Genomic DNA, 115,343 nt, shown 5'->3' with positions numbered 1-115,343 from the left:
ATTTCGTGCACAATGTTCGGCTCGCAGCAGCGGCTTGGTGCGCAATGTCGTTGCCACGTGCATCGTTGACCCGTCCACGGAGAGCGCAGAATGCGTGGGTGAATTTTCGGGTCTTCGGTTCTCTCGCAAACTCATCGACGTACTACCGCCTGGGCTGGCCGACCGGTTGTCGCAACTAGCAGGTCTAGAATGCGATGCTGACTGCTCCTATTTTCAGATTTCACACCAAACCAGTCGTCCGGCCGAGTTTATGTTTCAAGGCCGAATTCTTTCGGGCCGCATGCAAGACCCGCGTTTGCCCTATCCGCTGGAGCGACTGAGTAGTCAATTCTCCTGCACGAACAAGATGTTGCAACTCCGCCAAATGCAGGCTCACAGTGGTGAAGCGACCTTGAAAATCGACACCGACATCATGGGGTTGGAGCTGGATAGTCCGATGGTGATCGAGGCTCAGGTGCAGAATATCGACTTGGACAAGCGATTGTACCAGTCGTTACCGGTTGCTTTCCAGCAGCACTGGGATCGACTGCAATTAGCTGGTCGCGTTAGCGGTTCAGTGCAACTGAAGTTTGACGGACAGGTTTGGCAGCCCTCGGCGGCCATTGACTGCCAGCATGTCAGCCTTCGCCCGTGGTTGTTTCCTTATCCTCTTACAGACGTGCACGGCAAAGTTCAGTATCGTGAAGGCACCCTCAGTAGTCAACAATTGCAAGGTCGCGCTGCGGGGCAACCGCTTGAGGCCAGCATGAGTCTCTCGCTGGCAGAGGGGCAATGGCACGGTCGTCTGCAGTGTCGCAGTCTGGGGCCAGTGGTCATCGACGAAGATTTGATTTCAGCGCTGACGCCCACGGGCAGCCCGCCCGGAAGCGCCGAAGAGTTTGTACGATCGTTGAAGCTGGCTGGTGCCGTCGAACTGGTCAGTGCTGTGTTTGAACGAAAGGGGCCCGAAGAAGCCAATTGGCATCGGACCATTGACGCCAACGTGTTTGGAGGTCGTTTGCAATACGACAAATTCGTCTACCCAATCTACAACATTCGCGGGCGAATTTTCAATCAGGATCAGCGCTGGTATCTGCAAGGCTTTGAAGGCAAGAACGATAGCGCTCGCATTCTGTGTTCGGGGACGTGGCAACAAGTCCCCCAGGGGGCATTACCTTTTCGTCTGGATATCGATGCGCACAATGTGCCGATTGCTGAAGACCTGTATATGGCCCTGCCGCCCCGCGTTCGCGAGACTTGGTCACAATTGCAGCCGTCTGGGTCGATCGATCGGGTGGCAGTCACTATTCAGGGCGACGGTTCTCCCAATTCCATTGAAACTCAGGTTACGATCATTGAGGAAAACCACGGTCCGACACCTACAGGAACATCCGTGCGACTGGAGCCATTGGAGTTTCCATACCTGCTAAATGATGTCAGTTGTCATATCACCTATGCCAATGACCAAGTGATCATACAACGAGCCACAGCGCACCATGGGGCGACTCGGCTGGCGCTTACTGGTCAGTGTACGCCACGCGCAGACGGACGCTGGCAAGCAGACGTTCAGTGGCTGCCAACCACCAGGTTGATGGTCGATGCACAGCTTGTACGAGCACTGCCAAAGTCGGTGCAAGAGTCGATGCTCAAGCTGGACTTTCGAGGTCCAGTCAGCTTGTTGGGGAGTAGTCAAATTGTTCTTGGGGATAAAAATTTGCCGATGGCCATGTCGTGGAACTGCCAAATGGATGTTGAAGATGGGCAGTTTGCAGGCGGAGAGCAGGTCAGCGCATTACGTGGCACTGTTTGGGTGCAAGGTTCCAGCGATGGCGAGAGTCTTAAGGCCAGCGGACGGATTGCCATGGATGCGCTGCGCGCCATCAACATTCCGGTGACCAATCTTCAGGGTCCATTTGTAGTGCTGGATCATAAGCTCTATTTCGGTTCCGCCGTCCAGAAGGTATTGCCTGCGGCCGAACCGCTGCCCGGGCAAGATGTGACCGCCACGGCCTTGGCAGGCACGCTCAAGCTCAGTGGCTACAGTTTGCTGGACTCCGGCAAGCTACATCTGGATGCAGCGCTGGAGAATGCGAACCTTAGTACCTTGCTGCAAGAGGTGGGCATGCAGCAGAAACAGCCTCAGGCGATCTGTAACGCCTATCTCAAGGATTTTCATGGCGTGCCATGGAATCCGCAGACTTTCAGTGGCAGTGGAAGCATTCACCTGACCGATGCCAAGTTGTATGAATTGCCGTTCATGATGCGGTTGTTTAGCGTGGCTGCAGTCAACGCAGCAGATGCCTCAGCCTTTCAGCGGGCCGATGTGGATTTCAAAATCGACGGCGATCATATTCCACTAAAAGTCGCTGCAGATGGCGATGTTTTGCGGCTGCGCGGCGACGGTTGGACGAATTTGCGACGAGATATCCAATTACAGCTATACACCTACGTGGGGCGTCGCGTTCCGATCGGACAGGTCATCTCACCGTTGTTGGCTGATTCACGTTTTGCCACGTTTATGATGGTGGAAGTCAACGGTACCTTGGATAATCCCGAAATGCAACGCAAGCCGTTTCCGCAATTGGAAGCTACTTGGCAGCAGATGTTTCCCGAAGTTGCCAGCCAGCAATCCTTACTTAGAGGCATGGGATGGCGACACTAGCTACCGCAAGATTCGTTTTGGCCGCTCGCCTTAGCTGGCAGTAGATGTCGTGCTGGCAGTTAAGAGAGCCGCTCTCGACTCGTAATTTTGAGGATTTAACGTCAGTTCACTATAGCGAGGGCTCATTCATGCAGATTCCTCCTGCTGTTCAGGCCGCCGGAGTGGCGGTCAGCGTCAGTCGTCCGACCACAGACGCACCACCCCAGTCTCACACCTCGGTCGCTGCCGAAGCACACGTTGAAGGTTCCATGGCCAGCAACCAAGATCGTGACGCCCAGGGGCAGGGCGATGGACTGTCCGACGGTCGTCGAGCTCCACAGCGCCCTGCGAAATCCATAACCGACGAGCTGGCGCAGCCGCTGCAGGCTGCGCCCACGTTGCCGGACGAACCACCTAGCCAGTTGGACCTGGTTGGTTAGTTGATCACGGATGCGTCGTAACGGGCTCGCTTGAGCGCTTGCAATGCAGAGTCAGCGTCAAAATCGTCATTAACTTTCAGTTCGACGATTCGTTCTTTCAATTCACCGTCGGGTGTACCTGCGGGCTGCTCAGCCAGTTGGACACCTACAACGCCAGGAACCTTGGCCAGCGTCTTTTCGACAGCTGGGTAACATCCGTAGGGGCACATCATTTCAGGAACCTCCAAGCGCGTATCGGCTACGAACCGAAGGCTGCCTGTAGAGCCAGTCGAGGCACCGTCACCGGCAGGTGGGGCTTCACTGGAGGCATCCACTGAGCCAGCATCGTCGGTTACGGCACTGCTGCCCGAATTGCCGGTGACACCAGGAACCGTCTCTGTTGGCTGGCTGCATCCGATAAAACCCAAACTCAAAACTACGATCAAGCATACTGCACGACGCATCGACGATACTCCGTTGAGAAAATTTAGGTAAACACGAAATCGTCCGCCCAAGGCATCGGCACAGGGGCCAATCAGCGGCGGCTAGTGACTTGAGGGCTATAGGGAGCCACGATTTCTTACAGGTTATGGTATTCTAGGTCCCTGACGCCAGAACAGCAAGGATGCCGGATTTTTCAACAGAAATGGTCGATTTTTCAAATAGTTGCGGTTGGCTCGTGCTAGCAGGAAATGCCGGATATCGGTCAGGAAATCATGTATACACGACTTTCATATGAGCGTCCGGTCATGGGCCGTTGGGGGGCCGGTGCGAGGCCAAACCATTTGTCTCTGAACCCTCTGTGTCGCTTCCTGAATGTCCTGGGTACCCCGCTTCAGCTTGCACTGGACACGCTTGTCCCGCTCTACAAACCATATCGGAGGTCGTTGATCGGATATTGTGCCGCCATTATAGCGACCTGCTTCGCATTTCCATTGCTGCAAGCCTCCGAGCGTAGTCCCAATGTGTTGCTGATCGTAGCTGACGACCTGGGATTCCAAGAGCTGGGATGTTTTGGCCAGCAGCGCATTGGGACTCCACACCTCGACCGGCTGGCCACACAGGGCATGCGTTTGACGCAGCACTATGCTGGCAGTCCCGTGTGCGCGCCATCGCGGTGCGTATTGATGACTGGCAAGCATCCAGGCCATGCCTATATTCGCAACAACAGCGAAGCTCAACCAGAGGGACAATTGCCACTACCGGACAGTCAGGTCACGTTGGCCGAAGTCTTCCAGGGCTGTGGCTACGTTACGGGTGCGTTTGGCAAGTGGGGATTGGGCGGCCCTGATTCAACGGGTGAGCCGCTGCGGCAGGGTTTTGATCGCTTCTTCGGCTATAACTGCCAACGTTACGCTCACACTTATTACCCCGACTATCTGTGGAATGATCGACAGCGCATCGGGTTGGACAACCATCCGCCAGTTCCCGGTCATGCGGGCCTGGAGGGAGCCGATCCTGCCGATGCCAACAGTTACCGTCGCTTTCAGGGTCAGGATTATGCTCCGCTGCGCATCCACCAGCAAGCGCTGCAGTTCATCCGCCAGCATCGCGATCGACCATTCTTTCTGTATTACCCAACAACGTTACCGCACCTGGCGCTACAGGTACCGGATGCGGAAGTCGAGCCCTATCGACAGCTCGGCTGGGACGATCCTCCGTTTACTCGCGAGCGAGGCGGATACACACCTCATTTTACGCCACGTGCCGCTTATGCTGCCATGATTTCGCTACTGGACCGTTTTGTGGGCGAGCTGTTAGCCGAACTTGAGGCCTGTGGCCTGAGCGACGAGACGATCGTGATTTTTACTTCTGACAACGGTACAACCCATGTACGTGACGAAGTGGACTACGAATTCTTTCAGAGTGTTGGACCGTTACGCGGCTTGAAAGGATCGCTCTATGAAGGCGGCGTGCGCGTCCCCACCATCGTACGCTGGCCAGGTCACGTGCCGGCCGGCAGCAGCTCGGATCGCCTGAGCGGATTTGAAGATTGGATGTCAACGCTCCTAGATTTGATTGGACAACAACCACAACTGCCCGATGGCACAGACGGAGTTAGTTTCGCGCCCACGCTGCTGAGCCAACCGCAACCGGATCGCGACTTTCTGTACCGTGAGTTCTCAGGCTATGGGGGTCAGCAGTCGATTCGCGTCGGGGATTGGAAGGTTGTTCGTCAGAACATTAGCCGCCGTGACGCTACGCTTGAGTTGTACAACTTGGCGGACGACATTGGCGAAAGCAACAACCTCGCCGCCCAGCACCCCGACATCATCCAGCGATTGACCACTCTCATGCAGCAATGCCACCAACCATCGGATCTCTTCCCGCTCCTGCCTGACCGCCCCTGAACCACAAGGACTTTCCCCTCACCAGATACAGGTTGCCGCCAGTTAACCACTACGTCTTAATCGCTGGGCAAGTGAAGCTGGATTGCGAGCGAACCAGCAAATGGTCTTCGGGGTAGGTGTGAATGACTTGGACGCTCAATGTTCTCATGCGACTTTCGACGTGAATAAAACTGAGCCCACCAATAGGTAGGCGGCCGCTGGAATTGAACAGTTGAATTAGTTCGTGACTGTGAGCCGATTGCTCTAACTGTTTATGAATATTCCAGAACATTTCCGAGGCTACCTGTTCAGCTTGGTAGTCGTAGGTGTACTTGCAACCCTGCACCTCAAGCGAACTATGCTCTCGGTCGCGTAGAGGTAGCTCCAGCAGGCGCTCCGATTCAGGCAGGGGCTGTGTCGATGCCCCGGCGACCTCCGTCAGCACACTCTTGCCACTGCACCAAGTAATGTAGTGGCCGTCGACAGTGATGCAGAATTGCGCGGCATAGTGCTCACGCTGCACGCGATGGCACTTGCAGGTCGTGAACAGTTCGGGATGTACCGTCCGCCCTAACAAGCGAAATCGCATGTCGGCAATACGCGGACGACAACCAGTAAGACTCATAAGCCGGGCCTTTGATTACGACACATTTGCACACATGGCGGTGGAAGTTAGGCGAGCGACCAATACCCATTTACCATCTGCTACCGCCATATCAGTAGCCATTGTCGCCAGATAATGGAAGCTCAACCCGCCCAACCGTCTGGCGACGGTAGCTACAGGACATGCCATCACTTGTAATTATACTTAAAGTGCGTGCCCGCCACCAAGGCTCATCTGCTGACCGTCGGTCCGACTTTGCGGGTCAAGAGGAATGCGACAGATACTTGGGAAAGTTGTTAAAAAAATCCGAATGTTTCGCGCGTCTGGTGGCGTGTAAACTACGCGTTGCCAGTAAACGACGGCTACACTTGTGCTATCGTCGCCTGAATCAAATTTTCAAGCATTGTCCGCAAAGTCTCTCATCGAGTCCAGCAGTCCACCGTGAGCCTGAACGTTACCACAGTTTCCAGTGAAATGATTCCACTGGCCAAGACCGGCGGTTTGGGGGACGTGTGCGGTGCCCTGCCGCCTGCATTGCACAAATTGGGTTGCCACTGCACGTGCTTTCTGCCCGCGTATCGCAGCGCTGTGCGATGTGGGTTGCCGATTGAGACGACAGATTTGGCGTTCACGGTGCCGATTGCCAACCGCAACGTGGCCTGCCGAATCCTGAAAACCTACTTGCCCGACAGTCCGGTAGCGCTGTATCTGGTTGATCAACCACAATACTTTGATCGGGATGGATTGTACGGTGACAGCAACGGCGAATACCCTGACAACTGCGAACGATTCTCGTTTTTTAACCGCGCCACGATCGAGGCCATCGAGAGGCTAGATTTGCAGCCGGACATAGTGCACTGCCACGATTGGCAGACCGGTTTGATACCGGTGTACATGGCAGCTCGACTTGGGAACTACGACTGGATGAGTCGCGCGGCGAGTGTGATGACGATTCACAATCTGGCCTATCAGGGACGGTTTTGGCATTTTGATATGCCGCTGACCGGGCTGGATTGGAAGTACTTCAACTGGGAGCAGCTTGAGTACTATGGCGATTTGAATTTGATGAAGGCGGGCATTGTTTTTTCGGATCGGTTGACGACTGTCAGCCCGACCTATGCCGACGAAATTACGCGCCCCGAACATGGCTGCGGATTAGACAGTTTGTTGCTCAGACGTCGCCAAGATTTGGTCGGCATTGTCAATGGAGTTGACTATGGACAATGGAATCCAGCCAGCGACCGCTTCTTGCCACACTCGTACCATGTTGACAATTGGCAGCAAGGCAAGCGTGTATGTAAAGCAGCTTTGCAGCGAGAATTGGGACTGGCTGAGAATCCGCAGGTGCCGTTGATTGGCATCGTGAGCCGACTGGCCAATCAAAAAGGGTGGGATTTGATTATTCCCATGTTGCGGCATTGGTTAGGTCGTCGCGACGTTCAGTGGGCGATTTTAGGGACTGGCGACAAAAATTATGAGCAAGAATTGACGGATTTAGCGACTGTTCGGCCCGACAAAATCGCCGTGCGTTTGGAATTCTCCGAGGCTGTGGCGCATCGCATTGAGGCCGGCTGCGATCTGTTTTTGATGCCCAGTCGCTACGAGCCATGTGGTTTGAATCAACTTTACAGCCTGAAGTATGGTGCTGTTCCCGTCGTTCACGCGACAGGCGGCCTGGCGGACACTGTTGTGCATACGACCCAAGAGAGCCTGCGAGATGGCTCGGCAACCGGCTTCCAGTTCTGGGATTACTCGCTGGCGGGACTCGAGCGAGCGCTGGGCGAGGCACTTGATTTTTTCCTGGATCGTCGGCCACAATGGGCACAAATTGTGCAGACCGGCATGCGCAGCGATTGGTCGTGGAGCAGTAGTGCTCAGCGCTATCTGGAAGTCTATCAACAGACGATACGACAACCAAATGCACCGGTGACTGCCAGCCAATAACTTGACTGGAAATCGGCCAGATGGCATCCGCACGCGACAAAACGACAACCAGTGAGATGCGGCATGACTGGTTGACGGATCGCTGGGTTATTCTGGCTCCACAACGTTCGGAACGCCCCATCGATTTTGTGCGACAGCCGACACAGGTTGTCCCTGCCGATCAGTGTCCATTCTGCTGGGGACATGAGCAACATACGCCCATAGCTGTTGCCTGTTATTTGCCACTCGATCGACACGTGGGCCAGCCCGGTTGGTCTGTCCGCGTCGTACCCAATAAATTTCCGGCGGTCCGGAGTGACGGATGTTTGCAATGCAGTTCACTGCAAGCTAGTTATGCGCCAGTGGGAATCCAAGAACAATGGATCAGCGGGGGACCAGAACTTTGGAGCGGGGCGAGCGAACAAGAGTCGCAAGTCATCGAGGCAGCTAAGCGCGCCGCGACCAACTCAGAACTGTATCAGCGGCGAGATGTTAGCGGAGGCCACGAAGTTATCATCGAAGGGCCACAGCATTTGCAGTCAATTTCGCAACTCGATCGAGCCACCATGCAGCTGGTGTTCCAGGCTTATCGCGATCGCTTGGCGTATTGGTTGTTGAAAATGGCCATGGACTACGCCGTACTGTTTAAGAACGTAGGACACGAGGCCGGAGCGTCGCTGGTGCATTCGCATTCGCAATTGATTGCGGCGAATTTGTTGCCTACTGACGTAGCCCGGGTGGCAGATCGCATGCAGACGTACTTGGAGCAGTCAGGCGAATGTTTGATCTGCCGCATCATCAATGACGAAATGCAGCAGCATCTGCGAATTGTCGAGCAAACGCCGCTATTTGTTGCCTACTGCCCATTCGCCAGCCGCCTGCCAGCGCTGGTTACAATTGTCCCGCGACAGCATCAGGGGCAATTCGAACTACTGCAGAATGTGCAGCTTGAAGAGCTTTCATGGCTACTCCATCGGCTGGTGCGACGCTTGGAACACTGCTATCCCGATGTGGCTTACAATTACGTGATTCATACGGCACCCAAACGCCACCGGGGAGGGCCTGCCTACCACTGGCGAATCGAGCTGTTCCCACGCATTTCAACGCAAGCCGGATTTGAATGGGGCAGCGAATGTTTCATCAATCCGCTGATGCCAGAGGATGCCGCCCGAATGCTGCGGCAAGCAAGCTTGTAAGCACCTGTACACAAACAGTTCAATACAACTCAAGAACCAAGCATGGATACACAGGACATACCGGATGATCGTCGTTCCGACTTGCAGTAGGGAGAAATCACTGAGCAAATCATCGATTGACCGTTCGAAGTCACCAATGAGTTAGGAACCGGCATTCCGCAACTTGAATACAATCGATTCACATAGCACACGTGCTTCTACCAGCGACATGCAATCATCCTATCCATCCACTGTTCATTCATTTTGTTCGAAAACTTATGCAGCTGTGCTTAACAAGCCTGTAATTCACTTCAGCTGGCCGTCGTCCGTCCGGCAAACAGTTCGGGCAGCGTTTCGCCAAGAATCTCCAAGATGGCCTTCCGGTCACGTACCGTTAAATGCTCGAAGCCAACTACCGGCTCCTGAGAACTTAGGATTTCGTAAAGCCGCCCTCGAATACGATCGTACATTGCCGGTGGCAGATGGCGGAAGGCGTCGGAGTAGATCAGGTAGCTGCAGGGATGCTTAAACAGACGCTGTTCGAGATCCAAGTCACGCAGGCTCCGACCACGAGAGTCAACTTGACCAGCCTGTCGAGCCCGATCTTGAAAGCGAGCCGAATACTGGGTATTGCCGACAACGCGGTCGGTCAGTGCTAATTCATCGGCGAACAGCAGGTAGCGCACCACATCCTCTGCGGCTCGCGCAATGCGGCGCTCGGTGGATTCGCTTACGGTATTCGTCGGGCGACCCAGAGCCTGATTCATGCTTTCGTCGTGGTAGATGGCGCTGCGAGTCTCCATGCTGGCTCGAGCCAACAAGTTGTGCATTTGAGATTGATGTTCCAGCAGCATCAATGCCACGATATCGCTGTGTGGTGCAAGATAATGATTGACGTTGAACAGCGTCGATAAATCCGTCTTGTTCGCGCCGGAATCAACATCCATGCTTTCAGGATCATTGCGGTCGGCGGCGATCAGATTGCCCAAGTGCCGTAAACTCCCGTGCTCGCCGGTCACGTACCAGCCACCAAATCGCTTTTGAAATTCGGTGCTGTGATCGGTCACAAAACTGCGCGTTCCGGAACGCGGGCGACCATCGGCATCTGGATAGACACTGCGAACCAGATAGCCGGGTACACCCTGCGTGCGATGCGTGGCATGACACGCTAAACACTGGCCTCGGTCAGCGAGAATTCGACGCGCCGCATTGTTTTGGTCCAGCGTATAAAAGACCGCCCCCAGCCGAGGGTCCGTGGCCGCCAATTCCAGTACGTCTCCGTTGTGGCAAAAGCCCACATACACATCGTCATTAAAGTAAATAGCGCGAGGCCCACGCGGATGAATTTTATGCAATTGCAACGACGTCTTAGAAAACACAAATACTTGAGATTCGACGTCGACATTCAGTAGTTTCAGAATGCTGGGCAGCCAGCCAAGTCGCGAATCATATTCCAGAATTGCCTCGCCTGATTCCAATCGTCGCGCCAGTTGCCCCACAGCATCTTCCGACGGCACTTGACCATACAGAATGGGTGCCTTTTCAAAATCCAACTGGCCATAGCAGCGATCGGACGCTACCAGTATTGTCGTTAGGCCGAGCAGGCTTGCAGTCTTGAGCAACAACGCAGACTTGAACATCGGATGGTACCTCGTCATTCGCATGGGGGCATGACACAGACCCTCAATTGGAATGTATCGGCCACCGTCGCCAGATCGTGGCTACCGCTACGTCGCGCGCCTTATTCAGGCTCGCGAGTGCAGTATTGCTATTCAGAAGGATACTTCGCCAAATAGACGACGACAATGTCTACAATATGCGTCAGTTTGTCTCGTCCAGCAGGCCACGGACGAATTCGTCGGGATTAAATACGGCCATGTCCCCGATCTTTTCACCCAGCCCCACCAGCTTGACGGGCAATTCAAATTGCTGACAAATCGGCACGATCACCCCACCTTTGGCAGAGCCGTCGATCTTGGCCAGGATGATGCCGGTACAGCCTGCGGCGTCCGAAAATCCTCGAGCCTGGCTGATGGCGTTTTGTCCCGCCGTGGCATCCAGCACCAGCAAGACCTCATGCGGCGCCTCAGGAATGTGCTTGCCGATAACGCGACGAATTTTTTGCAATTCTTGCATCAGGCTGGTTTGTGTCTGCAGGCGACCAGCGGTATCGACAATGCACACGTCGTATTTTTCATCGCGGGCACGCAGGCTGGCTTGGAAGGCCACGCTGGCTGGGTCTGATCCCTGCTTGGCGGTCACGATGTCACAGCCGATGCGCTCGGACCAGATGGTCAGTTGTTCCACGGCTGCTGCTCGGAATGTATCTCCGGCTCCCAGCAACACGCGATTGCCTTCTTGGACCAGCTTGTGGGCCAACTTGGCAATCGAAGTAGTTTTGCCAGAGCCGTTGACGCCAACCACCAGGATCACCGTCGGTCCGTTGTCCGACATATTCAGTTCCGTACCGCGCTGCGCCAGGCTTTGGCGAATCTCTTGGCCGACCACTTGAACGATGTCCGAGAATTTGACAACGCGGGCGCGGTAGTCGTTGCCGATGCGATCACAAATCTGTTTGGCCATCGCATTGCCCATATCGGTGCGAATCAGTAGTCCAAACAGTCGTGTCAAGAATTCGTCGTTGACCAGATCGCCTTCCGATTTCAGTAGATCACGAATATCGGTATTCAGCGCACGACTGGTCTTGGTTAGTGCCGACTTGATGCTTCCCCAAAAACCACTCGACTTAGCCTCTGATGGTTCAGCCGTCGTCGGTGATACCGGCGTGGTGGCTGCTTCCTTTTTCCTGTTCCAAAATGCCATTAGTTCAACTCACAAGCTTCTTCGTAGTGTTCGTATAACTGCAGCAGATTTTCTTCCAAGCCGGTCAATTCCTGCTGCAACTGTTTGACTTGCCGTCCATCGCGGAGTATTTCTGGGCGCATCATCTGCTGATGAATTTCCGCAATCCGTGCTTCGCTTCCGGTGATTTCTTGCGCCAATACCTCAACTTTGCGGTAGGGGTACTTGCGCTTGCGCTTAGTCGAACCAGTGTCCGGACTGCCCGACCGGGGTCGAGCTGCACCTGGGGTTGTCGACTTTCCGGCCGCAACATTGTGACCCACAGCGGCTCGATCAGCTATGGCCATGGACTGCTTGAGCCAATGTTTATAGGCGTCGTAGTTGCCCGCGATCTGACTGACACGACCCTCTCCGATAACCAGCACATGATCGGCCACTGCATTGACCAAGTACCGGTCGTGCGTGACCATCAGTACGGTGCCGTCAAAATGTCTCAAAGCTTCCTCCAATGCATGCCGTGACCAGAGGTCCAAATGGTTGGTTGGTTCGTCTAGTACCAATAGATTGGCCTCCATGGCGGTTAGCCAGGCTAGCATCGTCCGGCTGCGCTCGCCACCGGACAGCATGCGTAGTGGTTTGAGTACTACGTCGCCCGAAAGGCCAAAGGCGCCCAGAATGTCCCGGCGGGCGCGATCGTCCAAGTCCCTGTGAGCCACGCGAATGGCTTCAGCCGCACAGGTGTCCGGAGATAGCTGGGATAACAACTGGTCGAAGTAGCCAATCTGCAGTTTTGATCCCAGTTCAACCTGACCTTGATCAGCCTGGCACTGGCCCAACAAGCACTTTAGCAGCGTCGTCTTGCCGGAGCCATTGGAGCCTAAAATGGCCCACCGTTCACCACGGTGAATTTGGAAGCTCAATTTGCTAAATAGCGGGCGGTCATAGGCTTTGGACAGTTCGCTGGCACGTAGCACCACATCGCCACTACGGGCTGCAGGCGGAAAGCGAAATTGAGGCGTGCGTATCTCGCGTGGTGGCGGGACACGCTCGATGCGTTCCAACTTTTTGCGGCGATCTTCGGCCTGAGTGCTCTTTTGACCGTAGTGATGCTTGCGAATAAACTCTTCCAGCTTGGCGATCTCTTCCTGCTGGCGCTCGTAGGTCCGCCGCTGGACCTCCAGCCGCTCGGCCTTCTGCATTACATAGGCCGAGTAGTTGCCGCGATAGCGATCCAGTTGTCCGTCGACCAGTTCGACAATTGAGCTGGCCACCTGATCCAGAAAAAAGCGGTCGTGGCTGACTACCAGCAGCGCGCCTGGCCAACCCGCTAGCGTCTCTTCCAGCCATTCGGTGGTCTCGATGTCTAAATGGTTGTTGGGCTCGTCCAAAATCATCAGGTCTGGTTGCTGCAACAACAGGCTGGCCAGCATCAGGCGATTCTGTTGCCCCCCGCTCAATTGCCTTGCGGGACGATCGTTCCAGCGAGATGGGAATCCGAGCCCCTGCAGAATGCGTTCTACGCGATACTCCCAATTGTAAGCATCTGCTTGATGCAGTTTGGCCTGCAGACGATCGTAGTGTTCAAGTAGAGTTTGGCGAAGTTCTGGGCAGTCGGCTTGCGCTAGCTCGGCAGCTACCTGTTCTGCCTGGCTAGCCAATTGACTCACATCGCCGACTGCCGCTGCAGCCACCGACCACACACTATCGCTTTCAGCAAAATTGGGATGCTGCTGTAAATAGCCAACGGTGCCTCGCGAAGGCATCTCCACTGTACCGGCATCGGCCCCCATTTGCCCGGTCAGAATTCTCAGCAGCGTCGTCTTGCCCGCTCCATTGGGACCAACCAGCCCGATGCGCTCGCCGGTGCGTATTTCCAGACTAGCTTTCTGCAGCACCTGCCGATCACCAAAAGTCTTGGAAACGTCTACCGCAGATAACAAAACCATCAATCAGTACGTGCCAAAGGGGTTCATCGTTCTAAAGCCGTCAGACCGGTACATCCAGCCATGAAAGCGAACCATTCTAGCTGGAGTTTCCCGACTGCCCAGGTTTTCTATGGGGTGTTTCACAATCGGAACATTCACGTTTTAATGCTACAAGTTGTATTGCGGAGCCCGCCAAAGTTGCTCAGATAGCCTCATGGATAACGTTCACCACCGCCTGTGAATCAAATGCTCAGTCTGCAAAGCACTACCGACCAACGTTGGCTAAAACAGGTCGATCGATCGTTAGACGAGATTCTGATTGACCATGCACATTGCGAACACAAGGCTGCGGCCACGGCGATGAGCCTGCTGGGTAGCTACATCGACAATCGCGACCTGTGCACTGAGATGACGCAGATTGTACAGGAGGAACTGGAGCATTTTCACCTGGTGTTGGACTGGCTGGAAAGGCGTAAAATTCGATTTCGGCGATTGCAGCCCGGTCACTACGGACGCGAGTTAAACCAGCTTGTTCGAACCGCAGAACCACAGCGGGCGGTCGACAGGCTGTTGGTTGCTGGACTGATCGAAGCTCGAAGTTGCGAACGGTTCAGTCTGTTGGCTGAGCATGTGCAGGATACGGAGCTAGCTCAGTTCTACGCCAGCTTGTTTGAATCAGAAGCCCGCCATCATACAACTTACGTGCGACTGGCCAGAGGTTTTATGCCTGCCCATGACGTGAAAGAACGGTTGCAAGAGTTGTCGTTGGCTGAAGCCGAAATTATCGGTCGCGGCCATCGGCTGCCGAGAATGCATAGTTAGAATGTTTTGCAGCCGTTCATGCAACTCGTAGGGTGGGACAAGCGGTGCCGGACTAAGTTGGAGTTATAAAGCAAAGTATGTCGATGACGGCAAGCTAGTCGAGATGCAATTTGCGTGGCCCCGCGCCGGCCCACCAATGATGCTCAGTTTGCCCAGTCACATTTTTTCGAACCGATTCAAATAATGGAACCAACCGACGATCGACCATTGCCAGTGCATCTGGGTCCACATGCGGCACTGATTGGCCAGTTGCAACGCGTTGGCCATGATTTCTGGCGGCGCGGCTGGAGCTTGGGAGCTAGCGGCAGCTACAGCGTCGTCGCGCAGCGCGAGCCGCGACAGTTGCTGATTACGGCCCAATGCACAGATAAAGGTAGTTTGGTGCCAGTCGATTTTGCATTAGTCGATTCTTCGGGAAAGGGCGTTATACCAGACCAGGCACAAGCGTCTGCCGATGTGTTGCTCCACTGCGTGATTGCAGAACAAGCCAGGGCTGGTGCCATACTACATACCAGCAGCGTGTGGGCAACTATCCTGGCAACCAAATTTGAATCCCTGGGCGGTGTGTTGATCGACGGCTACGCAATGCAGTCGGGATTGGCCGGTGCGGACAGTCGCCTGCAGGCCCAGTGGTTTCCGATTGTCGATTGCCTGGCGGACGCCACAGCCATGGCCGACCAAGTTCGAGACACCCTCCAGAGTGCCTCACCGCTACCGTCTGGATTCTTGGTCAAGCAGCAGGGGCTTTTCACATGGGGCCATGATTTGCAAACAGCCGTGCGGCACGTCGAAATCATGGAATTCTTGTTCGAAGTGCTGGCGCGGCAGGCGGTTAGGGCGTAGCGCAAGCCGCCAACAAAAAATCCTCCGAAGCTACATTTCTGCCGCTCGCTTAGTAGTTTGACAATACTTTTCCGCCAGCGGATTCATGATGGCGAACCAGATGGGGGGCATCAGCGCTAAGACGACCATTCCTGGGTAACCCGTGGGCAATTGCGGGCTCTGTTCAAACGACCGCAAGATTTGATACTTTCGGGATGCCGTAGCGTGATGATCGGAATGGCGAGAAAGCTCGAACAGGAACAGGCGACTGACGACGTGATCGCTGTTCCATGAATGCTCGGGATTGACACGCTCCGGACGACCATGTTCGTCTATACGTCGCTCCAGACCATAATGTTCCAAATAATTGACCGCCTCCAGAAGGCTGAAAGCCACCAGACAGCTCAACAGAAACCCGGCCACTGCAAACAGCCCTAGCCACCAACCAATGGCGACCGTAAAGGCAATTTGAACGACTAGAAACCACAGCATTTCATTGCGGACACTCAACACCGGTCGGCCAAGCTTGTGCAGGCGTTTGATCTCTAGTTGCCAAGCTGACAGCCACTGACGGGGCACTGTGCGCAGCCAAAAGCGATAAAACGAAGTATTGAGCCGCGCGGTTGCTGGATCGCTGGCTGTAGCTACATTCACATGGTGTCCGCGAACATGCTCGATGGCAAAGTGCATGTACCACGTGGTCATCAGCAGGATGCGGCCCAGAATCTGCTCCAGCTTGGACGAGCGGTGGACCAATTCGTGCGCAATGGTGATTCCAACTCCGCCGTTGCTGATGCCCAGCGACACCACTAATCCGATCGCTTCGTGGGTTGAAAGATGACCACGAGTAATGGTCCACAGTACAAACAGAGTGAGCCCCAGTTGAATGGGCACAAAGCTCCACAATATCCACGAGTACAGGCTTTGCTGCCGAGCCCGCGATTCAGCCTCGGCATCTAAATTCAACGTGTTACGACCGGCCAGCAGCTCGATTACCGGAATTAACACGAACACCAGGATGGGTGTATACCAGACCCACCAGCCTTGAGCCAGCGTACCGATGACCACCGACAGAGGAATCAAATAAGCAGGTGTATAGCGAATAGCTCCCATCGGACGCCTGATTGAATTGCAAAGCCGGAATCAATCTCAAAGGCCAACATCGATTCTATCTCAGTCAGCCTAGTGTGTCCAGATTTCTGACACGTTGACAAGAGTGCCACATCGGCGACCTTCGCTATGCGTTACGAGCCAAGTTACAGTCTACTGGAGATTCGTCTTAAAATGGTAATCGTCCGTAACACGAAGACGGCTCAGCCAACCTACGATGCAGCCGGCTACCACCAAAATCAAACTGCTCGGCTCAGGAACGACAGAGAACCATACCGGGGCCGAGGTGGTTACTCCGCCGAACGTATCGTCGACTCGGACCCGTACTTGGTAAACTTGGTTTGGCTGAATTCCTAAAGCGACCAGTTCATTCCACGTCAATGTGGGGGAAAAGCCAGAAGCATCGTCAAACACATCGTTCCCCGTGATGTCCCAACTGTAGGTCAGATACGGGATGTCTCCCGGATTGGGATCCGTGCTTCCCTGTGCGTCCAAGTTCAAGCTTTGACCGATTTGGATCGTGTATTCATTCCCGGCCACAGCGATGGGAGCCTGTTGTGGGTCTAGACCCGTCAAAGTGACCATCGCCTTTGGTGTCAGTTCTGATAGCGACGTCCCGTAGGTACTATTGACTGCGCGAACAAATTCATTGGCCCATAAAGCATGGAAGATTGGCGTCGGGTGCAAACCGTCGCTGATCCACACTGAATTCAGGTCTTGTAGGCCGCCGCTACTGACACCTGGATGAATATGGATGCCATGAATATTGATGCCACCCGCCATGCGAATATTGTCCCACAGTTGAAACAAGTCGACGGTAGCATATCCGCGCGTCGCAGCTTGAATGTCGACATTGGCATTAAAGTATTGCATGTTCAAACGCACGCTGTCTTTGCTGAATTGTGGAAAGCCCGCCAAAAGGGGCATGCTGCCCAAGTCTGGATACTTGACCAGCACCATCTTCAAGGGCGAGGTATAGCCGGCTGTCGCAATGGAGGTGATTTGATTGAATCGGTTAATGATCGGATTCATAACTCCCGTGTCGAGTCCTAAAAGCAGCCTCTGACTATTAATAATCTCACCGAGCATATCATTGCCACCAATCGCCTGACTGGCGTACTGAATTTGTCCAGACGTGCCCGCGCCTCGAATGCCCGGCCATAGATCTGGGCGGTTCTGGCTGCCTGTCTGAGAGTTGTTGTTTTGGATAAACGGAATGAGATTGGTCGATCCCAGCGCGCTGGTTGTCGTGGCTCCGCCCTTGGCGTAGTTGTAGGTGTAGCTGCCAGCACCACCGGTATTGCGCGGATCGCTGACGGGAAAATTGGCGAAAGGGCCGAAGTCGGCTGTACCACTGGCAACTAGCAAGTCTACCCAATTCTTCAGCCCGCTACCTAAAGCGCTATATTCGTCGGTAAAACTATCTCCTATCGCGCCTACTTTGATCTGGGCTTTGGCGGAAGTATCAGACCATAACACAGCACTGAGGCTAACGAGTATTAATGAAACAAAACGCGAGCGATGCACCAACATAGGAAACCCTCTTCTAGACATTCAAATTGTCTTCGGCGCCACGGCAGTTTTGACAAGGCAAGGATTCATCATAATCGAGTTTTCCGAGGCGTTCCATAACCTGCGCCTGATAAACTCCGTTTCACAAATTCGCTTCCGATCGGAATACAACAGGCCGGTAGGCTTGATCCCAACCAAGAACGGATACGCAGACGCACCCCAACTAAGGTATCAATAACCGTTACCGAACATAAAGGCAGGCCGGTCGATATTAAACTGCTGCGACCGCGATCGTGGATCGAGCGACATGGAAGTGCTTTTCACTTCCTCGAGTATTTAGGGTCATGCCAGGCAAGCATCCCTTGAACCACTCAGGCACGAAGTATCTCGGATCAGATTGGTGGACGGTCGGCTTTCTTCGTGGCCTGGTGGCTTTGTGGTTGGATGGTAGTCCAGCGAGATTCGGTCGTATTGTTATAGTGCAAAGCGGAACAGACCGTCGGGTAATCCGACGGCCTTGCGGTATTGAACATCGGTGGGCAACCCTATCCGGGCCAGTCCAGAGGTGGGCTTGGGGGCGGGGGAGGAGGCGGCTGCAGGCGGGCTCGCAGTTGTTCCCATGTGCCCTTGAGGCTGTCGTAGAGCCTTGGAATCTGACCGGCAGCCAAAAACACGCGGGCGCTGACGGCTGAATGTGGATAGAAGTTGGTGATGAAATCAAAACTGAACTCGTGTGGACCATGTCCAATCATGACGGCGTTGGCGTAGACACCACTGAGCAATTCGTCGCGAACCTTCAGATCGTCATAGATCTCTTCAGCCGAGGGATGTCGTGGCGGCTTATCCGTGGTACCACCGGCTGCTGGCGCTGGCGAGTGCGCGGTAGGGCTGCCTGCTGTTCCGGTCTGGCCGCCTGTGCCAGCTTGGCTACCTCCGCTGGCCGCCCCAGGTGCTCCATCGGCTGCGCTTTGACCGCCCTCGGGTGCCTGTGGCGAGCCGCCGGCCGTTGACAGTCCGACAATCTGGGTATCGTTTGGGGGTACCACTGGCTGCGGGTTGGCCGCAGGCGTGGCAGCCGCAACGGCAGTCACCAGTCGCGGGTTGGGCAATTCGCCCCAGCGACCACGGTACAGTTGCATGTTCCGTCCCAAGGCATCGACCAATTGCGGCAATACACTGTGAGGCATGACTACGCGAGCTGCCACCTGAAAGGGTCGTCCCAGATTTTGTACAAAATCAAGCACAAACTCGGTCTGAGCGGTCATCACAATCACCCCGGTGCTGAAACAGCCTTTGGCAACATGCTCGGGCACGCGAGCGCGAATCGGCTGTTGCTCGCTAGGCTCCGGTCGGTCGTCTGGGTGCATACTCATTTTGGAAATTCCCTTCCAGCCACATCGTCGGTATTTTCTACCTCCACTGCAGCACAATAATTACGTAAAATTCAGCCACCATCTGGCAGACCGGATGGATCACGCCAGCGGGTCTAGCGGTGTTGGCGGCGTGGTTGTCGTCGAGGCGATTTCTTGTTGCAGTCGCTGAGGAAGCTGGACGCGGACCAGCAAGATATCTTGGCTGCTGAGCCCTAAATTCAACACGAAAACGGCTGCGGCGAGAAGGGGCACTGCCACCAAAGCAATCGTGTGGCGGGCGGAAATGCCATTATTGACCACATCCTCAAGCGTCCAGTAAACATTCAGCGACTGATGCCAATCGTAATCAAATGGCTCAAAGCGATTGGCCACCAACACGGCGGAATATGGCAGCAGACCCAGCACGACAACCATCATGCATTGCAATAAGAATCCAACCAGCAACCTGGCCGACACCTGTCGCGGAACGATCAACATGATCAGTCGAGTTGTACCGGTAAAGAACACGAAGTAGGCTCCGGCCATCCACACGATGGCCAAGCTATTCTCAACATTGTAAAGTGGCAATTGAAAGGCTTGACCAAATCCCAGTAACAGCAGGCGCGTGGTGGTGATACTGCCAAACAGACAGCACAGAAACACGTAGCCTAAACCGGAACCAGGATACAGCCACGACAACAGCACGCGACCAAGCTGCGTGCGCGGCAGCGTTCGTTGCGCGCGCGCCGATAGCACACCGCGTTCACCGATCACTAATGCTCCCAACAGCAAGAACAGGATCAGTGAGACGACGGTTGTAAATATGCAGAACCCGCTGTCCTCTAGTTCAATGATTCCCAGCAATTCCCAAAAGAACAGAACTGCAATCCATAATAGAATCCGCAGTCGGATCGCCAATGCATGGTTCTCGCTGGGAAAGTCGATGACGGCTGTCGCTGCGCGCAATAACATTGGCAGGCCGCTTACTACGGCCGAGCCAATCACGAGCAGAAACTGCCAGCCTGTTGAGCCGAACGTCATATGTGCGTTCGCCATAGCCAGCGTGACCCAAGACCAGATCACGAACATCCACAACAGCCCGGCCAATAAAATAATTGACGACAAGACCTGAAACATCCGTGCGCGACCAACCGTGGCAAACAAAATGCCTACGGCCGTCAGGCCGACCGACATCAGCACAGTCAGCACCAGCGTGTTTAGAATTGTGGCCAGTGCAACGCCGCGCAACAGATACGTCACCGCGATGCACGGTGCGAGTGCGGACAAATAGACTGTCATCTGCAGGCAGGCCGAGTACATTTTGCCGTGCACGATTTGGCTGGCCGACAACATGGAAATGCTAACCAACTCGAAGGTGCGTTCTTCGGCTTCGCTGACCATCGAACGAAATGCGCTGAATGGAATCACTAGAATCAAAGGAAACGACAAAATCACCAGATAACCGCTCAGCATCAGCAGTCCGCCAGGGACATAATACATCCTGGGAAGCTGATACATCACGGCGATCAACGTCCAGGCGATGACGGCCAGCAAGGTGAAGCCAAAGCTGATTGCAAACTGTCGCGAACCCAGCGCTTGACGGGCCTCTTTGACGACAATCGGATTAGCCTGTTCACTCAGCCAGGCCCAGGCCGCTGGCCAGCCTTTTTGTGGAGGGTCGATATAGCGATTGCGCATTGGATTGGAATCGGTAGACGTCGTCGCCTGAATGGATGGCACGTTAGAACTCACTGAATGGCTCCCGTGGTGATCTGCATGAAGACATCCTCCAGTGTGCGCCCCTCGGTGGAGTACTGAGCTACATCGAAACCCGCATTCAGGATGGCCCGCAACAGTTGAGCCAGCTCAATGTCGGCGGAGCTGGCAACGATCTGGAAGCGAACATCAGTGCCCTGATGGTTAACATGGGAGATTCCAGGTTGTGAAGCGAGCCACACAGACAAGTGGTCGGCGCGATCAACAACTTGAACTCGCATATCAATATGCGGTTGCAACCGCGCGCGAATCTCGGCAATATTTCCGCTGGCGATCAACTTGCCTCGTTCGATAATTGCCATCGAATCACACATTTCGCCTAGTTCGGTCAAGATGTGCGACGAAACCAGCAGCGATTTTCCTTCGGCGGCCAACCCCAAGATCATTTGTCGCAGCTCGACGCGCGCTCGTGGATCAAGACCATTGGCAGGTTCATCCAGAATCAATACCGCCGGGTTATGGATCATGGCTCGCCCTAAGCACAAACGCTGGCGCATGCCTTTGGAAAGTCCCTGCACCGGCTTGTATGCGATTTTGTCCAGTCCGGTGTAGCTCAGCGTACGCCGAATGGCTTGCATACGCGCCCGTCCCTGCAGGCCATAACTGCGAGCGAAAAAATCCAGGTACTCCAAACAATGCATGTTGGGATAGGTACCAAAGTCATCCGGCATAAACCCCAGGCGTTGTCGAACGCGATCGGGGTCGAGGATCACCGAATAGCCGTCGACCAACGCGTCACCGTAGTCGGGAGTATCCAGTGTAGCCAGGATGCGCATGGTCGTGGTTTTGCCCGCACCGTTGGGACCGATGAAGCCGAATACCTGCCCGGCTTGAACTTCAAACGACACATCGTCCACAGCCCGCGTGGTACCAAACGACCGGAATAGACGGCGCAGTTGAATCATGGGCTCGGTGGAGTTGGTCACCATCGATAGGCTCCAGTCAACACATGAAAATTGTCTTCTGTTTGGTAGATCGACCTGTCCAGGGGCAACTGGATGTTGTCCGATGCTGGCGTGATGATGAAGTAGCTGAACTCGGGCAGCTTCTTCGTCAGACCTGGCCGACCGGTCAATAATTGTTCCAATGGATCGCTATCGTTGGAGACGCCGCCATAAACCCAATAGTTGCTTCGATAGTTATTGGAATAGAGATCGATTTCGATCGGTGGTTGTGGGCGGAGCTTGTCGATCCGTGACATCAGGTCGGGTAGTTGACTAGCGGTTTGGCTAGCCATTGACAGCGACTGGTCAGCAGCCAGGTTTGTGGCCCAATAGTAGCTGTCGCCCTGACCGCGCAATAATACGGCGGCCAGTGTGGCTGTCGAAGTGTTGTGAAGGGAAATTTGGTTATCCGCCAGCTGTTCAACGCGAATTGGCAGCGTAAAGTGCGCCAACCGATGTCCAACCATCAGATGCTGTTGTGCCCTCGGCAGCATCCAGCCAGCCAGTATCTGCTGGTCGTCGCTAGGGTATATGTGTGCATACACGTTATGCTGCGGCTCGCTGACACTTGCGGCAAATTCGTTTTGAACAATTGGTCGCAGGAAGGCATCGCTCGAAAATTTTAGGCCTTCGCGCGGCGGTGCTCCGCTGAAGTAGGACTGACGCGACCAGGCGAATCCTTGGCCGGAGTCAATATCGTAGTATTGCAGCGATGCGATTCGCCCATAGGTAGTGAAGCCTTCGCGGACGATGTTGTAAACCAACACGCAGCCAGTCAGCAGTCCTGAGAGTGCCGGCACCAGCACGAGCATCAGCGTTCGCTGCTGAAGTCGATGAGTCAAGTACAGAAGGCCAGGGCCAACCAGCAGTATGAACAAGATCACAAAAGCGCTGAAGGTTAACACCGGTGTCTTGCCTACGGAACGCACCAAGTTCGACCAAAACCAGCGGTGGTCTACATCCTTGGCCCTGGCGCTGCTCACCACAGAGTCGCTCGCGAACTGGCGCATGAGAATGTCGTTAAGATTGGGCCGCGAGGTGAGCGCCAATAACTTGCCGCCGCCATACACGCGCTCCGATCCGTCGAGTTCCAGTTGGTTGGGGATTGGGGACCAGCGCGCTACCAATTGCGTATCAGATGGTTTGCCCGTCAGTCGCTGATCCAACTCAGCTAACTGCTCCGATTGCACGTTGTACACCAGCAGCCTGCCACCGGCCAAGAGATAGGTTGTCAGCGCTTGCAGCTTCCCGTCGGCGAGCGACAACAGGTCAGACAGCGACAGATAAACGCAGTCATAGCCAAGATAGACTTGCCAGTCGTCAGCAGCGTCCGCTGGAGGAAAGGTAGATTCGTAAAATTGTTCTGAGTTACCTGTGAAGGGAGCTGCAGAATTCTTGCCTTGGGACAGCGGTACCAGCTTGCGGTGAGCGGTGGTCGCAGTGCTGTCGATATGATACCACCAACGTGCGGGTTGGTAGCCAGCATAGTTTTTCGTGGGCTTCACTTGAGAAATGCTGCGCCCGCTTTCCTTGACATCATAGGCCCAAGACGAAGCAGGGTTGGGTTGATTGAACGTGAATTGTTTGGTCACCATGGCAGCGCCTTGCGGTAACAACAGCGGCAGGTGATAGGCAACAGACGGTCCGTTATAGCTGCCGACATACAGAATCAGCTCTAAATGGCGATCCATGGGACTTGGACGACCGGGCGTAGTCACCGTTACGGTCATCTCATCAACAACCTTATCTCCAGCCGGGTCGGGCGATGTCGCAATGCGCAGCGAGTCATATCCAGAGTAGGCCTTGGTGACGATCGTGCTGGCACGGACTGCGGTGCCCTCCACGTACCACTGGCAGGCGATAAGCGTCGTTAGGTAAAGCGTTCGACCGATCGCGTGGCAGTTCATGGGTTTCGAGTTACCGTGTGCTTGGAGGCAGAAGTTGAGGCGGCAACGTGTCTTGAGCAAAGGGCGATTCGGGCTGCGGCTGGCTTGAGCCAGCCAGCTTCTCCATGGCTCCCACCGAATAGGCGGCAAAAAAAGCTAGCGCCGAAAATGTTAAATACATTCCCGTCGCCAACAGTAGCAGCAGCCCAACGGCGACCAGAGATTGCTGGTAGACCGAACGAGCAATTAGCGTGATTAGTACACCAATTATGGCGGCAGTCACAAAATACCACCGCATGGTGAAACGCGGTAATAGTGGTTGTGGAGTCTGGGGTTCAGTCATGGCCAACATTACCTTTAATCCGGCGGGTAGCGTTCTGGCAGCTACCTACCGTTGCCAGAGGAAGGGTGATCAGAGTTTCACCCTCTGGTGCCGGTGGCTACCAACAAATTCTTATTGATCGCCCGCCTCAGTGGCTCAGTGGCTGGATTGCTAGGCTAGCGACGTACTGTTCTAGTTCGTGCATCTGTTCCGCGTCACTGCCTTCCGCGACACGTTGAATGATTCCGCTGGGATCGACGACCAGCGTAGTGGGAAATCCCAGAGAACCGTAGGGCATCACCAGCGCCAATTGAATACTGCTCTGACCATCGGCGTCATAATACGTCGGAATGTGCTCAGAAAAGCTATCAAGAAATCGCCGCGTCTGATCGCGCAGTTCCCCCACTTTCATTTCGTCTTCAGGAAAGGCGATCGACAGGACTTGGGTATTGGGCTGCTGCTGAATTTGATGGTAAAGGCGCACAAAATTGGCAAAGCCTTGGTGCGACTCCTGACTCCAAGGTGCCCAGAGGTACAATACCGTTGTTGTGCCGTCAAAACTGTCAGATGAAAGAGCCTCCTGTGCATACAGCAGTGGTTGGAAGTGCACAGTCGGCAACGGCTTTCCGATTACATGGGGGGCTGGACCAGAGCCCATCCAAGCCAAGAACATAATGCCCACCAACATGAACGCAGCGCAGGCAATCAAAAACAGCCAGGGATTATTCGACGCATGACCAGTCGTATTCTGTTCGTCAGCGCCACCTAAGCTGACAAGCCCTCCATTGGTTGAAATGGTAGGTGGCGGTTGAGAAATGTCGGTAGAAGAATTCATGGCTTGAGTTCGTTGGAAACAATGGACCCGCCACGTTGATACTGCTGCGACAACTGGCCTCAGCATGCAGTCAGCGGAAATTGTACAGTATTATTCTACAGATTGTTTGCATTCGAGGAATTGTGTGATGAACTGGCAGACATGGGAAGTTGAACTGAAGTTTCACGTGGATGATGTCGCCGAGTTGGAGCAGCAGTTAGCTCGGCATGGTTTCGAGAACCAGCAAGTTGAAAAGCATGAGGATATCTACTTGCAGCACCCCTGCCGCGATTTCCGCGCGACCGATGAGGCGTTTCGGCTACGCAGCGTCAACGGCCAAGCCTTTATGACTTACAAAGGTCCGCGACAACCCGGGCCGGTTAAGACGCGCGAAGAGATAGAACTGCCCGTCGCCAATGAAGGCCCACCCGCAGCGCATTGGCTGATTCTGCTAGAGCGACTAGGATTTCAGCCGGTCGTGCCAGTGCGCAAAGTGCGTCACATCTATCAAAGTCCGATCGTCCAGGGACGTGATGTTCTGGTTACCATCGACGCGGTCGAGCAACTGGGCAATTTCGCAGAAGTGGAAATCGTCGTTAACGATCCAAGCAAACTGGACGACGCTCGCACTCGGATTCAGCGGCTTGCCGAACGGCTAGGACTACAGCGAGTTGAACCGCTGAGTTATCTTGCTCAGCTTCTGCGGCAATCGAATGGCTAACGAGCGACGCCGCCGAGGTTAGATGCTGGTCGCGAGTGTATGGAGTTTCGGGCTGACAGTAGAATCGTGTGACTGGTAGCCAACCTCGGACGGCAGAATCTTGTCTTGGCAGCCAACGTCGCCAGAGTTATCGCTCCTGTCTGTGGCGACCTAACGACGACCAGCAGTTTGGCACGCGGATTGCAATAATTCAGTGCCGTACAAACTTGACCCTGCCAGTTTGACAAAGCGATCGGTCGCTCGTGAAGATTCGATCAGCCAGGCGGGGTGGGACACTTGCAAAAGGGAGAGGTCAAATGAACCAGAACATTCCTAATCGCTCGCTGACGCCAATTGAAGAATTCTCGACCGACCTGGAGCGAATGTTTGATTCGCTGTTGGGGCGCACCGTCGGATCGGTGTTGCGCGCTGGCCAGGGTGAGAAGTTCACACCTCAACTGGATATTGTCGAGACAGCCAATGATTACGTGGTATCGGTCGACTTGCCTGGTGTCAAGCCGGATGATGTCAAGCTGGAAATTGAAGACGGCAAGTTGTCGATTTCTGGCAAGCGAGAAGCGATCACCGAAGAAAACACGAAGAACGTTCATCGCGTCGAAAGGACTAAAGGTAGCTTCTACCGTTTGGTTGCCTTGCCTCGTGAGGTCGACACACAGAAAGTCGATGCGCACTACGAACATGGAGTGCTGAAGGTCACGCTGCCTAAGTCGGCTGAAAAACAACCTCGAAAGATCGAGATTCGCGCGACTACCTAGTCTGCCTTCACAACATTTAAGGATCAAAGCCTAGCGGCTGCTTGAGACGCGGTACTCAAGCAGCCGCTGTTTTTTTGCGGGTGGGCGGATTCAGAATCAAGTGGATGATCGGACTAGGAAGGTGCCGGCTGGAGGGTAGAATAGGACCGTGCGTTAATCGGTGTGTGGTTTTACTGAGGTCTGTTTTTTATGGCTAGACGTCGATGGTTGTTTGGCAGGAGCAATTTCGCAGGGCGGGCGGTCGACGCTCTAACGAGCTTTGCTATACAGACGCATAGGAGCATGGTGCTTGCGCGCCGGATATGCATGGCAGTCGCAGGATTGTGTTGGGTTATGCCGCCCCATTCGCTGATGGCTCAAGCGGATCCTGCTGGTGCCACCGAGTCCTCTGCACAGGCCCAACAGAATTTTCCGGACCTGACCATACCGGCTGGTGCCGATGTGCCAACATTGCAGCGAGTCGTAGCTGCGGCCAAGTCGGCGCGTCCGACATCGGCCGACGAATATAAGGCTCAACAAACGGCTGTGCGACAGGCCTCTTCCGCGCTGCTGCGCAAGTTATCCAAAGAGGATGCGGCGTACGCTCAGGCCGAAATGGATACGATCATCTCGTCAGTCGCGCTGCTGACGTTTTTTAATGAAGACGAGCAGTCCGATATCGTCGATCAGTTGACCAACTTTCTGAAAGGTCGCAATCCGCTTTCCATACAAGATATCCAAACCGGAATGCTGGCAGCGGGAATGCTGGAACTGCAACCGGATAAGCAGCCGGCTCGCGAAGTCTACGAGTTACTGGACGAATTGCTGAAGGAGGACCAGCGCGACGAGATGCAGAGCTTGCGGCTCAATCTACAAGCATCGGTACGTCGCCTGAATATGCTCGGTGAGCCCTTCGAATTGAACGCCACCACCATCCAGGGGGAGCAAATCACCACCCAAAGGTTTGCCGGCAAGTTTGTTATTGTGGATGTGTTTGCAACCTGGTGTGAACCCTGTCGAGTAGAGGCGGCTTTGATCAAGAAGCACTATGAAAAATACCGTGAGCGCGGCTTGGAAGTCGTAGGCATCAGCTTAGATGAAGACGCTGAAGCTTTGCGTCAATACTTGAAGGATAATCCGTTACCCTGGCCGGTGATTCACGATGCAGCCGAAGACCCATTGGAAAGACTGTCGTTCAAGTATGGAATCTCGGCACTGCCCACCGTGCTGTTACTGAACAAAGAAGGTACCGTCGTATCGCTTGAGGCGCGGCAAAGCGAATTGAATCGACTCATGCAGATGTTGTTCGAGACACCCACGCCAGCAGTACCACCTACAGATGCTGCAGACGATGGCGAAGCATCCGCAGAAAATGACGCTAGCGCCGGCGGAGTTGAGGACAGCCAGGATGTGGTCAGTGGCAATGGCAGCAAAAGCTCTTCCGATTCAGACCAGAAGGTTGAGTGAACCGCGCATGAATCGAATGTGCTGTATCGTAGGCTTGTTGAGCTGGCTGGTAGCGGTGGGCTGCGATCGAAGCGTCGTTAAACACGCACAGCCCGACACTGGTACAACTCACAGCACGCAGGCTGGACAAGTTACCAACCAATCGACGGTGTCATTGGAATCCTCAGGCCAACAAACTCAATTCGATAGCTTGCCTGACAATCAGCCATCGGTTGCCAGCAGTGCAACCCAGGTCACCGACGCGCCAGCCAAATCGGCGTCATCGACTGCTACGGCTCCGCCATCGTTGATCGAGCAGCGCGTGCTGGCCATTGAGCCTGTCCAGTCCGAGGATCCTCAGCGAATGATTCAACACCTGAGTGAACTCGATCGGGCAATTCAAGATGTGTTGCTAGCCAGTAGTCGTATGCATGAGCAGGCAGCCAGAGATGCTGCAGTGCGTCTGTCACAAATGAAACTGCAGGCTGGTAAACACTTGGCAGGACTGGCTGGAGCCTCCGCTGAGCAGGCCAAATCAGGCATCCAGGCACAGTTAGTAGCCCTCAGCCATCTCAGTGGATTGAAAGATGTGGCGGCCGCACGGCAATTGGAGGAACTTGCTACGCAACTCAGCGGTCATGCCGATGATCAATTACGCCACCAGTCTCACGTGGTGTTGGTAGGGTTCAAGATACAGCAATTGCAAAACGGAGTTATTTCCGACCCGACAGCCGTCCTGAGCGCTGCCAGCGATTTGATCTCGGACCCGCAATACCGTGGGCGGCTGGAGATGACCAGCTTGGCCCATGTGATTGGCGTGCTGTATCAGATGGGTTACGCCCAGCAAGCGCAGCCGTTGCAGCAGCAGGTGTTTGAGGCTTACTCGCAATCGGCCGATGCACAGTTGCGCAATGAGGCCTGGAATCAACTAACCCGTCAAAGTCCGGCGGTCGATAATTTTCTGGCTTCATTGCAGTCGATGCAAGCCGTTCAATTTGACCCTACTCCCGTGTTGGTAGCGGCCCGCGGCTTGGTCCAAGAGTTTCCGAACCCTGTCACCTTGGAAATGATCGCCGGAGTTGTCACCAATATTGAATATAGTGGCCATGTAGCACTCAGTCAGGATTTGATTCGACTGATCGAGACTCAAGCCGAGAGTTTGCCGCTGGCCGCCTCGGCAGGTGTCATTCGAGCAGCCATCGACGAGCATCGGCAGCGTACTTCGTGGTTGGGGCAACCACTGAAAATTGAAGGGCTAGTTGATTTAAGTCAGCAGACTGTGGACTTGCAACAATTCGCAGGCAAGGTGATGCTGGTAGATTTTTGGGCGACATGGTGTGCCCCTTGTTTGAATGAAATTCCACATATCAAGCGCGCACACGACGAGCTGTCCGAGCAGGGCTTTGCGGTGCTAAGCATCAATATGGACCATGAACTAGCTGATGTTCAAAAGTTTGCTCAATCGCATCCCATGCCATGGAACGTTTGCCGTCCGCTAGATGGGGATACGCGTAGTCTGACCGAGCAGTTCGGCATCACACTTTTTCCGCACACGCTGCTGGTTGATCGAGATGGCAATGTAGCTGCATTGCATGTTCGAGGTGAAAGGCTGTTGACGGAAGTTCGGCGACTGTTGGAGTAATAATGATGAGTACTTCGCTGATAGAAAAGTTTCAGTTGATGCCTGCCTGGCTCAGAGCGATCGCGCTGGTGGTGTTGCTTAACGCAACTTGGGTCACCTGGTCTGTGGCCGCCCGACATAGCATCGCGGCCGAGCCGCCTGCGAAGAGTAACATCCTCAGTCCCGAACAGCAATTAAAGCGGCTCGCAGCGCCACCATTGGAAAATCGGTCAGCCACTGCAGTTCCCACCGACGATCCTCTGATGCAGCATATTCGACAGCATCTGTCCAATGAGTTCCCATCCAGCGCCGACGACTTGAATCTGCAATCCAATCACTCGGTGGCGTCTTCTGAGAAGCTGGCTGAACCTGGCCCAAAGTTGGTTGAAACGAACAAAGCAACACCAACTGTAGACCGACCAGCTGCCAGCGCCGAGTTCAAATTATTGCATGCGAAACTGGAGCTGGTGGATCAGTTGAGTCAAGCAGCTCAACAATTAACACAGCTTGCTGCCCGCTATCACGAATTGAGTCAGGTGGCGGAGAGCCAAGCTATGCTGGAACGATGCGCGCGACTCCGCCGTTTGATGGTCGATGTCCTGAGCGATCCGTAAGCGATCGAATCCGTAGCTAGTGTCGCCAGAGGGTTGCTGTAGCTATAGCGGGGCGTTCAGGTTGGCGAGAATGATTTTCATCGTCTACACGTGGTGGCTAGTGTAGTAGTCTCATTGGGTGCTTGCTTAGGCACCTGAATTAAGGTTGGCCGTCGTCGGGGATCGCTTCCTCCTGCTTGGCCAATCGCAGGCAGACGACGCTGATACGCCCCAATTGGGTGATTGGTTGTAATCGAGGTTGATGGTGAAGCCCAGCCGCCTGCAAGCGTTGTTCTAGTGCTGCCGCTGGACAGCGAGCCACAATCCAGTGGGCCAATGGTGGCTGGCCGGTATCACCGCGTGGCTGGGCGCTATGCAATTGGCTTGCCCACCAACGACTGGAGCCCACTAGTGCTGATGGCTCAATCGTTTGTGTACAAGATTGCACTCGGTAGCAGCCACGCAGTGGTAGACTCAAATACTGGTTCTGCTGGTCGGCCAACGGCGGCTCGACCCAGTGGCCTTCGATCAAGCCAGCGTAGCACCACAGTTGATGTGTCTGCGATTCGAAACGCTGCGAAACCAGTGCGGCTGCCTGCCGCCAATCTTCGCCGCGCAACATACCAATGGGCTGGCCGCGCAGCCAGTGACCGAACGTGCCTTGGGAGACAACCAGCCAAGTCAACGTGGCTAGCACAACCGACCACCGTAGCGGGCCGGCAGGCAATCGTACCAGCCAGTAGCCAGAGAGCAGATACAGCGGTAACGCACCGCCAATGATGAAGCGATAGTGAAACAGCGGCGCGATACCAGAGCTGGTAATGAGCCATGCCAATAGTGTTGGACCAGCCGCGGCAAATCCCCACATCCAGACATGATGCTTCATGCTACAGTCGCTGGGACTACGTTCCGCAGGGCGATGCAGTAGCCGAGCGATCAGCCAGGCAACCAGCAGCGGCATCAGAATGGCCAGTAACGGAAAGACAGCGAGCAGTTCGCTTAAGTCGGCTTGTCCGGCAAATGCGGACCACAGTTGTCGCCGCTGCCAGACCGGGTGCACGCTGCCCGCAATCCACCAGCCGTTGATACCCAGCCAGACGGCACTTGTCAGCCACAAACGTCCGGCCCCGCGCAGTCGGATTGCAGTCACCGCCGCCAACAACCATTGACATAGTACGACCAGCGAACTGGTGACATGCAAGTGGATCAGCAGCGTAGCGATGACGGTCCATGCAGTCAAGCAAACGAGTTGCCGATGACGCAAGCCAACAGAGGTGATGCTGTGCGCGACTAGCAGCCAGCCCACCAGACTCAGCAGTTGAAGCATGCTGTAGACGCGAGCTTCCGTTGCGTAGAACAACTGCATGCGGTCCAGGGCGATGCACAGGCACCAGCCGGCGGTTGTCCAACCATGATTCGCGCGGGTTTGTGCCGCAGCGCTGTATCGCCACATGAGCCCAGCCACTGTAGCCAGTGTTAGGCTCCATGCCAACATCGACGGTAACCGCAGCAGCCAGGGCGACGATAGCAGTATATCCGTATTGGCCAGGGTTGTAGGGCCAAGTGGCTGCTGAGCCAACCCAACTGTCCAGCCCAGGGCAGCCACAATGTAAAAGTACCAAGGCGATTGATTGCCCGCAGCGGCGCGGGCGGCGATCGGGGACCAGCCATCGGCCAGTACCCAACTGGTATGCAATTCATCGACCCACAGCGGTTCGCCGACGGCCAGCCAGGACCAGACAAGCGCCAACAGCGCAGCGAGCAGCACCCACCGGATCGGAAAAACACCGGGCTGGGGGCGGTTGTCTCTTGACTGGGAATCGTTGTCGTAGTGCAATAGAACTATTGGGGAGTAAAATAGAGTTCGGCTCGGGACGGCAATTCTGGTAATCATACCAACCGCTCAGAGTCGGCTTGCCGGTCCAACTGCGAATTTTCAGGTGCCAGCGGCTTTTCGGCTGGCCAGAATTCGACGGTGGGCTTTGATCGTCCACTGATTTACCAGCCGACCGCTACGCCCGGTTGTAGGATTGCTCCCCCCATGAACGATGTTTCATCGCGCTTTCAGCCAGTTTCTGGGCTCGCCTCTCGAGTGACCAAGGCCGCTCAGGCACACCGCTTTCCGGCACAATGCTTTCGGGGCTTTCGGGCACAACACTTGCGGCCCAGTCGAAGGGCTTTTTCTTTGATCGAAGTGATGATTGCCACCGCCGTCACGTTGCTGATGATGTTGGGGCTGGCGCAGATATTTCGCGTGCTGGGTGAAAGCATGAGTCAGGGACGCTCGGCGCTGGAGCTGAACAATCGGCTGCGGAGCGTCGTGCATCGCATTCGCACCGACCTGGACAACGTCACTGTCACACCCCGCAACTTGCCGCTGAAGTTCGGTACCGCGCAAGGCTACTTGAAATACTATGAAGGCCCTTGCAGCGACTACACCTTTGCCAGCGAGCCGCGACTGAATCGCTTTGGAGACATGGACGACATCTTCATGGCCACAGTCAAAGCCAAGGACGCCTGGTTTACCGGCAAGGTACCCAGGTTCATTGCTGAGAAGCGTGCGCCTACCAGCGCTGCTGAACTGCAAGATTTGGTTACGATCGCTTCGCAGTATGCCGAGGTCGTCATCTTTGCCCAGCCGCTGGTAGCGGCAGGTAGTCCAGTGGATTATACGGGACCTCAGTCACTGCTAGATCGTGATCCAAGTTTCTTAGCGTCACATCCAAATCACTTCGAGAGGATGAGCCTCCCAAATTTGATCGAGCAGCCACCTGCAGGTTATCGTTTGCACTATCGCGTATTGCTAATTCGACCAGATCTCAATTTGCCGAGTGTACCGTCGGTTACCCCTGCTCGGTTACCTGCGCTCCCAAATGCTGATGTCATGGTGGCTAGACCTCAGGCTTTGAATGGGCAGACTCTGCCAAGTCCCACCTGTGATATGTACCTCATCCATCAATATTGCGATTTGTCGATCAGGCGAATCTACGACACCAATGATGGACTTGCCGCCGGCTGGGATTACGTTGCCGCCAATGATTTGCAAGACTTGACAAGCAATCCTGTTAATCGGTTTGCGCATGTCGTCTATCCAGTGAGCAACAACATCATCAGCATGCCAGCACTAGCTTTAGGGCAGACGATGCCGTTCCAGAAAATAAAGTTTTACGTTCCCGAAGATAGAAGGCTCAGCTCCGAATTAAGCCCAAGTCCAATTGCTCCTGCTAATAACAGCGTAGGTGGAGGATTTCTACATCCAGCCTTTGTGTTGTTCGGAGACCGAACCGGCGAGGATGTATTGGCAGATGATGTGCTGGCCTTTGACATCAAGGTATTCGACAGTAGCGCACCAATTGTTTTTCATAGAACTGTTGACAATGAACAATTATCGTTACGGCCTAGCGATCCCGGATTCGCAATGGCAATGTCACCTGGGCTCCTGAGTAATTCGACAGAGCCTTTGTCTCGAGTAGAGTCGCGTGGAGAATTTGTTGACGCCAACTGGGGGGGAATGTTACTTAACCATTATGAGGCAGAATTCACAGCATTGGTCAGCAACGCTACAGCCCGCAAGAATGTACTCATTAGCGAATTTAGCGGGGTTCAGGAGCAAAAAACTGCGAATCCGCCAGACGCTCTTTTCCCGTCGGATTCACTTCTTAAGTCGGGAGCAGTATTGTTACCGACAAGCACTTCACCATTGTTGTTCTACCAGATTGCTGTGGATACATTCACGGATTGGTTCGAAAACGACGGGGTCCACCAAAGGGAACTAATTTTTAACCACGGTCGAATTCAGGATCTAAATCCCCCGATTGGAACGGTTGTCGATGCGGGTGTAGCCGACAACGACCCTACGCTCAACGAAACCAGTCCTCCGTTTCCGGTGGACTTGCGAGGACTGCAAATCTCGGTGCGCTTGGAAGATCGCGCCAGCAAGCAGTTCAAGCAAATGTCCACCGTCAAGGAGTTTGTCTCATATTAGGCGCACCCGCGTCGCCACCGTGCCCAGTCGGTGACGACGCGTAATCTCCCTCGCCAGACAATTGCAACGTGGCTACCATCCACGATCTGACGAAGTAAATACTGGCTAGCGGCGGCGTCGGACAAGCCCCAGGCCAGAGGCTAGCAGAAGCAGCGCAAACGCGGATGGTTCGGGAACGTTTGAGGTAACGTTCAACTCGAACGGATCGCCGGCGACCCAGGCATGTCCAGTCAGCGATAACACGCCGTCACCGGCTGGGGTGGCTGCCAGCGAACCGACACTGGGTAACGTCAAGAAGATCGGTCCGGGGCCAGACACGGACCATGCATACGACAGAGAGCCCAGCGACAATGTCGGCCCGGACGCTCCGACGATGCCCGCTGTGTTGACGGTTACGGGTGTCCAGTCGTAATTGATCACTGCATCGAATTGAGCGTACGAAGTCAGACCTGACGTACCACCGTTCAGCAGCAGTGGAATCCCTGGTGCAACTGCGGCACCCAATCCTGGGTTGAAGGTGAACAGATAGTTCGATCCGAAATTGAGTTGATTGTAAGCATACCCAGGTGCCAGTGGTCCTTGCGCCACTCGCCAAGCTGGGAAAAGTATCTGAACGTCGGACGTGATCGCAGGCGTTGCCGAAATCGAATCATCGATCGTTGCTTGGGCAGCGGTGAACGACAGCGAGCCACCTAGATTATCAATAAATGAAGCGGTGTAGCTGCCGCCAGCAAAGGCGTTGCCAGGGGCCGTTGTTAGCGAAGGCGTAGGCGAGGCCGGCAAGCTTGGGATAATGGCACCCGACGGGTATAAGCCCGAACCTGCGGATAACCCCCAGAGGATGCCCGTCGGATCAGAGTCGGAAAAGACTTCACTCTGCGATGCGAACATGGCTTCGACGCCCGAGCCAATGCGGGTAATCACCTGCGCCGAGGCGGCGCTGGTGAAGAAAAGATATGCAATCATGCCCACGGTCAACGATAAACCAATTTTCATTCTTGACATCATACTGCTCCACGAAACAATCGACCTGCCAGACAACAAACACTTGTGGTACGCGCCGCAGGTCACGGTCCCGAAGCTAGATCATCCGAGGCATTACCCTGGGAGCTTGACTATGCGCCCGCAGCGTTGTCCACGAGGTTGAACTTGTGTACGCGCTGTGGAGAGTAGCAGAAGCTACGGCGGAATCAATCATCTAGGACTCATCGCGGCCAAGATTTATTTCAATTAGACTCAGCTCATGAATCGGCCTCACAACATTCGACTGGCTCACCCCTGGACTTGGGGGGGCGAGTCTTCCGCAGAGAACAGCCTTTTGCTGACCGCCCACAGACACTTTCATCGTCCGAGCGGCCTGATTCTTGGCCAGCCGGTGTGGTTGGCTGTTGAGTGCCAGAATGGTTGCCGACTGGCCAGAGTCCAGTTAAACGGCCAGCAGTATCCCATGGAGGGTGATGCAACTGAGCAGCTTCGGTGGCGTATAGAACAACTGTTGCAGGATCGTAACCTGCTTGAGATTTCACTGTCGATTCCGGCTCAGCAGCCAGCCGTGAACCAAACGCAGTTGAGTTCAACAGAAGTCCGTACAGGGCATCCGCACCCGAGAGTAGACGTTTCTGCCTGGGCAGAAGTGAAACTGGAGATCGAGGCCACGGCATGACGGTTCGCGCCAAAGTAATCTGTAAGCGGCACTCTTAAGGTTGTACACTGTTATTCAAACTGTTCTTGAATGCTGGAGCATGCCGTGTACATCCGATCGAAAAGTCCTGCTGGCGCTGTGTTCTTGGTAGTGCTGATCGCTTGTGCAGCAGGCATCGGTTGTCGAAGCTCATCACCTGAGCACTCACAGGTATCTTCGGCTCAAGAGGCAACCGAGCCATCGGTGGCCGAGCAGCCTTTGGACCTGACAGTCGAACAAGGCGCAATTGAGCTGGCAGCGTACGAGATCGAGGCTGATAAACTACTGTCGTCAGCGCTGTCTGAACAGCAACTGGAAGATGGCTGGGTGCGGCTGTTTGATGGTTACACGCTGGCTGGTTGGAGTATTGTCGGTCAGGCCGACTGGCAATGTCGCGACGGCGTGTTGCGGGTAACGCGAGGCGATAAGAGCTTTCTGTGTACCAGCTTCGAGATCGCGGATTGCGAATTGCAGGTCGAATTTCGCGCGGCACCGCAGACCAACAGCGGTATCTTTCTGCGGACGATGCCCGAGCCGGGGGATGTCAGCCTGGACTGTTTGGAGGTCAATATCGCACCGCCTGAGAACCCGTTTCCCACTGGCAGCGTCGTAGGGCGGCAGCGAGTCGAGCCGAGTCAGCTCGGTCAGTTTGATCCGACAACGTGGCACACGTACCACATTCGCATGGATGGCGAGCAGGTCACGATTCGGCTGGATGGTCAGGTACTGGTTGAGTTGGTCGATGATACGTCGTCGCGCCGTGGGCACATCAGTTTGCAGCACAACGAAGGCATCGTCGAGTTCCGCAACATCCTGATGCGCCCATTGAGCGGCCGCGATTTGAAGCTGGGTGCAGATTGGGAGCAGGATTGGACAACTGGCCAGAAGGAACCGGATACGCTCAAGGTTAGCTCATCAGCCGATGGATTGACGATCCAAGGCGGATTGGGCAAGGTCGAGACGCGGGAAAGCTTTGGTGATTTCGCGCTTCAGGCCAAATACAGCTTGGCACGCCCTGACGTGAATTCGGGCATTTTCTTTCGCTGTGTGCCTGAGAGTATGTTGGACGGCTACGAGTGCCAGCTCAATCATGCCGTGGTTGATGGCGATCCATTAAATCCGCTAGATGCAGGTCCGGGCGCCATCTTTCGCCGCCGACCAGCTCGGATTGTGGTAGGCCAGGGGACTGCGCCCACCTATCTGACTTTACTGGCCAGCGGTCGCCAGATGGTCACCTGGGTCAACGGCTTGTTGACTGCTGAATTCTACGATGATCGGCCGGAGGATGAAAATCCGCGTCGAGGGAGCCGTGTCGAGCCCGGCAGTATCGCCTTACAAGGGCATGACGCGACTACCAAAGCGACTTTTCATCGGCTGCGCGTAACTGAGTTGCGTTAGCAGAGTCGGGAGCCGGGACACCGCTTTGGCCAGTCTGCGGCTGGACATCTGGAGGGCGACAAGTAGGATAGGACCGACGAGCCAACTCGAACAAAAGAAATACCGACAGTGAAACGAAATAAGCGGCCATCGTCCGCGACTCATGCCGCCCCCAAACAGTCGCCACAACGCGGTCCTGAAGGACTGCAACGCATCAATCAGGTACTAGCCGCCGCCGGGCTTGGCAGTCGTCGCGAAGTGGAACAATTGGTTCTACAGGGACGCGTGGAGATCGACGATCAGACGATCACCAAGCTGAGCACGCGCGTTGATCCGGAACAATCCAAGATCAAGGTGGACGGTCAGGTGCTCAAGCGACGGCGGCTGGTTTACTATGCGCTGAACAAGCCCAAAGGCGTATTATCCACCAATCGCGATCCTAGTGGCCGGGCTCGTGTGATTGATTTTGTGCCAGACCGAGATCGTGTCTTCTCGGTCGGTCGGTTGGATCAACATAGCGAGGGATTGATGCTGATGACCAACGACGGATTGTTGGCTCAGCGTTTGGCCCATCCGCGATTTCGCATACAGAAGACCTACTTTGTAGTGGTAGCCGGCGTTCTGACCACCGACGAATTGGCCAAGCTCAAGAAAGGCGTCTACCTGGCCGAAGGCATGGCGAGAATTGATGGAGCCCGAATCCGCAAAACGCGAAAGACCTATACCGAGTTGGAAATTCAACTTTCTGAAGGAAAAAATCGCGAGATTCGGCGCATCCTGGCTCGAGCTGGTCACAAGGTTTTGTTGCTACGGCGCATAGCCATTGGCCCATTGCGGCTGGCTGAATTGCCCGTCGGGGCGGCTCGCGATTTGACGGCGGCTGAAGTCAAAGCCCTGTATGCCTGTACGATGGCTGCAAAATCCACCAGCAAGCCACAGGTCGAAAATGCTGCAGCAAGATCCAAGAAGCCGCCGAAGGTTGTGGCTGACGATCAGCCTACGGCGCTCAGGTCGGTTCCACTGGAACCCATGGCTGAGGATGATTTTGGATTGGGACTCGAGGCGGACTATCAGTACGACGACTCGCAATTGCAGGTGGGCGATGATGCTCTGCTGCTGAGCGGTGGGGAGGACAGCGACTGGGATGATGACTTCGCGTTTGACGCCAGCGTCGCGCGGCGCTCAGGCAGTGTGTTGGACTACGACCAGTCCAGTGGGCAGCAAAGGTCTAAGCAGGCGGGGCAGTCGAGGCGTTCCGGAAGTGCTGCCCGAATTAAGGGTAGTCGCGGGCCCGGCAGTCGAGGAAGCGGGGGAAGCAGGGGGAAGAGCGGGAGTCACAGCATTCAAGGAAGGGATTCTGGTGGCCGCTCTACGAAAAAAGGCAGCTCGAACAAGGGTCGCAGTTCCGGTCAGGCCAGTCGAGGACACTCGACAAAGGGACTAAGTGGTAGAAAACCCAGCAAGAGTCGAGGCGGTGGGCCAGGTGGAAAACCGGGTCGTCGCCCAGGCGGTAGTTCCGGTGGCTCAGGTCGGTAAGCTGTCTGCATGTGCAAGCCATGGAACTACGGACCGAATCCAGTCACTATCGTGCATCACGCTCTTGGCGAGCGTAGCTGCGTTGCCGGCGGTAAAACTAGGGATGGTACTCGATTCCAGCACTGAAGCTCAGAGATCGTTGACATCATGACTCACTACGCAGATCTGGCGATATCCGCCGAAGTCGAAATCCTGGATCACCGGCAATTGGCTACTGACACAAGGCTCGTCCGGTTGGCCGTACCCGATGCCCTGTGCGCAGCCATACCGGGGCAGTTTTTCATGCTGCGCGACGCGCGAAGTAGCGATCCGCTGATCGGTCGCGCATTTGCGATGTACGACGTCGATCCCCAGGCAGGCTGGATCGACTTGGTGTATCTGGTCAAAGGCAAGTTGACCAGCAGCATCGTCGACAAACGGCCCGGCGACCATTTGTGTCTGTGGGGGCCGCTGGGTAATGGATTTGATGATCGTCCCACCGAGCACTTGATCATGGTGGCAGGCGGTATCGGTCAGACCCCGTTTCTCAGCTTAGCTCGAGAAGCTACTGGTCGCCAAGCATTCGGCAATCGGAACTGCGGATATGCGCAGCGCGTCAGTCTGTGCTACGGAGTCAGAAGTAGCCACTATCTGGCAGGCCTAGACGCTTTTCAAGCAGCCGGCGCGGAAATCCATGTGGCCACAGAAGATGGTTCGATCGGACGGCCGCAGCGCGTAACCGAAGTGCTGACTGGCCTGCTCGACCAGACCTCGGACCTCAGTCGCACGCGCTTGGTGTGTTGCGGTCCGGAACCGATGATGCAAGCCGTAGCGCGGATCGCCAGTCAGCGGGGAGCGGACTGCCAGGTTTCGCTGGAGACCCCCATGGCTTGTGGAATTGGCATCTGCTTTACTTGTGTTGCCAAAGTCGGCTCGCCGAGCCAGTGGGACTATCAGCGCACTTGCGTCGAAGGTCCGGTGTTTGACGCAGCCATGATCGTGTGGGATGACGCCGAGTAACTAGCGTCGGTCGAAATCCGTCATCGCCATGCAGCGAGTGAAGATTCTCACTGCAAGTAGGGGCGTGTTGCTGGCCAACGAGCCTAGCGCATCAACTGTCCATTGCCAGTAGCTGTATTGGGCGGCAAATTGATTCCAGATTGAGCAGGAGCGCTCGTTCCGGTTGTTGCACCCGGCGCAAAATTATAAGAAGTGGTCCGTCCAGTCGTGCCGGGAGCGAAAGTACCGGTGGGGGTTCCCGATTGATAGGCGCTAGCAGCAGGAACCACTCCTCCATTTAGGGTATTCGAATTTGGCGAAGTGTACGGATAACCATTGCCGGTTGAGCTGGCGTTCGGATAGGACACAGCTGGCACGTTTCCTGACGAAGGGCTGACCGGCCCACTGACGGTGCTGGCGGCAGCTGCCATGCTGCCGCTGCCTGAAAGGGCGGGGTAGCCAATAGGACTGTTCTGCGGCAGGTTGGTCGGCGATGTGCTGTACGGGGCCGATTGTGCGTTGCCGACTGCAGATGTATTGGGCAGCGCAGTTTGCGCATGACTTACGCCGGAGTAGCTTCCGCCGTAGGGGCTGGGAAACGATCCGCTAGTGCTCGTGTTGGCCGGCTGGACGGGTGTGTTGGTTGGATTGGAGGCTAGAGTTGCGTTGAGCGGAGCGCCAAATCCGCCCACTGGCTGCGAAGGGTTGGCAGGCGTATTCGTCAGGCTGTAAGGACCGGTTTGGTAGCCGTTAGCCTGCGCGGCCAGTCCGCCGGTTGCGGCGGGATACGCGGTGGTTGCCTGAGACGCCGTCGATGCGGTCGCTGATGAACCGCTGCCCATGATGGCCATTGGCGTATATTTTTCAGCAGGGCTGGTAGGCAACTGCGGAGCATCTGTGCGTCCGGCAATTACCGTCGGATCAGGCGCCCGACTGGCAAACCAAGTTGAAGGCGACCTCCATGATGCACCGCTGCGGCATCCGACAGAGCAGACCTGTATGCTGCACAGCAGCAGAATCATTCCCACACTGAATTGGTTATGACGCGAACTCATTTCATCAATCCTTTGACGAAAACGCACTCCACCGCATGCACACGTTTGACCGCCTTTAATGGCGCTCCCGGCTTATATCTGAATCATTCGGACAGGCTCAAGCGTAAAGTTCACTTAATAGGAAAATCTTTTGCCAACCGGGCATCAATTAGGTTAATGCTGGCAATACACTGGGCTCTTTGGCTGCGCTTGCCTGGAGCGCTGAGACAGGAAAAATCGGCGTGTTGGTGACCACAGGTATTTCCCAGTGGCGGCCACCTTACAGCAATCGGTCAAGAGCCTACAGCAAGCCGTATTCAGAAAGTGTCGTCCGCAGTCGACCTTCTTCAGCTTGATTGAGCTGCGTCATGGGTAGGCGAAGTTGTCCTGTGTCGCGACCCAGCAAGCGCATGGCCGATTTGACTGGGATGGGATTGGTGCTGAGCCCCAGCATATCGCGGCACAGCGGAAACAGTTTATGATGCCAGCGGCGGGCTTCGGCCAGATCGTTGGCCAGGGCAGCACCGATCATGGCGATGACATCTTCAGGAACAATGTTGCCAACTACCGAAATCGCGCCCTCAGCTCCCACACTCATCATTGGCAGAGTCAAACTATCATCGCCGCTCAGCACTGTCAGATTGGTCGTGTTCAAAATCTGTGAGCATTGATCGAGCGACCCGGTGGCCTCTTTGACCATGGTGATGTTGGCCAATTGCGCTAAGCGCGCGATCGTTTCAGGTTCAATATTCTTGCCGGTCCTGCCGGGGATGTTGTACACGCAGATCGGCAGATCGACATCTTCGGCTATCGCCTTGAAGTGCTGGTAGAAACCCTCCTGTGTCGGCTTGTTGTAGTAGGGAGCTACCTGCAGTGAAGCGTCTGCGCCTTCCTTGGCCGCCCAGCGAGTTAGCCGTAGAGCCTCAGCGGTCGAATTGCTGCCGGTGCCAGCCATGACTTTCACCCGACCAGCGGCGATTTGAACGACCTCGCTGATAACCCGCTCATGTTCTTCGTGGGACAACGTGGGCGATTCGCCCGTCGTTCCCACAGGAACTAGGCAGGTGGTCCCGGCTTGAATCTGGAATTCGACTTGTTCGCGCAGCCGGGCCACATCCAGCACGTTGTCCTTGAGCGGAGTAATGATGGCGACTGACAGCCCGGCGTAATCGGAGCCCTTGCGTTGTGGATTCATAGTTGCCTCGTCAATGGATTTGGTTGCTGAATTTCGTGCAACCCATGAGATTTGGGAGCTGAGTGATGTTGGTTAGGGTGCGGTGAGGAAGTTTACTGATTCGATGGCGACGGGCAAGCGTCCTGGGTCAGGCCAATCAAGATTGCGTCAAATACATTGAGTTGACGTTCTAAGTCACGATCTTCCCCCTGAATTTGCACCAACAACGGGCGAAAATCCGGCTCTTCACATTCCAGCTTGAGCAGATGGCAAACGATAATCAGGTCCAGGTAGAAAAACCGCTGAGTGACGCCTTCTAACAAGGCTTGGCCCACGATACGCGAGACGTTTTCCGTTTCGACCTCATCATATTCGCCTTCCATACTGTGGCGCGCGGTATCCAGGGCCGATTGGATGTCCGTCGGTTGCGACAGGCTGAGGAACGCCCCGGACGGGCTGTGAATCGTCAGGCTGCCCGAATCTTCGTCTTCCTCGAGCGTCCAATTCTCTGGATACCGGACATTCAAGCTGTTCCAGCGATAGCTACCAGGCATGACACGCGAGCCAAAATGGCACTGAAAAAGGTTAGAGATTCCCAAATCGCCAGGAGTATTCCGGCCGTCAACCGAGCCCTAGGCAATGCTAGCCAGGTAATAGCTATTCCGTTGTCGATTGTCACTATGGTACTGTCGTCTACAAAGTCCAGCCAGCCCCGTGCCCTCCAGCCCCGTGCACTCGTCAGCCGCCGGTCGGCTGAGACTGCTCGAACTGATCGTCTCAGGTAAGAATCATGAAATGCGCGTCCGGCAATTCGTCAAATGTCAGGCCTCGGCCAGACGGCCGATGGCGATGTCGGCCAACAATATTCCTAGTGCTCGTCGTCGTGTCCGCCCAGGGATGCAGTAGCCTCAGGCGAAATCAACGCGATGCCAGTGTGGCTGAAGCCAGGCAATTCTCGCTTCGAGGTGCCGATGCACTGCAGCTGAAGAAAAACACCGATGCCGAAACGCTGTTTGCCGAAGCTTTGCGGCGTTGCCCCGCAGACGAACGTGCGCACTGGGGCATGGCCGAGGTCCAATGGCAGAAGGGCAATTGCCAACAAGCTGCCGATCACCTCCAGCAAGCGGTCAAATTGAGCGGCAATAATCCTGACTTGCTGGTGCGCCTGGGAGAAATGCACTTGCAAGCTGGGCGCCCAGAGGAAGCACTGAAACAGGCGGATTTGGCTTTGGCCAGCAATCGACAACACGCAGGTGCTTGGCAATTGCGAGGTCGTGTAGCCGAACATCACCAGCAGTGGCAGCAGGCCATTGACTGTTATCAACGCGCCTTGATGGCCAAGCCCAACAATCCCCCGGTACAACTGGCAGTGGCTGAAGTCTATCAGCGCTTGGGAAAGCCTCAGCGCTCCTTAGCGACGCTGGAACGCATGAGCGACGCACAGTCCGCCGAATATCAATCGGCTGCAGCCTGGATGCTTAAAGGTCAAGCCTTGGCGAGCTTGGGTCAATCCGATGCGGCTAAGCTGTGTTGGCGCGAAGCCGCTTCGCGAGCGGGTACTCAAGATTTTCAGCTCTTTCTTAACATGGCTGATATCCACGCTCAGCGCGGTGAGTTGGCGGAAGCTCGGGTGGCACTGGGGCGAGCGCTCAACCTGCAGCCGGATCATCAGCAGGCGCGGCAACTGAAAGATCGGCTGGAACAACAATTCAGTACGATCGTTGCTGGTCAACTGCCGCCAAGTCCACCTGCTACAACCGGAATTATTAGTGTATCTGGCCCGCTATCGCCGCCGCAGATCAACTTTGGTCAGCCCGCTGGAGGCCAATCGCCGCCGTCAACCGACTCAAGAGACTAACAGACCTTGAGTTGTGCCTATGACGCTCGGTGATTATCCGTCGGAGACAAAAAACGGTCGGCGGTTTGCCGACTGGCAATTTGCAAGCTAGAGTTCAGTTGCTGCGGTCAATTTGCCACCGTCTTGGCGACGGCTGATACTGGGAAGGCGTAGATGAGCCGCAGGCTAGCTTGCCAAGCTGCCATCCTGCCGCCTTAGCGGCAGTGGCTACAAGAGCAGCCAGTCATAGGTTGAGGTTGGCTGACTGAGACGTTTTCTATGATGGGAGAGAGTGCGATGTCTGAACAGGTAGAAGATCGAGCCCAAGCTCCATTTGCGGATCGTCGACAGAGTGGACCTTCGACGTCTGGCGCAGTCGAACGTCGGCAGTTTGGCAATTCGCACATTGGGCTGTCGCCCGCAGCTCGGGAGTTGGCAGAAGCCATTGATAGTTACAAACTCCAAAATCGCCGCCGCTTCATCACGTTTGAAGAGATGTTGGATGTCATTCACGCGCTGGGCTACAGCAAGAGCTGAAGCATAGGCAGATACGGGGGCTGGCCAAGTCCAGCCTGCACTTCCTTCGAGGGCTCAGGGAAGTGCCATCAAATGTTCACCCTCGCGCCAGCAACGATTCGAATACTTCACTTGGGAGTCGACCCCCAACCCGCCTGTTCAAAAAAATCCCGCCGCTGTCACGCTCAGCGGATCGTTCGGCTTCCAGCTACACAGCCGACTCACTTCACAGATTCCTGTTGGCGCAAACAAATCGCGCTCCCGGCTTGCCCGGCGGATCGCTGGGGCTTCTTGCTCTTAGCTGAATTCCAATTTCTGGAAGCCGTACTTGGGCAATATTGCGTTGCAGCGAAGCAGCAACGAACAAACTAACGATTATTTATCGGGCCGTTTGCCCTTTTCCTCCAAACCCACCACATCACTCTCGCAATCCACCTGCCCCCCGACAGATTGCTGTGTCCCCAGGGGGAGCCGGCGTTATAAAATCGCATGACCTGTACGCACCTCACGAGGTATCTATCTAAGGTCGGGATTGGCTAGCCTTATAACAGCCTCCAGTTCCACGCCGTTTCGTGCTACCCTAACTGGAAGCCAGTCGCAACTAGATTCCCTGAATAGCTGTCTCAAATTGAGCAAGTCCCGATCAGTTACCAACCTATTATCGACGCTCAACAGTAGATCGTTTGATCTTACCCTTGATTCTGAAGTTGAATCGAGATCGCGCGTGGCTAAAACAGATACGCCGCTGTTGATTGCTTCGAGTGACAAACCGCTTCGATCTGCCATAAGACAAATTGGACAAGAGGCACCGGGCCTGGCGTACAGAACCTGGTTTAGGAAGTCTAATTGGAAATCAAATTGTCTCAGTAAGGCCAGCCCAATCGCATTTTCGTCGCTTACGGTTACGGGAACTTCCGTAAATTTCGCTCCCCAAACGCTGGCTGTAGACAGCAAGCCACTCTGCATTGCTTTCGTTGATTCTACAGAGACCACCGTTACATCTTTTGCGAAGCGCTTGACCAGTCCTCTTGCGATCGCAGATTCAAACGTCTGGGGGGTGAGTGTGAGAGCTGTGTTACAACCAGTATCAATAAGAAACTTGGAATTCAAGAGCTCCGCGATTGGCGAGTCATCTGTCTGCGGTGTGCCATAAGCGTCAAAAACAAACGATTGCCGGAACTCATAACTCTCATGAGTTGCGTTAGGTTGAAGCGAAAAAGTCTTGGTTTCGGAATCATACTCCAGAACCCCATCGCGCAGAAATGGTATACCGAGAATTGCTAAAACAGGTCCGCCGACGACCCGCGATAGTCGTGATATATCAATAACCTTAACCCGCTCTATCGATAGTGGCTGTTGATCAATCTCCACCACAAGCGATTTGACAACGATGTCTTTGATATCCCGGCTACTTGTCTGCTCGAAGCGACGCTTCGCCTTCGCAGAGTGCTCCAACATCAGCGCGAAAACGCTTTCATCTAATGCGTTGTGGCTAGAGCCTGTATCCACTGCCGCATAGCCGCTGAGCGGTCCAACCTTGACCGAAACTCGAATCATGTCCAAGCTATGAGATTGTGCTTGGAGCAAAATAGGTACTGATAGCCGACTAGTAGCTTCTTGTCCCGGCGCGCTTAACTGAAGGGTAAGCACCAAGAGCATCCCGGCACAGATATTGTGTCTAACGTGGCCAATCCCACTGTACAATTCCATCATTTGTCCCCAAGAACAAGGCGCTCAGTGGTGCACGATTGCACCGTAGCAGTCAGCAACACCGCGCACTCCATTCACCTGCCATCTATAAACGTACCGTGGCACGATACTGCATCGCACAGTGCAGTCAATTGCAGATTTTTCTCGTCTATTTGGATTTGCATCTCATCTGTTTCAACCTCTAAATCGTCCATTGAAATCGAAATCTACATCGCGGAAGGCTGTCTCCATCAAGGTCGAAATCGAAATCCATGTCGGGCATCCAGCGATTTTTCTTGTCCGGAGTTTTCGGATCAGGCAGTGGCTTGAACGGGTTCTTTGGTTTTATGTCATCCCACTTCCTTTTGATATCGTCCTCCCATTCTTTTTTGTGTTTGGGATAATATCTTTCAGAATGTCGAGATACGGAATCTTCGGTTTTCCAGGTGGATCATCAGGAATCAACGGCGGGAATAGGATCGAGGATTCGCCAGTTGGATCAAGCGAACGAGTCGGTCTCCCCTCCACATACTCATACAAGTTCCACTTACTCCCCTGGTACCCGATCGGATCGAGGTTCAGCCAGCGGCCGAGGGATGTGGAGAGGTCGCGGTGGCGGAAGTGGTACAGGCCGGTGGCTGCGTCGAGCTGCCCGCCTTGATGCAGGTAGCGCCAGTTGTAGGCACTCTGGCCAGTAGCCAGCGGCACGAAGTCGGGGCTCAGGGCGGTGGCGCGGCCGTAGGCTTCATAATAATAACGTTCGACAATGGCTCCAGCGGTGCCCAACAGCGCCGTGACATTGAAGTTGGCGTCGTGCAGCGCGTAGAGTCGCTGCTCCAGGCCATTGCCAGTGTTGCCGTCGGCGTCGCGGTCGCTGGCGACCAGTGCATCGACGTAGACGGGGCTCCAGACATGCGAGGCCACCGCAGGGCCGCTTTGGCGCTCTTCAAGCACTTGCCAGTTGGCCGAGTAGTACAGCACGCGCGGCGTCTGCGCGCCCTGCTGCTCGACAATCCGTCGCTTCAGTCCGTCATATTGGTACTGTGAAACAGTGGTAGAGCCGTTCTGCACGCGCGCCAAGCGATTCCAGGCGTCATACACCAGCGTTCGACCTTGCTCGTCGGTAGTCATGTTGCCAGCAGCATCGTAGCTGAGCGTTGCCGAGCCAACCTGCGTTATCTGGTTCTGCGCGTTGTGTGTGCGACTCTGCGCGTCGCCATCTTCATTGGTTAACGCGGTCCAATTGCCCTGTGCATCCCGCGACCAGCTCTGGCTGCGCGTCAGATCGGCCAGGAACAACAGTATATGGGTGGCACCATTCATTCGCAGATTCAGACATGTCCCTCTACCGTTTCAACAACCGCCTTGACGCGACGATGCACGCAATTCCACCAATCAATCCTCCCAACATCCACAGCCAGTATCGCTTCGATCCAAAGTTTGGCTCGGGAAACCCGTAGTGGCTAAGATAAAACTCCTCTTTTGGTACAGGGGTATAGCTTGATTGGGTGCAAATCAAGTGGTTTTCGCCCTCATTCGGAGGCTTGGCAGCAGGGCACTCGATAACACCTAATTTGCAAAACGCCAATTGATCTGAAGGGGAATCTTCAGCCGTCGCTTTTGTTACTCTAGGGTCAGTTGGAGTATTCGGATCCTGTCCGTGACAATAACCTCTGCAATACCTTACCATCTTCCAACCATCATCTGGAGAGAAAACGATGTAACCATCCTTAATCCCAAAGTCTACAGCTAGAAATTTCTTTTCTTGAGGCGCAAATTCAAAATCGACGCGCACCATTTCCTGCCCTGTCGTGGTTAACGACGACTCAATGCTCAACAACTTGCAGTCCGGATGCCTCAACAACTCCCAAACAGGCCTACCATAGAACACATAAGCCCAAAAAATAGTACTGGCCTCAGCTTTACGAATCGCGATCTCTCGGTCATCTAATTCACTTCGACCGTATTTTTGGACATCCATTATTGAGTATGGACCACCATTAGCACGCGTGAGTACAAAGCAATAATCCGGATTCATGACTCTCAGCGTCTCAACGCCCGTTACTGCTGACTTTTCCACAGACTGTTCGAGCGACTTTATGTGACTACCGCCTAGCACCGCAATTTCGTAGAGTCTTAGTAGCTCCTCACGCTTCGGGTTGGAAAAACGATTCTCGAACCGAAACTTCCCACGACCTGACGTTACTCGCGACATTTTCTCTAATTGCTTCATTGCCTCAATTAGACGAGCTTGTTGTTGCGCATTTACCATCCCCTCCTGGCTCAATAGCCGATCGGTCGGCAGCATAGCAAAAAGCAAGAATATAACTGAAACACTGAGAAAGTTAGAAAGGATGCTTCTTAGACGTTGACCTTGCATAGCCATAGACATACTACACCATCCCTTTCAAGGTGTTAGTTCTGTTGAGCAAGCAGTCGAGCGGTACTGACATGGGGCTGAGTGCCTTGGCGTTTGGGGGTAGGTTTCTTTGGTCCCCGTCGATGCTTCTGATACCGACGCAGCTGTGTCTTGTGCGCAAGTGCAAGTAGCTTGTGCGCCAACTGAGCTGCATCAAGTTTCGCAAAGCGAGCTTGCCATTGGCTGTCTGGTATCGCTATCTCTAATCCCGTCCAGGTCGTGGCCACTTCGTTGGCCATATGGTAACTCGATACATTCTCCTCAACCATCTGGCGACCATGCACCACACTCATGGCTGCTTGGGCCACGGCCAGCAAGTTGTACGTTACCAGTCCTATGGCGTAACCCAACAACGCGGCCGCCGGATAGCACAGCGTGTCGATCTCCCCGCGTAGCGATGAAGCAATCTCTCCGAAGGCCGCTTCGATGTCCCACCGGGTATGATACAGGTCTGCGCACTTGGACGCTGAAACCTCCGTAGGCAGATTCGTCAGTAGACAAATCTCCTGGGTGCCATCGGTTGTCGGCTTGTCTAGCTTGATCGTAATCCGCCGTAGCGTGACCGCACCTAGCGTGTCTCCCTCCACGCTGACCGTTTGCTCCTGTACCGTGCCAGTTGCGCATCTGGCTATCTCGCACTCTGGCCCTTCAGCTCGGCAGGCTAATCCTCCGTGATGCCGCAACAAAAAACTGGCTTTGTTTCTATGGCACTCGAAGATCATCTGTTTGGTACAGAAATTACGGTCGGCTATCCACAACTGGTCTTCGGCCAGCAGGTCGATCCAGTCCAACATCAGGCTGCGCTCTTGTGCCTGTCCGTCGACGCATGGCAAGAAATCGCTGATGATCCTTCGGTCTCCATCCAGTACGACTAAGCCTAATCCCGGCAGCGGTCCGCCACGCACGCTCCGCGTCGGTTTGAGCCGGTGCTCGGTAGCCCCTAGATGGCTGCCATCCAGATACAATGTGCTATACCCCTGGAGCACCGGTCTTCTGGTCTCGCCCAACGCGTCGATGACCGCTGACATCCGCTGGGCCGTGCGCCTTACCAATTCACGTGTTACTGTAAGCTCCACTCCCGACAGCTTGTCATACAACGCGGCTACCGATACCCCCAGCTCTTCTCGCTGTGATTGATATGCCGCATGCAGCGATGGCTGCGTTTTAGTTACCGCCAGTGTCAGCAGGCCAACCACACTGGAAAATAGCAGCCTGTCTTCATATTGCCGCTGCCGGCTCTCTTCAAAAATCTTATCCAGTTCCCGTGGCGATAATATGTTGGCCATTGCAGCCCGAACCATCGTGGCCACAGGCGCTTGGTCTGCAAACCGTGACAACACGCTATCGAACGACATGGCTAGTTCCTCCTTGGTACGCAGTGCTTCCGCAGTCACTCTACATGTTGCCGTTGGATTCTGTTCTTTTAAATCTTAATCACCGAGCATTCATCCCAACCTGCAACACTCTGGGCATTTTGACAGTGTTGCGGTAATCTCTCCAACCCCAGTTCTCGCTAATGACAGCTTGAAAGGGGTGGTTCAATTGCTCGAATGGATTAGTAATCTCCGAAACTGGAATCTAAATTGACTTGTACTCCATTTCGCAATTGCAGGCACACGTGAGCGAAATTAGACATGCACTTTCCATCGACTGTTCCGCTGGAGTGCTTTTTAAGGGACTCGACAATCAATTCCAAATTTTCTTCACTCATCGCGGCAGCACTCCAATCATTACAGGAATATGGCCACCTCTGCCCGCATCAGCAATATGAATATGCGGAACTGGGTTAGCCGTCCAATTTGATGGTGATGCCAGATCGGCTGCCTTGGCTCTTGCCTTGAGTCCAAGTTCTTTCGCCAACGTGCTGTCGTTTGTAAATAGGTTGTCCAGTTGCAGTAACCAATAGCACTGGCCCCGCATGCCCCACCCTACGAAATCAGTGTACGGTTATTCAAGGCGATTTTTTTCCAAAATATACTGCCAATGCCCACACGCATCCCCATACCGGACAGCCTCTAGCCACGACAGCGAAAATGCGCTAATCGCTGACCAGCAGCGACGTTAGCCTTTCTCGCAGGACTACGCCGATTGCGCGACCGGTGGGGTCGATTACTTGAGCCAGGGGTGCGTGCATGGCTTGCAGGCGAGTGAGCACCAGAATGCTAGAATCCGTAGCGCGAACTTGACAGATCGGCAGCAACGGCAGGCTGGAGTTATTCAAATCGGCGCGCACTTCGGCGGCCAGACAGCAGCCCACTAAATTGCCTTCGCGTGTGATGCCGACGATGGGACTGTTGGTTCTGACGGCTGCCGCCAAGGCTTGTGGCCGCGTAGTCGTGGTTTCCATCAGCGGGATGGCTCGCAGGGGAATGGTGTACTGTCTTACTGGACGTGAACCGAAGGTGAACAGATTCTGGCTCAATTCGCGCTGAATTGCCGCCACCACTCCCGCATCCTGGCTCTCGGCCAAGGTTCTCTGAATGTCTTGACGCCGGAGAGCGAGATCGGCTTTGGTTACGGACTGACCAGCAAAGCGTCGCCAAATGGCCTCGTAGGCGAACACAAAGATCGACATCGGCAAGAACAGGATGGAACACAGCAGCATGAGTGGTGCACCGAACCGCAGCAGTCGATAGGGCGCTTGGTAGAATAGGTATTTGGGGAGCAGTTCGCCATACGCAAAGATCACCGGCGCGGCCAGCACCGGCACAATGGCTTGGAGCGAGGGCTGTTCAGTAAACAGTTGACCTCCGAGGATTACCAATCCCAACGACAGTGAATAATTAGCCAGGTTGTTACCGATCAGCACCGTAGCTACAACGACGGTGGTATGATTTGCCAGCCACAACAGAACCCGCGAAATCCAATTGCCGTCCAGCGCATCCATCACCAGCCGCACGCGAGTAACACGAAAGAACCCGGTTTCGCTGCCACTAAAAAACGCGCTCAGTGCTAGACCGAATAATAACAACAAAACGATCATCATGGCGGCGTCTCCTGGTCGGCGACGACGTTAATTGCAATCAGCAGCTCACCGCGCATGCCGGCTTCGATGACTTCCAACCGCAGCGCGCCGACTTGGCATACGTCGCCAACTTCTGGTAAGCGACGCAGATGTTGTTGCACAATGCCGCCCACTGTCAGGTTGTCTGTATCTGGGATCGGCTGTCCCATCGCACGTTCCAGTCGCCGCACTTTGGTCAGGCCGGTTGCTAACCAGCGGTCGTCAGCTAGCTTGCGGATTTCTGCTCGAGCCAGCTCGCGATGCGAGCGCCCGCGTTGTAATTGCAGGATAGCATCGAAAATGTCCTCCCAGGTCAAGACGCCCACCGACTCCCCATATTCGTTTACGACCGCAGCCACACGACGGTTGGTGTCGCACAATCGCTGTAGCGCGTCGGCAATCGTCGCGCACCAGGGCACTACAACCACCGCCTTTTGCTGGGCAGCCAGATTCGAAAAATCGCGGGGAGGCACCTGACGCAGATCGATGTAACCCATGATCTGTCCATGGTCTTTAGTAATTAGTAGATATCCCCCGCTGGCAGATTGTGGGGTGAGTTGCTGCCACGTCAGATGCGAAGTATGCGCTGAAAATTCAGCCCGCGGCCGCATCCACTCCTCGACTCGAACCTCGTTCAGCTGAATGATATTTTGCAAGACTTGGCTCTCGGCCTCAACCAATTCATCCTCGCTGGCCGACAGTTCCACCACGCGTGTCAAGTCGGCAGCCGATAAGTAGGGTTCGGGCTGCATCCCGGGCCATACCAGACGCCGTGAGAATTCAGTAATAAACTCCATGACCGGCAACAACCAAGCGATGGTGCGGACGGCTATGGCCAGCGGTATCGCAGCTAGCCGAACCAGTCGTAGCGGGTACATCAACCCGATGCTTTTGGGGAAGAATTCGCCGAACAAAATGACGAACAACAATGCTCCAAATGTAATCAGGGCAATGTGCGAACTGCTGTCTGAATCATGTTGATCCAACGACAAAGTAAACTTTGAGACCATCGAGAAGTAGGTGACGTTGATGACCAGATTCCAGAACAATATCGTCATCAATAGTCGTTCGGATTGGGATACTAAACTGAAGGCCAGTCGATCTGTGGCAACCTTACTCTTGGCCAAACCATGGCGCTGGGAGGCCGTCAGGGAAAAGTAAGCGGCTTCCGAGCCAGAAAAAAAGCCGCTGACCATGACCAAAATCAGGGCCGCACCAAGATAGAAAATGTTCTCGAGTGGCATCGAGCCTTATTCCTCGTCGTCAACCGAACGCGAGCGACCCATTGCAAAATCAAACTCGCTAAGGGCTGGAACTAGCATGGCCAGCGTAGCAAATCCGTATGCCGCAGCCAGTACCAAGAACACCGTCAGTTCCTGGCCACGCAGTATAAAACTGGTGATCGCAAAAAAAGTCAAGAACGGCAAAGCAAATGCAGCCAGCGCGATGGCGGGGCTTGGATTACGGCTGCCCATAGCCACGAATAAACCGGTACCACCGCCGACAATGATCGCCAAGAAAGGCGGCAATTGCCGGGCAAAGGAACCACGAAAACTCATCATGATCATCATGCAGGTGGCAATGCCAAGAAAGAGAAAGAACAGCGTACCAAGGCTGGTACCAATGGCCGTTCGCGAGCGAGCATAGATCATGCCACAATGAATTCCCAGCATGACCGCAAATATATTCAGTATAAATCCGCCAGTCAGTGTTAGGCTAAGATTTGAAGTACTGATGCCAGCCTGCCACCACAAGTAACAGGCTAACGCTCCCGGCAGCAGTACCATTTCTTTGCCGACGTATAGCACCCCCAATATCTTGCCGGTCATGAACTGCGCAGGAGTGATATTGGTTGTCAGCAGCAGGTCCAGCGCCTGACCATCGCGCTCGTTGGTGATCGAGTTGACCGCTAGTGCGTTGAGCATCACCAGTGAGACCACAAAAAATGGTACTAATATCTTGGCTGCCACGGGCAGCAGTTCTTCGGCCAAACGACTTCGCTGCAGGGCCAACCCGCTGGTGACAGACCAGGAGATGGCCACTAGCGCTATTGCAAATCCAGCGAGATAAGCCAATCGAATCAGGACCAGTTTGCGACCGTAGGCCCAGGTGCGCGTCTCGCGCCATAAGATTGGGTTATGCCACATCGGTCGCGGAGCTCGCGCCTTCCAAGTCACCACAGACGTGCCGAGTTGTGCGCGATCCACAGTCAGGTCGTCGTCTGGGTCCGGCTGTCGCGGGCGAACTTGGTCCGACGGATTCCAGGCTCGGAGCCTGGCGATTGCCGTCAAACTAAACAAACCTGCGGCCGTCATTCCCAGTAGGCAATAGCCTGCCGCGACTCCACCGGGAATTTGTAGCCAATCGTAGTCGCTAATCGGTTGACAGACACTCCGCAGGCTGCGGAACGGGCTGAGCAACTCGGCCCATCTAGAATCGACGGCCGGGATAGCACCTGCAGCCAGAACTTCGCACAACACCAGCCAGCCGGCAACAGCCAGCACAGCGATGGCTAAACTCTGAAACGTCTTATCTCGCCAAAAGGCAATTAAATTGGCCAGCGCTCCGCACCACAGGCTACTGACGACCATAACAGCGGTGGCCAAGCCTACTTGCTGTGGGCTCAACCCACCCATCAAAGTAACCATCAATAACAACGGCACCGAGCAGAAGATCAAGCTGATAGGGCTCAACAGGCTAGCCGTAAGTTTACCCAAAACGACCTGCGCATTGGACAGTCGCGTTAACAGTAACAGCACTAGCGTCCGCCGGTCCTTTTCCTGGGCTACATTGCTGACGGCAGCAACCGCCGTTAAGAACATGGCCACAGCCAATTCGATGGGCACCACAATCTGAACGACTAATACCCCAAAGCGAGCCATATCTCCCACATCCTGTACCGATTGCATCCCGGCCAGTAGTGCCCAAGTGGTGCAGACAATACTAAAGAGCGCCCAGATAAAGACAACACGCTGCACGTAAAACCTTAGACGGCGCGGTGCAACTAGCCACTCGCGGGCTAGGATGGGTCCAAACATTGCCGTGCGCCGTCCAATTTGAGAAAAAGTGATCATGGTCGGTCCCCACGGGTGATGGGAGCCGCTGAGTGGGTTAGGGTCGTAGCGGTGGCACAGATTATAGCGACTCCTATGGCAGCTTAGACGCGCCAGATTACAAATTTTGACCATCGACTCAGCATTGGCCGAGGAGCGAGCTAGCCTTTATACGAGGTTTGCGTTGGTCTCCAGCGAACAGACAACCTCATGCAAATAGTTCAAATTCTGGTGTCGACAAACTAGGGTGATGATCGTGAAGTACAGTCAGGGACTAATTCGACTTTGGCGCGATGAAGACGGTCCAACGACCGTCGAGTACGCCATCATGCTGGCCTTGATCGTCGCAGTCTGCATAGCTTCGGTTCAAACCATGACACAGGCCACCGAACAAAGCTTCCAACGAACTCGTGAAGCCATTGACGGTGCGATGGGCAACTAATACCGAGTAACCGACTTCAAGCCACAGCTTCCTTCTCATGCTGACGACCTGAACCGATAGGGATAATGCACCATGGCCTATCGACGTATCCTGTGGATTGACAACCGCGTTCAAGGCGTTTTGGTCGGACGCGTGCTCATCTACTGGTTCGCAACAACGCTCTATTTTGGCGTAGCCATCGCGGTGTCGCAGTACTTCGATCATCCCGATTGGAGCTATGTGCAACATCTGGGAGCTTGGGTTTCTTCGGTAGGTGTATGGCTGCCTAGTGTGGTGTTGCTGCTGCCATTGGTGCTATTCGATGTGGTCCGCTTGAGCAATCAGTTTGTGGGCCCCGTCTATCGGCTTCGTCAGCAGTTAACGCGGTTGATCGAAGTGCCCAATTGTACACCTATGGTCTTGCGCACCGATGATTATTGGCATGACCTGATCGCTCCCACCAACACGCTGCAGAATCAGCTCTTGTCGCTGCAATTGGCTTTGCAGAAGGCCCATGAAATAATAACCGGGCCGGATACCAATCCGTCACTGCCGCCAGCTTCTGCAGAAGAAGCGATGGTCACAAATTCTGCCGCTGAAATCGAGACCTGCCCAGTCATTCAAATTCCAGTATCTAATGTCTGAGATTCGTCGGCCAATTGGCCAAGCAGGCTGCGCAATTGGAGGTCCAGCTGCTGCAGCAGCGGGTCGCCAGCTTCCTTAGGCTCTCGACTGGGCGGCACCTCAATAGCTTGGCCAATCTGCAAAATGGCGTGAAGTGGCCGGTGAATGCGAGCTTTGTCCCACAAATCTTCTTCCAATTGCTCGACCGTTTCCAGTAAACGAGTATTCGTGACGGGCGCGTCTAAGTAGTCTGCGGGATACGATGCGATTTGCTGCGCCACGTAAATCCGATTCAGGTCGTCACGAATTGTCTGTTTTCGGAGGTCACTACGCGCCTCCAACAGTTCCGGGACCATGATCAACCGCAAAGTTTTAATGCGCGGGATAATCTCTTGTTCAAGTACCTCGCGTCGCAACCAGCGACGTTCGACAGATCCCAACAAGTGCTCGATCAAATGTTGGCGTCGTTGAGCGACATCGCCCGGATACACCTGACCGAGGTGTTCTAATTCCTTGGTCGCCAGGAACGCATCGCTCAGCTTGCGAACGCGTTGGACCATCGACGACTGACGACACCCTGGAAGGTACCATCCAAACCGGCTTTCGATTTCCTCGACCACAGGCGTGATCGACTCGATGACATCGCCACGGAACAGGTACTTAATGGCAATCGGATGTATGAGTGTGGGTGGTTTGCTCAACTTGGCTCGGCGTTTTGCTGCCGTGCGGGCGATAAAAGTCACGCCGTCCAACAAAGGCTGCAGGCGATCATTGCTGCGAAATACGGTTCCTTCCGGGAACAGCACCAGAGGTCGCTGGCCATCGACGATTGTATTAATCGCCATGTCCAACGCTTGTCGGTCGATGCCTTCGCGATTGACACTGAAGCCACCGCACAGCCGAATAGCCAACGACTGCCACCACTTTTGATTGAACAGGTGCCAACTGGCCATCGCAAACGGATAAACGCCTAGTGGACGCAGCACCCAGGCCATCGCCAACGGATCGGCGTATCGACAATGATTGGGAGTCAGCAGAATGCCCGACTGTTGGCGCAGCGATTCCTTCAAATGGTCGATGCCGCGAACCTCGTAGGAGCAGATGCCTTCATAGCGCTGGAGATAGAAGTCAACGATGCGGAATCTCTGTAGCAAAAAAGGTATCAGATTGCCGCGATGGGGCGGCACGAACTGATACGGCTTCTCGATAATGATCTCTTGCATGATACCGCCAAGCCACAGCGAGTTTAGCGCGTCGCCACCCACGATGACTGTTGACGGCTTCGCTCTCCGTTATATCCTCTGGGAAACTGGCGGTGCCAGCGCCATGCCGTTTCCACAATGGACTCGATCGAGACATAATGCGGGGTCCACCCGAGCACGCGCTGCGCTAGACTGCTATCCGCAACCAGCTTGGCCGAGTCGCCGGGGCGTCGAGCTTGCACCACCGTTGGGATCGGATGACCCGTTATGCGGCGACAAGCCTGAACAACTTCCAACACGCTGTGGCCGAGTCCTGTTCCCAAGTTTAACTGCAAATGACTACCAGGTTCCAGTAGTCCCAGGGCTCGCAAATGCGCGTCGGCCAAATCTTCCACATGGATATAGTCGCGAATGCAAGTGCCATCGGGAGTTGGGTAGTCGGTACCGAAGATGGCAATGTTTTCGCGTTGTCCCAGGGCGGTTTGCAATACCAGTGGGATCAGATGGCTTTCAGGTTGATGGTCTTCGCCAATGTCCCCGTCGGGACTGGCACCAGCCGCGTTGAAGTACCGCAGAATGGCAACCCCTAATCCGTAGGCCGTCGTATAGTCGGTGAGTGCACGTTCCATCACCAGTTTGGTAAAGCCGTAGGGGTTAATCGGCAACTGTGGTGTGGATTCTGAGATGGGAATGCGCTCCGGTTGTCCATAGGTTGCCGTCGTACTGGAGAACACAATGCGCCACACACCGCTGGCGCGCATGGCTTCCAGTAACTCCAACGAAGCTACCACATTGTTTTGGTAGTACATGGCGGGTTGTGTAACCGACTCGCCTACCAAGGTGTAAGCCGCAAAGTGCATGACCGCTTCGATACCATAATCGCTCATGGTTTGCTGTAACAACCGCCGATCCGCTAGTTCGCCGACGATCAAACATTCGGCGGGGATGCTGGCAGCATGTCCGCGCGAAAGATTGTCGTAAACCCATACTTCATGGCCGCTTCGCAGCAGCTTGCGCACGGTATGCGAGCCAACATAGCCGGCGCCGCCAATCACCAAGATTCTCACAGCTTGTGCACCTCTGAAAACTGTTGCCGGTACAGCTCAAGCACGCCTGTCGCGCGAAACACTATAACCCGCAAGATCGAAATCACGTCTGCCGCCGCTTCAATCCGCACGCTGGCAGCCCATCCAGTTCTAATCGGCCACTTGCGTCCTGAAATTGCGTGCCCACGCCCGTCCTTGGTCGAAATCAGAGGTAACGGACTAGTGGGGCATATTGTTACATCGGCTGTGAGGGTCGCACCTAATGACTAGCAAACTCAAGCGGCTCAGAAGCGGCGCTGCCGAAGGCAAGCCCAGCCTGCCGATCGCCGCCGCTGGCGACTGGGCCGGTCGTTTTACGCATTACTTACGCAGCGAGTGCCATCTGGCAGAAAACACCGTTGTTGCCTATGGTCGCGATATTCAGCGATTAGTTGATTGGTCCGCCCGCCGCTCGTTGGTCGGCATGCAGTTGGACGATCTCAGCCAATTCATCGCCGCGCTGCATCGTCAAAAGTTGGCCCCCACCAGCATCTCGCGATGTGTTGTAGCCACGCGCATTTTCTACAAATATCTTCAGTTAGAAGGAGCCATTCAGGATAATCCTGCAGAACTGCTACACACCCAAACAGTGTGGCAGCGAATTCCTAAAGTCCTGTCGGCAGCGACCATCGACAATTTTTTGACCGCACCTTGTGGGCAAGATGCGTTGTGGCAACGCGATCGCTGCATCCTGGAGCTGCTGTACGCTACGGGTTGCCGTGTATCGGAAGTCTCTGGGTTACTGCTGGCCAATGTTCATCTGAAGGAAGGTTATTGTTTGGTAGAGGGCAAGGGATCCAAGCAGCGGATGGTGCCCATCGGCTCCAGGGCACGGGCTGCGATCGAGCAGTACATGAACGAACAACGTCCTCAATTGATGGGGGCACGTCCCGCCGATGCCTGTCCTTGGCTGCTGCTGTCGCGCAGCGGTCGGAGCTTGCGACGTGAAGCAATTTGGGAATTGGTCAAGCGGTATGCGTTGCGGGCGGACATCGATCATCGGCAAGTCAGTCCGCACACGCTGCGTCATAGCTTTGCAACGCATCTGCTGGGCGGCGGGGCCGACCTCAGGCAAATCCAAGTGCTGCTCGGTCACGCCAGCATACAAACCACACAGATCTACACACAAGTCGACGCGTCACGCCTTAAACGCGTACATCGACAGTTTCACCCCCGCGCTTAGACGGTATGACGGTGAAACCTAGTTTCATGTGACTGCCTGTCCCGCGAGTTGTAATTGCATCGAGTCCGCTGATGGTGGTGCAACAGGTCCGGTCGAATTTATCAACAGTCGACAGGCGGGACTAGCGACGCACCGGAGCAAATTTGATTCGCTGGACCAGGCGCACAATGTCATCACCCGAGCGATAACCGGTTACGCTGGTGATGGCTTGGATTACGTGAACGTAATGCAGGTCATAATCCAAGTCGATCTCTACTTCAGGACCTTCCTCGGCGGTCGGACCGCTAGGATCACCGACCAATTCAATCATCTTGGCCCGCAGCGATTGCCAATTGGTACCGAAACTCATCTGATCGTTCAGGATGATCTCCTGTAACTGGCCGTGCTCGTCGGACTTGAGTCGCAGTTTGATGATTAACTGAGTTGAATCCATGGCCGCGCCGGAGCCGGGCGTGGGCATGCGGATATTGAAATCTCCCTCTTGAGCGCTGATCTTAAAGGTCATCACGAAAAACACCAGCAACAAGAACACAATGTCGATCATGGCCGTCATCGAAAGCTGGGTGTTCTCTTTATGTTCTCGATTTCGAAACTTCATGGCAGCTCCTCCTTGGCTCGCAGCGCAAATCGTTGGAAGCCGATATCCTGAAACCGCTTGATAACCTCCTGTACGCGCCCACCTGGAATGGTGGCGTGACCCCGTAACACGACATTGGCATCAGCCGCGGTTTTGCCCTCTAAGTTCAGCAGCGCTAATTCCGCTGACAGTTGACTGCGGAGTGCGTCCAAGTTGACCACGCTTCCGCCAATTTCCACCGTGTCGGCACTGGTTAAGTGAACCACGATTGGGAATTCGAGCGGGGTCTCGGCTGGCTTGGCTAGCTCGCTGGCCGGTAAAGTGACGCGATCATTCTGTTCGCTTTGCGAAAAATTGATCAGCACCATGAAAAAAGCGATCAACTGGAACGTCATGTCGATCATCGGCGTCCAGTCCGCTTCGGCCGGCGGTTCGTGATTGCGTTTTCCAAGGCGCATCGCAGTCAGCTCCTAACCATACGCAAATCGAATGAGACCGGGAACGTTGTCAGTTGATGAATCGTTGTAGCATGCCTTCGCTGGTCACGCCGACCTGTAGCGTCATGCGTTGCACTCGATTGCGCAGGATGTTGTAGATAGCAATAGCTGGAATGGCCACGGCTAGGCCAGCCAAGGTAGTGAACAGAGCGGTGGAAATATCCATCGCCAAATCTCCGGCGGCTGGCGTCGACCCGGAAACGGCGATGGTGCGAAAGGCCGAAATCATTCCTTGGACCGTGCCAAACAGTCCAATCATTGGACTAATGTTACCGATCAGTGCCATGTAGCCCAGGTTGTGTTCCAGCTTCATCGTCTCTTCTTCGCCGACTTCCTGCATGGCTTCGATGGCCGCCGCGTGACCTCGGTCCAAACGCGACAGACCGGCCGATACTACCTGACCCAAAAACGACCCATCGCTACGAATCAATTCGGTCGCCAAATCGGACTTGCCACTGGCGAGGTGTTGTTCCACGCCTTCCACCAGATCGGCAGGGCAAATGTTATCGCGCCGCGATGAAATCAGATTCATGACAATCAAGAAGACGAGCGTGATCGACAGCGCCAAGAAAATAATGGTGTACATCCAGCCCAAAGCCTGAAACGTCCATACCAGCATGTTGGTAGATGCCGGGCCTTCGGTGGCTGGCGCGGATGCTGCAGCTGCCACAGCGGTGTTGTCCCCAGCCGACGGTGGCTCGGTGGCGGCCGGCGTACCAAGCAGGTCGTCCATGTCGTCTTGTTGCGCGGAAGCGGATGGTGCACCCACGAGCACACCGACTAGCATGAATGGCAGCAGCCACGGCCGAACTAGGTTCAGCAAGTCCTTCATAAACAGATTCTCCCAGTCGAAACGATGAGTTTAGTCCCTAGTATATCCAATAGATGTTATCCAAGGTATGCGCGGGCGGAGCGCTGCTATGGTTTGTTCGCCCACACGCTGGAGGTATATTGACTGGAAAGTCGCTGGCTAGCCTGCGCGGCTTTGGCTGGTTGGCCTACGGCTGTCAATAGATTTTTCAAATGGTATAAGGCTTCGGCGTGCGCTTGCGCATCGGTAAAAAACAACAGGTCGGTCTGCAGATAACTGTAGGCAGCGCGCTGGGGTTGATTGAGTTGTTGGTAGCAGGCACCGCGGGCGTTGCTGATTTCAGCGAACAACTGCAAATCGCTATTGTCTTCACGCTCGGCCAAACCGTCCAGTGATTGCAAGGCCTCCTGGGCTTTGCCTTCCAACAGATCACAGCGGGCTTGCAAGACGTTGCCTAAGCTCTTGTAACGGCCCATTTCTGGGGAACTTGCACTGGCAGCTAAGAGTCCCTTGAGTTGAGCACGAGCTTCAGTCGCTTTGCCTTGTTCCAGCAGAGTGCGCGCTAAAAAATACTGGGCGGCGGCCCTGTGAATGTCATCTGGTGATTTGGCAAGTTCAGTGAAATACTCCGTCGCTTTGGCGTGCGCATTCTTGAACAATGCCAAACGACCCAACAACAGCTTGATTGACCAACGATGCTGAGAGTTGGGCTGCGCCTTGTCCAAACTCATCAGTCCTTTGATGGCTGCGGTTGGATCGCCACTGCCAGACAAACTGCGCATGCCTTCAGAGAACCATTGACAGAAGTCGTAGTCCAATTGCAACAGTGGATTGTCGGGCAAACTGTCACGCGGTACTGTCCGTAGCTGGTCGAGAGCTTGTTGATATTTGCCGTCAATCAACAGGTCTCGAGCGCGATCCAACCCCGTCGGCTCCTTATCGAATGAAATCTTGCGAACATCTTTTAATGCATGAGTCTGCTCTTTGCCGCGTACGGTGATGGTGACTTCATTGGGAGTAATTTTGACCAGACTACCTTGCAGAGCCTGACCCTGCTTGAGCTGCACACGGTCATCTGCGTAAGCCAATGCGGAGTAGCTAACCACCGCGCACATCATGCAACGCTTGGCTGAGCGTAGAACGGATTGCCGACTGACACAGCTTGAAAACATGGGATCTGCCTTTATTATGTTCGCACGTCTGACGAGCGGATTTGGGTACATGGATATTTGGGGGCTTGGGGGACAAGTGCTACTATCGTGCTGTCGAGGTTACGGTCGTCAGTCCGGTTGGTGGCTTGCCCAGATGCTGTCGAATCTGTTTGACTAACACATCAAATCGTTGCTGATTAGCGTTGCCGCCAAGCTCCGGGTATAGGCTGTGTGTCTCAATAATGGCTCGTTCGGCGCGTACCAGCTCCGCTGTTCGCGCGGCCGAGTCCGAATGGCTGAGTGCCCATTGCATCCGACAGTTTGCCAATTGATATCGCGACTCAAAAAACTGGACGGCGTACTGGTCCAGTTTTTTGGCGGTAATTTGGCTGATCTTGCCCCAGCCCCAAAATATGTTCTGTTTCGTCTGTGGATGCGGTCGCGCTCCTTTTAAAGCGCTTTCGTAGCGCGCTGGATTGGCAACTGCCGACTTTTGCAAGGCTCGCGCCACACAGATCTGCACATCCAGCAGGTTTTCATTCTCATCTAGTATCTCACCATAAGCTTGAATGGCTGCGCGGAAATCCTCGGCACCCTCTGCGGCTTTGGCGTACCATACTTTGAGCTGAGTGTGAACCTCAGGCGCTTGAATCCAGTCGGGCTGCTGCTTAGCTTTGGTCAGCATCTGCTGGAGCATTTGCGATGCTTGTGCATAAGCGGTTTGTGAGCTAGTCCTACTGGCATCTTGAGCTGCAAGTTCGTCGGCAATTGACAGAGCCGTGCTGGCGGCCCAGAACTGCGTGCTGAAGGCCTCGTTGCCTGACGCTTGACCGACTATCAGCAAGACCATTTCGGCAAATTCTCGGCGCTGGTTGGGGTGCTGAACTTGTCCCAACTGGTCCTTCATATCGCGAGCCACCAGCGCTAGGGTCGCTTGCAATCGGGCTTTGGCATCAACCTTATCTTCGGCAACTTTCTGTAAGCGATCAACATAGGTGCGCACGGCCGCTGCCGCAGCATCCGCCTCGAGTGTTCCGGCCAAGAATTGTCCGGCTACGATTCTCAGGGCGGTCCGGTAGGCGTCACAGGCAACTTCAATCGGCACTTGCGCTTGATTGTGTTCCAGCCAATTCATGGGCGCATCCTCACCAGCTATCATCAGTGAGGCGGCCTGGTCAACTTGATTGTCGGAGAGCTGGAGCTGCGCCAACGCACTGCGAACACTTAAGCGACGCAGTGGGTCTTTGGCATCGATGCGCTGGGAAGCCAGTTCCAGCCATCGCTCGGCGCGAGCCTTAAGCTCTGCGGCCTCCGGCGCTTGCTGGCCATGGGCCTGAGCAATTTGCTGATAATGTGCATACAGGGCCACACCCAGTTCATAATACTGAGTAGCACTGGCAGCGCCGGAGTCCGCTGTAGATTGCAAATACCGTTCGGCTCGCTGCCAATCTTTGGCCGAGATAGCCATTTGAGTCAACACACCGGCTGCCGCAGTCGCTTCGGCTGACTGTGGCCAAGTTGCCACAAGATACTCAGCGAAGGATGACAATTGAGTCATCAACGCCGACTGGTCGGCATCGGGAGCACGTAGTAACTGCCCGAACGCCCGCAGCACAATCGAAGCTGCATTGAGACCTTGGCTGGTGCCAGGTGCCGAACGGCTCAGAAACTCACCAACCGCGATGGCCTCTGGAAATTCATTTAACTTCAGTAGTGAGTAAGCCAAGTAGTAGCGCGCGTTATAGAGTTGCGAGCGCTCAGCGTTTTTCGAGTCATACAGAGCTAGTCCTTGATGAAGTATCTCCTGCACCTGACGATATTGTTTATCGATACTGGATTGCAACTGAGATTGCTGTGATTGCAATGTCTGACGTTCGCTGTCGGTTAGATTTGTGTCCTGTATTCTTTCGGCCAATGCGGTCAGCTCCAGGCCGCTGGAATCCGCTCGATCGACCCGAGATTGTGCCAGCTCCAGTGCCTGCTGCATATCTTTGATCGATGGTACTTTTTCGACATCCGCAGTTTCAGCCACATCAACCCCTAAAGCGGCCAACAGAGAGCGCGCACGCTCTTGATGGCTGCCTGCAATGCGCAGCAAGGTGCGAAGGTCGCTACGTGTCTCGCGCTGTAGGTTGGCTTGAAGCCGTGCGGAACCATCTTTAGCTTTGAGTTGTAGATACCAATCGACGCGCAACTGCGCATACTCCACACGCAGCGCCAGCGATTCGGGTGAATTCTGCTCGTCAGTCGACAGGGATTTTAGCCACTTGTCTGCGCGGCTGCTGGCCAATTCGAATCGCGCGCTTGCTGCCCACGCGCGGATCAATTCGGTCATGGCTTGTGTCTGCAGTGGCTTCAGTACGTCGATACCTTCCAGATCAACGATTCGCTGAAAGCCGTCGATAGCGTCTTCGATCTGCCCCAACTCTCGTTGCAGGTTACTCCGATAATACAGCGCGTAGTTGCGAATGCCGATCATGCGTTGCTCCTTGGAATACAGTTCGGCAAACATTCGCAGAGCTTGTTTCAGGTCCGCTTGCCGTTTGTCGCTGCCGGCAGCTTGACTGCGCCCGCGATCCTCCACGGCTTTGGCCGATAGCAATTGAGCTTCACGCAATTCTGAGCGCACTCGATCGCGATAGTCGATCTGTTGGGCGTCGCTGGGATCAACTCGGCCACCTTTAAGTTTCGATTCGATCTCTGCCAGTTCAGCAATCGTGCTTTCAAACAGCTTGTGAGCCTCGTCGAAATACTCAATCGCCAATACGATATCCTCCGCTGGATCGGGACCAGCGGCAGCCCGTGCCTCTTCAGCTCGGAGCCGCAGCAAGCCGCCCAGTTTCAGACGCGCCTCGCCGCGCCGCTGGTGATGGGGATTGTCTTGCAGGAACTTTTTGAGCGACTCTTCCGCTAGAGACAACCGCTGGGTTCGCTGCGGGGCGTTTGCTGCCAACTGGCTTGCGGCTTGGAAGTAGATCAGGGCGCGCTCCAAGTCGATGGTCTGTTTAAAATCATCCGGCACATTGGAGCGAGTTGTCAAATCGTCCAAATAAATTAACGCCAGGTCGAAGTAACGCTCTTCGCGCAGGCGTTGAACAAATCGCTCATACGGCTCCACCGCGTACGCGAACTGAGGATACATCAACAATCCGCCAATGACCACCAGCACTCCCCACGGCGCGCAGCGCAGCCACCGCGCTGGTGACGAATCGACCGTAGTGCGAGCGAAGGTAAGAGGATTCATGAATCGCTGGCAGCTCAATCAGGGTACTGAGGAGGTTAGTTGACGCATTTTAGGATAGCTTGGCTATCTGTCCTGTGCGTCACCAAGGATCGCGAATCGAAAAGTAGCTGCATTATACACTGACGGCTGCAATAGGAATCAGGGCAGGGTGGACTGTGCGGACGCAGCACCGGGGTGAGACTTCGTTCTATAATGGAGACAGTCAAGCGAATAACGGCCGCTGCTTGGTTTTTGCCGTTCTCAAATTGCGTTAGCTAGTCCAAAGCATGGTTCGACTGCGTAGCGATCGTTGGTACTCATCGGATGGTCAGCAGAGGCGAGGTCGGGCGGCTCATCAGGCCACATCGGGCACTCGGCGTTTAATTTCTCTGGTATTTTTGCTCGGTCTGGTGTTGTTGTTGATGCGCCAGGCCAGCGATCCACACAATGTTCAGCGCGCCTTTCAGGCGTTGGGCGTTCCCCTGGATCAAGCACAGAATAAACTTGAACCGACCAGCACCGACATCGCGCACCAGGCACAAGGTTCAAGCGACCAGAACGACGAATCAAGTCTGTGGGGCGCAACCTGTCGCGATCTGGCCCCCCGATTGTTAAGCGGTGCCGATGTTCCGCAAGTGTTGGCATTAGCTGAATTCTGGTTCGCCGCACAGCCGTTTACCGGTGGCACCAGTCAGGCCCAGTCGTTGAGTGAGTTGGGCCAGATGGTCGAAATAGAATTGGACAGGCTACGTCAGCAGTTACCAGAGTCTGCCAGCGCTACCCACCAATGGGATGAACAGCTGGAGCGCTATCGGCAACAATGGCAGCTCCTGCAGTCGGCATTTTCAGGCTACGCGGCAGCAGAGTTCACTGGAAGGAGTTCACCGCTGGATCCATATTTCAGAACCACCATTGGCGACTATCTGGATAGGCGCCTCGTGGAATCGCTACGTGATGGTGCACCGTGGACGCCGTTGGAGAGTCGGGCGTTTTGGAGGCTATTGCAGCGCGGCCGCGATTATCAGGCTGGTTCGACACCTTTGGAAAGAGTTGCTACCCGGCAGCTTGCTGGAGATCACGCACGATATCGCGGTCGCTGGGTTGTACTGCGCGGATCGGTGCGCCGCGTCGAGGTGGTTGATCGTTCAGATGCGGCAACGAGAATAGATAGGTACCGAGTGCTGTGGCTCCGTGGTGAAGATGGATCCAATCAACCGGTTCCTGTCTATGCAGTTCAGAAAGAGGTCGAGAAGTTGGCTGACGACGTTCTGGCGGGAGGCACACCTGACATTGAAGTTGTCGGATTGGTTGGTAAACGTTTGGCCTATAGCGCACCGGCGGGTGTTCAGGTTGTGACCACGCTATTTGCCGGTCACATCAAGCTACTCTATTCAAACGCAGGGGTTGGCGGCGTGACTGGGCAGCCGACCCAATCTGATAAGGTAGGGCTCGGTCCATCGGGCCTGATCCGCCTTGGGACCGGACTGTTGATATTGTCAAGTCTGGCTTGGTTGTGGATGCGACTGGCGCCCTGGCTGAGGCGACGGTGGCGATCGAGCCCCAACCGTTTGGCTCAACTGGCGCTGTTGATTTTCGCGCCGAGCATAAGTTCCTGGCGGTGTGCCGCCCAGGAGCAGCTTCCTCCATGGGCGGCGACTTCGGATTCCAAGGCCACTGCACAAGCAATTATTCAGCAGCGATTGCAAGGTGTTGTGACACCAGAACTGATACAACGCTGGGCGTCGCCGAGGCAGGGTGAATCGTTGACAGTTGCAGATGAACTGTTGCGAACGCTATTCGCAATCAATCAAATTGGCTGGCGAAGACTGCGGCAAGTTGAAAATGCGATTCCGGTTGGAGTGGATTGTCAATTGGCATCGTTCGACCTGGTCGGTTGGGTACGCGATTGCCACGCTATGCAATTGAGCGATTCGCAGCACGCGTGGTTTTCTGGCTCGGCAAAACAGCAGCTTTACCGGATGAGTGTCAGCAGCGGAAGTCACGATGCGGATGCGGCGCGCGATCCTTCGCAAGAGGCAATTGTCTTTAGTTTGCACATACCAACCGTCTGGCAGAATCAGTTGCAGTTGTTTCAACCCGTCCGCATTCAGGGGTTGGCGCTGCGGGCTCAATCCCACCCGAGTGCCAGACCTGTGATCTTGGTCGATGGGCCTAACTGGACATTCGATGCCATTCACGCCAGTTCTAGAGTCAACCTAGCAGCGCAAGTGAACTTGGAGCTGAGCAGTCATTCGCCAGACGCCTGGATGTCTCAGTTGGTGCCTAAGCTCAAACCGTCGTGGACGGCACTTGCCTCTGCCGAGTTCGATTTGTCTTGGTTGGATGTCATGGCAGAGAACAATCGAAAGCGACTGTCTAGCGCCGAATCGGAACCGTTTGTTAAACTGTTAAGGACAGTCAAGCAAAGTGGTGTTGCCAGCGACGAGCAGCGCGTCTCTCCGTTGAGTGCCTTGCAACATCCGCTGGATCATTTGGGTGCTGCCATCGACTGGCCAGTGCGCCTGGTCAGCGGCACGCTCGTCCAAATCGACCAACCAGTCGGAAATCCGCCGCTGCGCTATTATCAGTTCGATGGATTTCTGAAAATGCCAGGACAGCGGATCGAGTTTGGAGATGTGGACTTGACGGACAGCATTTCGTTTGACGGTGAGTTTCCAGTAACGCTCGTCATGCTGGGTGAAAGCGAGTTTGTGCCACAGCAGCTCGAATCGGGCGGCAGCGGGTCCTGGACAGTCGGTAAGCATGCGCGAGCTGTTGGCAGATTCTATCGTCTGTGGTCCTATCACAGCCAGCGATTATCAACGGCTTCACAAGAGGTGCGGCAAATTGCTCCGCTGGTTGTGGTAGCTTCCCTCCAGTCGTATCAACCACAGGTTTCCTCCCACCAGTTCGTGGGTTGGTTCAGCGCGGCGCTGTGCGCAGCGGTTGTGGTCACGATGCTAGGGATTTTAGCGATTGCTCAACGCAATATGCAGAGAAAATAGCCTGCGAAGCAACTGCTTGCTGGCGGCTGCCTTCTGGACCAGAAAGCCTACGGACATAGGTGCTGTTCTGCAGAGTTGCGAATGGCCCCGTCTTGACCTTTCGCGACGAAGTCCGATACTCGTTCGCCATGTAGCGGATCGTGAAGGTATTGTCGGTTTCACTGTCCATGTCCACCGCCTGGTGACGCTCGCTGCGCCACTTTCACCGTCTGGCGACGGTCGCTACCATCTTGTTTTGTACTCGACAACACTAACCAGTCTAATCAGGAGATAATCGCCCATGCGTCGCGCCAAGATTTCGATCATCGGAGCCGGAAATGTGGGAGCTACATGTGCCCATTGGTGTGCCGCTGAGCAACTCGGGGATATCGTGCTGCTGGATATTCCTCAAACCGAAAATATGCCCAAGGGCAAAGCGCTGGACTTGATGCAAGCTTCGCCAATTATGGGCTTTGATTCGCAAATCGTTGGTACGACGGACTATGCGGATACCAAAGATAGCGATGTGGTGGTGATCACTGCGGGTATTGCGCGCAAGCCGGGGATGAGCCGCGATGACTTGTTGGGTACCAATGCCAAGATTGTGGGATCGGTCGCCGAGCAGATCAAGCAATCATCGCCAGCCGCGATTGTCATCGTGGTGAGCAATCCCCTCGACGCCATGGTGCAGCGCGCGCTGCAAGTTAGCGGATTCCCGGCCCAGCGTGTGTTGGGGCAGGCCGGGGTCTTAGACACGGCGCGCTATCGAACATTTCTGGCTCAGGAGTTAGGGGTCAGCGTCGAGGACATTTCAGCGCTGCTGATGGGCGGACACGGTGACACAATGGTTCCCATGCCCAGTTGCACCAGTGTGGGTGGTATACCCGTCACTCAATTGATTGCTCCGGCACGTTTAGAAGAGATCGTGGATCGGACTCGCAAGGGTGGTGCCGAAATTGTGGGACTGCTGAAGACTGGCAGCGCTTACTATGCACCAGCTGCCGCCACGGCGCAGATGGTCGAGGCGATCGTGCGCGACAAGAAGCGACTGATTCCGTGTGCGGCCTACTGTGACAAGGAATACAATGTAGGCGGATACTACGTCGGTGTGCCGGTAATTCTGGGCTCTAAGGGAGTCGAAAAGATTATTGAATTACCGTTGACCCAGTCCGAGCAGGCCGCATTTGACCATAGCGTGCAAGCGGTCAAAGAATTAGTGGCCGCGATGAGCAAACTCGTGTAGCGATTGCTATCAATCGGCTTTGATGTTTTCTGGGACGCGCTTAGATGTTTTCTGGGACGCATGGGGCTGGTGGCATTTGGGCCAACCATATTTTGTGGTAGAGATGCGGTTGACGCGCCATGTGCAGGCGCATAAAAACACTCGTACTGTTTGTGCATCGTCCAAAGGGTGTACACAACGGCAAGTTTTGTTAATCTTACTGCTGAGCACTTGAAGATGGCTAGCCGTCTGCTGCTCAGTTCGTTCATACGCCAACGAGACTATCGAGCAATGCGAAACCGAATCGTTTCTTCGATCGATGGTGCTGGTTTTGATTTGGTTCATCAAGTTTCTGGAACATCCTGTGCCATTCAAAGCGATTACGTTCTGACGGAGCACCAGCTGGCGCTGTTTGGCCCAGAGCGTTATGAACCGCGCTATGAGTACCCGTTGCTGGTGTGGTTGCATAGCTGCCACAGTAGTGAGGGCGAACTGGAAGGTGTCATGCCGGCCTTGAGTTTGCAGAACTATGTGGGTTGCGCTCCGCGCGGACCGATATCCAGCGATCGTGGATCGGGCCGGTTTGTGTGGGGAAAATCGCCCACAGCCACCGGAGTGGCAGAAGAGATTGTATTTGAGAGCTTAGGCGTCGCCGCCGAGCAGTTTTCAATTAATCGTCGCCGCATATTTTTGGCCGGTTTCGGATCGGGTGGAACGATGGCCCTGCGTATTGGCCTTCGCTATGCCCATCTGTTTGCGGGCGTCGTCGCTGTTGGCTGCAAATTCCCCAATGAACAGTGTGCGCTGAGTAATTTGCCCCAGGCCAGAACGTTACCGATTCTGTGGCTGTACGGTGAGCATTCAACTCAGTGTAGTGTGAGCCACATTTGCGAATCTTTGCCGGTGTTGCACGCCGCCGGTTTGGCGTTGGACATTCGCCAATATCCGTGCGGGGACGAATTGCTCAGCAATATGCTTAGCGATACCAATCTGTGGTTGATGCAACATGTCACCAATCAGCCTATGGCTCGTTCTGATGAACAGGCTGCGACGTTCTCCAGGAATTAACCCCAGGGACCGTTTCCGCTGCCCGGTAGAGTGCCAAGCGGCCAATCTAACTTGATCCGACTGCCGGTTGTTCCTGCAGCTCGGTCGATACCATCGTGCTAAACCGCACATCCAGACCTGGAGGCGGGTGGTGTTGAACCTGGTAAGCATTCTGAGTTTTGCTTGCGGCTGCTTTGGTGGCAGACTCTGGTAGGTGCCTTGATGGATGGGCGCCCTGACTGGCTAGGCGTGCAGCCGGATTTCTTGTTTCCAGCAGCGCAGAAGGATCAGGATGTCTAAAAAGTTGCCGGTGATCGTGGTGGCCTCTGTCGCGGCCGCCGTCGTTTTCGGGCTGGTCTTCTCGGCTATCGTTAAGCCCGATTTTGACAATGAAGAACGTCTAAAACTGGCCTGTCGGTGGGTCGATGATGGGCGCTGGGATCTGGCCAATCGCCTAGTTCAAGACTTGGAAGGGGAGTTGGCGGATGTCGATAACCATGCCACTTGGCAATACGTCAAAGGTGCAGCGCTACTAGCGCGGGTCGCCGACGATTTCGATAACTATCAACACCGACGTATTCTGTTTGAAGCCACAAAGTGTTTGGAGAAAAGTCGAGAGCTGGGCTTTCCGGTTGGCTACCGCGCCAAGGGCAACTTCTGTCTAGGTGTCTGTTTGTACAATACCTACCGATGGCAAGAGGCGATTGGGCCACTGAACGAATCCTTGAAAGAGTATCCTGAAGTTCGCAGTCAAGCCCTGCAAATGATGGTGGCTGCACATCTACGGCTGCCCGTGCCTGATCTAGAGGCAGCGAACAAGGTCCTACAACAATGGCGCAGACTACCTGGCATTTCGGCGCGAGAAGTGACGAACTCCGATCTAGCCGAAGCCCAAATCGCACTCAAACGCGGTGATATGCCCGCAGTCTATCAAGCACTGGCGCAAGTCCCTGCCGGTATTCCCGAACATTATCATGCGCTGAAGTTACAAGCCTTGGCGCGGCTGCACGAGTCGATGCTGCCTAATCTAGAGCCCGAGAGCCAACGGAAACTGCTCGACGAGTCTTATGGCATCCTTCAGAAGCTCTTGAAGATCAGTGACACACCCAATGAAGTTCGCCGACAGGCCTATTACCTGATGGGGCGAGTACAGCGCAGCCAAGGGTTGTTACGAGAGTGTATAGGCACATTCAGCGCGGTTCGCCAGTTCAGCCCGTTCTCTGCTGAAGCCATTGCCGCTGGACTGGAAGAGGCCGAAGTGCTTCAGGAGCTGGATCGAGACGTCGAAATTTTGACTGCCACCCGACAACTATTGCGCGGAATTAGCGATATTCAATTGTTCAACGCGTATTGGCTATCGGTCGATGAGTTAAGAGTGCGACTGGCCGAGTTGGGAGACAAACTGCGCATCAAGGAGAAATTCGATTTGGCCATCGAACTCGCCAACCAGCTTGGTCTTGCCTTTCCAATCATCGATTCAGTGCGGCTGCAAGCCAATTCATTGGCGAACTGGGCAAGCACCGTCGAGCGCGATCGAAAAGCTAATGATCCCGAGTCACGCCAACGAATGCAGCAACTATTCGGTCAAGCCGGAGAGAAATATGAACAACTGGCGACACTGGAGCTGCGCTCGAAAGATTACCTGACCAGCGTTTGGAACGCGGCCGAGAATTATCGCAAGGCTCAACAGTTGGACTCTGCCAACCGTATGCTCAACACCTACCTGAAATTCGAGCAGCGCTCGCGACGAGCCCGAGGTTTGTTAGCGCTGGGTCGCAACCTGATTGCAGCCAGTCAATGGTCGGCTGGATTGGAGCCGTTGCAGCGATGCTTGGGCGAGTATCCGTTGAGCCCTAGCAGTTACGAGGCACGCTTCTTGGCAGCTCGAGCACTGAGCGAAATGGGCCACAGCCAACAGGCCATCGAATTACTTGAGGCGAACCTATGGGACTACGACCTCCATCCCGACAGCTCCGTGTGGCGAGACAGTTTTTTTGAGTTGGGTAATCTGCTGTATAAACGCGGGCAACGGATGCTAGAAACCCTAAACTCAGACGCCAAATCGGACTGGAGTGAACTCGAGTCGCAGCATGCAGCTACGCACCAAGAGTTAGTGTTGGCCATCAACCAATTGTCGGAAGCGGCTGGTCGATATCCGGATGATGCGCGCTACTGCCAAGTACGATATCAACTGGCTCGCAGTTATCAATTGGCAGCGCATTATCCAGAACAAGTCTTAAAATTCAGTTCGGCTGTCACTGCCGCCGCCAAACGACGTTATCGACAACAACGCACAGAGTTGCTGGAGAAGGCGGTAGGAGAGTATCAAGAGCTGCAGCGTACTATCCAGGCACAGCGTGAGGCCGCGCAACAACAGCCGTTGGACCAATCGCTGCTACGCAGCGCGTACTTTGGCGCTGCGGACGTGTTGCAGGAATTGGGACGATACGAGCTGGCTATCGAGTCGCTGAAGACTGCCGCAGGGCACTACGCCAATCAACCCGAAGCCTTAGAAGCTCTAGTGCAGATTGCGCAGTGCCAGCGAAAGCTAGGTCGAGATGACGACGCGCAGAAAACAATTCGACAGGCAGAGCTAGTTTTGCAGCGCATTCCGGCAGAATATGACGCTATTTTTGTCTCTTGCACTCGCGGTGATCGGCCGCACTGGCAGCAATTGCTAGGGTGTCTCCGCGAATGGCATTAGAGTTGCTAGCATGTCCCACCATCATGCTTGAGAATTCTCTCTCGCTCCAGTCCGGCTGTTTGTGCTAAAAGCCAGTCAAGAAGCCACCCCGTAGCTAAGCTTGCCAGAGTGTGGGTAGTCCTAGCAAAGCTGGACGCATGGATTATCTAAGCACGGACAGCTAGCCAGCAAGGAAGAGAAGGTCATGGACGGCCTGCAAACGATAACAACGACGGTCGATCGTTCTTCAACGGCATATACCCAGCGGCTATGGGAGCTGGTTCAGCAGCGTCTTACCATCGCTCAGGACCTGCTGACAGTCACGCAGGCACAAAGCCAATCGCATTCCGGGCAGGAACTATCAGCCACCCTTCGCTTATTGGCTCAAAAGGAGTCCTTGATTGATCAGCTTTTGCGGTTGGACGATCAGCTTCACATTTATCGCCAGGATGACCCACAGCACCGAGTCTGGGCGAATCCACAACTGCGACAGAGCTGCGACCAACTCTTGCAGCAGACCAATCAGCGACTAAAGGAAGTGCTGGAGCTGGACGGTCAAACGCTGCAGTGGATGAGCCAACAACGGGATGCGTTGGCCGCACAGCTCAAACATGGCCAGGATACCCGATTGGCAGAGCACGCCTACTCAACAGCAGATTTATTGGCCCATAGTACGCTAGATATTGCTGACTTGTAGCCACTCCCATCAGCCTCACACTAGAAAGTTCTCCCGATGGTCGGTTTTACCAATTCCCGCTCGCAGGCCGGTACACAGACAACGCTACGAGCCTGGATTGCTGCGCGTTGCCAAGAGCTGAGCGGCTGCTACTCACTCAGTTTCGAAAGCCAATGGCAGCCGGGATTAGAATTTGTGGCTTACAGCCCAGCTTTATTGTCCAGATTGGACGATGTCTTGCAGCAAGCCGCTCAAACGGCATCACCGGACTCCACGGTGGAAATAGCCGTGTATTTGACGCGGCGTGGATTGGAGGTCGAAGTGTCTACAGATGGACAGTCGTCGGTTCACGAATCGCTCAGCTCATTTCGCCGTGAATCGACCGGAGTCAGCAATGGTTGCTGCTTGACCACATACAAAGCTCGCTGCCCTGATGGTGGCGTTGCCTGGATTGTCGTGCAAACTCATTTCGCCCGGTTGCGCATGACCGCTTGATGATCCTGGATTAAAGTCAAAAAGGAAGAATCTATGTGGTCCACCTGGCTTAATCAGACAACGCTGCCAGCTCTGGAGCAGACTGCAAGTTTTGCACAGCGTCGCCATACCTTGCTAGCGGGCAACATCGCCAACTTGGACGTTCCCGATTATCGCACGCGAGATTTGTCGGTAGATGATTTTCAGACAGCTCTCAAAGAAAGTATCCAACCCAGCGGTTCCTCCGCAATTCATTCGCCCGGCTTGGCCTCGTCGCAGGCTGCAGTCGACAAGCTGCGCGATGTGCAGCATCAAGTTTTATATCACGATGGCAACGACATCAGTCTGGAACAGCAGATTACCGAAATCAGCAAGAACCAAATGATGCATGACACAGCCATTGCTCTAATGCGTTCTCAATTTCAAACGATACAAGCCGCGATTCGCGAGTCAGCCTCAGTCTAACTGAGAAGAATAGATCTGTGCGGCGTCGTCTTCCATGACCTAAATCACAGCCCATTGCGATAGCCAGGGGCTAACATCAGTACTTCACTTGCTGCGCTATCCAGCCCTGGTCGCGGGCGGGTCTTGCGGGTACGATAGTCACGTGACACACATAAACCGTACGCTTGCTTTCAGGAGACACAGGCAATGAGTCTTGATGCCCAAACACAGAAGATTATTGATGAGATGGTGACGGCCTACTTCATGGAGTTGGAGGCGGTGATGAACTACATTGCGCACAGCACTAACTTGGACGGCGTGCGCGCCGAAGAGATCAAGAAGAGCCTGGCGGCAGATATCACGGCTGAAGTCGGGCACGCCCAACAATTGGCCGATCGCATTAAAACCATTGGTGGGCGGATTCCTGGCAGCTTTCAATTCAAGCCTACTCAGGCGTCACTACAGCCATCGAGCGATACGACCGACGTCATCAGCGTGATCAAAGGCGTGATCGACGCTGAAGACAAAGCCTGCGAGCAATACAACAAAATTATCAGGCTGTGCGATGGCCACGACTATGTCACCCAAGATCTGTGCGTCACATTGTTGGGAGACGAAGAGCAGCACCGCCGAGAATTCCGCGGGTTTCTGATGGAGTACGAAAAGGCCTAGTCTGCTAGCCACGTTCGCCAAGAACGTGACGCAAGAGCGTCCGACCAGGTTCTGGGATACGCAGCTACTTGGCTGCGTTAGGCCGCATTGGTGATTGCCTGCTGGATAGCTTGCCCCATATCGGCCGGCGAGGCGGCGACGGTGATTCCAGCCGCTTCCAGCGCGGCGCGCTTCTCAGCCGCCGTGCCTTTGCCGCCCGAGATAATTGCGCCGGCATGGCCCATTCGCTTGCCGGGAGGCGCCGTCGCGCCAGCAATGAAGGCTGCCACGGGCTTGGTCACGTGCTGGCCGATGAACGCAGCTGCGTCCTCTTCGGCATTGCCACCAATTTCGCCAATCATCAAAATGGCTTCGGTCTGATCATCTTCTTGAAAACGGCTCAGCAGGTCAATGTACGATGTACCTACAATGGGATCACCGCCAAGCCCAATACAGGTGGACTGACCTAGTCCGAGCCGGCTAGTCTGCCAAACCGCTTCGTAGGTTAATGTGCCGGAGCGGCTGATGATACCAATCTTGCCTGGTTTGTGGATGTATCCAGGCATGATGCCGATCTTGCACTGACCAGGCGTTATCAGGCCTGGGCAATTGGGGCCAATCAAAACTGAGTCGCTGGCACGCACTCGATGATAGACCTCCACCATATCCAACACGGGAACACCTTCGGTAATCGCCGCGATGACTTTGATCCCAGCATCCAGCGCTTCCAGAATGGCGTCAGCGGCAAGCGGCGGCGGTACGAAGATCATCGTAGCGTTTGCGCCGGTTTGCTGAACCGCTTCTTCTACCGTGTCAAATACAGGCAGGCCAGCTGCGGTCTGTCCGCCTTTACCGGGAGTCACTCCGCCGACCATCTTCGTGCCGTATTCCGCGCAGCCGGTGGTGTGAAACAGCCCCGAACTACCGGTGATGCCCTGGCATATGACTCGCGTGTTCTTGTCGATCAAGATACTCATGATTTATTGTGTGCGCTATAGAGAATGAAATGATGTACGCTGGGAGAGCGGGATGGACTAAGCTGCAGAAACGGACTGAACGACCTTCTTGGCTGCGTCGGTAAGATCATCGGCAGCGATCATCGCCAAACCGCTCTCGCGCAGCATTTTTTTGCCTTCTTCAACTTCAGTGCCTTCCAAACGCACTACCAGCGGAACCTTGATGCCAATTTGTTTAGAAGCCTCGATGACCGCCTTGGCAATCGTTGTACAGCGCGCGATCCCACCAAAGATGTTTACCAGCACCGCCTTGACGTTGGCGTCGGACAGGATGATGTTAAAGGCCTCCACGACTTGTTCAGTGGTTGCTCCTCCACCGACATCTAGAAAGTTAGCAGGCTGGCCGCCGTGGTATTTGATGATATCCATCGTGGACATTGCCAGTCCTGCACCGTTGACCAGGCAGCCAATATTGCCGTCCAGTTTTACATACGACAATCCAGCATTGCCAGCTCGTACCTCAGCCGGTTCCTCTTCGCTCAGATCACGAAGTTGCTTCAAATCAGGGTGACGCATGAGAGCATTGTCATCGAAGGTTACCTTGGCATCCAGCGCGATCATGTCGCCGCCACCGGTGATGACTAGCGGATTGACCTCGACCAGCGAACAATCTAGGTCGGCGTACAACTTGCACAGTCGCTTCAAAAAATTGTCGGCTGCGCGCGAGGTTGGGCCGGTGATGCCCAGTTTCTTGCATAGCTTGCGGACCTGGAATCCATGTAGACCAATGGATGGATGGAAATGCTCGCGAAAGATTTTCTCGGGCGATTCTTCAGCCACCTTTTCGATTTCCACTCCTCCCTCGCTGCTCATCATCAACACTGGCATCGCCCGAGCGCGATCCAGCACGATACCCAGATACAACTCACGCTGGATGTCGCAACCAGCTTCGACCAGTACTTGATTGATCTTGGCACCTGAGGTTCCAGTTTGGATAGTTACCAGATGATTGCCCAGCAGGTTTTTGGCCACTTCGGCAGCTTCCTCCGCCGAACGAACCAATTGCACTCCGCGCTGGGAAGGCACCTCGGATACGGTTCCCTTGCCGCGACCACCGGCATGAACTTGTGCCTTGACTACGGCCACACGACCCCCCAGTCGACTGAACGCGGCGGCGGCCTCTTCGGGTGTTCTGGCCACATCGCTAGACAACACCGGTACCCCGGCTCGACGAAACAGCTCTTTACCTTGGAACTCATGTATTTTCATGATCAAATCCGAACGCCTGGAAGTCAACAAAAGATGTGCAGGTGACGAAGCCGGTGACAAAATGTTCACATACGGCAATCCGTCGTAGGTGGGGGATTATAAAGATGACCCGGATAGCTCAAAAGGTGTCCACCACCCCTGGGGCCATGTAGTTTTATAAGATAGTCGCCCTACGCTCCAGCCAGCGGAGTGCATTCAACACTCGTGGGCCAGCTCCTGCACGGTGAGACATCTCTTTGAGGCTCCGCCTCGTTGCCGGGCTGGTCCACGCGATTCGATGCGACATGATGCGCGGGCGCGTACTTCCTGATGGATGAGACGCGGAGCCCTAATCCTTGCAGCTCAGATCGTCAATTCCGAGGCGCTTCATCTTTTTGTAGAGCGTGGTGCGATTGATGCCCAGTTGATCTGCGGTTAGCGATCGACTGAAGGCGTTGGCGCGGAGCACTTCCAGGATGATGGCACGCTCGGGGCCTTCCAAGGCTTGGCGAAGCGATTGCCCAGCCACGAGGCCACAGTGCACACGAGTTCCCCTGTCTCCAACTGAGGCTAACACGTTATTGGGCAGTAATTCCGGTCCGATCACCGGGCGTTTTGATAACAGCACGGCGCGCTGAACGATGTTTTCCAGTTCACGAATGTTGCCGGGCCAGGCATAGTTGAGCAAGATTTCCAGAGCCTCGGCTGAAAACCCTTGAATCTCCTTGGGCAATTCCGCCAAGTTCTTCTGCAAAAAGTGCTCGATCAATACCGGGATATCGCCGGCGCGCTGTCGTAGAGCGGGCAATTCAAAGTGAATGACGTTAACGCGATAGTACAGATCCTGACGGAATTTGCCGGTTTCGACAGCAGCCGACAGGTCTTCGTTGGTAGCCAGGATGCAGCGCGTGTCGACAGAGATGGTCTTATTGCCACCGACGGGTTCGAACTCAAACTCTTGCAGGACACGCAGCAATTTGATTTGCAGCGACATCGAGGCGGTGCCGATTTCGTCTAAGAAAATCGTGCCCGTGTGAGCGTGCTCGAATTTACCGGCCTTGGACTGCGTGGCACCAGTAAACGCGCCCTCGGTGTGTCCGAACAACTCGCTCTCCAGCAGATTGTCGGGGAGCGCGCCACAAGCTACTTCGACGAAAGGCCGCGCGCGGCGACTGCTACGGCGATGGATCGAGCGAGCGATCATCGACTTGCCGGTGCCGTTTTCGCCGGTGATCAAGATTGTGGCTTTCGTGTCCGCCACACTGTCGATGATGTCGAATATTTCCAACATCCTCGGGTCGTGGCTGAGGATGTTTTCTAATCCGCTGCGGCGATCGAGCTGTTCTTTGAGCTGCCGGTTTTCGGCCACGACTCGCTTTTGATCCATGGCCCGGCGGAGAGTCGTTAGCAGCTCCTGGTCGATTATGGGCTTGGTCAGCAGGTCGAAGGCTCCGGCAGCCACCGCCTCGGCACCACTGTCGGGCCCGCCGTAGCCGGTCATCATTACCACCGGCAACTCCGGCTGGTGCTGACGCGACCATTGGAGCAAGCCAAACCCGTCCTCGCCCTCAAGGCATATGTCGGCTAGGCAGACATCAAAGGCGGCTTGGCCAGCCAGCTTGCGGGCTTGAGCCACTGTGCGAGCCGTAGTTACCCGATAACCTTGTTCGGTCAGCCACTGACTCATCGACTCCAATAGCCAGTTGTCATCATCTACCAACAACAGTCTTTCACTTGCCATGGACGACTCTCTTGCTGCCCGCTTGCCCTATGCTTCCTAGGTCCCCCAGATATCTAGTTTGCGAATCACCACCAAGCAAGCCAATGGTTGCAAATTCGCAACATTTCCACTCCAAAATGGCGACTTCTAGTTCAATGAGCCAGTTCCAGGCAGCACAGACGAAAAAGTGCGCACAAATCGGATTTTGCCAAATCTAAGGAATCTTCTATTGGGGGGGAATCGACTTCCAAGAACCTTCGATTAACCTTTTTGTGGGTGGCCGAGTAGTCATCGGTGGTGTTTTTCCAGCGGTTGACCAGTGCCCCAGACAAGCCGGAGAGTCGTAGTGAGAATTCGCGTTTTGATCTGTGACGATCACGAGGTGGTTCGCAGCGGGCTTGGTAGCCTGTTGGAGGGAGCCGACATCGAGGTTGTGGGAGCTGCCGCCAATGTGTCCCAGCTGTTGTCGCTGGCCAAGGCCAAAAAGCCGGATGTGGTCTTGTTGGATGTGCGTTTGGCTGATGAAGATGGCCTCGATGCGGTTGAGGAACTCTTAGAGGGCTCACCGGATACGGCCGTGATCGTTCTGTCGACCTACGACAACCCGACCTATGTGGCTCGGTCGATCGCGCTGGGGGCTAGAGACTACCTATTGAAGGACGCCTCCCGGGATGAGATCCTAAATGCAATCAAGCTGGCGGTTGCCAATGAGCCGCCACTGGAATCTAGTTTGCTCAAACAAGTTCAGTACACGATGCAGAAACGCAAGGATCGCGTCGACTCAAAAGAGGTTCCGCTGACCAATCGCGAGTTGCAGGTGCTGCGCCACATCGCGCTGGGGTTAAGCAACAAGGAGATCGGCACGTCGCTAGCGATCAGCGTCGAGACGGTCAAGGAGCATGTGCAGAATATCCTCCGCAAGCTGGACTCGGCCGATCGCACTGCAGCTGCCGTTTGGGCCGTCAAGAGTGGCTTAACTGGCGGCTAGAGATTTGGGAATTCTTTCGAATTGATCTCAGTCCCACCACCACTGACCAGCTGACAGACCATCGACGCTGACCGCCGAGCGAGTCTGAGCGATGGTGCCATCTTGATCGGTGCGCAGATTCTCCTGACTGAGCGCTTTGCGTGCCTGAATGGCGACTCCACCACCGATGGGGGTGATCAATGTTCCGCCGCGCATGACCGCATTGATGGCAGTGGCCGCCTGTCGTGGTGGGGGTAACAATTCGACGGCCAGCCCATCTTCGTTAGCAAACACGCCCAAATCCCAGCCGCACTGCGAGTACATCTCTTTTTGTTGAATGAACGCCGCGGCAATGGTCAAGTCGATAAGATTGCGAAGCTGAGCGTACACGGCGTGCGACTTGGCGATCTGTGGAAATTTCTTTGTAAATTCAGCCGTGTAGCCACGACTGGCTGCGTTGGCGCGACCGGTGGTCTTCCGCTCGCCAGACTTTCGTACAATTTCGCCTTCATCCACTAACTTGACGCCATTGCCAACCAATTGCAGCGACAGGCCATCGGAGCTAACCGAAACCGATTGATAGTCGGGGACGAAAAACCAGCGAGTCAGCGCGGTGGTCGATCCTGTGCCGCCAGTCAGCCGATCAACGTAGTTGGTCATGGCGACCGGAGTTGGCTCAAGTCCAATGCCGATCAGCTTCATGCGGTAGTCGGCTTCGGTCAGAACATGCGCAAAATGTGTTCCCGCCGGTACGCCCTTGATGGTGACTGTGTTCAGTCCTAGGGCCTGCTGCAAACTATTGACGATTACCGGAATTTGATTGGCAGAACCAAGTTGCCCGCCGAGTTGCTGTAATACTTGTTGCATGCGTGCTAGGCCTTCTTCGGTCGGGTCGATCGACACGCTGATCGTATTGGCCTTCTCGCCACCAGGACCGAATGCTCGCAGCGCGACGATGACATCATCCAGTTGCAGGCATGGCTGCTGTGTTTCTACGCCCACCAAGCGGCCCACAGAATCGCGGCCAAACCCTTCGGCTGGACCGGCCAGCACAATATCGCCCGAGTCAGGATAGAAAAACACATACTGCAGTCGCGTCATGCCCGCCATAGCCACCATTTCGGCTGTGGGCGACTTGCCAGAAGCAATGCGTGAAGCCACCGCCTTTTCAAGTCGATTCAGCGAGATCTTGCGGAGCTGGCTCGTGCGCGCCAGTTGCGGTGACAACGATTGCTTGGCGGCCATAAGTTGTTGGCGAGTGACCAGCGGATTGTTCTGCTTCATGCGCAGAACGCCAATTGGGTCAATTTCGACACCGGCGACACCATTGTTATTCTGATCGTCGTCGTCGCCACCCCCTCCCTGTCCATAAACGGATGGGCACCACAGCCACACGGTCATTAGCAGCGTCAATAAACTGGGCCAACGAAGCAGAATATGTCGTTCTAACATGGGTCGAATCGTCCGAGGACTGTGATGTTCGGGGATCAAACCCGAATCGAAAACATGGTGACTGGAATTACTCAGAGTAATTGCTGAACATGATAAAGGCAACTCGTCGGCGTAGGCGGAAGAGCCACAGAATCGTGGGCAGTTGCAATTGTATTCGAGCCGTATTAGAGCCCGAATTGCCGAGTTCAACAGGCAAAACTAGGGTTAGCTGACGTTAGCCGCAGTTGGCAAGCCCTCCGTCGTGCGGCAGCAATTGCCTAGGTCCAAGGTCTAATGTCTCGTGCGTTGTCGCTACGATTGGACCACTATTGTCGATTATACGGGCGGCTGCGACCGTTCGTGCCAGGCGATTTTGGTTTGGGTGGAGCAACCAACAAGCGATGATTCTCCGGTCCCAGCAAATCGCTTAACCGTTCCCTTAATTCGGGGGATATGCGGACCCGATGTTTGCGAGCGGCCATTTGGACCGCTTCGCCACTAGCCAGAGTCACCATCAGCGATATTTCCAAATTCCCCGGGTAGCCGCGAAGTATCTCATTTAGGGCTCGCACGGTCGCCTCAGAATGGACCTGCTCGTGTAAATGAATTCTCAGCCCCGCCGAAAAATGCTGGTCAGCATCCTCGATGGGAATGATTTCGTTGGCCAGCAAATTGACGTCACTGCCGCCGCGTTTATCCAACGTGGCGCGCATGATAACGATGGATTCGGGTTGAATCAAATGACCGTATTCTTGGTAACCGTCGGGCCAGCAGATGCAGCGGACAATGCCATCCCAATCTTCCAAATCGAAGTTGGCATACCGCGAAGGAGCCCCCGGCTTCGGGTTGCGAGTGTTGGCCAACTTGATTGACGAGATCATACCGCCCACCAAAACCTCCGAGCGATCCTTGACGGTGCCTAGCTGCGAGCTGGTATGAGAGCACAGTTGGCTCAGTTGCCCTTGATATTCGTCTAGTGGGTGCGCCGACAGGTACATCCCTAAGACCTCGCGTTCCATGGCCAATTTCGTTCGTTCTGGCAGGGGAGGTAGGCTTGGTAGCGGTTGCGATTGGGGGGCGTTGGCAGCCTCATCATCGAGTTCATCAAAAAAGCTCATCTGGCCACTGCGTCGATCTGCCAGCTTGGCAGCGCCGGCCTGCAAGGCTTTTTCTACCACCGCCAGCAATTGACCGCGCTCGGCCCCTGTAGAATCGAACGCACCTGCCTTGATCAAAGTTTCAATTGTGGCTCGATTGCATTCGGTCGGATCGACGCGCTCGCAGAAATCAAAAATGCTCTGGAAAGGGCCGGCCTGCTGGCGGGCTTTCACAATTGAATCGCCAGCCGCTCCGCCACAGCCTTTGATCGCAGCTAAGCCGAACACGATTTGGCTGTCGTGAACTGTAAAGTCAACATGCGAACGATTGACGTCTGGCGGCACCACATGGATGTTCATTCGCCGGCAATCTTCCAGGTGTTCGACTAACGAGTCCTTGTGCTTGAAATTGCGGCCGGGGATGTCGCCCGACAGCAGCGCCGCCATGAATTCCACAGGATAGTGAGCTTTCAGGAAGGCGGTTTGGTAGGCGATCAGTGCGTAGGCCGTGGAGTGGCTCTTGTTGAAACCATAGCCGGCGAACTTGAGTATCATGCCCCACATTTCGCGGGCTTGAGACTGTTTCAAGCCTTTCTCGGTAGCTCCGCGAAGAAACTGCTCTTCGTTGGCCGCGATGATGGATTCTTTCTTTTTGCTGATGGCTTTGATGCACGTATAGGCATTGGCCAACTCGATGCCCCCCAGTCGATTCAGGATTCGCATGACCTGCTCCTGATAGACCATCACACCGTTGGTTTCCTGGAGTATCTCTTTGAGCACCGGATGCAGGTACTCGGCCTGCTTGCGACCGTGTTTGACGGCTACATAGTCATCGACCATACCGCCTTCCAGTGGGCCTGGGCGGTAGAGCGCATTGGTGGCGATGATGTCGCTGAAGTGGTCAGGCTTCATCCGCTGCAGCAGATCGCGAATACCGCCGCTTTCCAACTGGAATACGCCCTTGGTCTCGCCGCGCTGCAGCAAGGCGAACGACTTCTGGTCATCCAGCGGTAGATTCAACAAGTCAACTTCGTGGCCGGTGGTCTGTTGAATGATTTCCAGCGATTTGGTCAGAATGGTCAGGTTGCGCAGACCCAAGAAATCCATCTTCAGCAAGCCGGCAGCTTCCACATCACTCATCGACCATTGCGTGATGATATCCGTCTTACCCGACACGCGGCCCAATGGCACGTATTCGGTCAAGGGTTTATCGCCAATGACCACGGCGGCTGCGTGAGTACCAACGTTGCGGGCATTGCCCTCGAGCTGCATGGCGATGTCCAGCAGCTCACGAACTTCGTGGTCGCTCTGGTAGAGAGCCTGCAGTTCGCTATCTTTTTTGTCGAGTGCCTTGCTGATGGTGATTTTCAATTCTTCCGGCACCAGCTCAGTAATCTGATTAACGCGTGCCAGTGGAATTCCCAGTGCCCGACCAACGTCTTTGATAGCGGCCTTGGCCGCCATTGTTCCAAAAGTACCGATCTGAGCTACGTTTTCTTCACCGTACTTGTCACGCACGTATTGAATGATGTCCGCGCGGCGATCCTTGCAAAAGTCGATGTCGATATCGGGTGCTTCCAAGCGATTCTCGTCCAAAAACCGCTCAAACAGCAGGTCGTACTTGATGGGACATACGTGACTCAGGTAGAGCGCGTAACAGACCAGCGCTCCCACGCCGCTGCCACGGGCTGTGGCCGGAACCTTCTGCTGCCGAGCATAGCGGACAAAATCCCACACGATCAAAAAGTAATTGGCAAAGCCTAACTTCTGAATCACCAACAACTCACGGTCTAAACGCTCGCGCACCGTCTGGCTCAACTGGCCGTCGACGCACATATCGGGGAGATTGCGATAGCGCTCTCGTAACCCTGCCTCGCAAATCTCGCGCAGATAATCGTCAGGCTTTTTCTCCACGGGCAGCGGATAGGTCGGGAAGTGTCGTTTGCCAAGCTGTAGGTCGATATCGACCGTGTCGGCGATCTCTTGGCTGCGTGCCACGATATCTTCACGGCCCGGGAAGCAGGCGTACATCTCCTCGGCACTGCGCAGATAGAATTCGTTGCCTTCCATTTTTAGCCGCGCCGAGTCGGTGCGGAATTTGCCCGTGTTGATGCACAACAGTACATCCTGAATCTCTGCATCTTCGCGATTGGCGTAATGCGCATCGCTGGTGGCAACCACCGGCAGGCCCAGTTCGTCGGCAATGCTCAATGCGCCTTCCATCTGTAGCCGCTGGATTTCAAGGTGGTTGTTCATGACTTCGACGTAATAACGATTGCCGAAAACCTGGTGAAACCACTTGGCAACCTCGCTGGCTTGTCGCCGCCCCTGCGCCGTGTTGCCATTGTTCAAGATGGCTCGCGAAAATTCACTCGACACACAGCCGCTCAGGCAGATAATGCCTTCATTCAAATCCGCCAGCAGTTCGCGATCGATTCGTGGTTTGAAATAGAAGCCTTCCAGCGAAGCCTTGGAGGCTAATTTGATAAGGTTCTGAAAGCCGACGCGATTTTGGGCTAACAGTGTCAAGTGAAAGGCGGCTTCTTTGGACGATGTCGCATTACCGCGCGACCAGCGCGATTCAGGGGCCACGTACGCCTCGTAACCGATGATTGGATTGATGTCGGCCTTCTTGGCCTTCTGATAAAACTCCAGCGCCCCGTGCAAATTGCCATGGTCCGTCAATGCCAAGGCATTCATGCCATTGGCTTTGGCCTTGGCAATCAGCTTGTCGATCGAACTGGCGCCATCCAACAGGCTGTAGTGGCTATGGCAATGCAGATGAACAAATCGACGACTCATCAACCACCGTTCCAAATGAAATACCCGAACTGAACCTCGGACGTTCGGCGGCCCAAGGTACTTCATCCAGCACCCAGGCGCAGACCCTAAGTCGCCTAGCATATCACACTCGAGTGCAGCCGATAGAGTGGCTACGACTGGCTGGTTTGCGGATCTTCGATAGTTCGAATCCAAGTTGAAATATCACCTTGGATCGACAGCAACTTTTCCCAAGCGGACTGGTCAATGATCACTTTCTGCTCTTTCTCGTCTACGAAACTATTTTCCAGAATCTGCCGCATAGCTGCATGAATGTGATCCAGCAATTCGCGCAGCTCGGCTGCCTGGCCAGGTCTCATGCCGTGTGGAAGATTGGGCGTACAAATCTTCAGATCTTCGGGATCTTGGTAAGTTGCCTCAACTGCCAATTCAGATTGCGGATCCACAGATTCGGCAGGTACTGCATCTTTGCGCACCAACAACACTGTACGCCCTACCGAAATCGTATCACCGCTGCGCAAGATTTTCAGATTGCATACCTGGCCGTTGACACGAGTTCCGTTGGTGCTGTCCAAATCGGTCACTACCACGCGACCGTCGTCTTCTTGAATTTTGATATGAAAACGGCTGACGCGTTCATCATTCAATTGAACTAAATTCCCCTCCTCGCGACCAATGGTGATGGGTGGTACCAGGTTGTGGAACACACGCCCTCGATCTGCGCCTTGCAGCACGCGCAAGGAAAGAGTCTGAGACATGATGCAGGTGACGATTCCAAGAGGCCAGTGGCGAACGAACAGCAGTATCCGCCTGGACGCTCTATTCTGAAACATCCACGCCCCGGAAGCAACTATGAAACCCACACAATTTCGCAAACGACTCGGGAAATTGCTGTGGAAGCCACCAAGGGTCGCGAGTCGCCTCAGGGCGAATCAGCCTTTTGCGCGGGGCGACACAACTGGTCGCACGACAACTGCATACATGATTGCCGAGCTACCGGCCATCGCGCAGACGATCGCCCAGCGAATTGTCCAGTTCTGGAGTCTGATAAATCCTGTCGATGGTGGCCTCCACGTCGTAATCCACGCGACGAAAATGCACGGTGTTGTCCTCCAAAATGGCGTAACAACTGCGCCAGTCGCCATCGCGCGGTTGGCCGACGGAGCCCACATTGATCATCGCCTTGTCCTGCCCGAGTTCGTAGCGATAGCCGATCTCCTCCGGGCGCCGAAAGTTAAGATCATCGGTAAAGACACCGGCAACGTGAGTGTGCCCCTGAAAGCAAACTCGCTGGATCATGGAGAATAATTTTTCAATTTTGCGACTGTTGTAAACATCTTCGGGAAACACGTATTCGTTGAGGGGATTGCGCACCGATCCATGCACAAACAGCAGCGAGCCCTCACGACGTGTACGCGGCAGGTTGGCTAGAAAATCCAAACGCTGAATACATTTTTCAGGCGTGTCGGCCGATTCCAATTGCCGTCGAGTCCACAGAATGGCCTGTTCAGCGGTGCTGCTAAAGCCTTCGGGATCAAACAGCGCCGCCAGATCATGATTTCCTAAGATGGTTGCATCAAATGCGCGAACCAAGTCCACGCAGGCAGCAGGCTGTGGACCATAGCCGACGATGTCACCTAAACACAAAATCTGCGTGCAACCCTGGGCCCGAGCATCAGCCAGCACAGCTTGAAGGGCTTCCAAATTGCCATGGATGTCACTGACGATGGCGCGTCGCACCGATGCAATCCTCCGGCGTATACCTAGTGGCCAACCGACTTACCGGCCGGTTCTCAAACGATCGCCTAACATGTTGTCTAGATCGGGAATACCATAAATCTTGGTGGCAGTAGTCTCAAAATCATAGGGCACACGATAAAATTCGATCATCTTGCGACTGTTGTCATAGATGGTATAGCAGGCGCGATTGTCTTCATCGCGAGGCTGACCAACCGAGCCGACATTGATCATCAGCTTTTCATCGCCCACTGGGTATCGATAGTCACAGTCTTCTGGCGTGATAAACTCTAGCTTTGTCGTGAATACGCCTGGCATGTGCGTGTGTCCCTGAAAGCACACACCCTGGACGCGCTCAAACAACAGCCGGATGCGATTTTCGTCGTAAATGGTTTCTGGAAACACGTATTCATCGGTGGGGTCACGCGGCGACCCATGCACATACATCACATTGCCACTGCGATGAAACTTAGGCAACTCGCTCAAAAAATCCCAGCGGCCGTTGATAACCGAAGCTAAGCCAGGTCCACGGTCCAATTCGTCGCGCGTCCAGTACACGGCGCGGAGAGCCACCGGATTAAAGCTGTCGGGGTCAAACAGTGCTGCTTGGTCGTGATTGCCCAGAATTGTCAGCGAGCTTTTGTGCATCACGATGTCCAGACACTGGCAGGGATTGGGACCATAGCCCACAATATCCCCCAGACAGGCAATGCTATCGACGTTACGATGCGCCATGTCAGCCATGACCGCTGACAGAGCCTCCAGGTTTCCATGAATGTCGCTAATCAGGGCTTGTCGCAAGAGGGACTCCACAGACAGTTTTAGTTAACTGGCATCGCAGTATAGTTGGAGGCATTGTAAATGGCTGGCGAAACTGCCGGAACCCTGTTTGACGCCAGAATTGAACCACAAGCGTGATGTCCTCGCCATTGGGTTCGGGCCTAGGTATACAGACATTCTGCCCCGCCTTAAATATTACCGGTCAAAATGTTGAATCTAGCCATCGAATGTTCCGGTCAACACGGCAGCGTTGCAATCGCTGAAGACCATCAAGTTCTGGAATTCCAGGACTTGCCGGTACATATCAGCAGTATTCAAAGTCTAGCATCTACGATTGGTCACATGGTGGAGGCAATCGGCAGGCGTCCCGCCTTAATCAGCGTTACTTCGGGGCCAGGTTCATTCACGGGGCTCCGCGTGGGACTGGCCACCGCCAAAATGTTGGCTATGGCGTGGCGCATACCAGTTGCTCCAGTGGATACCTTGGAAGTGTTAGCTAATCAAATCCAACATCGGTTGGACAGTACTGCACAGGCAATCATTGTGCCGGTGATAAATGCCTTTCGAAAGCAAGTGTTTACCGCAGCTTGGAATACTGGAGCGTTTGGAGCGATTGTAAGGCTCGCGCCAGCTCAAGTTGTAGACGCAGAACGCTGGGTGGTGGAGCCTTTGGCCAGTCAAGCTTTTGAAAATGGGGCTGCTGAGCGCAGGGGCCTGCAAACGGATCAAATCGTCGTTGCCGGTCCTGGTCTGCACAGTTATGTTCCTCATACGCGGCCAGAGCAGGGCAGAGGGCGAGTGGTGGTACTCGACCCGCTCGCCCCCAGCGCGCGCTGGGTAGCTCAGGTTGGCTGGCAAATGTTTCAGGCTGGCCTGCATGTCAGCCCGGCAGAGGTAACCGCTTGCTATGTGCGGGCTAGCGCAGCCGAAGAGAAGGTTCGATAATTGGGTTTGGCCAAAAGTTCAAAGCCCAGCTCAGAGGGGTTCAGCCGCTGGACCGCATCCCACGTTGGCTGAGTCCATGCGACCCACAGCCTGGCCGTCGGGAACGGCTTACGCAGCAATTTCAGTTCAGCGGCCGCGCTGTCAATTGCCAATCGCCAGTCAATCACTGTTGACAAGCGACTATCGTCCCACAATACCCAGGCTGGCTGTTGGTGGGGAACTTCCTTCAAGGAGTGTTCCAGTTTCAACGAACTGAAATAGCATTCGACACGCCCGGCATCAGCCATGCTCAATCGCCACGCTTGAGCTGCTTGAGCCGTACCCGCAACGATCAGGCCACTGGTCTGCGTGTGGGGTTCGTTGGCAATTTCCGTAGCTCTACGTTTTTGGCCCGACAGCAGTTCCGATCGTGAAAACTCGCTTGGAAACGGACCGAACATCCAGGGGTAATTGCCGTCGAGCCAACTGGTCCAAGCATCCCACCAGCGAAACCACGGCAAGCAAAGGTGCCCCAGCTCCGACAAATGCCGGGCACCGGTTCTCCGCGAACCCAACCACCAATCCGACATCGCCAGCGCTACTGGCACTTCGGGAAATACGGCCAGCAGCTCCTCCAGCACTTGTCGCGGGTAGTGCCAACGATTCTCGCAGGCCACGATTATCCGGTCGCAGGGTTGTTCTGATAACGTCGCCAACAATTCCTTGCTTGATGATGCGCCCAAAGAAATTAGCTTAGTGTGGGGAACCAATGGCGAATGATAATTCGCTATACGGCCAGTCAGCCACCCAAACGCACCATCGCTCGGTCCCACCCAAGCGACTCGTCTGCACCGCCGAGCAATCGCATCGGCTGCAATTATCGAACTACTAAACGAACCGGGCATAGAAGTTTTCGAAGGTGGCGTTGATCCGGTAAGCTAGCTTGCAGGAACACAAAAGGTGGTGCTTCGCGTTATTGTGCGCGTCATTTCGACTTTCTGGCAAGTTCAGTATTCTGCATCAAAAGTCTACAATTCAGCAGCGGGTGTTCACGAATGGCCAGAGCTGACTTCAAGGCGTATTGTTGGCTCAGGCTTTCGTCGAGCGGTACATACTTGACCGAACTTGCCTCAAGGCTTGCCCACTTTTCGTTTTCCAATACGCGTTCAATTTGCACGCGCATATTGTCACTCTCACCAGCAAAGAATCCGATGTCGTCAGCGCACAGCAAGAAAACACCAGGCTGCTCTAGCACCCCTAACGAATTGGTACCAAGTTTCGTCTCCTCCAGTGACCGTCTGTGTGATATCCAGTTACTGAATTTTTGGACGGCAGACTCTCTCGCAGCATGTGATCGCTTGCGGATGGAGAGTGCTGCAAGTCGATACTCTAGCGATGAAACATCGACATCTGTTGGACCAAACTCACGCGCAAGTCGATCAAATTCTTCGGCAAACTCTGGAGAGCAGAGAATGTCATCAAGCGTCTTTTGATAGTCGATCGCCAACAACCGCCAGGCCACTTCGCTCGCAAAGCTGTACAGGCTGAGTTTGTCTGCTGCAAGTTGATTTGGGCGATTGGTCGCCGGCGGTAACTTGCCGGCTTTTCGCAAGGTCAGTAAGTAGCGATTCCACAGATAGGCGTTTCCTCCAATGCCTTTCTTTAAGCACTTGCCAATGAAATCTCTGTTCAGTTCCTTGTGACAGATTAAGTAATCTGCAGGATATCCCAAGCTGCGATAGGCTTCGCAGACCGCTTTTTCGGTGTCTTCACCAAACGGCTTCTTTCTCTGCTTGCCCTGGGCGGTGCTTGGAGAACTTTCAATTGGGTCTACGGGGCCGTCTACCGCATCCCCGAGAGCAGTGTTATCCAGACGCTGCTTAATGTATTTGACGTAATCTTCGGACAGCTCGAATCCCATCCAGCGGCGTCCGAGCTTTTTGGCAACACAAAGTGTGGTCCCACTTCCTCCGAATGGATCGAGCACCAGATCCTGAGGTCGGCTTGATGCCATAATAATTCTGGCCAACAGTTGCTCCGGCATTTGACAACCGTGAAAGCCCTCGCGTTCCTTAAACGTGCCCGCAACACGCGCGAAATACCAAGTATCATGCTGGGGGCTAAAGGAGTCTGGGGCATCCTGTGGGCGAGTAATCCAGGTGTTGTCCGGGAGGCGTCCGTTCGGGTTGGCGCGGTTGTCGGCATAAACGAGCTGTCGGGCTGACTTAACTCGAATCTGGGGGTTCGGGCGATTAAAAGTGAACCGCGAAGGGTCTTTCACAAAGTGAAACAAGTGGGTGTGCGAGCGGCTAAATCCGTTAACACAATTGACCCCAAATGTGTAATACCAAATCACCCAGCTTCGACAGTAGAACCCAGCTTTCTGAGCTTCTATTTTCAATTCTGCCGCGTACTCATCACCAATCGCCAACCAGAATGTGCCAGTGGGCTTTAAAGCTCGATAGACGCCTTGGATCCATTGCTTACACCATTTGATAAAATCACTGGAGACTCGACGGTCGTCGTAGACATCGTACTCGTATCCAATATTGAAAGGAGGATCGGCAAAAACTAGGTCTACTGTACCGGCTTTGACCTGTTTGAGTAACGCAATGCAGTCTCCCTGATGGATTTCATTTTGCTTAAGGCTCACGTCGCATCCTTTGAGTAAAAGTGCCTGCATTTTAAGACGTAAGTGATTCATTGTCGATGGATTTCGGACACATCGAGTCAGCGAAAGCGCAATGACAGGGCTAAGCTTCTTGCAGTGTCAAAATCAGGCCGCGCAGTGCTCATCACTGAGTCCATAGTTACTCCTGAGCATCGAGCGCTGATTCGTAACGAACCACAGTGTCGTAGACGCTGCGGGCGGAGTCGCTGGTACGCAGTTCAGCTAAGAAGCCAGGGCTAGCCAGTAGTCGCGAAAGTTTGGCTAAGATCTGCAGGTGGACGCGATCATCGGTGGAACAGACTAAAAAAAACACATCGGTCAAATGTCCGCTGGTATTGCCGAACGGCAACGCCTGTGAAGAAATTCCCAGTGCCAATAAGGGCTCGGCGAGAATACTGGTTTGAGGCCGGCGGGGGTGCAGCAGGGCGACGCCGTTGTCCAGCGCAGTGGGATGTAAGTTTTCTCGTGCTAACACCGCTTGAACCATGCGCGACGCGTCCCATAGCAACCCAGTGCGTTCGGCCAAGGCACACATGCGCCGCACGACAGAGCCGCTGGTTCGAGCTGCTAATGGAATTTCAATGGCATCCTGTCGTAGCAAGCTGGCCAATTCGCCCGCGTCGCTGCAGCGCGCGGTCCAGCGATCAACGACTTGCTGGACCTTATTCAGTTCGTCCGCGCCGCTGGCGCTGATCTGCTGCTCTAACCATGCGTTGACCTCTGCTTCCGAAAATCGCCACTGTCCAGCGACTCGACGACCTGGCAACTGTCCGCGATCGACCATCTTGCTGACTTGGTCCGGAGTCAGATGCAAAAACGCAGCGAGTTGTTGAACGTCCAGATCTGTCGAGGACATGGCAATTATGAATTCGCTCTCCCCAAATCGGCGGCGTGGTGATTTGAAATGGAGCTGAAGGACACTTTTGATAGCCATTGGCGCCGCGATGACGCCAAACGTATTTTCCCAACGACATCCAGGCCAACCTAAAAATCTTGTGATATTCGTATTGACCTATTCGCGAATTCGGAACAACTTGTACGTACCTTTCGGTTGCTGCCGCGCACGCTGGCTGTAAGCCGGAAATAGGCACCGCTTTGCAAGCATGGGAGGCTTGTGGCGACGCTGTTTGGACAGGTTCCGGTAGGCATGATCGCCGACCCGCTGTCCCAGGCTTGGTATTAGAGATTATCTTCGCTCGTAACGCTAGCACTGACGGCAAGGAGGCCGACAATGTCTACGTCTGTTCCAGATTCTGGTGGTGCCGATCAACCCGCTCGATCCGCCCAGCGGCTGATCAGCTTGCGGCAGTTCTTGAAAGAAGCCGCATTTGTTGGTGCACGCGATATCGAGGTTCGGCGATGTGCCCATCGCGCAGATCGCTGCCAGCCGGGCGACGTATTCGTGCCCACCCATTCGCCCAGTCACGACGAAGCCGATCGAGCTGACGAGGCAATTCGCCGTGGAGCTGTGGCTGTAGTCTGTGAACGACTCTTGCCCGTCTCGGTTCCGCAATGCTTGGTAGAAGACAATCGAGAAGTCTACGCGCGGTTGTGCCATGCCTTGTCCGGTTCACCGTCCGAAAGAATGCTAACAGTAGGTGTCGTCGGTTCACACGGCAAGACAACCGCCGGATTGTTCATCGCTGCGATGCTCAAACGATTAGCCGGTGCCGCAGCCTATTACACATCGTTAGGTGCCAGCGATTCGACGACCTGTGATCGTACCGCCACCCGCGCTCCCGGTGCAGCCAAGTTGGCCAATTGGCTGGAACGCGCCGAACGTACAGGTGCGCCTGCTGCCGTGATTGAATTGACCCCAGCCATGTTGCACAATCGCATTGTGGCCGGTGTGAGCCTGGACCTGTTGGTCGTAACCAGCTTGCGACCTGGCCAAAATACGGGTAGCCCCACGAGCCAACAATTGACTGGGCTGATCCAGGAATTGCTTGCCAGCCTCAAACCACACGGAGTCGTATTGGCCAATGGCGACGACGCCGGCGCAGCCACGTTTGTCGATTCGATTGAAGGCCCGGCGGCAGTCTACGGTCTGGATGCGGGCAAGCACGTGCGTGGCAAGCGACTAGGACGTTACGGTGGCCAGCAACAAGTGATGGCGATTGCCGGCAATGTCATGATGCCGATGACCTTGCAGATTCCTGGCGATCATATCGCCCGCGGCGCTTTGGCTGCAGTGGCTGCAAGTTGGATCATGGATTTACCGCTGACCGATGCGATTGGTGCCGTCGAGTCGTTGCAGTTGATTCCAGGGCGCATGCAGCGCTTGACTCAAGCTGTGGATGTGCCAGTGTATATCGATCATGGTCAGACGCCAGATCGCGTGGCAGTGGCCCTGCACGCTTTGCGTTCACACCACCTGGGACCAGCCACTGTAGTTATGGATATTGGCAATCAATTGGCCACGCAATTTCGGCAACGACTGGGCGAAGTGCTCGACAAAGGTGCGCAGCGGATCGTACTGAGCGCCTCCGATCTGTCCCCCGAGGCGGCTCAACGATTGTCCATGGATGTGCTCGGGGGCTGTCGCAGCCCAGGGCGCGTGCATGTAATTCCGGATCGACAGGCCGCCATCGTGTGGGCCGTGAGAAATACCGAACAGGGCTGCATCCTGTTGAGCGGTTGTGGAGCAGGCGCATGGAGTTCCCGCGACGGCCAGTCCCTGACCGATGAAATGGTAGCAAAACAAGCGGTCCAGCAGCGCAATAGCTTGGCCGCAACCGCACAACTTTCGATCTACCCCCCCAGTTCCTCAACCGAATTTTTTTCCCACTAGCGCCCCTGTGGCCAGGCACGCTGTAGCCAAGGCCGGTCGTCGAAATGCTGTTAGTCGCTACGGCTTTCGCTGCTGCGCTGGCCAGAGCGCGGACTCGCTACGGCGACACAGGGCTGATTCGGAACGTGCTCCAGGTCCTCTTGGCCACACCTACCAGCGTGCGAAGGCACCGCTGCCGTGTCGAAAAAAATTCTCCCCAACCGCTGATGGTGGGGCACATCACCGTTGACTCGCTCGGCGGTGATCTTGTATTCCCGAATGGATCAAGCACGATCCATGGTGCGGCTGTGACCTAGACGGATTGGAAACAATCCCGTGCGCTGCCGACCAAAGATCGAACGGGGATGTGCAGGATGAGCATCTCTGCTTTGATAAGACAGGAAGTCGAATCAGTGGAAGTTCTGTCGATAGCTATGGTTTTGCGGGAAAACATAGCTGGCCTCCCTCCTGGGTCGGAGCATTAAGGTGCAGGGAAGCGATTTCTGGGTCAGTCGCTCTCAAACACCGCTTCGCGGCAGAGCTTAAGTCTGCGCACTGGAGCGTTCTTGGGTAACCAAGAGCGCTCCGGTGCCAGGGAACACCAACCCCAGCAGTCCTCTCCAACTGCTGGGGTTTCTGGTTGGGGTTCTGGGGGGTTGGGGTTCTGGGGACACAGCAGAATGGCGGGCGGGTAGGAAATTCCTAAAAAGTTGGGAATGCCGGTCAAAGAATTCCAGGGCCAGTTCGTCTAACAAGGTATCAAACGCAATTCGGCCAGCATTGGTCACTGGACCGAAGCTGAACTGCGACTGTTGTACCTTCAGGAGACGTATCGCTATGGCTCGAATGGCCCGCGAAGAACAGTTCTCGCCCGATGAAATCGCGATCGTGCATGTTGTCAACCGCGCCGTCCGTCGCTGCTTTCTGATGGGTGAAGATCCATTCACCGGTCGCAACTTCGACTACCGCAAACAATGGATCCAGCACCGCATCGAGCACTTGGCCGCCTACTTTGCTTTGGACCTGCTTAGTTATGCGATTCTTTCCAATCATGTTCACCTGATCCTCAGATCGCGACCAGATGTGGTGGCGACATGGGACGATACCCAGGTGGCTTGGCGATGGCTGATGCTGTGTCCCTTGGAAAAGAACAAAGATGGTTCGCCCCGCGAGCCTACCATACCGCAGCTCAACGCAATCCGCCATGATGCTGTAAAGCTAAAGCAGATTCGCACCAGGCTGAGCGATATTTCCTGGTGGATGCGGCTGATGTGCCAGACGATCGCTCAGCGAATCAACGCCGAGGACGAGGCTAGCGGGCGCGTGTGGGAGTCGCGTTTCCGGGCCGTACGATTGCTAGACGAGTCGGCATTGCTAGCCTGCACGGCCTATGTGGACCTGAATCCGATTCGGGCTGCCATGGCTCAGACGCTGGAAGCAAGCGACTTCACATCTATCCAGCGGCGCATCGGTGCGCTACAACCAGCGCCGGTTGATAAAGAACCTGAGGCTAACAGCGCATCGACTTCGCAACCAGAAACCAAGCCAGCGGACGGCTTCTTGGCACCGGTGCTTTTGGACGAGCGGACCGATGCGATGCAGACGTTGCCCAGCCAGACAGGGCTGCGCTGTAGTGATCGTGGCTTTTTGAACCTGACGACTGTCGAATATATCCAACTGCTGGACTGGACGGCGCGACAAGTTGTTGCGGGCAAACATGGTAGCACGCCTGAATCGGCTCCGCCGATATTTGAACGACTGAAGCTTGGCATGTCACCCGACACGTTTGGCGAACTGGTCGGCAGTTTCGGCAAACTGTTTAAGCTTGTAGCCGGCAAGCCCAGCGTCGTGGATGCTCACCGCAGTCAGCGCCGACGCAAACGCTTTACGATGGATTCTGCCGCGCGGCGCCTGTTAGAAGTCTAACGCGAATTCTTGCGGCTGTCGCGGAACTGGCAAACTGCCCCGCAATTCAGAGCCGGCAATACACTGCCTGCAGGGCTGTAATGCGAGGCATCGTAATGATGTTGACTGTGCCTCACGTCAACTGACAGGTTCCTAAGCTGAATTCCAATTTCAGGAAGCCGTACTCGGGCGATCTTGCGTTGCACCGAAGCAGCAACGACCAAACTAAACGAATATCTATCGCGTCGTTCGCCCTTATCCCCCAAACCCATCAAATTATTCTGTCAATCCACTGTCCCCCGACAGATTGCTGTGTCCCCCAGCGGGGGCGGGGTGTTCGAATCAAACTACGTCTGACGGCGCAAGAGACTGGGCTGTCCGTGAAAGCGGGACCACCTCACGGCGCCTGTACTTTACCCCCAGCCATCCTGCTGTGTCCCCAGGGGATCCCCCTCCCAGGGGATCCCCCTGGATTGCTGTGTCCCCAGGGGACCATCACACTTCCCTGCACACTTCCCTGCGCGCTGAATGTACTCGAAAGACATACATTCTTGACTCCTCAGGCTCCTGCGAATTCCAGAGATTCATTAGGCTTATGGCATCATCAAGATTATCAAAGAGCCCATATTCATTCAGATAATCGGCGGGAACTTGCCTTTTCCACTCGGGATTAAATGGCGGAACAAGGCGATCTCCGCCCTCCAAATCTCCGTTGCTAGTTGGCTGATAGATGGCTGAGTGATTACATGAAGCCCAGCTTACGTCGTAACCGAGGGTTAAGCTGATTGGCGGCATAGCCATAGGTAAGTCGAATACGAACTCGCAATGGGCGTCGTGTAACGCTTCGCAGAAAAGTAGTTCAAATATCTTACAATTAGGATCTAGGTGATGCAGAAATTGATCACAGACACTTCGGTCTCGAACAAAAGCATGCTTCGGATAATCCCCGAAATACTCCGAATAGCTCGCGAGCGTGTTAGCGACTATTTCCTTTGTAGCACCGGTGCAATCCCAAAAGTCTAATTGAGGACAGCTCACAGGTGGCAGCCGATCAACTCCTCGATATGGACCGAATGACTTACACTAATCGCTTGTAGAGTAAATCCATTCGTTGCTCACGAATTGGAACTCAGCTCTTACCACAATCAAGTAGCCCACTCCGTACATCTGTTCAATCATAATTGGAAGTTCGGCGGTACCGGAAGGTGGATATTTGGGCCGCCTCCCGGCCCAATAATGTTTATGTGCCAACCAGCAATCCATCTGCTATCTGCAGGTCTTGGAATTGTCCAGCCTCGACTCAGCAAGTCGTTGATAAGTGCTCGTGTGTCAGCTTCCGAGAGTCGTCGTCCTGTAGTTTCTAAACTCTCTAGCCAGCCCTTAACTGACTTGGAGTAAAGGTTGTCCAACAGTTATTATGCACCACCAGCCCCAGCGCGCCGACTTGGTAGACGTGCTGGCCGTGGACTTCGATATTGTAGACGGCGGTGGGTTGATTTTGGATGGTGATGGACAGGACTTGCACGGAACCGTCCGCGGAAGGTAGTGTTTCACCGATTTCTAGTTCACCCAGAGGTACCCAATAGTTGCGATCTTCGGACCAGATGGGGTGAATGGTGGTCCCGGTTATGATTTCAATCCGACCATCAGTACCGAGGATTTCGACGCTGGCGACGGTGTGGACTTCGCGAGTGCAGAAGCGAGCGGTAACTACGCTGCCTTCGCCGGCGGCGATTTCAGGGCAGTCGTCGAGGGCAGTGACGAGGGCTGAGCCGTGAACTTGCAATTCTTCCATGTTCATCGGCAGCAGCTTGCCTGCATGGATACCGTGCTGCTGAATCCACCCGCGCGGTCGTAGCAGCTCAGCATCTACAATACCACCATCGGTGCGGTACATGGTGATGGACAGCTTGGCCCAAGCGGCTTGATCGGGCTCTGGCAGGCTGTCGTCGTACTCCCTGGGTCGCGGGTTCTGGGTGGGAATGCGTGCGCCTAGTGGCACCTGCTCGATGGGAAGGAGCAGCGAAGTTTGAAGTGCGACAGATTGCTGTGTCCCCAGGGGGACTCCTGCAGTTTCGTGCTAGGGTGCTGCAGAGGGCGCTTGCCGTCGCCGTGGCTGGTTGTGTTTTGAATGCGGTTGCGCAGGAGGCGAACGCTCAATGGACGGTGACGAGTTTCTCATCGCCATACAATTCGCATCCTTCTCCGTTTTCTAGCTTGGATACAACGATCTACGGTATAGGCAGCGGACAGCAGGCCGGGTGAATCCAATATCGGAGTCCAGGTTCTGCAGGCAGCACTCGAGAGAGCGTCTGGAGTGGAACGACTGAGTCATGGGACAGTTTGCATCCGCCGACAGCATTTGCCTCGAAGGCTTAAAGTACCTTCAACGGTTGGCAGGTTGGGAGTGTTAGTTGTTTTCTTTGCTCAGTCAGGATCACGCGAGTCTATGGAGCGGCACTGCTGAATCGCGAGTCGACCTGCCTCCTTTTCTGCAAGGGAGTGTTTCGGAAGCCTTTGATTTGAACGACACTCAGCAGGTAGGTTGGGTGAATTGAACTAGAGCGAGCCTGTGGACTGGCACAGCCGATTCTTGGGTCGACCTGCACCCTGAAGCGGCTACATCATCACTAGCTTGGGACGTGTTTAACGGCTATCAGGTTGGCGAAGTTCGGATCGACAGTTTCACGCACGCAAGTTTTTGGAACGGAACTGCCGCGTCATAGGAAGATTTGTCGGTGTACCTAAGTGGCTATTGGCAAAACACGCTGGCCAGGAGCGTTTGGAGCGACGGCAAAACGATTCCGGTGGTCGGCTACGGTTTTAACCATCAAACTGTAGGCCGAGAAGGACTACGGTGGACGCGCCGCGTACCACAACCCTCGACGCTGCCGCTAGTTCTATTGGCGCTGGGCAGCACGCTACTTCGCGGCAGAGCTTAAGGCTGCGCATTGGGGCGTTCTGAGGCAACCAGGAGTGCTCCGGTGCCAGGGAACAATAACCCATTTGCGGACTGCTGCGCCAATCTCATCAAGTGACACTCTTGATGATTATGCTGACTGTGACGATAGCGAAGCGTCAGTTGGTAGCGACGGTCACGGCAATCTGTAATATCGGGTCCATGAAGGCCGGTTAGTGCTCCAAAACGCTCGACCCGAGTTTGACCTGCGGTCAACGGAGCCTAGCTTTCCAATATTGTGCTGCAAACTTTACGCAGAATTTGATGCGTCACCTTTCATAGGACTCATCGACAATGTTGGAATTCATCGCAAGCATAGAATCCTCGGTTCGTGGATACGTCCGATCGTTTCCAACCGTTTTCTCGACGGCTAGTGGAGCCTGGCTGACCAACAGCGAAGGTCGCCGATACCTCGACTTTTTCGCCGGTGCTGGTGCACTTAACTACGGTCATAACCCAAGGTGCGTGAAAGACGCTCTGCTAGATTACATTGCCAGCGATGGCATTTTGCATAGCCTTGACATGGCAACGGAAGCCAAAGTCGCTTTCCTGAGAAGCTTCGACTCCATCATTTTGAAACCGCGAGGACTAGATTACCGTGTCCAGTTTACCGGTCCCACGGGAACGAACGCCGTCGAGGCGGCCATCAAGCTGGCACGCAAAGTCACTCGCCGTAGCCACATTGTGGCATTCACGAATGCTTATCACGGGCATTCGCTCGGCGCGCTGGCGCTGACCGGCAATCGTTACTACCACGATGAGTGCTACGGCTCGCACAACAACGTGACACACCTACCATTCGATGGCTATCTTGGTGCGACAGATACAAGCCAGCTTCTCGAAAAGTTGCTCGACGACAGGAGCAGCGGTCTGCCGATGCCCGCCGCTGTAATCGTGGAAACGATTCAAGGCGAAGGGGGTATTCGAGTGGCCAGTACCGCTTGGCTGCAAAACCTCCAGCGGATCTGCGCTCATCACAAGATTCTGCTAATCATCGATGATATCCAAGTTGGTAATGGACGCAGCGGGACGTTCTTTAGCTTCGAACCTGCCGGAATCAAGCCGTCGATGGTCTGTCTTTCCAAGTCGATTGGCGGCGGGCTTCCCATGTCATTGGTCTTGATCCAACCTCAGTTCGACCAGTGGCAACCGGGTCAACACACGGGCACCTTCCGCGGCAACAACCTCGCGTTCGTGGCTGGCAAGGCGGTTCTGGAATATTGGAAAGATAACAGGTTGGGCGAACACGTTCAAAGTTTGTCCAAGTGGACTGAGGCTTGTTTGCGCGGCATCGTCGAGCGATATGGAGACGACACATGGAGCGTTCGAGGCCGCGGGATGGTGTGGGGGTTGGATGTGGTTTCGGGCGCAGTCGCTAAATGCATAACCGCACGCGCCTTTGAACTAGGACTCATCATCGAAACGTCGGGCGCTGACGATCATGTTGTCAAACTTCTGCCACCCCTGACGATCACCGACGACGAGTTGTCGTTGGGGCTGAAGCTCTTGGAGCAGGCGGTTCGAGAGGTGGTCTCAGAGCCACCAGCCATGCCTCCTGTTGCCAAGATAGTCACTCCCATTTCGGTTCCTGGGTGCGGCTATGTCAATAGTTAACGCTATCCTATCTCCCTCTTGCCTAGCGATGGCTCCCGTTGTCGCCTGGCCGACAGTGGAGACTTTTCTAGATCGTTTCGACCAGGTCTGTCGCGATTACGGGTCTGCGACAGCGATCGTGCATGGCGAAACCTGCTATACGTACCATGAGCTGGATCGCTGGGCCAACCGTATCGCCAATCATTTGCTGAGCCTCGATCCCACGCCGCATCAGCATATCGGTCTGTGCCTTGATCGTTCCGCTGGGGCGATCGCAGCGATGATCGGCATCATGCGCTCCCGCAATGCCTTCGTTCCGCTCGACCCAGCGTACCCCGTCGAGCGTTTGCGATACATGGTGGAGGACGCTCGCGTCCGCCGGATTATCTGTGACGCGCCCTATCGATCGCTGTTTGCTGACCCAACTTTACAGCTCCAAATCTTGTGTCCAGCAGATGAAGTCTGGAACTCGGCAAGTGATCGCCAGCCGAAAGGCACGATACTTGGCGAGGACTTGGCTTATATCATGTACACTTCGGGGTCGACCGGAAACCCGAAAGGCGTCGAAATTGAACACCGAGCGTTAGCGACTTACTGCGCTGCAGATGTCGAGATTTATCAGCTCACTGCGGCTGACCGCACGTTGCAGTTTTCGACCCTGAACTTCGACATTGCGATCGAGGAGATCTTTCCGCCGCTGATGGTCGGCAGCACCGTCGTTGTCCGCCCGCTCACGCGTTCAGCGTCGGATAATGAACTCTCCGCCATCATTCGCGAATTCAAAATCACAGCGTTGCACTGCGCGACGGCTTATTGGCATGAATGGGTGGATTTAATGCATGCCAGTCACGATGCCGTTCCCGAATCACTCCGTATGGTCTTGGCCACGGGAGAAAAAGTTTCACCAGCGCACTACCATCGTTGGAAATCGCTGTGCCGCCATCAGCTTTTGTGGTGCAACGCCTATGGACCGACTGAAACAACCGTCACGGCCACAGTGTTTATTCCCGAGCCCGATTGGGACGGCGACAACATGCCGATCGGCAAGCCACTCAAGGGCTACACAGCTTACATTTTGAATTCGGTCGATCGCCCCGTTCAGCCAGGCGAAACCGGCGATCTGTATATCGGTGGCCCCGCGCTGGCGCGCGGCTATCTGAATTTGCCAGAGCGGACCAGCTTGGTGTTTCGAACTATATCCCTCCCGGATCAAATGGGAATCGAGCGCAGCACACGCGTCTATAAGACAGGCGACCTGGCACGTTGGCTTCCTAGCGGGGACATCGAATATGCAGGCCGCATTGACCATCAAATCAAATTGGGCTCCTACAGAATCGAACCAGGTGAGATTGAATATCATATTTCAAGCCACGCGCGCGTGCTGGAGTCGCTAGTCACACATAGTGACGTCGATGGCAAGAAAGCGCTGATCGCTTACGTTGCCACCGGTAGCAACGCGGTCACCGCTGCCGAACTGGCTGAGTATCTGCGCGACTGCCTTCCCAGCTACATGATTCCCAGCCGCTATTGTTTTGTTGACGCGTTTCCCAAAACCATCAACGGCAAAATCGATCGCCAGCGACTTCCTGATCCAGCCACCGGAGAAGTTCCACGCCAGAGTGATTTCGAGTCCCCAAGAAACGCAATCGAAACAATGCTGGTTGAATTGTGGGAGCAGGTGCTGGGCGTATCGGGTATTGGAATCCACGACGATTTTTTCACGATTGGTGGCAGTTCGCTGCTGGTAACCCGCGTCATCGCAGGGATTCGTCGCGAGTACGATCTCGCAATCCCGGTTCGTGATTTCTTTGCAAATCCGACCATCGCATCCATCGCGGCGTTATTGACTAAGCAACTTGGCGGTGCGGTAACCGCCCAGCCCGACGAGGCCGCTGGTCAGCGTATTCGCCAGCGGATGCCCGACATCGATGCGTTCTTTTACCCCGTCGGAAACGAACAATTGTTTGTGATCCGTTACGTTCCACGAAAGTTTCAACCCGGTAACCGCTGTGGGCTGTTAATCTGTCACGCGGATGGTCACGAATATGTACGCGCCAGTCGCAATGTCCAGCAAATGGCGATGCACTTCGCCAAGTCAGGCCTTGACGTGATGCGTTTCGATTTTTCTGCATGTGGCAACTCCTCCGGTGTCAACAGTGACGGGCAGGTTGACACTTGGAAGGACGAACTGCGCAGTATTGCCGCGATGTATCGCGCTCGCGCCGATATCGACCATCTGACCGTGCTCGCCGTTCGATTGGGTGCCTTGATTGTTCAGGAGAGTTTGGATGGGACCTCCGACCAGGCTCCGTACGCCGATCGCGTGATCTACTGGGATCCTGTGCAATCAGGTCGAGGATATTTGTCCATGCTGGACGCGTTTCAACATCAAAACTTGTCGAGCATGACCGATTTTCCAGTACGACGGCGCACCGATGTTGCTCAAACATTCGGCCTTGAATTGCCCATCTGCAAACGACAAAGCTACGAGCGTTTGGAATTTCATCCGGACCCGCTGATTGGCACCCAAGGTTCGGGCGTGCCGCTGACAATTGTGACCAGTGCCAACTACTGCCAAGTTGAAGGGTTGCATTTGAACCCGTCCATCCCGCTATTTGAAACCTGCGACGAGATTCGGTGGCATGAGTTTCGTTATTGCAATACTGCCTTCGCGAGTCCTGAGATTGCCGCGACCCTTGGAAGATTGTTGGGAGTCAACGCACGATGAATGAAAAGGCCCAGGTCTTTGGTCAATGGAGGCATTTGGTCGGCGTTTCCAGCGAGCCAGTCCCAGAAGCGCCCAGACGCAATACCGCTCTGCTTCTGCTCACCCCTGGTATGTTGCATCACGTGGGGCCGCTGAGGATGCACGTCCTGATCGCGCGGCGGCTTGCCTCATCTCATTTTGTTTCGCTTCGCTTCTGTCTGTCAGGCATTGGCGAGAGTTTTGGAGTCGCCTCTGAAGGCTCTTCGCTCGAGCGCGCGACCAGCGAAATTGTCACCGCCATGGACCATGTCGAAAATCAATTTAACCTATCGAGATTCGTGCTGTTCGGGTTGTGCTCCGGTGCAGATGACGCAGTGCAGGCGGCACTGAAAGATCGTCGCATTGTTGGCTTAGCTTTGATGGATGGTTGCGGATTCCCAACGCGCGGCCATGCAGTTCGAAAATGGTTGTATCACCGACCCCGGAAACTTTGGGGACGTTTGCAACATGCCCTCGACGAGAAATCCAGGAAATTTCGGATGATGGCCGAAAGCGGGTCTGCTTTCCCGGTAGGCGACGACATTCGCGAGTTCCCGGAACGTCAGCAATGCGAGGCGGAATTAGAATCGCTTGCCGAACGAAACGTCAAGAGCTTGTGGCTCTACACCGGTGGGGCACACAGCTATTTCAACGGCCTAGGGCAATTCAGCGAAATGTTTCCACGACTTGCGGGGAACCCTGCCTTCACCGTCCGCTACTATCCCCACATTGACCATGTTGCACGACTCGCCGAGGATCGGGCCTTAGTCGTCAATGAAGTCGCGAACTGGATGCAGACTCATTTCCCGCAAACACTGGAATCAAGCGCCCCGGCGACCTCAGCAGGTGGTTTTGGATCAGGCCAGTTACAAGCTATCCCAATCGGCCAGCCAGGCGGCGACGTCGGCGTCGCTGGGCATGCGCCAGTCGCCGCGCGGTGAGAGGCTGACGCTGCCGACCTTGGGGCCGTCAGGGACACAGGAACGTTTGAATTGGTTGCTAAAGAATCGCTTGAGGAAGATGCTCAGTGTGCGACGAACTTCGTCCGCTTCATAATGGCGGCTGAATTGAGCTCCAGCAGCCAAGTGCAGTATCTTTTTGGGTGAGGCACCGCCGCGAATAAGGTGGTACAAGAAAAAGTCGTGCAGTTCATACGGTCCGATGCTGTCTTCCGTCCTCTGCAATACTTCGCCACTAGCCGATTTGGGTAGTAGCTCAGGTGATATCGGAGCGGCGACCACTTGTTGCAGGCACTCGCGAACCGGCGATTGGAATTGATGTTCAGCTAGATAGGAAATCAAGAACCGCACCAGCGTCTTGGGTATCGATGTATTCACATTATACATCGACATATGATCGCCATTGTAGGTACTCCAACCAAGTGCCTGTTCTGAAAGATCGCCAGTGCCAAGTACAAATCCACGGCTCATGAGCAGCAGCGTTCGTACACGTGCCTGTACGTTTTCAAAAGTCAGATCGTTTCGGGCATCTGTCGGCAAGCTTTGTAGCCGCTTTTCAAATTCCGACATGTCCAGCCCCGCCAACGGAATTCCAAACGGAGCATGATCGATTCCCAAAAACGTATCTAAACACAATTGGCGGATGTCAATAGTCTGACTGGTCACCGACAGATGCTTCATCAGCGCCTGGGCAACGCCGAGCGTTTTGGCGGTGGTACCAAAGCCGGGCATGGTCAGTCCCACAATCCGCTGGACGGGCCAATCATATTGCTGGCAAGTTCGCACCGCGACCAACAGCGCGAGTGTACTGTCCAAGCCACCAGACACGCCAATACTCAGCGGCGTATGCGCCGGCAGGCGACCAATCCGCTTGGCCAGAGCGGCACACTGAATTCCAAAGATCTCTTCGCAACGACCATGTAGCGTAGCTGGGTCCTCTGGCACAAACGGTCGGCCACTGACATGGCGCAATCCACCGTCCGCAGTAGACTTTGAGGAAGGCAATTCAATAGTTCGAAATACCGTGCGACTGCGCTGGCAGGCGACCTGCCAACTAGTTGTTAGGCGACGATCGTGTTCGATACGCTGTAGATCAATATCGGCAGTCGCCTGTGTCTGCTGAACGGGGCGATTGTCGGAGTTGCCAACACGTTTTGACTCCGCCAGCAACCTGCCGCCTTCGGCGATCAAGCAGTGCCCACCAAACACGACGTCGGTCGTTGATTCGCTGGGGCCAGCGCTGGCGTAAGCATAGGCGGCCAGACAGCGGCCCGATTGACTGGTGACCAACACCTTGCGCCAATCGGCTTTGCCAATCAGTTCATTGCTAGCCGAAAGGTTCAGAATTAAATTGGCTCCAGCAGTGGCTTGTAAGCTGCTGGGCGGCACGGGCATCCACAAATCCTCGCACAGCTCAATACCAATCTTCAAGCCTCCACGACGAATCAGTAGATCGATTCCAAACGGTACCAGGCCGTGGCCTTCCAACTGGACGTGGCTGGGCAAATTACTGTCGGCCGCAGTAAACCATCGAGCTTCGTAGAACTCTTGGTAGTTTGGCAAGTACTGTTTGGGAACCAGGGCTACGACGCAGCCCGCATGGAGCGCCGCGGCTACATTGTACAGCCGTCCCTCTACAGCTAAAGGCAGACCGACCAGGACCAATTGGTCCGTCGTACCAGTCGCCTGGGCGATTCTGTTCAAGGCTCGCAGACTTGATTGCAACAAGACATCTTGGGCAAACAAATCGCCACACGAGTATCCGCAGAGCGATAATTCGCCAAAAACGACGACGCTGCTGTCGGAGTGCATCTTGAGCGCGGCAATTACGTTGTCGCCATTCGCGTTGGGATCGGCCACACAAACCGGATGACTGGCCGCCGTAACACGGACAAAGCCCCAATCTTGCATCAATGACTCCTGGGGCCAACTCTAGCTTGCTGCCCGCTATTGAATATTACCTTTAGTAAGACTGCTAGGAGTCCGCCCAGGTTCTTGCTTCTTACCGGCTCGGCCCAGACTCTGATTAGTTTTCACTAGCGGATCGGCCCTGGCAGAATGTCATAATTCTGCTGGGCCTCAGTTCGGGTTGCAGGGAACGACCTCGGCTTTCGACTTCAAGAGCATCACCATGCAATAGTGCTCCCAGCCAGTGTTTCATAAAACGTGATTGTCAGTGTAAAATAAACGTTCACAGTTCAGTCCCATAGTCTGCACCGCAATTGGCCGCCTGATGCGCTAACTTAAGTTTATTGTAACTGAAACTGCGTAAGGTAAGCTGGTGCCAGTGCTGGATTGAGCAGCATTACTGAAAAAGAGCAACGTGACTCGAACCAACTATTAGAAATCCCTAATGAACAAGCCTGCGCGCCGCGTGACGACGGTCAGCCTCAGCCAAATGAAGCGGCGAGGTGAGAAAATCAGTATGTTGACCGCCTATGACTATACGATGGCGCGGCTGCTGGACCAAGCCGGTACCGACATGTTGTTGGTTGGCGATAGTTTGGCCATGGTCATCCAAGGGCACGATACGACGTTGCCAGCGACTTTGGAACAAATGATCTACCACGGTCAGATGGTTGCGCGAGCCGCCCAGCGCGCGATGGTCGTGGTCGATCTACCGTTTCCTCATGGGCAGCTGGGCGTTCGACAAACCCTGCGCACTGCCGCACGGATTATGAAGAAGACTGGATGCCAAGCGATCAAGTTAGAGGGGGGAGCCGAGCAAGCCCGAACGATTCGTTCGTTGGTTGCCGCCGGAATTCCTGTCGTGGCCCACATTGGTCTGCGGCCACAAAGTGTACATGCCTTGGGCGGCTATCGTGTGCAACGCAACGCGGAGCAGCTTATTGAGGACGCGCAGGCCGCTCAATCAGCCGGAGCTTTTTGCGTGCTAATGGAATGTGTTCCCAGAGCGCTAGCCAAACGGGTTACGGAAACGTTAATCGTACCGACGATTGGCATCGGTGCTGGTCCGGATTGCGATGGGCAGGTGTTAGTCGTCAACGACATTTTGGGACTAACCCTCAGTAGCGTTCCCAAGTTTGTACGCACACAGACCAACTTGGCTGACCAGATTACACAAGCCGTAGTGCGCCATAACCAATCGGTACGAGACGCATCGTTCCCGGGAGACGATGAGTCTTTTGAGTAGCCGCCGTGAATTGGACGGGCGGCTGGAGCGCTACAGCGTTGGCGGCGCACGGCGCGCCTAGCAGTCAAATCACAGTCATTTATTGAGTCCCACGGAGCCGAACATGAATCAGCCTCAATCATCACGATCGCCTGATACCCATCCGCTAGGGAATTTGGAGGAATGGGAGGATGATTTATTGCAACGCTACCCCGAACCTCAAACTCACCACAGCGCCAATGTCAGCCAGCAAGCAGATCGCTTTCGCAATTATGCGGCCGAAGCCCGCCCCAGTGTTCGTGAATTCTACCGCCTCAATCATCGCCACCAGACGGTTGATTTTGTGCGCAGCAAACGGGCCGAATATCTTGGTTTATCGCGACGACGCATGGGTATTTGGGAGGCAATGGAATACCTGAATCAATTGGTAGATGACAGCGATCCGGATATTGATCTACCGCAGATCGAGCATCTACTGCAGACGGCAGAAGCCATTCGGACCGACGGTCGCCCGGACTGGTTCATCTTGGCCGGGCTAGTTCATGATTTGGGAAAAATTCTCTGTCTGTGGGGTGAACCGCAGTGGGCGGTGGTTGGTGACACTTTTCCCGTGGGGTGTCGCTGGAGTCCGTCAATCGTGTACTACGAGGCGTTTCAAGACAATCCTGATCGTCATGTAGAGCAGTTCCAGACAGAGTGCGGAATCTACCAGCCCGGTTGTGGTCTAGAGAACTTGCTGATGAGCTGGGGGCACGACGAGTACTTGTATCACGTTGTCCGTGATTATCTCCCCAAACCAGCTCTGGCCATGATTCGCTTCCATTCCTGTTACCCCATTCATCGTGAACACGCCTATTCGCATTTGTTGACCGAGGGCGATGCAGAGTTACTGAAGTGGGTAGTCGACTTCAATCAATACGACCTGTACACCAAACGCGACCAGCGCATGGATGTCCAAGGCTTGCGCCCCTTCTATCAAGAGTTGATCGCTCGCTACTTCCCCGAGCAGTTGAGTTGGTAGCCTGCCGGTAATCGAATGGCTGCAACGGGTGTGCGGTTATGGGCCAGCACCCTTGCGGCCAGGGCGGTAGCCTGGCGTGCTTCTTCTTCGGCTCTGTTTCCGAGTAGACGAGTCCGGTTGTGGAGGTGTGGAGGCTGGCCGGGCAGGTGACTTTTCAGACGATGACTGACCGGATGACTGCGAAGCGTTTGAAGTGTCTTTCGGTGGTCGGCCGATCGTGTGCACGTATTTGCCTTCCATCAGCTGGTTGGCGCGACTGCGCCGAGCTTCGATAGCTTGGCGCGGCGGTCGCGATGGAATAAGCGCATCACAGCCGTCGCCAATCAAGTCTTGTCGGCCACAGGCGCGCAGTGCCTCGCGCACCTCAAAATAATTCTCGGGCTTGAAAAACTGCATCAACGCCCGCTGCGTGCGCCGATCGCGGAGTTTCTTGGCGGTGTACACGGGTTGCATGGTAAAGGGATCAAGTTCGGTGTAGTACATGCAGGTGGCGACATCCATGGGTGCCGGAATGAAGTCCTGTACTTGATCAGGACGATATCCAGTTTGCTTCAGAAACACCGCTAGGTTGATCATCGCCTGCACGTCGCTAGCCGGATGACTGGCAATGAAATAGGGAATCAAATACTGCTTCTTGCCAACCGCCTGAGACTGTTCGCGAAATACTTCCGTAAAGTACTCGAAGTCGTCGTTGGCTGGCTTGCGCATTTTGAACAGTACTTGAGGATCCACATGCTCGGGGGCGACTTTCAGATGGCCACCGACATGGTGTGTGGTCAGTTCGCGAATATATTCGGGACTGTGTCGCGCCAGATCCATACGCACGCCGCTGGCGACCAGCACTTTCTTGACACCCGGTACCTGGCGAGCGGCACGCATTAAGTCGATGACCGGTTGGTGGTCGACGCCTAGCAGCTTGCAGATTTTGGGATGCACACACGATTGTCGTCGACAGCGAGCCTCCACGTCTGGTCGCGTACACCGCATGTGGTACATGTTTGCTGTAGGGCCACCGATATCGCTGACGGTACCTTTGAAGTTGCTGTCCTCAGCCAGCGACTTGATTTCATTCAGTACGCTTTGTTGGCTGCGTGATTGAATGGCGCGTCCTTGGTGAGCCGTAATCGAACAAAACGTGCAACCGCCGAAACACCCTCGCAATATGGTCACGGAATCCTTGATCATCTCGAATGCCGGAATGGGCTCACGATAGCTGGGATGGGGACGGCGCGTGTAAGACAAGCCGTAGATGCGATCCATGGCCAACTGAGAGATGGGCAATTGCGGTGGATTGACGACTACCGCCTGCTGGCCGTGATACTGCACCAAGCGCCGGGCATTGTACGGGTTCGTTTCGTTATGAATGATGCGCGTGGCCACCGCGAACTGTCGTTTGTCAGTCACAACCGCGTCGAAGCTGGGCAGTTCTAGAATGTCCTCCGGGGGGCGCTCTGAAGCCCCCAACGCATAGGCTACACCGCGCATGTCGCGCAGGTCTTTGACCGTTTGTCCGGCCTGCAGACGCTGAGCGATTTCGACAATCGCGTTTTCGCCCATGCCAAATACGACTAGGTCGGCTTTGCTATCCAGCAGAATGCTCTTGCGGACTTTGTCGCTCCAAAAATCGTAGTGTGCCAGACGCCGAAGCGACGCCTCGACCCCGCCTGCGATCACAGGCACGCCTTTGTAGGCCTCACGCGCACGCTGGCAATAGCTGAGCGTTGCTCGGTCTGGTCGCAATCCGATCTTGCCACCGGGCGAATAGGCATCGTCATTGCGCACCTTACGATTGGCGGTATAGTGATTGATCATCGAGTCCATGTTGCCGGCGCTGATGCCGAAGAACAATCTTGGACGTCCGAACCGTTGCCAGTCCGAGCACGATCGCCAGTCGGGTTGGGAGATTATGCCAACTCGGAAGCCAGCGGCCTCCAAGACGCGACCGAGAATGCTCATGGCAAAGCTCGGGTGGTCGATATAGGCGTCGCCGGTCACAATCACCACATCCAGCTCATCCCAGCCTCGCTGTTGGGCCTCGGCCATCGTCATTGGCAGAGCGTGTCTGCCCAAGGCGCTGGCGCGCTCTGGTAAATCCGTCAGGAAGCGATCGGCTATCTGAGCTTCGCCTAAGACGGGAAGTGAAACCGGAATAGACATGAGTCACCCGCGACGAATCTGAGAACCCTTGAAATGAATGAGCACTCGGTAAACCACTTTCTCTTTCAGCTCGATGCGGCCTGAAACTAAATCGACTTGATAGGGAATTTCGTGCAAATGCTTGTCAACGACGGCATGATAGCCGCGCTCAGAAAAAATGTCGATCAGCATCATGAGCGCTAGCGGATTACTGAATACACGGTCTTCCGAGTTCACATACGCCTGCCCTGACAGAGCGTGCCGGCGAATGATCGGCATGAATTTACTCTCGATCAGCTCAACAACCTGCTCAAACAATTCGCTGTGCTCAAGTTCATAACTGTCCAGCCGCTTGACCAGTTCTTGGCGCGCATGGATGACGATTTCTTCGGCCAGCGGTATAGGTCGCAGTCGATCGACCGTGCGCGAGTGCAATTCCAGCGAACTCTGATATTGTAATTCGCTGAGGATATTGGCTTCGACTTCTGCAATCGGACCTTCTGCGTTGATGAAGTGGTAGTGATAGATCTCTTTCAGAGACTTGAGTGCATCCCACGTCTGTTCCTTGAAGACTTGATAGCGGCGTCGAGCCAGGTCGTGGCTGAGATCCGTGTCGCGAATGGGCAGCAGGCTACCTATGCCGGTTTCTTCGACCTCTTTGTTGTGTGCTTGAGCAGCTTTACCACGGTGCAACTGTCGTTCGATACTGGTCTTCTCGGTAACAAACAGCACCATGGCATGAATGGTCGGCTGGCGGAAGTGAATGGCATATTCTGTTTCGGAAAATTCCTTGTGGAGCAAATTGACTTTGTCGACTAACATCTTCAAACATTCCACCTGCACGCGCGTACGGGGGAAGCCATCGATGATGGCACCGTCGCGGAACTGCGGTTCTAGCAGCTTGCGATACAGGATCATGATGACTTCCTTGTCTCCGACCATGCCGCCCTGGTCTTTGATGCGAGTCGCTTCAGGTGTGGTCAGCAGATCGCTGATTACGATAGGTTCACAAGTTAGACCGCGGGCTTGTACTACAAACCGCGTGTGAGTCCCTTTGCCGGCACCTGGTGCACCGCCCAGCAGAATCAGCTCCTTGGGGAATCGAAGATTCTGACGACCGATCTCTTCCGCTAAGTCTTGCCAAACGGAGTTGAAGATTAGATGTGCGTCCTTGATTTCCAAGTCAACGGGCTGTCCTGCAACGGGTTTGTTCATGGATTCCATCTTCGTCTTAACAGGTCAGTTTGATTTGGAGAGCCAGGGCAGTCTGGACATCAGTCGCTGGATTAGCGTGGGTTCCACAAATGCACAATTGGCAACCAGCATCATTGTACCAAAGGTCCACATGCCTAACGCCACGCAAATTCCACCATGCACGCAGACCGCCAATGCCAATACCATGGGGCGCGTTAATTTGGGCCAGATCAGTGCGCAATAAAACGTCTCCCAAAACACAGTGATGGCCGTGAGAAGTCCAATGATAATCGGAAAATGGCCCAGCCAGGTCAAATCGAGTGATTGATATTCGTAATTCACCAAGCTAAACCACATGGCCGATCCATCCCACCACATTTCGCCGCGCAGCTTGCTCAATCCGCCAAATAGGTAGACGACGCACACGTGAATCTGAATCAATCGGGTCACCACATTGTTGGAGACAGTCGCTGAGTAAGCAGGACGCAGCCAGCTTGCTTCCCCACGATTTGCCCGTCGAGCATCCAGGCTGTAGGCAGTTCCACAGTCCGACCACATCAGATACATGGTCAGCATCATCACAATCTGGTCTAGGCCGAACAGCGCACCGGTCATTCGATGGCAAACCATCAAGGTCATCCACCAGGCCACTGGGATTGCAAGTCGCGTCATGCAGCCCAGTGCCATGCACAGGCTGGCAACGATCGCGATCGTCTGGTGCGCGTAAAGCCAGACAGGGCTGACTACAAAGTACAACCAACTCCATGCCCAATCTTGACTGTGCAGGCTACGAACTGCCTGGTTGTTGATCCAGGCATCGCGACCCATAAAATCAGACAGCAGACTAGTCCAAATCACGTGGATGTAAGTCAACATTGCGCCGCAGGCGATCCGCATAAATCCTAAAGCCTCGGCCGTTCGGGGCGTAAACCAGAAGCGATCCCAACCAGCAACCCAAGCGCTAACAAAAGCTTGGATTGAAGTAGATCGTGTGGCTGAATCTGGCTTGCCCCCCGAAGAACGATGCCTCATGGCCTAGCCTCGATGGGTTCATTAAAGGATCCGGGCGACGTGCGCCATGTGGGTGCTACCGGAAGGGCAGCTGACGGTTGAGGGACCGAGGTCGCAGGCGGTGGGGGCTCTAAAACATCTGGCAATAGAATGTATAGGCTGGCATCATCGAGCGGCTGTCCATCATTAAGCACAGCGTCACTGCCGGGCAGGATGTGTCGGATGCGTTCAATGGACGCCGAAGTTGCTGAATAGCGAGCGATCAAGTGTGCCTGCATTGAATTGCGCACATCTTCGTAGCGTCGGCGATTGCTCGCCCATTCACGGGCCTGTTGGTCTGACGATTGTTGCGCTATCACGGCATCGACCGGCGGCACATGCAATTGATTCAAGAACTCCGACAGCATGAAGTGGCGGTGGTACAGGAGACGCGGCCACTGGGCTGACTTGTCTGGATAACGCACCGTGGATTGCGATCCATCAGCATGAGTTAGAGTCCCCTGTATCAGATGACTGGGACCAGGCTCGGGTGCGAAGAAAAAGTAACCATGGTTCAGAAAGGCAAATTCAATGTAAGGGGCCAGTGCGATGCGAATCGGATCTGCGGCAGGTGAAGTGCCGCGGCTGGGGCTGTAGGTGAAGAAGCGAAATGGTTCGGCAACCACAGCTAGGAGATGTACGACAATAACCAAACTGACTAGCAGCTTCGCCGCGCGGCTCCATGAGCGAATTGGCTGGTTGGCTGAAGTAAGCACGGACATCGGCTTCCACAAGAGTTTTTTGGACCATGGCACAAACAAAAAAACCCCGCATGGCAAACATGCGGGGCGTTGTATTTTAATGCTCAGCGGACACTAACCAAAGTGGTCCCGCAGAGTGTTTATCGAGTTGCAGCCAGTTGATCCACGGCTGAAGCACTAAAATTGAAGCTCAATTCCAAGCTATCACCACCAATCAGTCGAATCGACTGTCGCTTGACTTGGCCATCCAGCTCAACTTCGACAACGTAATCGTCCCATACCTGGCCGACCATCAGCTGCTTGCTTTGATAGGTCCGGGTCGTGCCAATTGCCCGAGTGGGGTTGCCTGCCAGAACAACTTTGGCGCCTTCGGGAACATTCAGAGTCAGTGACGTCTCAACCGGTGAAGCAGAGTCGGCAAATGCAAATTGCAGATGCTCACGACCTCCCGCAGTGACAACCACGGTTCGCTCTTCCGTCATCACTTGTCCGTCCACACCGGGCAATTCCGCTCGGAGTTCAAACTTGTAGCTCTTGCCAGCAACCAATCCGCGACTGACATATTGTCGCACGCTGCCGGAGCTAGTGGTTGCTCTGCCGTTGACGTAGATGGCCGCCGCGTTTGGTACGCTAACAGTCAAATAAACCGCGTCGGCGTCGTGTTCTTGAGCCAGATTCGATAGCACGCTATATCCGCTACCGCTGTCATTGGCAGCCCCCTGATAAATGGTGCTTCCGACGCTACCGTAGGATTCACTGTACGAGGCTGAGCCAACTGAGCCGTAGGATGTCGAGCCGACGCTGCCATAGGAGACGTCTGATCCAGTCGATCCATAGGAGTATCCGCCCGTCGATCCGCCGTAGCTGACGCCATATCCGCTGCTTCCATATCCAGAACTCGCGTAACCAACGCTACCGTAGCTGGAGTAAAATGCTCGCCGAGCCTGATGGCGGTCAATTTTAGCAGCGATATGGTTGTGAATACCCCGCAAGACGGAACGTACCGGAGTAAATGGTTGTCCTACAGAGCCGCCACTGGATCCACCATAGGAACCGTAACCAGCGACATAACCGCTACTGCCCCCAAAAGAACCTCCACCGTATGATCCACCATAGCTACCGCCCAAACTACCCCAGCCTGCCAAAGCGGCTGGGCCGGATGCGATAACCGCTGTTATGCACAGCAGGACCGTCGATGCGACTCTAAGCACCGTAATCTTCATGTGACTGAACTCCATTGACACCACGGAACTGAACCTTAATCAGGGGTGCTCAAACCGTAATGAGCGACATCCCGGACATTGACGACATCTCAGCCCAAAAAATAGGCTCGCCGAGAAAAATAGGCTCGCC

At 54.8% G+C, this 115,343-nt stretch carries 90 protein-coding genes (1 of these 90 cut by a window edge); 39 read left to right on the top strand and 51 right to left on the bottom strand.

Annotated elements, in window-relative coordinates; translation table 11 throughout:
* On the top strand, nucleotides 1-2,641 hold the 3' portion of the coding sequence (locus tag KF752_16100) for a hypothetical protein (GenBank protein MBX3423079.1). 725 nt of this gene lie to the left of the window's left edge; 2,641 of the gene's 3,366 nt are visible here — the last part of the coding sequence; its start codon lies beyond the left edge, outside the window; its stop codon occupies nucleotides 2,639-2,641.
* A 128-nt stretch (nucleotides 2,642-2,769) separates the two neighbouring features.
* Nucleotides 2,770-3,060 carry a hypothetical protein gene (locus tag KF752_16095; GenBank protein ID MBX3423078.1) on the top strand — a complete coding sequence of 97 codons (291 nt, stop codon included), beginning with the start codon at nucleotides 2,770-2,772 and terminating at the stop codon, nucleotides 3,058-3,060.
* On the opposite strand, the gene KF752_16090 is transcribed toward KF752_16095, so the two are convergent.
* Nucleotides 3,057-3,503, bottom strand: coding sequence for a heavy-metal-associated domain-containing protein (locus KF752_16090; GenBank protein ID MBX3423077.1), 447 nt, complete (start codon nucleotides 3,501-3,503; stop codon nucleotides 3,057-3,059). The genes KF752_16095 and KF752_16090 overlap by 4 nt on opposite strands.
* A 285-nt stretch (nucleotides 3,504-3,788) precedes the next feature.
* Between KF752_16090 and KF752_16085 the strand changes: the two genes are divergently transcribed.
* On the top strand, nucleotides 3,789-5,390 hold the full coding sequence (locus KF752_16085) for an arylsulfatase (protein MBX3423076.1): 1,602 nt from the start codon (nucleotides 3,789-3,791) through the stop codon (nucleotides 5,388-5,390).
* A gap of 49 nt (nucleotides 5,391-5,439) precedes the next feature.
* Here KF752_16085 and KF752_16080 read toward each other — a convergent pair whose 3' ends face one another.
* The gene (locus tag KF752_16080) at nucleotides 5,440-5,994 is read right to left on the bottom strand and encodes a DUF2617 family protein (GenBank protein ID MBX3423075.1); all 555 of its coding nucleotides are present in this window, start codon (nucleotides 5,992-5,994) and stop codon (nucleotides 5,440-5,442) included.
* A gap of 426 nt (nucleotides 5,995-6,420) precedes the next feature.
* Between KF752_16080 and glgA the strand changes: the two genes are divergently transcribed.
* Both glgA and KF752_16070 read left to right on the top strand, forming a co-directional pair.
* A complete protein-coding gene (gene glgA, locus KF752_16075; protein ID MBX3423074.1) occupies nucleotides 6,421-7,917 on the top strand; it encodes a glycogen synthase GlgA in 1,497 nt (498 codons plus the stop codon).
* A gap of 20 nt (nucleotides 7,918-7,937) precedes the next feature.
* Nucleotides 7,938-9,092, top strand: a complete 1,155-nt coding sequence (locus KF752_16070; protein ID MBX3423073.1) for a DUF4921 family protein — start codon at nucleotides 7,938-7,940, stop codon at nucleotides 9,090-9,092.
* Between the two features lie 290 nt (nucleotides 9,093-9,382).
* Here the strand turns inward: KF752_16070 and KF752_16065 are convergent, their stop codons facing one another.
* The 3 genes from KF752_16065 to KF752_16055 form a co-directional block, all read right to left on the bottom strand.
* Complete coding sequence (locus KF752_16065) at nucleotides 9,383-10,693, bottom strand: hypothetical protein (protein ID MBX3423072.1); 1,311 nt, start codon at nucleotides 10,691-10,693, stop codon at nucleotides 9,383-9,385.
* A 199-nt stretch (nucleotides 10,694-10,892) separates the two neighbouring features.
* Nucleotides 10,893-11,894 carry a signal recognition particle-docking protein FtsY gene (gene ftsY / locus KF752_16060; GenBank protein MBX3423071.1) on the bottom strand — a complete coding sequence of 334 codons (1,002 nt, stop codon included), beginning with the start codon at nucleotides 11,892-11,894 and terminating at the stop codon, nucleotides 10,893-10,895.
* Nucleotides 11,894-13,819, bottom strand: a complete 1,926-nt coding sequence (locus tag KF752_16055) for an ABC-F family ATP-binding cassette domain-containing protein (protein ID MBX3423070.1) — start codon at nucleotides 13,817-13,819, stop codon at nucleotides 11,894-11,896. Before KF752_16055 ends, ftsY begins: the two co-directional genes overlap by 1 nt.
* 225 nt (nucleotides 13,820-14,044) lie before the next feature.
* On the opposite strand from KF752_16055, the gene KF752_16050 reads away from it, so the two are divergent.
* Both KF752_16050 and KF752_16045 read left to right on the top strand, forming a co-directional pair.
* Complete coding sequence (locus KF752_16050; protein MBX3423069.1) at nucleotides 14,045-14,620, top strand: tRNA-(ms[2]io[6]A)-hydroxylase; 576 nt, start codon at nucleotides 14,045-14,047, stop codon at nucleotides 14,618-14,620.
* A gap of 183 nt (nucleotides 14,621-14,803) precedes the next feature.
* Nucleotides 14,804-15,463, top strand: coding sequence for a class II aldolase/adducin family protein (locus KF752_16045; protein MBX3423068.1), 660 nt, complete (start codon nucleotides 14,804-14,806; stop codon nucleotides 15,461-15,463).
* Between the two features lie 30 nt (nucleotides 15,464-15,493).
* Here KF752_16045 and KF752_16040 read toward each other — a convergent pair whose 3' ends face one another.
* From KF752_16040 to KF752_16005, 8 genes are all read right to left on the bottom strand, one after another.
* Nucleotides 15,494-16,555, bottom strand: coding sequence for an alkane 1-monooxygenase (locus KF752_16040; protein MBX3423067.1), 1,062 nt, complete (start codon nucleotides 16,553-16,555; stop codon nucleotides 15,494-15,496).
* Between the two features lie 150 nt (nucleotides 16,556-16,705).
* On the bottom strand, nucleotides 16,706-18,085 hold the full coding sequence (locus tag KF752_16035; protein MBX3423066.1) for a PEP-CTERM sorting domain-containing protein: 1,380 nt from the start codon (nucleotides 18,083-18,085) through the stop codon (nucleotides 16,706-16,708).
* A gap of 524 nt (nucleotides 18,086-18,609) precedes the next feature.
* On the bottom strand, nucleotides 18,610-19,203 hold the full coding sequence (locus KF752_16030) for a DUF3467 domain-containing protein (protein MBX3423065.1): 594 nt from the start codon (nucleotides 19,201-19,203) through the stop codon (nucleotides 18,610-18,612).
* Between the two features lie 333 nt (nucleotides 19,204-19,536).
* Complete coding sequence (locus KF752_16025) at nucleotides 19,537-21,168, bottom strand: hypothetical protein (protein ID MBX3423064.1); 1,632 nt, start codon at nucleotides 21,166-21,168, stop codon at nucleotides 19,537-19,539.
* Complete coding sequence (locus KF752_16020) at nucleotides 21,165-22,097, bottom strand: ABC transporter ATP-binding protein (protein ID MBX3423063.1); 933 nt, start codon at nucleotides 22,095-22,097, stop codon at nucleotides 21,165-21,167. Before KF752_16020 ends, KF752_16025 begins: the two co-directional genes overlap by 4 nt.
* Before the next feature lie 17 nt (nucleotides 22,098-22,114).
* Entirely contained in the window at nucleotides 22,115-24,043 is a 1,929-nt protein-coding gene (locus tag KF752_16015) for a hypothetical protein (protein MBX3423062.1), read from the bottom strand.
* 10 nt (nucleotides 24,044-24,053) lie between these two features.
* Nucleotides 24,054-24,365 carry a hypothetical protein gene (locus KF752_16010; GenBank protein ID MBX3423061.1) on the bottom strand — a complete coding sequence of 104 codons (312 nt, stop codon included), beginning with the start codon at nucleotides 24,363-24,365 and terminating at the stop codon, nucleotides 24,054-24,056.
* A 127-nt stretch (nucleotides 24,366-24,492) separates the two neighbouring features.
* Nucleotides 24,493-25,179 carry a TlpA family protein disulfide reductase gene (locus tag KF752_16005; GenBank protein MBX3423060.1) on the bottom strand — a complete coding sequence of 229 codons (687 nt, stop codon included), beginning with the start codon at nucleotides 25,177-25,179 and terminating at the stop codon, nucleotides 24,493-24,495.
* Between the two features lie 127 nt (nucleotides 25,180-25,306).
* Between KF752_16005 and cyaB the strand changes: the two genes are divergently transcribed.
* The 5 genes from cyaB to KF752_15980 all read left to right on the top strand — a co-directional run bounded on the left by cyaB (nucleotide 25,307) and on the right by KF752_15980 (nucleotide 30,294).
* The gene (gene cyaB, locus KF752_16000) at nucleotides 25,307-25,879 is read left to right on the top strand and encodes a class IV adenylate cyclase (protein ID MBX3423059.1); all 573 of its coding nucleotides are present in this window, start codon (nucleotides 25,307-25,309) and stop codon (nucleotides 25,877-25,879) included.
* A 296-nt stretch (nucleotides 25,880-26,175) separates the two neighbouring features.
* The gene (locus KF752_15995) at nucleotides 26,176-26,634 is read left to right on the top strand and encodes an Hsp20/alpha crystallin family protein (GenBank protein MBX3423058.1); all 459 of its coding nucleotides are present in this window, start codon (nucleotides 26,176-26,178) and stop codon (nucleotides 26,632-26,634) included.
* A gap of 333 nt (nucleotides 26,635-26,967) precedes the next feature.
* Complete coding sequence (locus tag KF752_15990; GenBank protein ID MBX3423057.1) at nucleotides 26,968-28,080, top strand: TlpA family protein disulfide reductase; 1,113 nt, start codon at nucleotides 26,968-26,970, stop codon at nucleotides 28,078-28,080.
* 7 nt (nucleotides 28,081-28,087) lie between these two features.
* Nucleotides 28,088-29,701, top strand: coding sequence for a TlpA family protein disulfide reductase (locus KF752_15985; GenBank protein MBX3423056.1), 1,614 nt, complete (start codon nucleotides 28,088-28,090; stop codon nucleotides 29,699-29,701).
* Between the two features lie 2 nt (nucleotides 29,702-29,703).
* Nucleotides 29,704-30,294, top strand: a complete 591-nt coding sequence (locus KF752_15980; protein ID MBX3423055.1) for a hypothetical protein — start codon at nucleotides 29,704-29,706, stop codon at nucleotides 30,292-30,294.
* Between the two features lie 139 nt (nucleotides 30,295-30,433).
* On the opposite strand, the gene KF752_15975 is transcribed toward KF752_15980, so the two are convergent.
* Nucleotides 30,434-32,167 carry a hypothetical protein gene (locus tag KF752_15975; protein ID MBX3423054.1) on the bottom strand — a complete coding sequence of 578 codons (1,734 nt, stop codon included), beginning with the start codon at nucleotides 32,165-32,167 and terminating at the stop codon, nucleotides 30,434-30,436.
* A gap of 147 nt (nucleotides 32,168-32,314) precedes the next feature.
* Here KF752_15975 and KF752_15970 point away from each other — a divergent pair, with 147 nt between their 5' ends.
* Nucleotides 32,315-34,258, top strand: a complete 1,944-nt coding sequence (locus KF752_15970; protein ID MBX3423053.1) for a prepilin-type N-terminal cleavage/methylation domain-containing protein — start codon at nucleotides 32,315-32,317, stop codon at nucleotides 34,256-34,258.
* Nucleotides 34,259-34,363: 105 nt separating this feature from the next.
* On the opposite strand, the gene KF752_15965 is transcribed toward KF752_15970, so the two are convergent.
* Nucleotides 34,364-35,254: a PEP-CTERM sorting domain-containing protein gene (locus tag KF752_15965; protein ID MBX3423052.1), complete on the bottom strand. Its 891-nt coding sequence runs from the start codon at nucleotides 35,252-35,254 to the stop codon at nucleotides 34,364-34,366.
* Nucleotides 35,255-35,501: 247 nt separating this feature from the next.
* Here KF752_15965 and KF752_15960 point away from each other — a divergent pair, with 247 nt between their 5' ends.
* The 4 genes from KF752_15960 (at nucleotide 35,502) to KF752_15945 (ending at nucleotide 39,851) form a co-directional block, all read left to right on the top strand.
* Nucleotides 35,502-35,921 (top strand): hypothetical protein, encoded by a 420-nt coding sequence (locus KF752_15960; GenBank protein MBX3423051.1) that lies wholly within the window; start codon nucleotides 35,502-35,504, stop codon nucleotides 35,919-35,921.
* 84 nt (nucleotides 35,922-36,005) lie between these two features.
* Nucleotides 36,006-37,337 carry a DUF1080 domain-containing protein gene (locus KF752_15955; GenBank protein ID MBX3423050.1) on the top strand — a complete coding sequence of 444 codons (1,332 nt, stop codon included), beginning with the start codon at nucleotides 36,006-36,008 and terminating at the stop codon, nucleotides 37,335-37,337.
* 183 nt (nucleotides 37,338-37,520) lie between these two features.
* Entirely contained in the window at nucleotides 37,521-38,852 is a 1,332-nt protein-coding gene (locus KF752_15950; GenBank protein MBX3423049.1) for an rRNA pseudouridine synthase, read from the top strand.
* A 147-nt stretch (nucleotides 38,853-38,999) separates the two neighbouring features.
* Nucleotides 39,000-39,851: a dihydroorotate dehydrogenase electron transfer subunit gene (locus KF752_15945; protein ID MBX3423048.1), complete on the top strand. Its 852-nt coding sequence runs from the start codon at nucleotides 39,000-39,002 to the stop codon at nucleotides 39,849-39,851.
* An 83-nt stretch (nucleotides 39,852-39,934) separates the two neighbouring features.
* Here KF752_15945 and KF752_15940 read toward each other — a convergent pair whose 3' ends face one another.
* The 3 genes from KF752_15940 to KF752_15930 all read right to left on the bottom strand — a co-directional run bounded on the left by KF752_15940 (nucleotide 39,935) and on the right by KF752_15930 (nucleotide 42,592).
* A complete protein-coding gene (locus KF752_15940) occupies nucleotides 39,935-40,885 on the bottom strand; it encodes a hypothetical protein (protein ID MBX3423047.1) in 951 nt (316 codons plus the stop codon).
* 280 nt (nucleotides 40,886-41,165) lie between these two features.
* A complete protein-coding gene (gene dapA, locus KF752_15935; GenBank protein MBX3423046.1) occupies nucleotides 41,166-42,059 on the bottom strand; it encodes a 4-hydroxy-tetrahydrodipicolinate synthase in 894 nt (297 codons plus the stop codon).
* Between the two features lie 92 nt (nucleotides 42,060-42,151).
* Complete coding sequence (locus KF752_15930) at nucleotides 42,152-42,592, bottom strand: hypothetical protein (GenBank protein MBX3423045.1); 441 nt, start codon at nucleotides 42,590-42,592, stop codon at nucleotides 42,152-42,154.
* 329 nt (nucleotides 42,593-42,921) lie between these two features.
* Here KF752_15930 and KF752_15925 point away from each other — a divergent pair, with 329 nt between their 5' ends.
* On the top strand, nucleotides 42,922-43,896 hold the full coding sequence (locus KF752_15925) for a tetratricopeptide repeat protein (protein ID MBX3423044.1): 975 nt from the start codon (nucleotides 42,922-42,924) through the stop codon (nucleotides 43,894-43,896).
* A 276-nt stretch (nucleotides 43,897-44,172) separates the two neighbouring features.
* Nucleotides 44,173-44,412, top strand: coding sequence for a hypothetical protein (locus KF752_15920; GenBank protein ID MBX3423043.1), 240 nt, complete (start codon nucleotides 44,173-44,175; stop codon nucleotides 44,410-44,412).
* A gap of 495 nt (nucleotides 44,413-44,907) precedes the next feature.
* Here KF752_15920 and KF752_15915 read toward each other — a convergent pair whose 3' ends face one another.
* The 8 genes from KF752_15915 to KF752_15880 form a co-directional block, all read right to left on the bottom strand.
* The gene (locus KF752_15915; protein MBX3423042.1) at nucleotides 44,908-45,948 is read right to left on the bottom strand and encodes a hypothetical protein; all 1,041 of its coding nucleotides are present in this window, start codon (nucleotides 45,946-45,948) and stop codon (nucleotides 44,908-44,910) included.
* A 477-nt stretch (nucleotides 45,949-46,425) separates the two neighbouring features.
* On the bottom strand, nucleotides 46,426-47,379 hold the full coding sequence (locus tag KF752_15910; GenBank protein MBX3423041.1) for an RHS repeat-associated core domain-containing protein: 954 nt from the start codon (nucleotides 47,377-47,379) through the stop codon (nucleotides 46,426-46,428).
* Nucleotides 47,380-47,425: 46 nt separating this feature from the next.
* Nucleotides 47,426-48,472 carry a hypothetical protein gene (locus KF752_15905; protein MBX3423040.1) on the bottom strand — a complete coding sequence of 349 codons (1,047 nt, stop codon included), beginning with the start codon at nucleotides 48,470-48,472 and terminating at the stop codon, nucleotides 47,426-47,428.
* Nucleotides 48,473-48,495: 23 nt separating this feature from the next.
* Nucleotides 48,496-49,854 (bottom strand): transposase, encoded by a 1,359-nt coding sequence (locus tag KF752_15900; GenBank protein ID MBX3423039.1) that lies wholly within the window; start codon nucleotides 49,852-49,854, stop codon nucleotides 48,496-48,498.
* A gap of 200 nt (nucleotides 49,855-50,054) precedes the next feature.
* Nucleotides 50,055-50,210 (bottom strand): hypothetical protein, encoded by a 156-nt coding sequence (locus KF752_15895; GenBank protein MBX3423038.1) that lies wholly within the window; start codon nucleotides 50,208-50,210, stop codon nucleotides 50,055-50,057.
* A 327-nt stretch (nucleotides 50,211-50,537) separates the two neighbouring features.
* On the bottom strand, nucleotides 50,538-51,485 hold the full coding sequence (locus tag KF752_15890) for a DUF21 domain-containing protein (protein MBX3423037.1): 948 nt from the start codon (nucleotides 51,483-51,485) through the stop codon (nucleotides 50,538-50,540).
* Nucleotides 51,482-52,747, bottom strand: coding sequence for a DUF21 domain-containing protein (locus tag KF752_15885; GenBank protein MBX3423036.1), 1,266 nt, complete (start codon nucleotides 52,745-52,747; stop codon nucleotides 51,482-51,484). The genes KF752_15890 and KF752_15885 overlap by 4 nt, the downstream gene beginning before the upstream one ends.
* Before the next feature lie 6 nt (nucleotides 52,748-52,753).
* Nucleotides 52,754-54,577: an ABC transporter permease gene (locus KF752_15880; GenBank protein ID MBX3423035.1), complete on the bottom strand. Its 1,824-nt coding sequence runs from the start codon at nucleotides 54,575-54,577 to the stop codon at nucleotides 52,754-52,756.
* A gap of 229 nt (nucleotides 54,578-54,806) precedes the next feature.
* Between KF752_15880 and KF752_15875 the strand changes: the two genes are divergently transcribed.
* Together KF752_15875 and KF752_15870 are read left to right on the top strand one after the other, a co-directional pair.
* Nucleotides 54,807-54,998 carry a Flp family type IVb pilin gene (locus tag KF752_15875; protein ID MBX3423034.1) on the top strand — a complete coding sequence of 64 codons (192 nt, stop codon included), beginning with the start codon at nucleotides 54,807-54,809 and terminating at the stop codon, nucleotides 54,996-54,998.
* 72 nt (nucleotides 54,999-55,070) lie between these two features.
* Nucleotides 55,071-55,622 carry a hypothetical protein gene (locus tag KF752_15870; protein ID MBX3423033.1) on the top strand — a complete coding sequence of 184 codons (552 nt, stop codon included), beginning with the start codon at nucleotides 55,071-55,073 and terminating at the stop codon, nucleotides 55,620-55,622.
* Here the strand turns inward: KF752_15870 and KF752_15865 are convergent.
* A complete protein-coding gene (locus KF752_15865; GenBank protein MBX3423032.1) occupies nucleotides 55,598-56,824 on the bottom strand; it encodes a 1-acyl-sn-glycerol-3-phosphate acyltransferase in 1,227 nt (408 codons plus the stop codon). The genes KF752_15870 and KF752_15865 overlap by 25 nt on opposite strands.
* Nucleotides 56,825-56,847: 23 nt before the next feature.
* The gene (gene galE / locus KF752_15860; protein MBX3423031.1) at nucleotides 56,848-57,870 is read right to left on the bottom strand and encodes a UDP-glucose 4-epimerase GalE; all 1,023 of its coding nucleotides are present in this window, start codon (nucleotides 57,868-57,870) and stop codon (nucleotides 56,848-56,850) included.
* Between the two features lie 241 nt (nucleotides 57,871-58,111).
* Between galE and xerD the strand changes: the two genes are divergently transcribed.
* Nucleotides 58,112-59,071, top strand: coding sequence for a site-specific tyrosine recombinase XerD (gene xerD / locus KF752_15855; GenBank protein MBX3423030.1), 960 nt, complete (start codon nucleotides 58,112-58,114; stop codon nucleotides 59,069-59,071).
* Nucleotides 59,072-59,192: 121 nt separating this feature from the next.
* On the opposite strand, the gene KF752_15850 is transcribed toward xerD, so the two are convergent.
* From KF752_15850 to KF752_15830, 5 genes are all read right to left on the bottom strand, one after another.
* A complete protein-coding gene (locus KF752_15850) occupies nucleotides 59,193-59,669 on the bottom strand; it encodes a biopolymer transporter ExbD (GenBank protein ID MBX3423029.1) in 477 nt (158 codons plus the stop codon).
* On the bottom strand, nucleotides 59,666-60,106 hold the full coding sequence (locus KF752_15845; GenBank protein ID MBX3423028.1) for a biopolymer transporter ExbD: 441 nt from the start codon (nucleotides 60,104-60,106) through the stop codon (nucleotides 59,666-59,668). The genes KF752_15850 and KF752_15845 overlap by 4 nt, the downstream gene beginning before the upstream one ends.
* A 49-nt stretch (nucleotides 60,107-60,155) precedes the next feature.
* On the bottom strand, nucleotides 60,156-60,977 hold the full coding sequence (locus KF752_15840) for a MotA/TolQ/ExbB proton channel family protein (GenBank protein ID MBX3423027.1): 822 nt from the start codon (nucleotides 60,975-60,977) through the stop codon (nucleotides 60,156-60,158).
* An 86-nt stretch (nucleotides 60,978-61,063) separates the two neighbouring features.
* Nucleotides 61,064-62,128: a hypothetical protein gene (locus tag KF752_15835; GenBank protein ID MBX3423026.1), complete on the bottom strand. Its 1,065-nt coding sequence runs from the start codon at nucleotides 62,126-62,128 to the stop codon at nucleotides 61,064-61,066.
* 82 nt (nucleotides 62,129-62,210) lie between these two features.
* Entirely contained in the window at nucleotides 62,211-65,351 is a 3,141-nt protein-coding gene (locus tag KF752_15830) for a hypothetical protein (protein ID MBX3423025.1), read from the bottom strand.
* A 266-nt stretch (nucleotides 65,352-65,617) separates the two neighbouring features.
* Between KF752_15830 and KF752_15825 the strand changes: the two genes are divergently transcribed.
* The 8 genes from KF752_15825 (at nucleotide 65,618) to KF752_15790 (ending at nucleotide 75,532) form a co-directional block, all read left to right on the top strand.
* Nucleotides 65,618-68,335 carry a hypothetical protein gene (locus tag KF752_15825; GenBank protein ID MBX3423024.1) on the top strand — a complete coding sequence of 906 codons (2,718 nt, stop codon included), beginning with the start codon at nucleotides 65,618-65,620 and terminating at the stop codon, nucleotides 68,333-68,335.
* Nucleotides 68,336-68,615: 280 nt separating this feature from the next.
* Nucleotides 68,616-69,557, top strand: coding sequence for a malate dehydrogenase (gene mdh / locus KF752_15820; GenBank protein MBX3423023.1), 942 nt, complete (start codon nucleotides 68,616-68,618; stop codon nucleotides 69,555-69,557).
* Nucleotides 69,558-69,773: 216 nt separating this feature from the next.
* Complete coding sequence (locus KF752_15815) at nucleotides 69,774-70,604, top strand: hypothetical protein (GenBank protein MBX3423022.1); 831 nt, start codon at nucleotides 69,774-69,776, stop codon at nucleotides 70,602-70,604.
* 271 nt (nucleotides 70,605-70,875) lie between these two features.
* On the top strand, nucleotides 70,876-73,287 hold the full coding sequence (locus tag KF752_15810; protein MBX3423021.1) for a hypothetical protein: 2,412 nt from the start codon (nucleotides 70,876-70,878) through the stop codon (nucleotides 73,285-73,287).
* 184 nt (nucleotides 73,288-73,471) lie between these two features.
* On the top strand, nucleotides 73,472-73,963 hold the full coding sequence (locus KF752_15805) for a hypothetical protein (protein MBX3423020.1): 492 nt from the start codon (nucleotides 73,472-73,474) through the stop codon (nucleotides 73,961-73,963).
* A gap of 36 nt (nucleotides 73,964-73,999) precedes the next feature.
* Nucleotides 74,000-74,437 carry a hypothetical protein gene (locus KF752_15800; protein ID MBX3423019.1) on the top strand — a complete coding sequence of 146 codons (438 nt, stop codon included), beginning with the start codon at nucleotides 74,000-74,002 and terminating at the stop codon, nucleotides 74,435-74,437.
* Nucleotides 74,438-74,470: 33 nt separating this feature from the next.
* Nucleotides 74,471-74,881 carry a flagellar basal body rod protein FlgB gene (locus KF752_15795; protein ID MBX3423018.1) on the top strand — a complete coding sequence of 137 codons (411 nt, stop codon included), beginning with the start codon at nucleotides 74,471-74,473 and terminating at the stop codon, nucleotides 74,879-74,881.
* 186 nt (nucleotides 74,882-75,067) lie between these two features.
* On the top strand, nucleotides 75,068-75,532 hold the full coding sequence (locus KF752_15790; GenBank protein ID MBX3423017.1) for a hypothetical protein: 465 nt from the start codon (nucleotides 75,068-75,070) through the stop codon (nucleotides 75,530-75,532).
* 77 nt (nucleotides 75,533-75,609) lie between these two features.
* On the opposite strand, the gene sucD is transcribed toward KF752_15790, so the two are convergent.
* The 3 genes from sucD to KF752_15775 all read right to left on the bottom strand — a co-directional run bounded on the left by sucD (nucleotide 75,610) and on the right by KF752_15775 (nucleotide 79,456).
* A complete protein-coding gene (gene sucD / locus KF752_15785) occupies nucleotides 75,610-76,488 on the bottom strand; it encodes a succinate--CoA ligase subunit alpha (GenBank protein MBX3423016.1) in 879 nt (292 codons plus the stop codon).
* A 57-nt stretch (nucleotides 76,489-76,545) separates the two neighbouring features.
* A complete protein-coding gene (gene sucC / locus KF752_15780) occupies nucleotides 76,546-77,736 on the bottom strand; it encodes an ADP-forming succinate--CoA ligase subunit beta (GenBank protein ID MBX3423015.1) in 1,191 nt (396 codons plus the stop codon).
* A 328-nt stretch (nucleotides 77,737-78,064) separates the two neighbouring features.
* Nucleotides 78,065-79,456, bottom strand: a complete 1,392-nt coding sequence (locus KF752_15775) for a sigma-54-dependent Fis family transcriptional regulator (protein MBX3423014.1) — start codon at nucleotides 79,454-79,456, stop codon at nucleotides 78,065-78,067.
* A gap of 325 nt (nucleotides 79,457-79,781) precedes the next feature.
* Between KF752_15775 and KF752_15770 the strand changes: the two genes are divergently transcribed.
* Nucleotides 79,782-80,423 (top strand): response regulator transcription factor, encoded by a 642-nt coding sequence (locus tag KF752_15770; protein ID MBX3423013.1) that lies wholly within the window; start codon nucleotides 79,782-79,784, stop codon nucleotides 80,421-80,423.
* Nucleotides 80,424-80,450: 27 nt separating this feature from the next.
* Here the strand turns inward: KF752_15770 and KF752_15765 are convergent, their stop codons facing one another.
* The 5 genes from KF752_15765 to KF752_15745 form a co-directional block, all read right to left on the bottom strand.
* Complete coding sequence (locus tag KF752_15765; protein MBX3423012.1) at nucleotides 80,451-81,854, bottom strand: DUF1598 domain-containing protein; 1,404 nt, start codon at nucleotides 81,852-81,854, stop codon at nucleotides 80,451-80,453.
* A gap of 305 nt (nucleotides 81,855-82,159) precedes the next feature.
* A complete protein-coding gene (gene dnaE / locus KF752_15760; protein MBX3423011.1) occupies nucleotides 82,160-85,732 on the bottom strand; it encodes a DNA polymerase III subunit alpha in 3,573 nt (1,190 codons plus the stop codon).
* A gap of 131 nt (nucleotides 85,733-85,863) precedes the next feature.
* The gene (locus KF752_15755; protein ID MBX3423010.1) at nucleotides 85,864-86,469 is read right to left on the bottom strand and encodes an FHA domain-containing protein; all 606 of its coding nucleotides are present in this window, start codon (nucleotides 86,467-86,469) and stop codon (nucleotides 85,864-85,866) included.
* 235 nt (nucleotides 86,470-86,704) lie between these two features.
* Complete coding sequence (locus KF752_15750; protein MBX3423009.1) at nucleotides 86,705-87,451, bottom strand: metallophosphoesterase family protein; 747 nt, start codon at nucleotides 87,449-87,451, stop codon at nucleotides 86,705-86,707.
* Nucleotides 87,452-87,490: 39 nt separating this feature from the next.
* On the bottom strand, nucleotides 87,491-88,249 hold the full coding sequence (locus KF752_15745) for a metallophosphoesterase family protein (GenBank protein ID MBX3423008.1): 759 nt from the start codon (nucleotides 88,247-88,249) through the stop codon (nucleotides 87,491-87,493).
* Nucleotides 88,250-88,435: 186 nt separating this feature from the next.
* On the opposite strand from KF752_15745, the gene tsaB reads away from it, so the two are divergent.
* Complete coding sequence (gene tsaB / locus KF752_15740) at nucleotides 88,436-89,173, top strand: tRNA (adenosine(37)-N6)-threonylcarbamoyltransferase complex dimerization subunit type 1 TsaB (GenBank protein MBX3423007.1); 738 nt, start codon at nucleotides 88,436-88,438, stop codon at nucleotides 89,171-89,173.
* Here tsaB and KF752_15735 read toward each other — a convergent pair.
* The 3 genes from KF752_15735 to KF752_15725 all read right to left on the bottom strand — a co-directional run bounded on the left by KF752_15735 (nucleotide 89,134) and on the right by KF752_15725 (nucleotide 92,679).
* The gene (locus KF752_15735) at nucleotides 89,134-89,895 is read right to left on the bottom strand and encodes a hypothetical protein (protein MBX3423006.1); all 762 of its coding nucleotides are present in this window, start codon (nucleotides 89,893-89,895) and stop codon (nucleotides 89,134-89,136) included. The genes tsaB and KF752_15735 overlap by 40 nt on opposite strands.
* A 242-nt stretch (nucleotides 89,896-90,137) precedes the next feature.
* Nucleotides 90,138-91,805, bottom strand: coding sequence for a site-specific DNA-methyltransferase (locus KF752_15730; protein ID MBX3423005.1), 1,668 nt, complete (start codon nucleotides 91,803-91,805; stop codon nucleotides 90,138-90,140).
* 157 nt (nucleotides 91,806-91,962) lie between these two features.
* The gene (locus tag KF752_15725) at nucleotides 91,963-92,679 is read right to left on the bottom strand and encodes a PTS sugar transporter subunit IIA (protein MBX3423004.1); all 717 of its coding nucleotides are present in this window, start codon (nucleotides 92,677-92,679) and stop codon (nucleotides 91,963-91,965) included.
* A 375-nt stretch (nucleotides 92,680-93,054) separates the two neighbouring features.
* Between KF752_15725 and KF752_15720 the strand changes: the two genes are divergently transcribed.
* Both KF752_15720 and KF752_15715 read left to right on the top strand, forming a co-directional pair.
* A complete protein-coding gene (locus KF752_15720) occupies nucleotides 93,055-94,614 on the top strand; it encodes a hypothetical protein (GenBank protein ID MBX3423003.1) in 1,560 nt (519 codons plus the stop codon).
* Nucleotides 94,615-95,703: 1,089 nt separating this feature from the next.
* Complete coding sequence (locus KF752_15715; protein MBX3423002.1) at nucleotides 95,704-96,519, top strand: hypothetical protein; 816 nt, start codon at nucleotides 95,704-95,706, stop codon at nucleotides 96,517-96,519.
* A 1,348-nt stretch (nucleotides 96,520-97,867) separates the two neighbouring features.
* Here KF752_15715 and KF752_15710 read toward each other — a convergent pair.
* Nucleotides 97,868-98,500 carry a hypothetical protein gene (locus tag KF752_15710; protein MBX3423001.1) on the bottom strand — a complete coding sequence of 211 codons (633 nt, stop codon included), beginning with the start codon at nucleotides 98,498-98,500 and terminating at the stop codon, nucleotides 97,868-97,870.
* 1,251 nt (nucleotides 98,501-99,751) lie between these two features.
* Between KF752_15710 and ectB the strand changes: the two genes are divergently transcribed.
* The 3 genes from ectB to KF752_15695 are packed head-to-tail and all read left to right on the top strand — an operon-like array spanning nucleotide 99,752 to nucleotide 104,737.
* Nucleotides 99,752-101,071: a diaminobutyrate--2-oxoglutarate transaminase gene (gene ectB, locus KF752_15705; GenBank protein MBX3423000.1), complete on the top strand. Its 1,320-nt coding sequence runs from the start codon at nucleotides 99,752-99,754 to the stop codon at nucleotides 101,069-101,071.
* Nucleotides 101,058-103,778, top strand: coding sequence for an amino acid adenylation domain-containing protein (locus KF752_15700; GenBank protein ID MBX3422999.1), 2,721 nt, complete (start codon nucleotides 101,058-101,060; stop codon nucleotides 103,776-103,778). The genes ectB and KF752_15700 overlap by 14 nt, the downstream gene beginning before the upstream one ends.
* A complete protein-coding gene (locus KF752_15695) occupies nucleotides 103,775-104,737 on the top strand; it encodes a lipase (protein ID MBX3422998.1) in 963 nt (320 codons plus the stop codon). Before KF752_15700 ends, KF752_15695 begins: the two co-directional genes overlap by 4 nt.
* Here the strand turns inward: KF752_15695 and KF752_15690 are convergent.
* Nucleotides 104,663-106,666 (bottom strand): NAD(+) synthase, encoded by a 2,004-nt coding sequence (locus KF752_15690; protein MBX3422997.1) that lies wholly within the window; start codon nucleotides 106,664-106,666, stop codon nucleotides 104,663-104,665. The genes KF752_15695 and KF752_15690 overlap by 75 nt on opposite strands.
* A 442-nt stretch (nucleotides 106,667-107,108) precedes the next feature.
* On the opposite strand from KF752_15690, the gene panB reads away from it, so the two are divergent.
* Both panB and KF752_15680 read left to right on the top strand, forming a co-directional pair.
* Nucleotides 107,109-107,909, top strand: coding sequence for a 3-methyl-2-oxobutanoate hydroxymethyltransferase (panB, locus tag KF752_15685; GenBank protein MBX3422996.1), 801 nt, complete (start codon nucleotides 107,109-107,111; stop codon nucleotides 107,907-107,909).
* Between the two features lie 103 nt (nucleotides 107,910-108,012).
* On the top strand, nucleotides 108,013-108,909 hold the full coding sequence (locus tag KF752_15680) for a hypothetical protein (GenBank protein MBX3422995.1): 897 nt from the start codon (nucleotides 108,013-108,015) through the stop codon (nucleotides 108,907-108,909).
* Between the two features lie 36 nt (nucleotides 108,910-108,945).
* Here the strand turns inward: KF752_15680 and KF752_15675 are convergent, their stop codons facing one another.
* From KF752_15675 to KF752_15655, 5 genes are all read right to left on the bottom strand, one after another.
* Entirely contained in the window at nucleotides 108,946-111,066 is a 2,121-nt protein-coding gene (locus KF752_15675; protein MBX3422994.1) for a YgiQ family radical SAM protein, read from the bottom strand.
* A gap of 3 nt (nucleotides 111,067-111,069) precedes the next feature.
* Nucleotides 111,070-112,269, bottom strand: a complete 1,200-nt coding sequence (locus KF752_15670) for a nucleoside monophosphate kinase (GenBank protein ID MBX3422993.1) — start codon at nucleotides 112,267-112,269, stop codon at nucleotides 111,070-111,072.
* A gap of 15 nt (nucleotides 112,270-112,284) precedes the next feature.
* Nucleotides 112,285-113,271 carry an HTTM domain-containing protein gene (locus KF752_15665; protein ID MBX3422992.1) on the bottom strand — a complete coding sequence of 329 codons (987 nt, stop codon included), beginning with the start codon at nucleotides 113,269-113,271 and terminating at the stop codon, nucleotides 112,285-112,287.
* Entirely contained in the window at nucleotides 113,268-114,011 is a 744-nt protein-coding gene (locus tag KF752_15660) for a hypothetical protein (protein ID MBX3422991.1), read from the bottom strand. Before KF752_15660 ends, KF752_15665 begins: the two co-directional genes overlap by 4 nt.
* Nucleotides 114,012-114,130: 119 nt before the next feature.
* A complete protein-coding gene (locus KF752_15655) occupies nucleotides 114,131-115,213 on the bottom strand; it encodes a TIGR03000 domain-containing protein (GenBank protein ID MBX3422990.1) in 1,083 nt (360 codons plus the stop codon).
* Nucleotides 115,214-115,343: the final 130 nt, after the last annotated feature.

Source organism: Pirellulaceae bacterium (assembly GCA_019636385.1).
In the GTDB taxonomy this organism is placed as follows: domain Bacteria; phylum Planctomycetota; class Planctomycetia; order Pirellulales; family Pirellulaceae; genus Aureliella.
This window is presented reverse-complemented; position numbering and strand designations above follow the sequence as displayed.

Bases quoted from the DNA above. Each gene is read 5' to 3' on its own strand.
- mdh (MBX3423023.1), top strand. From the start codon at position 68,616: ATGCGTCGCGCCAAGATTTCGATCATCGGAGCCGGAAATGTGGGAGCT.
- KF752_15720 (MBX3423003.1), top strand. From the start codon at position 93,055: ATGTCTACGTCTGTTCCAGATTCTGGTGGTGCCGATCAACCCGCTCGA.
- KF752_16035 (MBX3423066.1), bottom strand. From the start codon at position 18,085: ATGTTGGTGCATCGCTCGCGTTTTGTTTCATTAATACTCGTTAGCCTC.
- KF752_16015 (MBX3423062.1), bottom strand. From the start codon at position 24,043: ATGAACTGCCACGCGATCGGTCGAACGCTTTACCTAACGACGCTTATC.
- sucC (MBX3423015.1), bottom strand. From the start codon at position 77,736: ATGAAAATACATGAGTTCCAAGGTAAAGAGCTGTTTCGTCGAGCCGGG.
- KF752_16085 (MBX3423076.1), top strand. From the start codon at position 3,789: ATGGGCCGTTGGGGGGCCGGTGCGAGGCCAAACCATTTGTCTCTGAAC.
- KF752_15665 (MBX3422992.1), bottom strand. From the start codon at position 113,271: ATGAGGCATCGTTCTTCGGGGGGCAAGCCAGATTCAGCCACACGATCT.
- KF752_15825 (MBX3423024.1), top strand. From the start codon at position 65,618: ATGGTTCGACTGCGTAGCGATCGTTGGTACTCATCGGATGGTCAGCAG.
- KF752_16095 (MBX3423078.1), top strand. From the start codon at position 2,770: ATGCAGATTCCTCCTGCTGTTCAGGCCGCCGGAGTGGCGGTCAGCGTC.
- KF752_15845 (MBX3423028.1), bottom strand. From the start codon at position 60,106: ATGCGCCTTGGAAAACGCAATCACGAACCGCCGGCCGAAGCGGACTGG.
- KF752_15980 (MBX3423055.1), top strand. From the start codon at position 29,704: ATGATGAGTACTTCGCTGATAGAAAAGTTTCAGTTGATGCCTGCCTGG.
- KF752_15775 (MBX3423014.1), bottom strand. From the start codon at position 79,456: ATGGCAAGTGAAAGACTGTTGTTGGTAGATGATGACAACTGGCTATTG.
- KF752_15865 (MBX3423032.1), bottom strand. From the start codon at position 56,824: ATGCAAGAGATCATTATCGAGAAGCCGTATCAGTTCGTGCCGCCCCAT.
- KF752_15670 (MBX3422993.1), bottom strand. From the start codon at position 112,269: ATGGAATCCATGAACAAACCCGTTGCAGGACAGCCCGTTGACTTGGAA.
- KF752_15880 (MBX3423035.1), bottom strand. From the start codon at position 54,577: ATGATCACTTTTTCTCAAATTGGACGGCGCACGGCAATGTTTGGACCC.
- panB (MBX3422996.1), top strand. From the start codon at position 107,109: ATGAACAAGCCTGCGCGCCGCGTGACGACGGTCAGCCTCAGCCAAATG.
- KF752_15900 (MBX3423039.1), bottom strand. From the start codon at position 49,854: ATGTCGTTCGATAGCGTGTTGTCACGGTTTGCAGACCAAGCGCCTGTG.
- KF752_15870 (MBX3423033.1), top strand. From the start codon at position 55,071: ATGGCCTATCGACGTATCCTGTGGATTGACAACCGCGTTCAAGGCGTT.
- cyaB (MBX3423059.1), top strand. From the start codon at position 25,307: ATGAACTGGCAGACATGGGAAGTTGAACTGAAGTTTCACGTGGATGAT.
- KF752_15790 (MBX3423017.1), top strand. From the start codon at position 75,068: ATGAGTCTTGATGCCCAAACACAGAAGATTATTGATGAGATGGTGACG.
- KF752_15700 (MBX3422999.1), top strand. From the start codon at position 101,058: ATGTCAATAGTTAACGCTATCCTATCTCCCTCTTGCCTAGCGATGGCT.
- KF752_15960 (MBX3423051.1), top strand. From the start codon at position 35,502: ATGAATCGGCCTCACAACATTCGACTGGCTCACCCCTGGACTTGGGGG.
- KF752_15805 (MBX3423020.1), top strand. From the start codon at position 73,472: ATGGACGGCCTGCAAACGATAACAACGACGGTCGATCGTTCTTCAACG.
- KF752_15975 (MBX3423054.1), bottom strand. From the start codon at position 32,167: ATGATTACCAGAATTGCCGTCCCGAGCCGAACTCTATTTTACTCCCCA.
- KF752_15840 (MBX3423027.1), bottom strand. From the start codon at position 60,977: ATGAAGGACTTGCTGAACCTAGTTCGGCCGTGGCTGCTGCCATTCATG.
- KF752_16030 (MBX3423065.1), bottom strand. From the start codon at position 19,203: ATGCAACTGTACCGTGGTCGCTGGGGCGAATTGCCCAACCCGCGACTG.
- KF752_15890 (MBX3423037.1), bottom strand. From the start codon at position 51,485: ATGATGATCGTTTTGTTGTTATTATTCGGTCTAGCACTGAGCGCGTTT.
- sucD (MBX3423016.1), bottom strand. From the start codon at position 76,488: ATGAGTATCTTGATCGACAAGAACACGCGAGTCATATGCCAGGGCATC.
- tsaB (MBX3423007.1), top strand. From the start codon at position 88,436: ATGTTGAATCTAGCCATCGAATGTTCCGGTCAACACGGCAGCGTTGCA.
- KF752_15895 (MBX3423038.1), bottom strand. From the start codon at position 50,210: ATGAGTGAAGAAAATTTGGAATTGATTGTCGAGTCCCTTAAAAAGCAC.
- KF752_15985 (MBX3423056.1), top strand. From the start codon at position 28,088: ATGAATCGAATGTGCTGTATCGTAGGCTTGTTGAGCTGGCTGGTAGCG.
- KF752_15830 (MBX3423025.1), bottom strand. From the start codon at position 65,351: ATGAATCCTCTTACCTTCGCTCGCACTACGGTCGATTCGTCACCAGCG.
- KF752_15675 (MBX3422994.1), bottom strand. From the start codon at position 111,066: ATGTCTATTCCGGTTTCACTTCCCGTCTTAGGCGAAGCTCAGATAGCC.
- KF752_16020 (MBX3423063.1), bottom strand. From the start codon at position 22,097: ATGATTCAACTGCGCCGTCTATTCCGGTCGTTTGGTACCACGCGGGCT.
- KF752_15930 (MBX3423045.1), bottom strand. From the start codon at position 42,592: ATGCCTGGTAGCTATCGCTGGAACAGCTTGAATGTCCGGTATCCAGAG.
- KF752_15940 (MBX3423047.1), bottom strand. From the start codon at position 40,885: ATGAGTTCGCGTCATAACCAATTCAGTGTGGGAATGATTCTGCTGCTG.
- KF752_15995 (MBX3423058.1), top strand. From the start codon at position 26,176: ATGAACCAGAACATTCCTAATCGCTCGCTGACGCCAATTGAAGAATTC.
- ectB (MBX3423000.1), top strand. From the start codon at position 99,752: ATGTTGGAATTCATCGCAAGCATAGAATCCTCGGTTCGTGGATACGTC.
- KF752_15690 (MBX3422997.1), bottom strand. From the start codon at position 106,666: ATGCAAGATTGGGGCTTTGTCCGTGTTACGGCGGCCAGTCATCCGGTT.
- KF752_15915 (MBX3423042.1), bottom strand. From the start codon at position 45,948: ATGATTCGAGTTTCGGTCAAGGTTGGACCGCTCAGCGGCTATGCGGCA.
- KF752_15755 (MBX3423010.1), bottom strand. From the start codon at position 86,469: ATGTCTCAGACTCTTTCCTTGCGCGTGCTGCAAGGCGCAGATCGAGGG.
- KF752_15800 (MBX3423019.1), top strand. From the start codon at position 74,000: ATGGTCGGTTTTACCAATTCCCGCTCGCAGGCCGGTACACAGACAACG.
- KF752_15835 (MBX3423026.1), bottom strand. From the start codon at position 62,128: ATGTTTTCAAGCTGTGTCAGTCGGCAATCCGTTCTACGCTCAGCCAAG.
- KF752_16050 (MBX3423069.1), top strand. From the start codon at position 14,045: ATGCTCAGTCTGCAAAGCACTACCGACCAACGTTGGCTAAAACAGGTC.
- KF752_15850 (MBX3423029.1), bottom strand. From the start codon at position 59,669: ATGAAGTTTCGAAATCGAGAACATAAAGAGAACACCCAGCTTTCGATG.
- KF752_16070 (MBX3423073.1), top strand. From the start codon at position 7,938: ATGGCATCCGCACGCGACAAAACGACAACCAGTGAGATGCGGCATGAC.
- KF752_16040 (MBX3423067.1), bottom strand. From the start codon at position 16,555: ATGGGAGCTATTCGCTATACACCTGCTTATTTGATTCCTCTGTCGGTG.
- dapA (MBX3423046.1), bottom strand. From the start codon at position 42,059: ATGAATCCACAACGCAAGGGCTCCGATTACGCCGGGCTGTCAGTCGCC.
- KF752_15885 (MBX3423036.1), bottom strand. From the start codon at position 52,747: ATGCCACTCGAGAACATTTTCTATCTTGGTGCGGCCCTGATTTTGGTC.
- KF752_15965 (MBX3423052.1), bottom strand. From the start codon at position 35,254: ATGAAAATTGGTTTATCGTTGACCGTGGGCATGATTGCATATCTTTTC.
- KF752_15795 (MBX3423018.1), top strand. From the start codon at position 74,471: ATGTGGTCCACCTGGCTTAATCAGACAACGCTGCCAGCTCTGGAGCAG.
- KF752_15765 (MBX3423012.1), bottom strand. From the start codon at position 81,854: ATGTTAGAACGACATATTCTGCTTCGTTGGCCCAGTTTATTGACGCTG.
- KF752_16080 (MBX3423075.1), bottom strand. From the start codon at position 5,994: ATGAGTCTTACTGGTTGTCGTCCGCGTATTGCCGACATGCGATTTCGC.
- KF752_15875 (MBX3423034.1), top strand. From the start codon at position 54,807: ATGATCGTGAAGTACAGTCAGGGACTAATTCGACTTTGGCGCGATGAA.
- KF752_15945 (MBX3423048.1), top strand. From the start codon at position 39,000: ATGACTCACTACGCAGATCTGGCGATATCCGCCGAAGTCGAAATCCTG.
- xerD (MBX3423030.1), top strand. From the start codon at position 58,112: ATGACTAGCAAACTCAAGCGGCTCAGAAGCGGCGCTGCCGAAGGCAAG.
- KF752_15810 (MBX3423021.1), top strand. From the start codon at position 70,876: ATGTCTAAAAAGTTGCCGGTGATCGTGGTGGCCTCTGTCGCGGCCGCC.
- KF752_15970 (MBX3423053.1), top strand. From the start codon at position 32,315: ATGAACGATGTTTCATCGCGCTTTCAGCCAGTTTCTGGGCTCGCCTCT.
- KF752_16055 (MBX3423070.1), bottom strand. From the start codon at position 13,819: ATGGTTTTGTTATCTGCGGTAGACGTTTCCAAGACTTTTGGTGATCGG.
- KF752_16010 (MBX3423061.1), bottom strand. From the start codon at position 24,365: ATGACTGAACCCCAGACTCCACAACCACTATTACCGCGTTTCACCATG.
- KF752_15655 (MBX3422990.1), bottom strand. From the start codon at position 115,213: ATGAAGATTACGGTGCTTAGAGTCGCATCGACGGTCCTGCTGTGCATA.
- KF752_15815 (MBX3423022.1), top strand. From the start codon at position 69,774: ATGGCTAGCCGTCTGCTGCTCAGTTCGTTCATACGCCAACGAGACTAT.
- KF752_15660 (MBX3422991.1), bottom strand. From the start codon at position 114,011: ATGTCCGTGCTTACTTCAGCCAACCAGCCAATTCGCTCATGGAGCCGC.
- KF752_15725 (MBX3423004.1), bottom strand. From the start codon at position 92,679: ATGTCCTCGACAGATCTGGACGTTCAACAACTCGCTGCGTTTTTGCAT.
- KF752_15695 (MBX3422998.1), top strand. From the start codon at position 103,775: ATGAATGAAAAGGCCCAGGTCTTTGGTCAATGGAGGCATTTGGTCGGC.
- KF752_15905 (MBX3423040.1), bottom strand. From the start codon at position 48,472: ATGTCTATGGCTATGCAAGGTCAACGTCTAAGAAGCATCCTTTCTAAC.
- KF752_16005 (MBX3423060.1), bottom strand. From the start codon at position 25,179: ATGAATTCTTCTACCGACATTTCTCAACCGCCACCTACCATTTCAACC.
- KF752_16045 (MBX3423068.1), top strand. From the start codon at position 14,804: ATGGAACCAACCGACGATCGACCATTGCCAGTGCATCTGGGTCCACAT.
- KF752_15680 (MBX3422995.1), top strand. From the start codon at position 108,013: ATGAATCAGCCTCAATCATCACGATCGCCTGATACCCATCCGCTAGGG.
- ftsY (MBX3423071.1), bottom strand. From the start codon at position 11,894: ATGGCATTTTGGAACAGGAAAAAGGAAGCAGCCACCACGCCGGTATCA.
- KF752_15920 (MBX3423043.1), top strand. From the start codon at position 44,173: ATGTCTGAACAGGTAGAAGATCGAGCCCAAGCTCCATTTGCGGATCGT.
- dnaE (MBX3423011.1), bottom strand. From the start codon at position 85,732: ATGAGTCGTCGATTTGTTCATCTGCATTGCCATAGCCACTACAGCCTG.
- KF752_15990 (MBX3423057.1), top strand. From the start codon at position 26,968: ATGCCGCCCCATTCGCTGATGGCTCAAGCGGATCCTGCTGGTGCCACC.
- KF752_16090 (MBX3423077.1), bottom strand. From the start codon at position 3,503: ATGCGTCGTGCAGTATGCTTGATCGTAGTTTTGAGTTTGGGTTTTATC.